General features: G+C 65.3%; 100 protein-coding genes, 1 tRNA gene and 2 pseudogenes (2 of these 103 running past the window's edge). 52 read left to right on the forward strand and 51 right to left on the reverse strand.

Going from position 1 to position 113,089, the window contains the following annotated elements; translation table 11 throughout:
• Together purU and KSS95_RS24555 are read left to right on the forward strand one after the other, a co-directional pair.
• Positions 1-814 carry the 3' portion of a formyltetrahydrofolate deformylase gene (gene purU / locus KSS95_RS08060; protein ID WP_217853127.1) on the forward strand. Its footprint begins 38 nt before the window's first position, so 814 of the gene's 852 nt are visible here — the last part of the coding sequence; its start codon lies beyond the left edge, outside the window; it ends in the stop codon at positions 812-814.
• A 22-nt stretch (positions 815-836) separates the two neighbouring features.
• A complete protein-coding gene (locus KSS95_RS24555; RefSeq protein ID WP_134691499.1) occupies positions 837-1,070 on the forward strand; it encodes a hypothetical protein in 234 nt (77 codons plus the stop codon).
• Here KSS95_RS24555 and gpgF read toward each other — a convergent pair.
• The 5 genes and pseudogenes from gpgF to KSS95_RS24790 form a co-directional block, all read right to left on the reverse strand.
• A complete protein-coding gene (gene gpgF / locus KSS95_RS08065) occupies positions 976-1,968 on the reverse strand; it encodes a glucosaminyl phosphatidylglycerol flippase (protein WP_217853129.1) in 993 nt (330 codons plus the stop codon). The two genes, KSS95_RS24555 and gpgF, sit on opposite strands and share 95 nt — an antisense overlap.
• Positions 1,965-2,729, reverse strand: coding sequence for an N-acetylglucosaminyl phosphatidylglycerol deacetylase (gpgD, locus tag KSS95_RS08070; RefSeq protein WP_217853131.1), 765 nt, complete (start codon positions 2,727-2,729; stop codon positions 1,965-1,967). Before gpgD ends, gpgF begins: the two co-directional genes overlap by 4 nt.
• Positions 2,722-3,843: an N-acetylglucosaminyl phosphatidylglycerol synthase gene (gpgS, locus tag KSS95_RS08075; protein WP_217853133.1), complete on the reverse strand. Its 1,122-nt coding sequence runs from the start codon at positions 3,841-3,843 to the stop codon at positions 2,722-2,724. The genes gpgD and gpgS overlap by 8 nt, the downstream gene beginning before the upstream one ends.
• Positions 3,844-3,988: 145 nt before the next feature.
• On the reverse strand, positions 3,989-4,753 hold the full coding sequence (locus tag KSS95_RS24785; RefSeq protein ID WP_371041571.1) for a methyl-accepting chemotaxis protein: 765 nt from the start codon (positions 4,751-4,753) through the stop codon (positions 3,989-3,991).
• Between the two features lie 93 nt (positions 4,754-4,846).
• Positions 4,847-5,863: pseudogene (locus KSS95_RS24790) on the reverse strand (HAMP domain-containing protein); the annotation flags it as partial.
• Positions 5,864-6,034: 171 nt separating this feature from the next.
• Here KSS95_RS24790 and KSS95_RS08085 point away from each other — a divergent pair.
• Positions 6,035-7,510: a helicase HerA-like domain-containing protein gene (locus tag KSS95_RS08085; protein WP_217853138.1), complete on the forward strand. Its 1,476-nt coding sequence runs from the start codon at positions 6,035-6,037 to the stop codon at positions 7,508-7,510.
• A gap of 224 nt (positions 7,511-7,734) precedes the next feature.
• Here KSS95_RS08085 and KSS95_RS08090 read toward each other — a convergent pair whose 3' ends face one another.
• Together KSS95_RS08090 and KSS95_RS08095 are read right to left on the reverse strand one after the other, a co-directional pair.
• Positions 7,735-9,207, reverse strand: a complete 1,473-nt coding sequence (locus tag KSS95_RS08090) for an inorganic phosphate transporter (RefSeq protein WP_217853140.1) — start codon at positions 9,205-9,207, stop codon at positions 7,735-7,737.
• Positions 9,208-9,518: 311 nt separating this feature from the next.
• Entirely contained in the window at positions 9,519-9,719 is a 201-nt protein-coding gene (locus KSS95_RS08095; RefSeq protein WP_134691492.1) for a hypothetical protein, read from the reverse strand.
• Between the two features lie 569 nt (positions 9,720-10,288).
• Here KSS95_RS08095 and pcaR point away from each other — a divergent pair.
• From pcaR to pcaC, 9 genes are all read left to right on the forward strand, one after another.
• On the forward strand, positions 10,289-11,158 hold the full coding sequence (pcaR, locus tag KSS95_RS08100) for a pca regulon transcriptional regulator PcaR (RefSeq protein WP_217853142.1): 870 nt from the start codon (positions 10,289-10,291) through the stop codon (positions 11,156-11,158).
• A 627-nt stretch (positions 11,159-11,785) separates the two neighbouring features.
• Positions 11,786-13,132 carry a 4-hydroxybenzoate transporter PcaK gene (gene pcaK, locus KSS95_RS08105; protein ID WP_217853144.1) on the forward strand — a complete coding sequence of 449 codons (1,347 nt, stop codon included), beginning with the start codon at positions 11,786-11,788 and terminating at the stop codon, positions 13,130-13,132.
• Between the two features lie 172 nt (positions 13,133-13,304).
• Positions 13,305-14,165: a CoA transferase subunit A gene (locus KSS95_RS08110; protein WP_217853146.1), complete on the forward strand. Its 861-nt coding sequence runs from the start codon at positions 13,305-13,307 to the stop codon at positions 14,163-14,165.
• Positions 14,162-14,941, forward strand: coding sequence for a CoA-transferase subunit beta (locus KSS95_RS08115; protein ID WP_217853148.1), 780 nt, complete (start codon positions 14,162-14,164; stop codon positions 14,939-14,941). Before KSS95_RS08110 ends, KSS95_RS08115 begins: the two co-directional genes overlap by 4 nt.
• Positions 14,938-16,143, forward strand: a complete 1,206-nt coding sequence (gene pcaF, locus KSS95_RS08120; protein WP_217853948.1) for a 3-oxoadipyl-CoA thiolase — start codon at positions 14,938-14,940, stop codon at positions 16,141-16,143. Before KSS95_RS08115 ends, pcaF begins: the two co-directional genes overlap by 4 nt.
• A gap of 210 nt (positions 16,144-16,353) precedes the next feature.
• Positions 16,354-17,643 carry an MFS family transporter gene (locus KSS95_RS08125; protein WP_217853149.1) on the forward strand — a complete coding sequence of 430 codons (1,290 nt, stop codon included), beginning with the start codon at positions 16,354-16,356 and terminating at the stop codon, positions 17,641-17,643.
• Between the two features lie 9 nt (positions 17,644-17,652).
• On the forward strand, positions 17,653-19,005 hold the full coding sequence (locus KSS95_RS08130; protein WP_217853151.1) for a 3-carboxy-cis,cis-muconate cycloisomerase: 1,353 nt from the start codon (positions 17,653-17,655) through the stop codon (positions 19,003-19,005).
• An 11-nt stretch (positions 19,006-19,016) separates the two neighbouring features.
• The gene (pcaD, locus tag KSS95_RS08135) at positions 19,017-19,808 is read left to right on the forward strand and encodes a 3-oxoadipate enol-lactonase (RefSeq protein ID WP_217853153.1); all 792 of its coding nucleotides are present in this window, start codon (positions 19,017-19,019) and stop codon (positions 19,806-19,808) included.
• A 10-nt stretch (positions 19,809-19,818) separates the two neighbouring features.
• Positions 19,819-20,214, forward strand: coding sequence for a 4-carboxymuconolactone decarboxylase (gene pcaC, locus KSS95_RS08140; protein WP_217853154.1), 396 nt, complete (start codon positions 19,819-19,821; stop codon positions 20,212-20,214).
• A gap of 118 nt (positions 20,215-20,332) precedes the next feature.
• Here the strand turns inward: pcaC and KSS95_RS08145 are convergent, their stop codons facing one another.
• The gene (locus KSS95_RS08145) at positions 20,333-20,857 is read right to left on the reverse strand and encodes an Mpo1 family 2-hydroxy fatty acid dioxygenase (protein WP_217853156.1); all 525 of its coding nucleotides are present in this window, start codon (positions 20,855-20,857) and stop codon (positions 20,333-20,335) included.
• Positions 20,858-20,949: 92 nt separating this feature from the next.
• Between KSS95_RS08145 and KSS95_RS08150 the strand changes: the two genes are divergently transcribed.
• Positions 20,950-21,636, forward strand: a complete 687-nt coding sequence (locus KSS95_RS08150) for a Crp/Fnr family transcriptional regulator (protein WP_217853158.1) — start codon at positions 20,950-20,952, stop codon at positions 21,634-21,636.
• On the opposite strand, the gene KSS95_RS08155 is transcribed toward KSS95_RS08150, so the two are convergent.
• The 5 genes from KSS95_RS08155 to ttgA form a co-directional block, all read right to left on the reverse strand.
• Complete coding sequence (locus KSS95_RS08155) at positions 21,536-22,519, reverse strand: LysR family transcriptional regulator (protein ID WP_217853159.1); 984 nt, start codon at positions 22,517-22,519, stop codon at positions 21,536-21,538. The two genes, KSS95_RS08150 and KSS95_RS08155, sit on opposite strands and share 101 nt — an antisense overlap.
• Positions 22,520-23,036: 517 nt before the next feature.
• Positions 23,037-24,290: an OprD family porin gene (locus KSS95_RS08160; protein WP_217853161.1), complete on the reverse strand. Its 1,254-nt coding sequence runs from the start codon at positions 24,288-24,290 to the stop codon at positions 23,037-23,039.
• A 356-nt stretch (positions 24,291-24,646) separates the two neighbouring features.
• On the reverse strand, positions 24,647-26,092 hold the full coding sequence (locus KSS95_RS08165; protein WP_217853163.1) for an AdeC/AdeK/OprM family multidrug efflux complex outer membrane factor: 1,446 nt from the start codon (positions 26,090-26,092) through the stop codon (positions 24,647-24,649).
• Complete coding sequence (gene ttgB / locus KSS95_RS08170) at positions 26,089-29,241, reverse strand: multidrug efflux RND transporter permease subunit TtgB (protein WP_217853165.1); 3,153 nt, start codon at positions 29,239-29,241, stop codon at positions 26,089-26,091. Before ttgB ends, KSS95_RS08165 begins: the two co-directional genes overlap by 4 nt.
• Positions 29,242-29,244: 3 nt before the next feature.
• Positions 29,245-30,399, reverse strand: coding sequence for a toluene efflux RND transporter periplasmic adaptor subunit TtgA (gene ttgA, locus KSS95_RS08175; protein ID WP_217853166.1), 1,155 nt, complete (start codon positions 30,397-30,399; stop codon positions 29,245-29,247).
• Between the two features lie 258 nt (positions 30,400-30,657).
• Here ttgA and KSS95_RS08180 point away from each other — a divergent pair, with 258 nt between their 5' ends.
• The gene (locus KSS95_RS08180; RefSeq protein ID WP_217853168.1) at positions 30,658-31,290 is read left to right on the forward strand and encodes a TetR family transcriptional regulator; all 633 of its coding nucleotides are present in this window, start codon (positions 30,658-30,660) and stop codon (positions 31,288-31,290) included.
• Positions 31,291-31,435: 145 nt separating this feature from the next.
• Here KSS95_RS08180 and KSS95_RS08185 read toward each other — a convergent pair whose 3' ends face one another.
• Positions 31,436-32,872 (reverse strand): MDR family MFS transporter, encoded by a 1,437-nt coding sequence (locus KSS95_RS08185; RefSeq protein WP_217853170.1) that lies wholly within the window; start codon positions 32,870-32,872, stop codon positions 31,436-31,438.
• Between the two features lie 370 nt (positions 32,873-33,242).
• On the opposite strand from KSS95_RS08185, the gene KSS95_RS08190 reads away from it, so the two are divergent.
• On the forward strand, positions 33,243-34,112 hold the full coding sequence (locus tag KSS95_RS08190) for an isocitrate lyase/PEP mutase family protein (protein ID WP_217853172.1): 870 nt from the start codon (positions 33,243-33,245) through the stop codon (positions 34,110-34,112).
• 640 nt (positions 34,113-34,752) lie between these two features.
• On the opposite strand, the gene KSS95_RS08195 is transcribed toward KSS95_RS08190, so the two are convergent.
• Positions 34,753-35,664 carry a LysR family transcriptional regulator gene (locus KSS95_RS08195; protein ID WP_217853174.1) on the reverse strand — a complete coding sequence of 304 codons (912 nt, stop codon included), beginning with the start codon at positions 35,662-35,664 and terminating at the stop codon, positions 34,753-34,755.
• Positions 35,665-35,769: 105 nt separating this feature from the next.
• On the opposite strand from KSS95_RS08195, the gene KSS95_RS08200 reads away from it, so the two are divergent.
• Positions 35,770-36,645, forward strand: a complete 876-nt coding sequence (locus KSS95_RS08200) for an MBL fold metallo-hydrolase (RefSeq protein WP_217853176.1) — start codon at positions 35,770-35,772, stop codon at positions 36,643-36,645.
• 29 nt (positions 36,646-36,674) lie between these two features.
• The gene (locus KSS95_RS08205; protein WP_217853178.1) at positions 36,675-37,289 is read left to right on the forward strand and encodes an NAD(P)-dependent oxidoreductase; all 615 of its coding nucleotides are present in this window, start codon (positions 36,675-36,677) and stop codon (positions 37,287-37,289) included.
• Positions 37,290-37,438: 149 nt separating this feature from the next.
• Here the strand turns inward: KSS95_RS08205 and KSS95_RS08210 are convergent, their stop codons facing one another.
• Positions 37,439-38,308 carry a LysR substrate-binding domain-containing protein gene (locus KSS95_RS08210; RefSeq protein ID WP_217853180.1) on the reverse strand — a complete coding sequence of 290 codons (870 nt, stop codon included), beginning with the start codon at positions 38,306-38,308 and terminating at the stop codon, positions 37,439-37,441.
• Positions 38,309-38,420: 112 nt separating this feature from the next.
• Between KSS95_RS08210 and KSS95_RS08215 the strand changes: the two genes are divergently transcribed.
• On the forward strand, positions 38,421-40,058 hold the full coding sequence (locus tag KSS95_RS08215) for a 5-guanidino-2-oxopentanoate decarboxylase (RefSeq protein WP_217853181.1): 1,638 nt from the start codon (positions 38,421-38,423) through the stop codon (positions 40,056-40,058).
• A 3-nt stretch (positions 40,059-40,061) separates the two neighbouring features.
• Here the strand turns inward: KSS95_RS08215 and KSS95_RS08220 are convergent, their stop codons facing one another.
• Positions 40,062-40,982: an AraC family transcriptional regulator gene (locus tag KSS95_RS08220; protein ID WP_217853183.1), complete on the reverse strand. Its 921-nt coding sequence runs from the start codon at positions 40,980-40,982 to the stop codon at positions 40,062-40,064.
• Between the two features lie 196 nt (positions 40,983-41,178).
• On the opposite strand from KSS95_RS08220, the gene KSS95_RS08225 reads away from it, so the two are divergent.
• Positions 41,179-41,472 (forward strand): putative quinol monooxygenase, encoded by a 294-nt coding sequence (locus KSS95_RS08225; protein ID WP_217853185.1) that lies wholly within the window; start codon positions 41,179-41,181, stop codon positions 41,470-41,472.
• Positions 41,473-41,514: 42 nt separating this feature from the next.
• Positions 41,515-41,748 carry a hypothetical protein gene (locus KSS95_RS08230; RefSeq protein ID WP_217853187.1) on the forward strand — a complete coding sequence of 78 codons (234 nt, stop codon included), beginning with the start codon at positions 41,515-41,517 and terminating at the stop codon, positions 41,746-41,748.
• On the opposite strand, the gene KSS95_RS08235 is transcribed toward KSS95_RS08230, so the two are convergent.
• Together KSS95_RS08235 and KSS95_RS08240 are read right to left on the reverse strand one after the other, a co-directional pair.
• Positions 41,749-42,354: a flavin reductase family protein gene (locus KSS95_RS08235; protein ID WP_217853189.1), complete on the reverse strand. Its 606-nt coding sequence runs from the start codon at positions 42,352-42,354 to the stop codon at positions 41,749-41,751. It abuts the gene before it with no gap.
• 122 nt (positions 42,355-42,476) lie between these two features.
• Positions 42,477-42,722 (reverse strand): annotated as a pseudogene (locus KSS95_RS08240) (heme utilization protein); the annotation flags it as partial.
• A gap of 340 nt (positions 42,723-43,062) precedes the next feature.
• On the opposite strand from KSS95_RS08240, the gene KSS95_RS08245 reads away from it, so the two are divergent.
• Entirely contained in the window at positions 43,063-43,809 is a 747-nt protein-coding gene (locus KSS95_RS08245) for a COG4705 family protein (protein WP_217853192.1), read from the forward strand.
• 63 nt (positions 43,810-43,872) lie between these two features.
• Here the strand turns inward: KSS95_RS08245 and KSS95_RS08250 are convergent, their stop codons facing one another.
• The 4 genes from KSS95_RS08250 to bglX all read right to left on the reverse strand — a co-directional run bounded on the left by KSS95_RS08250 (position 43,873) and on the right by bglX (position 50,969).
• Positions 43,873-45,192, reverse strand: coding sequence for an MFS transporter (locus tag KSS95_RS08250; RefSeq protein ID WP_217853194.1), 1,320 nt, complete (start codon positions 45,190-45,192; stop codon positions 43,873-43,875).
• Between the two features lie 283 nt (positions 45,193-45,475).
• Positions 45,476-46,807 carry a sigma-54-dependent transcriptional regulator gene (locus KSS95_RS08255; protein WP_217853196.1) on the reverse strand — a complete coding sequence of 444 codons (1,332 nt, stop codon included), beginning with the start codon at positions 46,805-46,807 and terminating at the stop codon, positions 45,476-45,478.
• Positions 46,801-48,558, reverse strand: a complete 1,758-nt coding sequence (locus tag KSS95_RS08260) for a sensor histidine kinase (protein ID WP_217853198.1) — start codon at positions 48,556-48,558, stop codon at positions 46,801-46,803. Before KSS95_RS08260 ends, KSS95_RS08255 begins: the two co-directional genes overlap by 7 nt.
• A 119-nt stretch (positions 48,559-48,677) precedes the next feature.
• The gene (bglX, locus tag KSS95_RS08265) at positions 48,678-50,969 is read right to left on the reverse strand and encodes a beta-glucosidase BglX (RefSeq protein ID WP_217853200.1); all 2,292 of its coding nucleotides are present in this window, start codon (positions 50,967-50,969) and stop codon (positions 48,678-48,680) included.
• Between the two features lie 201 nt (positions 50,970-51,170).
• On the opposite strand from bglX, the gene KSS95_RS08270 reads away from it, so the two are divergent.
• The 4 genes from KSS95_RS08270 (at position 51,171) to KSS95_RS08280 (ending at position 54,039) form a co-directional block, all read left to right on the forward strand.
• Positions 51,171-51,779: a TPM domain-containing protein gene (locus KSS95_RS08270; protein WP_217853202.1), complete on the forward strand. Its 609-nt coding sequence runs from the start codon at positions 51,171-51,173 to the stop codon at positions 51,777-51,779.
• A gap of 97 nt (positions 51,780-51,876) precedes the next feature.
• A complete protein-coding gene (locus KSS95_RS08275) occupies positions 51,877-53,097 on the forward strand; it encodes a class I SAM-dependent methyltransferase (RefSeq protein ID WP_217853203.1) in 1,221 nt (406 codons plus the stop codon).
• Between the two features lie 172 nt (positions 53,098-53,269).
• A complete protein-coding gene (locus KSS95_RS24560) occupies positions 53,270-53,542 on the forward strand; it encodes a hypothetical protein (protein WP_225935568.1) in 273 nt (90 codons plus the stop codon).
• Positions 53,542-54,039: a helix-turn-helix transcriptional regulator gene (locus KSS95_RS08280; protein ID WP_217853205.1), complete on the forward strand. Its 498-nt coding sequence runs from the start codon at positions 53,542-53,544 to the stop codon at positions 54,037-54,039. Before KSS95_RS24560 ends, KSS95_RS08280 begins: the two co-directional genes overlap by 1 nt.
• A 42-nt stretch (positions 54,040-54,081) precedes the next feature.
• Here KSS95_RS08280 and KSS95_RS08285 read toward each other — a convergent pair whose 3' ends face one another.
• From KSS95_RS08285 to KSS95_RS08300, 4 genes are all read right to left on the reverse strand, one after another.
• Positions 54,082-56,622, reverse strand: a complete 2,541-nt coding sequence (locus KSS95_RS08285; protein ID WP_217853207.1) for a TonB-dependent receptor — start codon at positions 56,620-56,622, stop codon at positions 54,082-54,084.
• 130 nt (positions 56,623-56,752) lie between these two features.
• Complete coding sequence (locus KSS95_RS08290) at positions 56,753-57,700, reverse strand: FecR family protein (RefSeq protein ID WP_217853209.1); 948 nt, start codon at positions 57,698-57,700, stop codon at positions 56,753-56,755.
• Positions 57,697-58,218 (reverse strand): RNA polymerase sigma factor, encoded by a 522-nt coding sequence (locus KSS95_RS08295; protein ID WP_217853211.1) that lies wholly within the window; start codon positions 58,216-58,218, stop codon positions 57,697-57,699. Before KSS95_RS08295 ends, KSS95_RS08290 begins: the two co-directional genes overlap by 4 nt.
• Positions 58,219-58,295: 77 nt before the next feature.
• Positions 58,296-59,312, reverse strand: a complete 1,017-nt coding sequence (locus KSS95_RS08300) for a DUF4917 family protein (RefSeq protein ID WP_217853213.1) — start codon at positions 59,310-59,312, stop codon at positions 58,296-58,298.
• 144 nt (positions 59,313-59,456) lie between these two features.
• Here KSS95_RS08300 and KSS95_RS08305 point away from each other — a divergent pair, with 144 nt between their 5' ends.
• The 5 genes from KSS95_RS08305 to KSS95_RS08325 all read left to right on the forward strand — a co-directional run bounded on the left by KSS95_RS08305 (position 59,457) and on the right by KSS95_RS08325 (position 66,265).
• Positions 59,457-60,515 carry a glycerophosphodiester phosphodiesterase family protein gene (locus tag KSS95_RS08305; protein ID WP_217853215.1) on the forward strand — a complete coding sequence of 353 codons (1,059 nt, stop codon included), beginning with the start codon at positions 59,457-59,459 and terminating at the stop codon, positions 60,513-60,515.
• A gap of 74 nt (positions 60,516-60,589) precedes the next feature.
• Positions 60,590-61,126 (forward strand): RNA polymerase sigma factor, encoded by a 537-nt coding sequence (locus tag KSS95_RS08310; RefSeq protein WP_217853217.1) that lies wholly within the window; start codon positions 60,590-60,592, stop codon positions 61,124-61,126.
• Positions 61,119-62,081, forward strand: coding sequence for a FecR family protein (locus tag KSS95_RS08315; RefSeq protein ID WP_217853219.1), 963 nt, complete (start codon positions 61,119-61,121; stop codon positions 62,079-62,081). The genes KSS95_RS08310 and KSS95_RS08315 overlap by 8 nt, the downstream gene beginning before the upstream one ends.
• Before the next feature lie 211 nt (positions 62,082-62,292).
• Complete coding sequence (locus tag KSS95_RS08320; RefSeq protein ID WP_217853221.1) at positions 62,293-64,656, forward strand: TonB-dependent receptor; 2,364 nt, start codon at positions 62,293-62,295, stop codon at positions 64,654-64,656.
• Positions 64,657-64,663: 7 nt separating this feature from the next.
• The gene (locus KSS95_RS08325; protein WP_225935569.1) at positions 64,664-66,265 is read left to right on the forward strand and encodes an alpha/beta hydrolase-fold protein; all 1,602 of its coding nucleotides are present in this window, start codon (positions 64,664-64,666) and stop codon (positions 66,263-66,265) included.
• A gap of 25 nt (positions 66,266-66,290) precedes the next feature.
• Here the strand turns inward: KSS95_RS08325 and nadS are convergent, their stop codons facing one another.
• The 4 genes from nadS to cynR form a co-directional block, all read right to left on the reverse strand.
• Positions 66,291-66,578, reverse strand: coding sequence for a NadS family protein (gene nadS / locus KSS95_RS08330; protein WP_217853222.1), 288 nt, complete (start codon positions 66,576-66,578; stop codon positions 66,291-66,293).
• Positions 66,575-66,895: a type II toxin-antitoxin system RelE/ParE family toxin gene (locus tag KSS95_RS08335; protein ID WP_217853224.1), complete on the reverse strand. Its 321-nt coding sequence runs from the start codon at positions 66,893-66,895 to the stop codon at positions 66,575-66,577. The genes nadS and KSS95_RS08335 overlap by 4 nt, the downstream gene beginning before the upstream one ends.
• Positions 66,896-67,025: 130 nt before the next feature.
• Positions 67,026-68,726: a SulP family inorganic anion transporter gene (locus tag KSS95_RS08340; protein ID WP_217853226.1), complete on the reverse strand. Its 1,701-nt coding sequence runs from the start codon at positions 68,724-68,726 to the stop codon at positions 67,026-67,028.
• 184 nt (positions 68,727-68,910) lie between these two features.
• The gene (cynR, locus tag KSS95_RS08345; RefSeq protein WP_217853228.1) at positions 68,911-69,792 is read right to left on the reverse strand and encodes a transcriptional regulator CynR; all 882 of its coding nucleotides are present in this window, start codon (positions 69,790-69,792) and stop codon (positions 68,911-68,913) included.
• A gap of 112 nt (positions 69,793-69,904) precedes the next feature.
• Between cynR and KSS95_RS08350 the strand changes: the two genes are divergently transcribed.
• Together KSS95_RS08350 and cynS are read left to right on the forward strand one after the other, a co-directional pair.
• Complete coding sequence (locus KSS95_RS08350; protein WP_217853230.1) at positions 69,905-70,564, forward strand: carbonic anhydrase; 660 nt, start codon at positions 69,905-69,907, stop codon at positions 70,562-70,564.
• Between the two features lie 31 nt (positions 70,565-70,595).
• The gene (gene cynS, locus KSS95_RS08355) at positions 70,596-71,066 is read left to right on the forward strand and encodes a cyanase (protein WP_217853232.1); all 471 of its coding nucleotides are present in this window, start codon (positions 70,596-70,598) and stop codon (positions 71,064-71,066) included.
• A 107-nt stretch (positions 71,067-71,173) separates the two neighbouring features.
• Here cynS and KSS95_RS08360 read toward each other — a convergent pair.
• The 4 genes from KSS95_RS08360 to KSS95_RS08375 form a co-directional block, all read right to left on the reverse strand.
• Positions 71,174-71,247, reverse strand: a tRNA-Gly gene (locus KSS95_RS08360).
• A 116-nt stretch (positions 71,248-71,363) separates the two neighbouring features.
• Positions 71,364-72,248, reverse strand: a complete 885-nt coding sequence (locus tag KSS95_RS08365; RefSeq protein WP_217853234.1) for an alpha/beta fold hydrolase — start codon at positions 72,246-72,248, stop codon at positions 71,364-71,366.
• A 402-nt stretch (positions 72,249-72,650) separates the two neighbouring features.
• Complete coding sequence (locus KSS95_RS08370; protein ID WP_217853236.1) at positions 72,651-73,343, reverse strand: 16S rRNA pseudouridine(516) synthase; 693 nt, start codon at positions 73,341-73,343, stop codon at positions 72,651-72,653.
• A gap of 17 nt (positions 73,344-73,360) precedes the next feature.
• Complete coding sequence (locus KSS95_RS08375; RefSeq protein WP_217853238.1) at positions 73,361-73,582, reverse strand: cysteine-rich CWC family protein; 222 nt, start codon at positions 73,580-73,582, stop codon at positions 73,361-73,363.
• Between the two features lie 200 nt (positions 73,583-73,782).
• On the opposite strand from KSS95_RS08375, the gene KSS95_RS08380 reads away from it, so the two are divergent.
• Positions 73,783-74,178, forward strand: a complete 396-nt coding sequence (locus KSS95_RS08380; protein WP_217853240.1) for a hypothetical protein — start codon at positions 73,783-73,785, stop codon at positions 74,176-74,178.
• Between the two features lie 547 nt (positions 74,179-74,725).
• Here KSS95_RS08380 and dspII read toward each other — a convergent pair.
• Positions 74,726-75,832 carry an enoyl-CoA hydratase/isomerase DspII gene (gene dspII / locus KSS95_RS08385; protein WP_217853242.1) on the reverse strand — a complete coding sequence of 369 codons (1,107 nt, stop codon included), beginning with the start codon at positions 75,830-75,832 and terminating at the stop codon, positions 74,726-74,728.
• 128 nt (positions 75,833-75,960) lie between these two features.
• Here dspII and ung point away from each other — a divergent pair, with 128 nt between their 5' ends.
• From ung to KSS95_RS08405, 4 genes are all read left to right on the forward strand, one after another.
• Positions 75,961-76,653 (forward strand): uracil-DNA glycosylase, encoded by a 693-nt coding sequence (gene ung / locus KSS95_RS08390; RefSeq protein ID WP_217853244.1) that lies wholly within the window; start codon positions 75,961-75,963, stop codon positions 76,651-76,653.
• Between the two features lie 118 nt (positions 76,654-76,771).
• Complete coding sequence (locus KSS95_RS08395; RefSeq protein ID WP_217853246.1) at positions 76,772-78,754, forward strand: hypothetical protein; 1,983 nt, start codon at positions 76,772-76,774, stop codon at positions 78,752-78,754.
• A gap of 76 nt (positions 78,755-78,830) precedes the next feature.
• Positions 78,831-81,062 (forward strand): hypothetical protein, encoded by a 2,232-nt coding sequence (locus KSS95_RS08400; protein ID WP_217853248.1) that lies wholly within the window; start codon positions 78,831-78,833, stop codon positions 81,060-81,062.
• Positions 81,063-81,304: 242 nt separating this feature from the next.
• A complete protein-coding gene (locus KSS95_RS08405) occupies positions 81,305-84,031 on the forward strand; it encodes an autotransporter outer membrane beta-barrel domain-containing protein (protein WP_217853250.1) in 2,727 nt (908 codons plus the stop codon).
• Here KSS95_RS08405 and KSS95_RS08410 read toward each other — a convergent pair.
• From KSS95_RS08410 to KSS95_RS08435, 6 genes are all read right to left on the reverse strand, one after another.
• The gene (locus KSS95_RS08410) at positions 84,019-84,408 is read right to left on the reverse strand and encodes a TlpA family protein disulfide reductase (RefSeq protein ID WP_217853252.1); all 390 of its coding nucleotides are present in this window, start codon (positions 84,406-84,408) and stop codon (positions 84,019-84,021) included. The two genes, KSS95_RS08405 and KSS95_RS08410, sit on opposite strands and share 13 nt — an antisense overlap.
• A 105-nt stretch (positions 84,409-84,513) precedes the next feature.
• Positions 84,514-85,545, reverse strand: a complete 1,032-nt coding sequence (locus tag KSS95_RS08415; RefSeq protein WP_217853253.1) for an AbrB family transcriptional regulator — start codon at positions 85,543-85,545, stop codon at positions 84,514-84,516.
• A complete protein-coding gene (locus KSS95_RS08420; RefSeq protein WP_217853255.1) occupies positions 85,538-87,052 on the reverse strand; it encodes a tripartite tricarboxylate transporter permease in 1,515 nt (504 codons plus the stop codon). Before KSS95_RS08420 ends, KSS95_RS08415 begins: the two co-directional genes overlap by 8 nt.
• A gap of 3 nt (positions 87,053-87,055) precedes the next feature.
• Entirely contained in the window at positions 87,056-87,514 is a 459-nt protein-coding gene (locus tag KSS95_RS08425; RefSeq protein WP_217853257.1) for a tripartite tricarboxylate transporter TctB family protein, read from the reverse strand.
• 168 nt (positions 87,515-87,682) lie between these two features.
• Entirely contained in the window at positions 87,683-88,663 is a 981-nt protein-coding gene (locus tag KSS95_RS08430; protein WP_217853258.1) for a Bug family tripartite tricarboxylate transporter substrate binding protein, read from the reverse strand.
• A gap of 45 nt (positions 88,664-88,708) precedes the next feature.
• Positions 88,709-89,998 carry an OprD family porin gene (locus KSS95_RS08435; RefSeq protein ID WP_217853259.1) on the reverse strand — a complete coding sequence of 430 codons (1,290 nt, stop codon included), beginning with the start codon at positions 89,996-89,998 and terminating at the stop codon, positions 88,709-88,711.
• Between the two features lie 201 nt (positions 89,999-90,199).
• Between KSS95_RS08435 and KSS95_RS08440 the strand changes: the two genes are divergently transcribed.
• On the forward strand, positions 90,200-90,871 hold the full coding sequence (locus KSS95_RS08440) for a response regulator (RefSeq protein ID WP_217853260.1): 672 nt from the start codon (positions 90,200-90,202) through the stop codon (positions 90,869-90,871).
• Complete coding sequence (locus tag KSS95_RS08445) at positions 90,864-92,243, forward strand: sensor histidine kinase (RefSeq protein WP_217853261.1); 1,380 nt, start codon at positions 90,864-90,866, stop codon at positions 92,241-92,243. The genes KSS95_RS08440 and KSS95_RS08445 overlap by 8 nt, the downstream gene beginning before the upstream one ends.
• A gap of 36 nt (positions 92,244-92,279) precedes the next feature.
• Here KSS95_RS08445 and KSS95_RS08450 read toward each other — a convergent pair whose 3' ends face one another.
• Complete coding sequence (locus KSS95_RS08450; protein ID WP_217853262.1) at positions 92,280-93,086, reverse strand: HDOD domain-containing protein; 807 nt, start codon at positions 93,084-93,086, stop codon at positions 92,280-92,282.
• Positions 93,087-93,141: 55 nt separating this feature from the next.
• On the reverse strand, positions 93,142-94,083 hold the full coding sequence (gene ygfZ, locus KSS95_RS08455) for a CAF17-like 4Fe-4S cluster assembly/insertion protein YgfZ (RefSeq protein ID WP_217853263.1): 942 nt from the start codon (positions 94,081-94,083) through the stop codon (positions 93,142-93,144).
• A 133-nt stretch (positions 94,084-94,216) separates the two neighbouring features.
• Here ygfZ and KSS95_RS08460 point away from each other — a divergent pair, with 133 nt between their 5' ends.
• Complete coding sequence (locus tag KSS95_RS08460; protein WP_134691421.1) at positions 94,217-94,471, forward strand: FAD assembly factor SdhE; 255 nt, start codon at positions 94,217-94,219, stop codon at positions 94,469-94,471.
• Complete coding sequence (locus KSS95_RS08465) at positions 94,455-94,910, forward strand: protein YgfX (RefSeq protein WP_217853264.1); 456 nt, start codon at positions 94,455-94,457, stop codon at positions 94,908-94,910. The genes KSS95_RS08460 and KSS95_RS08465 overlap by 17 nt, the downstream gene beginning before the upstream one ends.
• Positions 94,911-95,227: 317 nt before the next feature.
• Here the strand turns inward: KSS95_RS08465 and nadB are convergent, their stop codons facing one another.
• Positions 95,228-96,841 carry an L-aspartate oxidase gene (gene nadB / locus KSS95_RS08470; protein ID WP_217853265.1) on the reverse strand — a complete coding sequence of 538 codons (1,614 nt, stop codon included), beginning with the start codon at positions 96,839-96,841 and terminating at the stop codon, positions 95,228-95,230.
• Positions 96,842-97,278: 437 nt separating this feature from the next.
• Between nadB and rpoE the strand changes: the two genes are divergently transcribed.
• The 10 genes from rpoE (at position 97,279) to pdxJ (ending at position 107,399) form a co-directional block, all read left to right on the forward strand.
• Positions 97,279-97,860 (forward strand): RNA polymerase sigma factor RpoE/AlgU, encoded by a 582-nt coding sequence (gene rpoE / locus KSS95_RS08475; protein WP_010220971.1) that lies wholly within the window; start codon positions 97,279-97,281, stop codon positions 97,858-97,860.
• Between the two features lie 31 nt (positions 97,861-97,891).
• Complete coding sequence (locus tag KSS95_RS08480) at positions 97,892-98,482, forward strand: sigma-E factor negative regulatory protein (protein ID WP_217853266.1); 591 nt, start codon at positions 97,892-97,894, stop codon at positions 98,480-98,482.
• 12 nt (positions 98,483-98,494) lie between these two features.
• Positions 98,495-99,460 (forward strand): MucB/RseB C-terminal domain-containing protein, encoded by a 966-nt coding sequence (locus tag KSS95_RS08485; protein ID WP_217853267.1) that lies wholly within the window; start codon positions 98,495-98,497, stop codon positions 99,458-99,460.
• Positions 99,461-99,660: 200 nt separating this feature from the next.
• Entirely contained in the window at positions 99,661-101,061 is a 1,401-nt protein-coding gene (locus tag KSS95_RS08490) for a DegQ family serine endoprotease (RefSeq protein ID WP_437179604.1), read from the forward strand.
• 286 nt (positions 101,062-101,347) lie between these two features.
• On the forward strand, positions 101,348-103,147 hold the full coding sequence (gene lepA / locus KSS95_RS08495) for a translation elongation factor 4 (RefSeq protein WP_134693446.1): 1,800 nt from the start codon (positions 101,348-101,350) through the stop codon (positions 103,145-103,147).
• A gap of 5 nt (positions 103,148-103,152) precedes the next feature.
• The gene (gene lepB, locus KSS95_RS08500; protein WP_217853269.1) at positions 103,153-104,007 is read left to right on the forward strand and encodes a signal peptidase I; all 855 of its coding nucleotides are present in this window, start codon (positions 103,153-103,155) and stop codon (positions 104,005-104,007) included.
• A gap of 161 nt (positions 104,008-104,168) precedes the next feature.
• Complete coding sequence (rnc, locus tag KSS95_RS08505) at positions 104,169-104,858, forward strand: ribonuclease III (protein ID WP_134693448.1); 690 nt, start codon at positions 104,169-104,171, stop codon at positions 104,856-104,858.
• Positions 104,851-105,753, forward strand: coding sequence for a GTPase Era (gene era, locus KSS95_RS08510; RefSeq protein WP_028690122.1), 903 nt, complete (start codon positions 104,851-104,853; stop codon positions 105,751-105,753). Before rnc ends, era begins: the two co-directional genes overlap by 8 nt.
• A gap of 177 nt (positions 105,754-105,930) precedes the next feature.
• Positions 105,931-106,614: a DNA repair protein RecO gene (recO, locus tag KSS95_RS08515; RefSeq protein ID WP_217853270.1), complete on the forward strand. Its 684-nt coding sequence runs from the start codon at positions 105,931-105,933 to the stop codon at positions 106,612-106,614.
• Between the two features lie 62 nt (positions 106,615-106,676).
• A complete protein-coding gene (pdxJ, locus tag KSS95_RS08520) occupies positions 106,677-107,399 on the forward strand; it encodes a pyridoxine 5'-phosphate synthase (RefSeq protein ID WP_437179605.1) in 723 nt (240 codons plus the stop codon).
• Between the two features lie 75 nt (positions 107,400-107,474).
• On the opposite strand, the gene KSS95_RS08525 is transcribed toward pdxJ, so the two are convergent.
• Positions 107,475-108,860, reverse strand: coding sequence for a heavy metal sensor histidine kinase (locus KSS95_RS08525; protein WP_217853272.1), 1,386 nt, complete (start codon positions 108,858-108,860; stop codon positions 107,475-107,477).
• Positions 108,857-109,531 (reverse strand): heavy metal response regulator transcription factor, encoded by a 675-nt coding sequence (locus KSS95_RS08530; protein WP_217853273.1) that lies wholly within the window; start codon positions 109,529-109,531, stop codon positions 108,857-108,859. Before KSS95_RS08530 ends, KSS95_RS08525 begins: the two co-directional genes overlap by 4 nt.
• 317 nt (positions 109,532-109,848) lie before the next feature.
• Here KSS95_RS08530 and KSS95_RS08535 point away from each other — a divergent pair, with 317 nt between their 5' ends.
• Positions 109,849-110,052, forward strand: coding sequence for a hypothetical protein (locus tag KSS95_RS08535; protein ID WP_062364203.1), 204 nt, complete (start codon positions 109,849-109,851; stop codon positions 110,050-110,052).
• Positions 110,053-110,121: 69 nt separating this feature from the next.
• Here the strand turns inward: KSS95_RS08535 and cmoB are convergent, their stop codons facing one another.
• From cmoB to lon, 4 genes are all read right to left on the reverse strand, one after another.
• Positions 110,122-111,078: a tRNA 5-methoxyuridine(34)/uridine 5-oxyacetic acid(34) synthase CmoB gene (cmoB, locus tag KSS95_RS08540; protein WP_217853274.1), complete on the reverse strand. Its 957-nt coding sequence runs from the start codon at positions 111,076-111,078 to the stop codon at positions 110,122-110,124.
• The gene (cmoA, locus tag KSS95_RS08545) at positions 111,075-111,818 is read right to left on the reverse strand and encodes a carboxy-S-adenosyl-L-methionine synthase CmoA (protein ID WP_217853275.1); all 744 of its coding nucleotides are present in this window, start codon (positions 111,816-111,818) and stop codon (positions 111,075-111,077) included. The genes cmoB and cmoA overlap by 4 nt, the downstream gene beginning before the upstream one ends.
• Positions 111,819-111,907: 89 nt before the next feature.
• Positions 111,908-112,300, reverse strand: coding sequence for a protease inhibitor I42 family protein (locus KSS95_RS08550; protein WP_217853276.1), 393 nt, complete (start codon positions 112,298-112,300; stop codon positions 111,908-111,910).
• A gap of 248 nt (positions 112,301-112,548) precedes the next feature.
• A protein-coding gene (gene lon / locus KSS95_RS08555) for an endopeptidase La (protein ID WP_217853277.1) crosses the window boundary here: on the reverse strand, positions 112,549-113,089 show its 3' end. Its footprint extends 1,880 nt past the window's final position; the window shows 541 of its 2,421 coding nt (coding positions 1,881-2,421); its start codon lies off the right edge, out of view — the gene reads right to left on this strand; it ends in the stop codon at positions 112,549-112,551.

Consider the following 113,089-nt stretch of genomic DNA (forward strand, 5'->3'; position numbering starts at 1 on the left):
TGTCGGCATCGTGGCCAAGGTCAGTAATTTCCTGGCCCTCTACAATGGCTGGATCACCGAGGCCAGCCACCACTCCGACGAGCAGAGCGGCTGGTTCTTCATGCGCCATGAGATTCGTGCCGAGTCCCTGCCGTTCGGTATCGATGCCTTCCGCGAGGCCTTTGCGCCGATCGCCGAAGAATTCTCGATGACCTGGCGGATCACCGATTCGGCACAGAAGAAGCGCGTGGTGCTGATGGCCAGCCGCGAGTCGCACTGCCTGGCCGATTTGCTGCACCGCTGGCACACCGACGAGCTCGATTGCGAGATCCCGTGCGTGATTTCCAACCACAACGACCTGCGCAGCATGGTCGAGTGGCACGGCATTCCGTTCCACCACGTGCCAGTGGATCCGCAGGACAAGCAACCGGCGTTCGCCGAGGTTTCCCGCCTGGTGGCTGAATACGACGCCGACGCCGTGGTGCTGGCGCGCTACATGCAAATCCTGCCGCCGCAGCTGTGCCAGGCGTACGCCGAGAAAGTCATCAACATCCACCACAGCTTCCTGCCTTCGTTCGTCGGCGCCAAGCCTTACCACCAGGCGGCCCTGCGTGGCGTGAAGCTGATCGGCGCGACCTGCCACTACGTCACCGAAGAGCTGGACGCCGGTCCGATCATCGAGCAGGACGTGGTGCGTGTCAGCCATGCCGACAGCATCGAGGACATGGTTCGCTTCGGCCGCGACGTGGAGAAGATGGTCCTGGCCCGTGGCCTGCGCTACCACCTGGAAGACCGCGTGCTGGTGCACGGCAACAAGACCGTGGTGTTCAACTAAGGTTTGCAGGCGAGGAACAGCCATGGCAGCGCCTGGTGACAAGGCCGGTGCTTCATTGCCCGCCACCTTGGGCGAGGGCTGCCTGGCACGCTTCGACCCCAGCGCCTTGAGCGCCGAGGATGGCACCGAGTTCCCCGGTGCCGCCGAGCTCTGGGCCGTGCTCAACCCGCCTGGCGACGACGGCGCTGCCACAGCGGACGCGCCAGCAGGCAGACGAACACCGGCCCACCGGCGAACAGATAGAAGTAATAGGTAACCGCGCGCCAGATCAGGATCGCCGCGGCCGCCGTCGACCCCCCCACCAGCGGCGCCAGCAAGGTCGCCGACGTCAGTTCCGCCGCGCCGGCGCCGCCGGGCAACAGGCTGAACTGCCCGGCGCTGAGCGCGAGCATCTGCACCAGGAAGCTCGCAATCCACGCCAGTTCCACGCCCAAGCCCTTCAGCACCAGGTACAGCACGCTGTAGCGCAGGCACCAGTGTGCGCACGTGAGGGTGAAGACCAATGCCAAGGTGCGCTTGGGCAGGCGCCAGGTGTCGGCCAGGGCGCGGACGAAGCGCAGCAGCTTGCGCGCCCAGCGCCGTCGGCGCTCCGGGGCCATGCCCAGGCGGCTCAGCAGGCGGCCGTTGCCACGCATCAGCGCGCGCCGATAGCGCAGCAGCAGAACAATGCCCGCCAGCGCCGCGCATAGCAGCACGGCGCTGCCCAGCAGCATGTGCTGCTGGCTGTGGCCGAGGCTGTGGAACAGGGCGTAACCGGCAATCGCCAGCATGGCGCAAAAGAAGAACACCAGGTCGTTCAACTGGTCCATGGCGAACACCGCGCCGCTGCGCGAGGGGGCGATGCGCTCGCGGGCCAGCAAGGTCATCAGCGTCAGCGGGCCGCCGCTGCCGCCGGGAGTGGTGCAGATGGCGAACTCGGTGGCCATGATCACCGCGAGGCTGCGCAGCCGCCCCACCTGCGCGCCCTGTTCGCCCAGGAGCAGGCGCAGGCGCAAGGCGTTGATCACCCAGCACAGCAGGATCATTCCCAGCAACAAGGCCATCAGCCCTGGGGCGAAGGCTTGCAGGCGTGGCAGCAGTTCGCTGCCGCCGAGCACGGCCGGGACCAGCACCGCCAGCAGCACGGCCAGGCCCAGCCAGCCCAGGCGGTTCACCGGGTAGCCTGGCGCGCCAGCCAGGTGGATTTGGTCAGCGGTTCGCGGCCCTCGGCCAGCAACTGCTGCAGGGTGTCCAGCCAGTAGTTGCGGGCGCTGGCGTGGCGCATGTCCACCGGGTGCAGGCCCAGGCGCAAGGTGGGGGCGTCGCGCCAGCGCCGGCATTGCCAGTCGCTGAGCACCTTCGACAGGCCCCGACGCCAGGCACTGCGGGCGCTCCACACCAGGCCGGGGGCGCTGTAGGCGGTGAAGTCCGGCAGGCGATACAGGTGCTGCGGCGTGCTGGTGTAGCGCAGGGGCAGCTGGCGCAGGGCCTGGCGCGTGCCGGCGCTCATCAGCCAGGCCGGGGCGACGAAGCCTGCGACCGGCCAGCCTTGCTGGCCGAACAACGCCAGCCCGGCCTCCAGCCGTTGCAAGGCCTGGGCCTGGTCCAGGCGGTAGAACTCCCCTTCGTGGGTATAGAGGCGGCGCATGAAGAACTCGCCCGGCCCGCGTGGCGGCGGGCCGTCGTCGGCGTGGTAGTAGCCGTGCAGGGCCAGCTCGTCGCCGCAGGCCAGGCGTCGTTCGAGCAGGCGGCAGAAGGTCGGTGAGCGGGTCAGCGCATTGCGGTGGTGGAAGTCCGGCACCACCAGCCAGGTCATGGGCACGTTGCCCAGTGCGTCGATGGCCTGGACGAACGGCTGGTAGTCCGGCCAGGTTTCCGGCGCGACGTCATGCAGCACCAGCATCAGGCTGCGCGCGCTGCCTGGCTGCTCAACCATGGGCACGCACCTGGGGCTGATGCCCCAGCACGGCTCGATAGTGATGCAACAGGCCGCTGACCACCGCGTCCCAACTGTAATGGCGCTCGGCATGCCGACGAGCCTGGGCACCCAGCGTCCGCACCCCGGCCTCGAACACCTCGCGCACGGCGTTGGCCATGGCCGGGCCATCGTTGGCGGGGCACAGGCGGCCGCACTGGTCGTTGACGATTTCGCTGAATGCCCCGGCGCGCACGGCCACTACCGGGGTGGCGCTGGCCATGGCCTCGAGGATGACCAGGCCGAAGGTTTCCTGGTCGCCGGCATGCACCAGCAGGTCGGCGCTGGCCAGCAGCCGGGCGACCTCGTGCGCGGGGCAGAAGTGGTCGATCACGCTGACGTTGGCCGGCACGCTGGCGGGCATGTTCGAACCCACCAGCAACAGGTGGTAGTGCGCCCCCAGGGTGCGCATGCAGTCGAGCAGCACCGGCAGGTTCTTTTCCCGCGAGCCGCGCCCGGCGAACACCAGCAGACGGCTGGAGTCGGCGATGCCCAATGCGGCGCGCAGGCCGGGGTCGCGGCGTTCGGGGTGAAACAGCGCCAGGTCGACCCCCAGGCGCTGCACATGCACATCGTTGACGCCGAGCTGGCGCAGCTTGTCGGCCATCACCTGGCTGGGCGCCAGGACCCGGTCGAAGTTACCGTACAACTTGCTGACATAGGCCTCGACGTTGGGCGTGAACCAGTTGCCCATGCGGTTGCTGACCAGCAAAGGCAGGTCGGAGTGGTAAAAGCCGATCACCGGCACGTCGAGCTGGCGCCGGGCCTCGAGGGCGGCCCAGGCGGTGAGGTAGGGGTCGCCGACCTCGATCAGCTCGGGTTGCAGGCGGCGCAGCACCTGGCACCAGGGGGCCAGGCGCAGGGGAAAGCGGTAACCGTTGCCGAACGGCAGTGGCGGGGCGGGGACCTGGTAGACGCCATCGGCATGGCCGGCGTTGGCGCCGGGGATCAGCAGGCTGTGGCGTACGCCAGGCATTGCGTCGAGGCGGCGGTGTTTGGCATCAAGATAGGTCCGTACGCCGCCGCTGGCCGGGGCGTAGAACATGGTGATGTCGGCGATGTGCACGATCAGCATCCCTCCGGGATCGTCCTCGGGTGTGTCATCTGGCGATGACGCGCCTAAAGGTTGACCTTATTGAAGGATAGTTTGTTCGATCGTGTTTCGAGGCGCGCGGTAGCCGCCAACCAGGCTGGCGGCTACCGCGCGAGACGGCGCAAGGTCAGATGCGGAAACTGCCGACCAGGTGCTTGAGGCGCCCGGCCTGCTGCTCGAGGTCCGAGCAGGCGCGCAGGGTGGCCTGCAGGTTCTCGACGCCTTCCTGGTTGAGCATGTTGATCTCGTTGATGTCCATGTTGATCGAGTCGACCACGGCGGTCTGTTCCTCGGTGGCGGTGGCCACCGACTGGTTCATGCCGTCGATCTCGCCGATACGCTGGGTCACGCTGCCCAGGCGTTCACCGGCCTGGTTGGCGATGTCCATGCTGTCCTGGCTGTGGCGCTGGCTCTGGCCCATGGTGTCGACCGACTCGCGGGCACCGACCTGCAGCTCCTCGATCATGGTCTGCACCTGTTGCGCCGACTCCTGGGTGCGGTGGGCCAGGTTGCGCACCTCATCGGCGACCACGGCGAAGCCGCGCCCGGCCTCGCCGGCGCGGGCGGCCTCGATCGCGGCGTTGAGCGCCAGCAGGTTGGTCTGCTGGGAGATGCTGGTGATCACTTCGAGGATCTGACCGATGTTCACGGTCTTGTTATTCAACGTCTCGATGTGCTCGCTGGAGGTGACGATCAGGTCCGACAGGCGGTTCATCGCATCGATGTTGCGCTGCACCACCTGCTGGCCTTCTTCGGCCAGCAGGCGCGCGGAACTGGCGTGCTGCGAGGCCTGGGCGGCGTTGCCGGCGATTTCCTGGGCAGCGGCGCCGAGCTGGTTGATGGCGGCGGCGACGCTGTTGGTACGGTTGGACTGCTCGTCGGAGTTGGCCATCGACGAGTTGGAGGCGCTGATCACCCGCAGGGCCACTTCGTTGACCTGCTCGGTGGCCGACGATACTTCGCGGATCGAGCCATGGATGCGCTCGACGAAGCGGTTGAAGGCCGTGCCGAGGATGCCGAATTCGTCGTGGTTGTGGATTTCCAGGCGGCGGGTCAGGTCGCCTTCGCCTTCGGCGATGTTGCTCATGGCGCGGGTCATGGTGTGCAGCGGTTGCATCAGCACGCGGATCAGCAGGCCGAGCAAGGCGATGATGATCACCACCGCCACCAGGGTGGCGATCACCGCCGAGGTGCGGAACGTGCTGAGCATCGAGAAGGCCTTGTCCTTGTCCACCGACAGGCCGATGTACCAGTTGGCCGAAGGCAGGCCCTTGACCGGGGTGAAGGTCAGCAGGCGGGTCTGGCCGCCCTGCTCGACCTCGGTCAGGTCACGCGACAGCCTTGGGGTGTTCTGTGGGAACAGGTCCGAGAGCGACTTCATCACCAGGTTCTTGTCCGGGTGCACCAGGATCTTGCCCTGGTCGTTGACCAGGAAGGCATATCCCATGCCGCCGAAATTCAGCGAATTGATGATGTCCACCAGGCCGTCGAGGGCCAGGTCGCCGCCGACCACGCCGACCGAGCGCGAGGCGGTGCTGATGATCGAGATGACCATCTTGTTGGTGGCCATGTCGATGTACGGTTCGGTGAGGATCGGGCCGCTGGCGTTCAGGCCGTCCTTGTACCAGGGGCGCACGCGCGGGTCGTAGCCGTCGGGCATCTTGGTGTCCGGGCGTACGGTGAAGGTGCCGTCGGGCTGGCCCAGGTAGATGGTCAGGAAGCTCGAGGTCAGGGCGTTCTGGCCCAGCAGGGTACCGGTGTTCTGCGGGAACTGGGCCAGGTTCTGCGCCACGTTCTCGACCAGTTTGATGCGGCCTTCGAACAGGTTGCGGATGTTGGTGGAGGTGGAGTCGCCCATCTCAGCCAGGTAGTTCTCCAGATCCTCGCGAATGGCGTTACGCTGGAGATAGTCGTTGTACAAGGTGAACAGGCTGAAGGCGAGGATCACGATCAGTGATGCCGCCATGAGAATCTTGTGGCTGAAACGAAGGCTTTTATTCATGACGTGAGGCGTCCGCTAAGGTTTTGTTATCGGGTCGTTCGCACAAAGCACGGCTGGAAAACAGTGCAACATTTCCCGGGGTCCTTGTCGGGGTTGTTACTGTCTTTCTAGGAGAATCATTTCGAAATATCGGCACATATGTGACAGAACTTGAGCAGGGGAAGGATGAAGATGTCAGATTCTTCGCAAATGATTGTAGGAGCAGGCCCTGATGGCCAACCGGTAACCCAGGCCATGCGTCTGGCCAACCGCCACGGCCTGGTGGCGGGGGCGACCGGTACCGGCAAGACCGTCACCTTGCAGCACCTGGCCGAGCTGTTCAGCGATGCCGGCGTCGCGGTGTTCGCCGCCGACGTCAAGGGCGACCTGTGCGGCCTGGGTGCGGCCGGTGCGCCCCAAGGCAAGGTGGCCGAGCGCATTGCCGGCATGCCCTGGCTGAACTATCGGCCCCAGGCCTATCCGGTCAGCTTGTGGGATGTTGCCGGGCAGACCGGGCACCCGCTGCGTACCACCCTGAGCGAGATGGGCCCGCTGTTGCTGGGCAACCTGCTGGAGTTGACCGACAGCCAGCAGGCGGCGTTGTACGCCGCGTTCAAGGTGGCGGACCGCGAAGGCCTGCTGCTGCTCGACCTCAAAGACCTCAAGGCCTTGCTCGCCCACCTGAAGGACAACCCGCAGTTGCTCGGCGAGGACAGCGCGCTGATGACCAGCGCGTCGACCCAGGCCTTGCTGCGCCGCCTGGCGACCCTGGAGCAGCAAGGCGCCGAGGCGCTGTTCGGCGAGCCGGCGCTGCAGCTCGAAGACCTGCTGCGCCTGGATGGCGATGGCCGCGGGCGTATCCACCTGCTCGACGCCAGTCGCCTGGTGCACGATGCGCCCAAGGTCTACGCGACCTTCCTGCTCTGGCTGCTGGCCGAGCTGTTCGAGCAACTGCCCGAACGGGGCGACGCCGACAAACCGGTGCTGGCACTGTTCTTCGACGAGGCGCACCTGCTGTTCAACGGCACGCCCAAGGCCTTGCAGGATCGCCTGGAGCAAGTGGTGCGGCTGATCCGCTCCAAGGGCGTGGGGGTGTACTTCGTCACCCAGTCGCCGGGCGACTTGCCGGATGCCGTGCTGGCGCAGCTGGGCCTGCGCATTCAGCATGGCCTGCGCGCGTTCACGGCCAAGGAGCAGAAGTCGCTGCGCGCCGTGGCCGATGGGTTCCGGCCGAACCCGGCGTTCGACAGCCTGGCGGTGCTCACCGAGTTGGGCATCGGCGAGGCGCTGGTCGGCACCCTGGAAGAAAAGGGCACCCCGGCCATGGTCCAGCGGGTGCTGATCGCGCCGCCGCAGTCACGCATCGGGCCGTTGAGCGCGGTCGAGCGCAGTGCGTTGATCGCGGCGTCACCCCTGGCCGGGCGTTATGACAAGCCGATCGATCGCGAGTCGGCCTACGAACTGCTGACCCAGCGCAAGGGCGAGCCGGTGGAGCCGGTACCGCAGCCCAAGGCTGACGAGGACAGCTTTGCCGACAAGGCCGGCGAGTTCCTGCAGAGTGCCGCGGGGCAGGCGATCAAGTCGGCGGTGCGCCAGGCGGCCAACCAGTTGGGCCGGCAGTTGGTGCGCGGGCTGATGGGGTCGTTGCTGGGGGGCAAGAAGCGCTAGGGCGCATGCCAGTTCCGATCCATGCGCATTTCCTGTAGGAGCCAGCCTTGCTGGCGAACCAGGCGACACGATGGCGGGCACTGGCTGCGTCGGTGTTCGCGGCTCAAGCCGCTGCCACAGGCGCCCAGCCAGATTGAAGAGTCCACGCAGGTATGCCAGGCGCCTGCGCAACCTGGATGAACGAAAAAGGCGCCCGAAGGCGCCTTTTTCCACTGCGGTGTCACTCAGCCAATGGCCTTGGACGCCAGCCAGAACAGGCCGGCCGCCAGGCCCATCGACGCCGGCAGGGTCAGCACCCAGGCCAGCAGGATGGTCTTCACGGTGCCGCCTTGCAGGCCGCTCTTGTTGGCGACCATGGTACCGGCCACACCCGACGACAGGACGTGGGTGGTGGACACCGGCAGGCTGAAGATGTTGGCCATGCCGATGGCGCAGGCCGCGGTGATCTGCGCCGACATGCCCTGGGCATAGGTCATGCCCTGCTTGCCGATTTTTTCGCCGACGGTCAGCACCACGCGCTTCCAGCCGACCATGGTACCCAGGCCCAGGGCCAGGGCGACGGCCACGATCACCCAGAACGGGGCATATTCGGTGGTGGCGGTCAGGTCCTTGCGCAGTTTCTCCAGGTCGGCCTTTTCACGGGCTTCCAGGCCTGGCAGCTTGCCGACCTTCTTCGCCGTGTCGTCCAGGCACAGCAGGTAGCGGCGCACTTCGACGCGCTTGTCGGCGCTCAGGTCGCGGTAGTCGGTCACACCGGCCAGCGACGATTGCAGTGCGGCGATGGTCGGCTCGGTCTGTTGCGGGTTGCAGCTGAACTGCTCCGGCAGGTCGTTCGACTTGGCCTTGCCCAGGGCCAGGAACTCGCCGAGGGTGGCGGCGTTGCGCTGGTAGAACTGGCTCATGTGCAGGGTGGCGTCGCGGGTTCGCTCGATCTGGTAGGTGGTGCTGTTCAGGTCGAGCACGAACTTGGCCGGGACGATACCGATCAGCACCAGCATGATCAGGCCGATGCCTTTCTGGCCGTCGTTGGAGCCGTGCACGAAGCTCACGCCCATGGCCGAGATCACCAGCACCAGGCGGTTCCAGAACGGCGGGTGCTTCTTGTCGTCGAGCTTGCGGCGCTGGTCCGGGGTTTTGTGCATCTTCGACAGCGGGCGCCACCACTTCAGGCCGAGCAGCACCAGTGCGGCGACGGCGAAGCCGGCCATGGGCGAGACCACCAGCGACAGGGCGATGTCGATCGCCTTCTGCCAGTTGACGCCGTCACCCAGGGGGATGTCGCTGAGCACGGCATTGGCCAGGCCCACGCCGAGGATCGAGCCGATCAGGGTGTGCGAGCTGGAGGCCGGGATGCCGAAGTACCAGGTGCCCAGGTTCCAGGTGATGGCCGCGGCCAGCAGCGAGAAGACCATGGCCAGGCCGTGGCCGGTGTTCACGTTGATCAGCAGTTCCACCGGCAGCAGGTGGACGATGGCATAGGCCACCCCGACGCCGCCCAGCAGGACTCCGAGGAAGTTGAACACACCGGAGAAGAATACGGCCAGGTGTGGCGGCATGGCTTTGGTATAGATGACAGTGGCTACCGCGTTGGCGGTGTCATGAAAGCCATTGATGAACTCGAATGCGAGCACGAAGGTCAGAGCGAGCATCAGGCTCACGACGACCCAGGCATCCAGTCCGCTGAATAAATCGATCATGAAGGTTGTCTGGCGGTCTTAGGGGGGGCGGATTATGCCAGAAAACCATGGCAATCGATGCACCTGCCGCAGACCGATGGCTGCCGTGCATCTGGCCGTTGCCGCGCGAAAAGGCAATCGATGAGGCAAAAAAACAGCCTGAAAATCGGCTAATTATCTTGAAAATCAATGAAATGGAGCGAAAGTAAAATATCGCTCGCACTTCAAACGCTTGTATGAAATTTGTGTAATTCCATTTCACCCAAGGCGATTTTGCAATGATGCCTCACGCCAAGGGCCCGTGGCCGATGGCGCGATGAGATCATCCGCGCTCACTGCTCGTCCTGGCGCAGGTCCTTTTCCATCTTCTCCAGTTCCTGGGCGAAGGCCTGGTCGCGGATGCTGGCGCGTTTGCGCCAAGGTTTGCGTTCTGGCTCCGGTTGTGCGGCATAGGTGGTGACTTCACCACCGTAAACATCCTTGTAACGTTCAGCCTGGCGCTCGAGTTCCGCGCGCAGTTCTTCTTTCGTCACAGTTGATACCTGAATAGGTTGAAGTGTGGCGCGGGCAAACAAGTACACAATCAATGTGCGGGTATCGCGCCCGTGCGGATACATCGTTGTTGCGCGAACACGGCCGTGTTGGCGTCGAAGGCAACTTTGCGTGAGTGCCAGGGTTCGCTATCGGGCCTGCCACGCCTGGAGCGTGTGCAAGTGGGGTGCAAGCAACGAAAGTCTGCGGGTTGCAGCCGATTGGCAACTGTACAGCCCGCGAAGTCGATTATAGCAATCGGCAACTCGAAGGCTATCGTTCTTTACCAGGCCCTGACACGAGTTATGAATGAATAACAGGCCCGTGCGCTACCACGAAAGTTCAAACCCACGGCGCGGCAAGTTCGACATTGGCTGGCAGAAATGAAAACGGCCTCGCGGGTGGGCGAGGCCGTTGCCTGGGACTTCTGCGGTGGGTACCTGACCAGTCTCTCCAAAGAAGCCACACGTGGCATGGGGAAAGGTATAAGCAAAAGTGTCAGCGGTCAATTGCGATTATCGGCCGTTCGTTCGATAATCGCACAAGCTACCGTTTTCTTGAGGCAAGCCCCATGAACGATGAAACCTCCGGCCCGGTGCCGAACGAGCCAGCGCGCAGCAGTGTGTCGGCCCTGGCGCCGCCGATCGTGGCCTCGGCGGCCAAACGTATCCAGGCATTCACCGGCGACCCGGATTTCATGACCTCCCTGGCCCGTGGCCTGGCGGTGATCCAGGCCTTCCAGGAACGCAAACGCCACCTGACCATCGCCCAGATCAGCCACCGCACGGAAATCCCCCGGGCGGCGGTACGGCGTTGCCTGCACACGCTGATGAAGCTTGGCTATGCCACCACCGACGGTCGCACCTATTCATTGCTGCCCAAGGTGCTGACCCTGGGGCATGCCTACCTGTCCTCGACACCGTTGGCGGTTTCGGCGCAGCCCTACCTGGACCGCATCAGCGACCAACTGCACGAGGCGGCCAACATGGCCACCCTGGAAGGCGACGACATCCTTTACATAGCGCGCTCGGCCACGGTGGAGCGGTTGATCTCGGTCGACCTGTCGGTGGGTGGACGGCTACCGGCCTATTGCACGTCGATGGGGCGCATCCTGTTGGCGGCGCTGGACGATGCCAGCCTGCACGAGTACCTGGAGCGCGCCGACCTGAAGGCGCGGACCAGCCGCACGCTGCACGATGCGCAATCGCTGCTGGCCTGTATCCAGCAGGTGCGCGAGCAGGGTTGGTGCGTGGTCGACCAGGAGCTGGAGCAGGGGCTGCGCTCGATTGCCGTGCCTATCTACGACGCCTCGGGGCAGGTGCTGGCGGCGTTGAATGTGAGTACCCATGTAGGCCGGGTCAGCCGTGGCGAGTTGGAGCAGCGGTTCCTGCCGATCCTGCTGGCAGCCAGCCGGGATCTGTGCCACCAGTTGTTTGGTTGAGTTGCAGGAGCCGGCCTCTACCGCGCTGCCTGCTTCGCCAGCAAGGCTGGCTCCTACAGGTATGGCAGGCCGTGACCGGTGGAGGAGCCGGCTTGCCGGCGAACACCGGCACGGCCGGTGCCATCCACCGCGGCGCCTGGATCGCCAGCAAGCTGGCTCCTCCTACGGGGCGGGGTACGCCGCAAACGTGTAGGAGCCGGCTTGCCGGCGAACACCGGCACGGCCGGTGCCATCCACCGCAGCGCCTGGTTCGCCAGCAAGCTGGCTCCTACGGGGCGGGGTACGCCGCAAACGTGTAGGAGCCGGCTTGCCGGCGAACACCGGCACGGCCGGTGCCATCCACCGCGGCGCCTACCGCTAGTGCATCAACAAGATCCTGTGCGATAAACGCACAGTGTCGCCTGCGGCGAATTGCACCGCCCCAGCCTGCTGATTAATGTCTGTCGCACACGTCGGCTGCGCCGACCGGACAATAACAACAGGCCCGAGGGCACCCCCATGAATATGCTCCCTTCGCTGTCGCAGTTGCATTCCGGCTAATTTCTCGCCGCGCTATCCGTTGTCTCCTGTTGCTGTGCATGGCTCATGCGCAGTAGCGTGCCTGCGCCTACCTTCCGGATAACAATAATGAACAAACCGCAATCCGCCGTCGGCCACTGCCTCGACGTGCAGTCCTTGATCAATGCCCAGCCCTTGTCTCGCTACCAGTGGCGGGTGGTGATCCTGTGCTTCCTGATCGTTTTCCTCGACGGCCTGGATACCGCCGCCATGGGCTTCATCGCCCCGGCGCTGTCCCAGGAGTGGGGGATCGACCGTGCCAGCCTGGGCCCGGTGATGAGCGCCGCGTTGATCGGCATGGTGTTCGGCGCATTGGGTTCTGGCCCGCTGGCCGACCGCTTCGGGCGCAAGGGCGTGCTGGTGGGAGCGGTGCTGGTGTTCGGCGGGTTCAGCCTGGCCTCGGCTTACGCGAACAATGTCGAGCAGTTGCTGGTGCTGCGGTTTCTCACCGGGCTGGGCCTGGGGGCTGGCATGCCCAATGCCACCACGCTGCTGTCCGAGTACACCCCCGAGCGGCTCAAGTCGCTGCTGGTGACCAGCATGTTCTGCGGTTTCAACCTGGGGATGGCCGGCGGCGGGTTCATTTCCGCCAAGCTGATCCCGGCCTACGGCTGGCACAGCCTGCTGGTGATCGGCGGCGTGTTGCCGTTGCTGCTGGCGCTGGTGTTGCTGGTCTGGTTGCCGGAGTCGGCGCGGTTCCTGGTGGTGCGCAACCGTGGCAGCGACAAGGTGCGCAAGACCCTGGCGCCGATCGCCCCGGCGCTGGTGGCCAAGGCGGCGAGCTTCAGTGTGCCGGAGCAAAAGGCCGTGGCGGCGCGCAACGTGTTCGCGGTGATCTTCTCGGGTACCTATGGAGTGGGCACCCTGCTGCTGTGGCTGACCTACTTCATGGGCCTGGTGATCGTCTACCTGCTGACCAGCTGGCTGCCGACGCTGATGCGCGACAGTGGCGCCAGCATGGAGCAGGCGGCATTCATCGGCGCGCTGTTCCAGTTCGGAGGCGTGCTCAGCGCGGTGGCGGTGGGCTGGGCGATGGACCGCTTCAATCCGCACAAGGTGATCGGCCTCTTCTACCTGCTGGCCGGCGTGTTCGCCTACGCGGTGGGGCAGAGCCTGGGCAACATCACCTTGCTGGCGACCCTGGTGCTGGTCGCGGGCATGTGCGTGAACGGCGCGCAATCGGCGATGCCATCGCTGGCGGCGCGGTTCTACCCGACCCAGGGGCGGGCCACGGGCGTCTCGTGGATGCTCGGTATTGGCCGCTTCGGCGCGATCCTGGGGGCCTGGAGCGGGGCGACGCTGCTGGGGCTAGGCTGGAACTTCGAGCAGGTGCTGACGGCGCTGCTGGTGCCGGCGGCCCTGGCGGCCGTGGGGGTGGTGGTCAAAGGGCTGGTAAGCCACGCGGATGCTACCTGAGCTGCAGGCGTGCTGAGGCCTACGGAGCTGAAGCTGACAAATGGTTCGATAATCGAACATAAGTGCGATTATCGGATTGTTTGCCCCTGCCGGCTTCCTTAATCTGGGCCCATCGCAGCGCAGCATCGGCCCGCTGCTCACTGACCCGACTCGACCTGACCAGGAGTCTCCAATGGCAGCAATCCTCTCGCTTCACGAGGCTGTGAAGCAGTTTGTCCACGACGGCGACAGCGTCGCCCTCGAGGGCTTCACCCACCTGATCCCCAGTGCCGCCGGCCACGAAATCATCCGCCAGGGCAAGCGCGACCTGACCCTGGTGCGCATGACCCCGGACCTGATCTACGACCAGCTGATCGGCGCCGGCTGCGCGCGCAAGCTGGTCTTCTCCTGGGGGGGCAACCCCGGAGTCGGCTCGCTGCACCGCCTGCGCGATGCCGTGGAGAAGCACTGGCCGCACGCCATCGAGATCGAGGAACACAGCCACGCCGACCTGGCCAACGCCTATGTCGCTGGCGCCTCCGGCCTGCCGTTCGCCGTGCTGCGTGCCTACGCCGGCTCCGACCTGCCGAAGGTCAACCCGCTGATCAAGTCGGTGACCTGCCCGTTCACCGGCGAGGTACTCGCCGCGGTGCCCTCGTTGCGCCCGGACGTCACCGTGATCCACGCGCAAAAGGCCGACCGCAAGGGCAACGTGCTGTTGTGGGGCATCCTGGGCGTGCAGAAGGAAGCGGCATTGGCCGCCAAGCGCTGCATCGTCACCGTCGAGGAAATCGTCGACGACCTGAACGCGCCGATGAACGCCTGCGTGTTGCCGACCTGGGCCTTGAGCGCGGTGTGCCTGGTGCCCGGTGGCGCCCACCCGTCCTACGCCCACGGCTACTACGAACGCGACAATCGCTTCTACCAGGCCTGGGACCCGATCGCCCGCGACCGCGAGGCGTTCAGCGGGTGGATCGATACTTATATCCGCGGCACCGCCGACTTCACTGAATTCCAGGCCAGGTTGGCCAGCACCGCGGAGGCCGCGCAATGAACTATTCCACCGCCGAAATGATGACCGTCGCTGCCGCCCGCCGCCTGCGCAATGGCGCGGTGTGCTTCGTCGGCATCGGCCTGCCGTCCAAGGCCGCCAACCTGGCGCGGCTGACGTCGTCGCCCGATGTGGTGCTGATCTACGAATCCGGTCCGATCGGCGCCAAGCCCAGCGTGCTGCCGCTGTCGATCGGCGATGGCGAACTGGCCGAGACCGCCGACACCGTGGTGCCGACCGGCGAGATCTTCCGCTACTGGCTGCAAGGCGGGCGCATCGACGTGGGCTTTCTCGGCGCCGCCCAGGTCGACCGTTTCGGCAATATCAACACCACCGTGGTCGGCGACTACCATGCGCCCAAGACCCGCCTGCCCGGGGCGGGCGGTGCGCCAGAGATCGCCGGTTCGGCCAGGCAGGTGCTGATCATCCTCAAGCAGTCGACGCGGGCCTTTGTCGACAAACTCGACTTCATCACCTCGGTCGGCCATGGCGAGGGCGGCGACTCGCGCAAGCGCCTGGGCCTGCCCGGTGAAGGGCCGGTGGGCATCATCACCGACCTGTGCATCATGACGCCGGAGCAGGGGACCTACGAGTTCGTGGTCACTTCGATCCACCCGGGGGTGAGCCGCGAACAGATTGTCGCTGCCACCGGCTGGCCGATCCGTTTCGCCGACAGCGTGGTCGAAACCCCCGCGCCGAGCGCAGTGGAGCTGTCGGCGCTGCGCGACCTCGAGGCGCGTACCGCCGCCGCCCATGGCCAGATGGCAGGAGAAGCCTGATGCGTGACGTTTTCATCTGCGACGCTATCCGCACCCCCATCGGCCGTTTCGGCGGGGCCCTGGCCAGCGTGCGTGCCGACGACCTGGCGGCGGTGCCACTCAAGGCCCTGATCGAGCGCAACCCGCACGTCCAATGGCAACTGCTCGACGAAGTGTTCCTCGGCTGCGCCAACCAGGCCGGCGAGGACAACCGCAACGTGGCGCGCATGGCGTTGCTGCTGGCCGGCCTGCCACAGGGCGTTGCCGGCGTGACCCTCAACCGCCTGTGCGCCTCGGGCATGGACGCCATCGGCACCGCCTTCCGTGCCATCGCCAGTGGCGAGATGGAGTTGGCCATTGCCGGTGGCGTCGAGTCGATGTCCCGCGCACCGTTCGTCATGGGCAAGGCCGAGAGCGGCTACTCGCGCAGCATGAAGCTGGAGGACACGACCATTGGCTGGCGTTTTGTCAATCCGTTGATGAAGGCGCAGTACGGGGTGGATGCGATGCCCGAGACCGCCGACAACGTCGCCGACGACTACCAGGTGTCGCGCGCCGACCAGGATGACTTTGCCCTGCGCAGCCAGCAGAAGGCCGCCGCGGCACAGGCGGCAGGCTTTTTCGCCGAAGAGATCGTGCCGGTGCGTATCGCCCACAAGAAAGGCGAGACCGTGGTTACCGAGGACGAGCACCTGCGCCCGGATACCACCTTGCAAGCCTTGGGCAAGCTCAAACCGGTGAACGGGCCGGACAAGACGGTTACCGCCGGCAATGCCTCGGGGGTGAACGACGGCGCCGCCGCGCTGATCCTGGCGTCGGCCGAGGCCGTGAAGCGCCATGGCCTGACGCCCCGCGCGCGGGTTCTGGGCATGGCCAGCGCCGGGGTGGCGCCGCGGCTGATGGGCATCGGCCCGGTGCCGGCGGTGCGCAAGCTGACCGAGCGGCTGGGCCTGGCGCTGAGCGACTTCGATGTCATCGAGCTCAACGAGGCGTTCGCCAGCCAGGGCCTGGCGGTGTTGCGCGAGCTGGGCCTGGCCGACGATGCGCCGCAGGTCAATCCCAACGGTGGGGCGATTGCCTTGGGCCACCCGCTGGGGATGAGCGGGGCGCGCCTGGTGCTGACGGCGTTGCACCAGTTGGAGCGCAGCGGTGGGCGCAAGGGCTTGGCGACCATGTGCGTCGGGGTTGGCCAAGGCTTGGCGCTGGCCATCGAGCGGGTTTGACGTGGCGCGCGGCCCTGTAGGAGCGGCCTTGCGTCGCGATAGGGCTGCGCAGCAGCCCCAGCAATCTCCGATAAATCGCGATCCTGGGGCCGCTGCAGGCCCCTTTCGCGCCACAAGGCCGCTGCTGCAACGCTTGGTGTCCGGTAGCGGAACGAGTTTGTTACTGGGTATGTCTAGACTGTGCAGTGACCTCCCAGGAGTAAAAACACCATGACTTCCAGTTATTACACCGGTGAAGAACGCAGCAAGCGCATCTTCGCCATCGTCGGCGCGTCGTCGGGCAACCTGGTGGAGTGGTTCGACTTCTATGTCTATGCCTTCTGCGCCATCTACTTCGCCCCGGCGTTCTTCCCCTCCGACGACCCCACGGTACAACTGCTCAACACCGCCGGGGTATTCGCCGCGGGCTTTCTGATGCGGCCCATCGGTGGCTGGATCTTCGGCCGCCTGGCCGACCGCCACGGGCGCAAGAACTCGCTGATGATCTCGGTGCTGATGATGTGCGGCGGCTCGCTGATCATCGCCTGCCTGCCCACCTATGCCAGCATCGGCGCCTGGGCGCCGGCCTTGCTGCTGCTGGCGCGGCTGATCCAGGGCCTGTCGGTGGGCGGCGAGTATGGCACCACGGCTACCTACATGAGCGAAGTGGCGCTGCGTGGCCAGCGCGGGTTCTTCGCCTCGTTCCAGTACGTCACCTTGATCGGCGGCCAGTTGCTGGCGGTGCTGGTGGTGGTGATCCTGCAGCAACTGCTCAGCGAGGATGAACTGCGCGCCTACGGCTGGCGCATCCCGTTCGTGGTCGGGGCCATCGCCGCGCTGATTTCGCTGATGCTGCGCCGCTCGCTGAAGGAAACCAGCAGCGCCGAGACGCGCCAGGACAAGGACGCCGGCACCATCAGCGGGCTGTTTCGCAATCACGCCGCGGCTTTCGTCACGGTGCTGGGTTATACCGCCGGCGGTTCGCTGATCTTCTACACCTTCACCACCTACATGCAGAAATACCTGGTCAACACCGCCGGCATGAACGCCAAGAGCGCCAGTTTCGTGATGACCGGCGCGCTGTTCCTGTTCATGGTTTTGCAGCCGCTGTTCGGCATGCTCTCCGACCGGATCGGCCGGCGCAATTCGATGCTGCTGTTCGGCGCCCTGGGCACGCTTTTCACCGTGCCGTTGCTGATGGCGCTGAAGACCGTGAGCAGCCCGTTGCTGGCCTTCGTGCTGGTGAGCCTGGCATTGTGCATCGTCAGTTTCTACACCTCGATCAGCGGCCTGGTGAAGGCCGAGATGTTCCCGCCGCAGGTGCGCGCGCTGGGCGTCGGCCTGGCCTACGCGGTGGCCAACGCGGTGTTCGGCGGTTCGGCCGAGTACGTGGCCCTGGGCTTGAAAACCCTGGGGATGGAGAACACCTTCTACTGGTACGTGACGGCCATGATGGCCGTGGCCTTCCTGTTCAGCCTGCGCCTGCCGAAGCAGGCGGCGTACCTGCACCATGACCACTAAGGACGTTGCATGAGCCACCACCTGTTCGATGCCTACTTCACCGCCCCGGCCATGGGCGAGGTGTTCTCCGACCGCGGCCGGCTGCAAGGCATGCTCGATTTCGAGGCGGCCCTGGCCCGCGCCGAGGCCAGCGTCGGGTTGGTGCCGCACACCGCGGCGATGGCCATCGAGGCGGCCTGCAAGGCCGAGCGCTACGAGGTGCGGGCCCTGGCCGATGCCATCGCCGTGGCCGGCAATTCGGCGATTCCGCTGGTCAAGGCCCTGGGCAAGGTGGTCGCCAGCGGCGTGCCCGAGGCCGAACGCTATGTGCACCTGGGGGCAACCAGCCAGGATGCGATGGACAGCGGGCTGGTGCTGCAGTTGCGCGAGGCCCTGGCGCTGATCGAGAACGACCTGGCCAGGCTGGCCGACACCCTGGCCCGCCAGGCCTTGCAGCATGCCGATACGCCCTTGGTCGGGCGTACCTGGTTGCAGCACGCCACGCCGGTGACGCTGGGCATGAAGCTGGCCAGTGTGCTGGGGGCGCTGACCCGCCATCGCGAGCGGCTCAAGGCCTTGCGTCCGCGCTTGCTGGTGCTGCAGTTCGGCGGCGCTTCCGGCAGCCTGGCGGCCCTGGGCAGCAAGGCATTGCCGGTGGCCGAGGCGCTGGCCGGGCAGTTGCGCCTGGCACTGCCCGAGCAACCCTGGCACACCCAGCGTGACCGGCTGGTGGAGTTCGCTGCGGTGCTGGGCCTGATCGCCGGCAGCCTGGGCAAGTTCGGCCGGGATGTCAGCCTGCTGATGCAGACCGAGGCCGGCGAGCTGTACGAGCCCGGCGCGCCGGGCAAGGGCGGCTCCTCGACCATGCCGCACAAGCGCAACCCGGTGGGTGCGGCGGTACTGATCGCCGCCGCTACCCGGGTGCCGGGGCTGCTGTCGACGCTGTACAGCGCCATGCCCCAGGAGCATGAGCGCAGCCTCGGCCTGTGGCACGCCGAGTGGGAAACCTTGCCGGCGATCTGCTGCCTGGTTTCCGGTGCGCTGCACCAGGCCCAGGTGATCGCCGAAGGCATGCAGGTGGATGCCGCGCGCATGCGCCACAACCTCGACCTGACCCAGGGGCTGGTGCTCGCCGAAGCGGTGAGCATCGTCCTGGCCCAGCGCCTGGGCCGCGATCGCGCCCATCATCTGCTGGAACATTGCTGCCAGCGTGCGGTGGCCGAGCAGCGGCACTTGCGCGCGGTGCTCGGCGACGAGCCACAGGTCAGCGCCGAGCTGTCCGCTGAAGAGCTCGACCGCCTGCTCGACCCTGCCCATTACCTCGGCCAGGCCCGCGTCTGGGTGGCGCGCGCGGTGGCCGAGCATCAACGTTTCACTGCCTGAAGGAGACCGCTGTGGCGCACGTGCAACTGGCCGATGGCGTACTGCATTACCAACTCGATGGACCGGCCGCTGCCCCAGTGCTGGTGTTGTCCAACTCGCTGGGGACCGATCTGCACATGTGGGATGCGCAAGTGCCGGAGTGGGCCGAGCACTTTCGGTTGCTGCGCTATGACACCCGCGGCCATGGCGGCTCGCTGGTCAGCGCGGGCCCCTACAGCATCGAGCAATTGGGCGGTGATGTGCTGGCCCTGCTCGATGCCCTGGATATCGACAAGGCCCACTTCATCGGCCTGTCCATGGGCGGCCTGATTGGCCAGTGGCTGGGTATCCACGCGGGCAATCGCCTGCTCAGCCTGACCTTGTGCAACACGGCGGCGAAGATCGGCAGTGACCAGGTGTGGAACAGCCGCATCGATACCGTGCTCAAGGGCGGCTGTCAGGCCATGCACGCGCTACGTGATGCCTCCATCGCCCGCTGGTTCACCCCGGCATTCGCCCAGGCGCAGCCGGCCGCAGCCCAGCGCATCTGCCAGATGCTGGCGCAAACCGCGCCCGAGGGCTACGCGGCCAACTGCGCTGCGGTGCGCGACGCCGATATGCGTGACCAGCTCAAGCAGATCCAGCTGCCGACCCTGATCGTCGCCGGCAGTGCCGATGCGGTGACCACCCCGGCGCATGGTCGTTTCTTGCAGGCCGGTATCCTGGGGGCCGAGTACGTCGAATTCACCGCCGCGCACCTGTCCAACGTCGAGGTCGGCGCGCCGTTCAGCCGGCGTGTGCTCGATTTCCTGCGCAGCCGTTGAGGAGTACACCATGGACGAGAAACAACGCTACGAAGCCGGCATGCAAGTGCGCCGCGCGGTGCTGGGCGATGCCCATGTGGACCGCAGCCTGGAGAAGCTCAATGACTTCAATGGCGAGTTCCAGGAGATGATCACCCGGCATGCCTGGGGCGATATCTGGACCCGCCCCGGCTTGCCCAGGCATACCCGCAGCCTGATCACCATCGCCATGCTGATCGGCATGAACCGCAACGACGAGCTCAAGCTGCACCTGCGCGCCGCGGCCAACAACGGCGTGACCCGCGAGCAGATCAAGGAAGTGATCATGCACAGCGCGATCTATTGCGGGATACCGGCGGCCAATGCCACGTTCCACCTGGCCGAGTCGGTGTGGGATGAGCTGGGGGTGGAGTCGCGCACCAGGTGACTTGAGATATCGCCGGGGCTGCTGCGCAGCCCATCGCGACACAAGGCCGCTCCCACAGGGTTTGCACAGGCCTGTGGGAGCGGCCTTGTGTCGCGATGGCGCCCCAGCATTTCCCTGGTCAGATCGCCGCTTTCTTCTGGCGGATGGCCACCGGCCCGGCATTGGCCTCAACGGCTTTTTTCAATTCAGGGCACAGCCCGAGCATGAACGCCAGCTCCGCCACCACGAACAGTGGCCCGATGATCAGCCCGCTGAGGTCATCGACGAACGCCGGCTTGCGCCCTTCGTACCAGTGGCCGACGAACTGGATGATCCAGCCCACCACGAATGCGCCCAGCCCGGCCGCCAGCCACAGCCCGGTGCCTTGCACCGCCAGCGCTTGCCCGGCCCACAGGCACAGGCCCAGCAACAGCCCCATCACCAGGCCCAAGCGCAGGTCCAGGCGCAGGTAGAACCACACCGACCAGCCCGCCAGCAGCAACGCCGGTGACAGCCAGAGCCCGGCCAGGTCCCAGCCGGGGCGCGACAGCAGGATGGTCACCGCCAGCACGATCAGCGGAATGCCGATGAAATGCGTGGCGATATTGCGTGGGTCGCGGTGATAGGCCGCGTATTGACTCAAATGCTCGACGAGGTTTTTCATTGTTGTTCCTCCATCAGGGGTGAGCGCAGCTTGCCCCGGTTCATCCATCGTCGTCTGTCGGCTGGCCGACAGAGTTCGCATTGCGAGGCGCCATGCACGATCCGCGTACCCAATTGCTGCATGGCCAGTGGTTTCGCCAGTTGCCGGTTACTGTTCAGGATAGCCTGCTGGCCCTGGGCCGGCCCCGCGTGCTGGGGTCGGGGCAGTGCCTGTTCCAGCGCGGCGATGCGCCCTGCGGGCTGTATGCGGTGCTGGAAGGCGCGATGCGTGTCGGCGCGGTCAGCAGCGCTGGCAAGGAGGCGCTGCTGACCCTGGTGGAAGCCGCGCAATGGTTTGGCGAGATCAGCCTGTTCGATGGCCAGCCGCGGACCCATGACGCCTTTGCCGAAGGCCCTACCCGGCTGTTGTGGCTGCCCCAGGCCGCGCTGCTCGACTGGCTGGCGCGTGAGCCGCAGCACTGGCGCGAGCTGGCTTTGCTGATGAGCCACAAGCTGCGCTGGGTTTTCGTCGCCCTGGAGCAGCAGAGCCTGCTGGCCGCCGGGCCGCGCTTGGCCCACCGCTTGCTGCAGATGGCCGAGGGCTACGGCGAACGCGATGTCGCGCAATGGCGCTTGCAGGTATCCCAGGAGCAACTGGCGCTGATGCTGTCGCTGTCGCGCCAGACCATCAACCAGATCCTCAGGAACCTCGAGCAGTCCGGTGTGGTGCGCCTGGGCTATGGCGAGGTGGAGATCGTCGATGCGCCTCGCTTGCGGGCGCTGGCGCGGCATCCAGGCTGACCAGGGTGTCGATCATCGCTCGCGCCGCCGGGCTCAGGCGGTAGCCGCTGCGGCTGATCACCCCGCAGCGCACGCTCAGTACTTCCAGCCCCGGCGGCAGGTTGCGCCAGTGCAGGCGCACCAGGGTGCCGTTGGCCAGGTCGTCGGCCACCGCCTCTTCGCTGGCGGCACCGATGGCGTCGCTGGCCAGGACCACGCTGCGCAGCACCGCCAGGTGCTCGGTCTGCAGGTGCGGGGTGAAGTCGCTGCGCCCGCTGAGGTTGGCCAGGCGCTTGCGCACCCCGGGGGCAAGCAGGGCGCTGGCCAGCGGGTAGGCGAACAGGTCGTTGGTCGACAGGCTGTCCTTGGCCAGCAGCGGGTGGCCGGGGCGGCAGAAGAACAGGCCGGGGCGGGGGGTGAGCGCTTCGGTATGGAAGTTGGGGTCGGCCTCGAACGGGCGGATGTCGTCGACGAAGAATTCGATCTGCTCGCGGCGCAGGGCCTGGCCCAGGCGTTCGGCATTGTCCACCAGCAGCGCGGTGCGGATGCCCGGGCGCTGCTCGATGAATTGCCGCAGGGCTGCAGGCACCAGGCGCACCGCCAGGGCCGGGCCGCTGCCGAAATGCAGCTCGCCAGCATCGAGCTTGGTCATTTGCAGCACCTCGTTGTTCAACTGGGCAGCGCCCTGGACCAGGCGCCGGGCGTGTTGCACCACCACTTGGCCTTCGGGGGTGGGGGGCAGGGCCTTGTTGGCGCGGTCGACCAGGGCGCAGCCGAAGGTCTGCTCGAGGTTCTGGATGGCCCGGCTGAAGGCGGGCTGGGTGATGCCCATGGCCTCGGCGGCGCGAACGAAACTGCGGTATTCGGTGAGGGCGATGAAGTAGCGCAGTTGGCGCAGGTCCATGTTCGGGCTCTGGGGCGGGATCAAGGCTCGGTTTTAGCGTTTACCTGATATAGCGTCAATGTTTGTTTTTGCATGTTTTTAATACTTTTAGTTATTTAATGGGGCTCGTAGGCGCTTGCTGGCGAACCAGGCAACACGGTGGATGGCACCGGCTGTGCCGGTGTTCGCCGGCAAGGCCGGCTCCTACAACGCGTACGGCCTGCAACACCTGTAGGAGCCAGCTTGCTGGCGAACCAGGCGCCACGGAGGATGGCACCGGCTGCGCCGGTGTTCGCCGGCAAGGCCGGCTCCTACAACGCGTACGGCCTGCAACACCTGTAGGAGCCAGCTTGCTGGCGAACCAGGCGCCACGGAGGATGGCACCGGCTGCGCCGGTGTTCGCCGGCAAGGCCGGCTCCTACAACGCGTACGGCCTGCAACACCTGTAGGAGCCAGCCTTGCTGGCGAACCAGACGCTGCGGTGAATGGCACCGGCTACGCCGGCGCCTACGACGATTGCGTGGGTATTTCCAGCGGTTTACAGCAGGTTCAAAGGGTAACTCACGATCAAGCGGTTCTCATCGAACGCATTGCTGCTGAAATCCCGGCGCATGGTCGAGTTGCGCCATTTCACCGACAGGTCCTTGAACGTCCCGGCCTGGATCACATAGGCCAGCTCGCTTTCCCGTGCCCATTCCTTGCCATCGTCCACGGCGCTGGTGTGCACGTTGTCGCCCTTGATATAGCGGTTCATCAAGGTCAGCCCGGGAATGCCCAGGGTGACGAAGTTGAAGTCATGCCGCAGTTGCCAGGAGCGCTCCTTGGCATTGTCGAAACTGGCGTTGTAGCTGTCGTTGGCCAGGGTACCGCCGCTGGTGCCATTGACCCGCATCCAGGCATCGTCGCCACTGACCTTCTGCAGGCCGATATAGAACGTGTGGCCCTGGTAGCGCGCCGAGAGCATCGCCGAGGCGGTGCGGTTGTCCAACTTGCCGGCACGTTCGCTGCCGTCTTCCTTGCCAGTGAAGTACCCGAGGTTGGCGCCCAGGGTCCAGTCGCCCAGCGGCTGGCTGTGCACCAGGTTGAGGTATTGCTGGCGGTAGATGTCCTTGAGCCGGGCATCCCACAGGCCGACCATCGTGCGCTTGTCGTTGAAGCTGTATTCGCCGCCGGCAAAGTTGAAGCGGTCGGCGCTGATACCGGCGCGGCCCTGCATGAACAGGTCCTCCATGCTCGCGTCATTGCGCGGGCTGTTGCCACGGAACTGGCCGGCATAGACGGTCAGGCCGTCGATCTCCTTTGAGGTGAGCTGGCCACCGCGAAAGGTCTGCGGCAACGAGCGGCCATCGTCCGAGCGCAGGATCGGCAGCACTGGCATCCATTCGCCGATTTTCAGCTCGGTCTGCGACAGGCGCGCCTTCAACGCCACGCCCAGGCGCCCGAAGTCATCGGCGGGGCGGCCATCGTCGTGCACCGGCAGCAGGTGGGTGCCGGCGGTCCCCTTGCCGCCGTCGAGCTTGAGCGAGTACAGCCCCAGAATGTCCACGCCGAAGCCGACCGTGCCCTGGGTGAAACCGGAGCGGGCATCGAGGATGAAGCTCTGGGTCCATTCCTCGGCTTTGCCCTGGGGGTTGGTCGGGTCGACGAAGTTGCGGTTGATGTAGAAGTTGCGCAGGTTGAGGCTGGCCTTGGCGTCTTCCACGAAACCGCCTTCGGCGGCGAGGGCGGGCAGGGCGCAGGACAGCGACAACAGGCCAGGCAGCAGTTGGCGTGCGGGGTGCAAAGTGCTCATCGGTTGCATCTCTTGTTTTTATTGGGCGAGCCTGTGCGCTGCGGGTACGGGCCGCAGGGTCGGCATCTTTAGAGAGAACTTGTGCAACGTTGCGTGGGCGATGGTGCGCGGCGGGGTGGGGGCGAGGCAATTCGTGGAACGCGGAACGGGGCGATTATCGAACGCTATGTAGGGGCGTGCTGAGGGTGTAGGAGCGGCCTTGTGTCGCGAATGGGCTGCAAAGCAGCCCCGGCAATGCTGCAGGAAGGCTGATCCTGGGGCCGCTTCGCGCCCCTATCGCGACACAAGGCCGCTCCTACAGGGCTGCAAATAAAAAACCCACCGCAAGGGTGGGCTTGATGCTGTTACTAGACCAATCAGCCTTTCGGCGTCTGGATCGAGGCCTGCTGCTGGGTCTGCTCGTACCAGCCGCCGCCGAGGGCCTTGTACAGGTTTACCTCGCTGACCAGCTGCGACAGGCGGTCGCCGATCAGCGACTGCTGGGCGCTGAACAGGTTGCGCTGGGCATCGAGGAAGGTCAGGTTGCTGTCGATACCGATGCGGTAGCGGCGCTCGGCCAGGCGGTAGTAGTCCTGGTTGGCAGCCACCAGGTCACGCTGCGCCTGCAACTGCTCTTCGAACGTCTTGCGTGCGGCCAGGCCATCGGCGACTTCCTGGAAGGCGGTCTGGATGGTCTTTTCGTACTTGGCGACGTTGATGTCCTTCTGGATCTTCGAGTAGTCCAGGCTCGCCCTCAGGCTGCCGGCGTTGAAGATCGGCAGGTTGATCTGCGGCTGGAACAGCCAGGTGCCCGAACCACCCTTGAACAGGCCGCCCATGTCCGGGCTCAGGGTACCGGCATTGGCGGTCAGGCTGATGCTCGGGAAGAACGCGGCGCGGGCCGCGCCGATGTTGGCGTTGGCGGCCTTGAGCAGGTGCTCGGCCTCCTGGATGTCGGGACGGCGCTGCAGGATGTCGGACGGCAGCCCCGCCGGCACTTCGGCCAACTGGTCGGCGTCGAGCTCCAGCGGCTTGGGCAGGCTGCTCGGCACGCCGGTGCCGACCAGCACGGTCAGGCTGTTGAGGTCCTGGGCCACCAGGCGCTGGTACTGCGAGTACTTGACCCGGGCACCTTCCACGGCGGTGCGCGCCTGGCTGACGTCGAGCGCCGAGGCCACGCCGACCTCGTTGCTGCGGCGGGTCAGGTTGTAGCTTTCCTCGTAGGTCTTGAGCGTCTCTTCGGTCAGCTTGAACAGCGCCTGGTCGGCCTGCCAGGTGTAGTAGGCGTTGGCCACGCTGGCCACCAGGCTGATCTGCGTGGAGCGGCGCGCCTGCTCGCTGGACAGGTAGGTTTCCAGGGCCTGCTCGGTCAAGCTGCGCACGCGGCCGAACAAGTCCAGCTCATAGGCGCTGACACCCAAGGTGGCCGAGTACTGGCTGGCAATGCTCGACTGGCCGGTCTGCGACATGTTCGCCGGCATCCGTTGACGGCTGCCGCTGCCATTGGCCGACACGGCCGGGAACAGGTCGGCGCGCTGGATGCGGTACTGAGCGCGGTAGGCGTCGATGTTCAACGCTGCCACCCGCAGGTCGCGGTTGTTTTCCAGCGACGTCTGGATCAGTTGCTGCAGCGCCGGGTCGTGGAAGAACTGGCGCCAGCCCTGTTCGGCGGCGGCAACGTTGGCCGACTCGGTCGGCGAGTAGGCAGGGCCTTGCGGCCACTGCGCGGCTACCGGCGCCTCCGGCGCCTGGTAGTCGGGGATCAGCGAGCAGCCGCCGAGAATGAACGCGGTTACCGCAAGGGACAACAAAGACTTGGTCATTGCCCAGCCTCATAACGTGGAGTTTCAGGGGTGGCGTCTTGTTTCGGCTCTTTGCTGCCGAACAGCGACGACACTGCGACGAAGAATAGCGGTACCCAGAAGATGGCCAGTACGGTTGCACTGATCATGCCGCCGATGACCCCGGTGCCGATGGCGTGCTGGCTGCCGGCGCCGGCGCCGCTGGCGATGGTCAACGGTACCACGCCGAGGATGAACGCCAGCGAGGTCATGATGATCGGGCGCAGACGCATGCGGCAGGCCTCGATGGCCGCGTCGTACAGGCTGCGGCCCTGCTCGTGCAGTTCCTTGGCGAATTCGACGATCAGGATCGCGTTCTTCGCCGCCAGGCCAATGGTGGTCAGCAGGCCGACCAGGAAGTAGACGTCGTTGGACAGCCCGCGCAGGCTGGTGGCGAGCAAGGCACCGATGATACCCAGCGGCACGACCAGCACCACCGCGATCGGAATCGACCAGCTTTCGTACAGCGCTGCCAGGCAGAGGAACACGAACAGTACCGAGAGGGCGAACAGCGCCGGCATCTGCGAGCCGGAGAGTTTTTCCTCGTAGGACATGCCGGTCCAGGAGTAGCCGATGCCGCTTGGCAGTTCGCCGGCGATGCGCTCGACCTCGGCCATGGCTTCACCGGTACTGTAGCCAGGCGCCGGGGTGCCGAGGATCTCGACCGCTTCCACACCGTTGTAGCGCGACAGTTTCGGCGAGCCGTAGCTCCATTGGCCCTTGGCGAAGGAGGAGAACGGCACCATTTCGCCGGCGCCGTTGCGCACGTACCACTTCTGCAGGTCTTCCGGGCTCATCCGGGCGTTGGGCGCACCCTGGATGTACACCTTCTTGACCCGGCCACGGTCGATGAAGTCGTTGACGTAGCTACCGCCCAGGGCGATCGACAGGGTGTTGTTGATGTCGGCGATGGTCACGCCCAGGGCGCTGGCACGTTCGTCATCGATGGTCAGCTGGTACTGCGGCTCGTCGTTCAGGCCGTTCGGGCGCACGGCGCTGAGGATCTTGCTCTGCGCGGCCTTGGCCAGGAACTGGTTGCGCGCTTCCATCAGCTTCTCGTGGCCGACACCGGCGCGGTCCTGGAGGAACACGTCGAAGCCGGTGGCGTTACCCAGCTCGAGTACCGCCGGCGGAGCGAAGGCGAACACCATCGCGTCGCGGAAGCCGAAGAAGTGCATCTGCGCACGCTGGGCGAGGGCGAACACGCTGTTCTCCTTCGAGCGCTCACCCCATGGCTTGAGCATGATGAACGCCATGCCCGAGCTCTGGCCGCGACCGGCGAAGTTGAAGCCGTTGACGGTGAACACCGAAGACACGGTGTCGGCCTCGTCCTTGAGCAGGTACTCGCGCATCTGGTCGACCACCACCTGGGTGCGCTCGGCACTGGAGCCGGCCGGGGTCTGCACCTGGGCGAACAGCACGCCCTGGTCTTCTTCCGGAAGGAACGCGGTGGGAATGCGGGCGAACAGCCAGATCATGCCGACCACGATCAGCGCATAGGCCAGCAGGAACGGGATCTTGTTGCGCAGGATGGTGCCCACGCTACGCTCGTAACCCACCACGGTGCGGTCGAAGTTGCGGTTGAACCAGCCGAAGAAGCCGCGCTTGGCCACATGGTGCTCGCCCTTCTTCAGCGGCTTGAGCATGGTGGCGCACAGGGCCGGGGTGAAGATCAGCGCGACCAGCACCGACAGGCCCATGGCCGAGACGATGGTGATCGAGAACTGCCGGTAGATCACGCCGGTCGAGCCGCCGAAGAAGGCCATCGGCAGCAGTACCGCCGAGAGCACCAGGGCGATACCCACCAGGGCGCCCTGGATCTGTTCCATGGAGCGCTTGGTCGCTTCCTTGGGCGGTAGCCCTTCCTCGGACATCACCCGCTCGACGTTCTCCACCACGACGATGGCGTCGTCCACCAGCAAGCCGATGGCCAGGACCATGGCGAACATGGTCAGGGTGTTGATGCTGAAGCCGGCGGCGGCGAGGATGCCGAAGGTCCCCAGCAACACCACCGGGACGGTCATGGTGGTGATGATGGTGGCGCGGAAGTTCTGCAGGAACAGGTACATCACCAGGAACACCAGGACCACGGCCTCGATCAGGGTATGGATCACGCCACTGATCGATTCGGTGACCACCGGGGTGGTGTCGTACGGGAACACCGCCTTGACCCCTGGCGGGAAGAACGGCTCGAGGTCGGCGATGGTCTGGCGCAGGGCCTTGGCGGTATCCAGGGCGTTGGCACCGGTGGCCAGCTTGACCGCCAGGCCCGAGGCCGGGAAGCCGTTGTACTGCGCGCTGATGGCGTAGTTCTCGCCGCCCAGGCCGACCTGCGCGACATCGCCCAGGCGCACCTGGGAGCCGTCGGCGTTGACCTTGAGCAGGATCTTCTCGAACTGCTCGGCGGTCTGCAGGCGGGTCTTGCCGATGATCGTGGCGTTCAGCTGGGTGCCCGGCAGGGCAGGCAGGCCGCCGAGCTGGCCGGAGGACACCTGCACGTTCTGCGCGGCCACCGCGGTGCGCACGTCGACCGGGGTCAGCTGGAACTTGTTCAGCTTGGCCGGATCGAGCCAGATACGCATGGCGTACTGCGCACCGAACACCTGGAAGTCACCCACGCCGGCGGTCCGCGAGATCGGGTCCTGCATGTTGGAGACGATGTAGTTGGCCAGGTCGTCCTTGGTCATGGTGCCGTCTTCGGACACCAGGCCGATCACCAGCAGGAAGTTCTTCACTGCCTTGGTGACGCGGATACCTTGCTGTTGCACTTCCTGCGGCAGCAACGGGGTGGCCAGGTTCAGCTTGTTCTGGACCTGGACCTGCGCCGTGTCGGCGTTGGTGCCCTGCTCGAAGGTGGCGGTGATGGTCATGCTGCCGTCGGAGTTACTTTCCGAGGAAACATAGCGCAGGTTGTCGATACCGTTGAGCTGCTGCTCGATCACCTGCACCACGGTGTCCTGCACCGTCTGCGCCGAGGCGCCCGGATAGGTCACGGCGATGGCGATGGCCGGCGGGGCGATGCTCGGGTACTGGTTGATCGGCAGCTTCAGGATCGACAAGGCGCCGACCAGCATGATCACCAGGGCGATCACCCAGGCGAAGATCGGGCGATCGATAAAGAACTTCGACATGGTTTACTCCGCTTTGGCGTCGGCTTTCGCCGCGCTGGCCTGATCGGGGCTGCCCGGTTTCTTGACGTTGGTGGCTTCGCTGACCTTGACTTCGACACCAGGGCGCACGAACTGCAGCCCTTCGGTGATCAGACGGTCGCCCGGGTTCAGGCCTTCCTCGATCAGCCAGTCGCTGCCCAGGGTACGGTTGGCCTTGAGCTGGCGCAGTTCGACCTTGTTTTCCTGGTTGACCACCAGTGCGGTCGGCGCGCCCTTGAGGTCGCGGGTCACGCCCTGTTGCGGGGCCAGGATGGCGTTGGCATTGACCCCGGCCTTGAGCCGCGCATGCACGAACATGCCGGGCAGCAGGGTGTGGTCGGGGTTGGGGAAGATTGCGCGCAGGGTCACCGAGCCGGTGGTCTCGTCGACTGCGACCTCGGAGAACTCCAGGCGGCCCTGCTGCTTGAACAGGCTGCCATCCTCCAGCACCAGCTGCACCTGGGCGGCGTTGTCGCCGGCCTTCTGCAACTGGCCGCTTTCCAGGTCACGGCGCAGCTTGAGCAGCTCGGCGGTGGACTGGGTGACGTCGACGTAGATCGGGTCGAGCTGCTGGATGGTCGACATGGCGTTGGCCTGGCCATTGCTCACCAGGGCGCCCTCGGTGAATGCGGAGCGCCCGATGCGGCCACTGATCGGCGCCAGCACCTTGGTGTAGCGCAGGTCGATCTGGGCGCTCTTGAGGGCGGCCTCGGCCTGCAATCGTTTGGCATTGGCGTCGTCGTATTCCTGCTTGGACACCGCTTGTTCGTCGATCAGCTGCTTGTAGCGTTCGGCCAGCGAGCGGGTTGCCTGCAGGTTGGCCTGGGCGTTGGCCAGGTTGGCCTCGTAGACGGCAGGGTCGATCTGGTAGAGCTGCTGCCCTTCCTTGACGTCACTGCCTTCCTTGAACAGGCGCTTGAGAATGATGCCGTTGACCTGTGGCCGTACCTCGGCCACACGGTAGGCGCTGGTGCGCCCCGGCAGTTCCGAGGTGAGGGTGAAGGCTTGCGGCTGCACGGTGACGACGCCGACCTGAGGAGCCTGTGGCGCGGGCGCTGCTTCTTCTTTCTTGCAGCCACTGAGCAGGGTTGCCAAAGCCACGGCGGAAACCAGGGCGGATAAGGCTGGCTTGAATTGCATGAGGATCCTCGGGTCGCAGGAGCAGGGGAGCTCAAGAATATAAAGGAAGAGTCTTGTCAGAAAAACGCTATCGGGTGGATAAATAGCTTGCTAAGGAATATACTTACATTCATGGTTGTTTGTAAATACCGCAGGTGTGTCGTGAGTGACCACCGCGGATCGCTCACATTTACCCGGGTGAGGCCCTGAAAGAGGCGACCCCCGGCCTGATTCCCGCCCGCCACGTGGGCGCGCGGGGCCTGATGAGGTTGTACTGCCATGGTCCGTCGAACCAAAGAGGAAGCCCAGGAAACCCGCGCCCAGATCATCGAGGCGGCGGAAAGGGCCTTCTACAAGCGCGGTGTCGCGCGTACCACCCTGGCCGATATCGCCGAGCTCGCCGGGGTGACCCGCGGGGCGATCTACTGGCACTTCAGCAACAAGGCCGACCTGGTGCAGGCGCTGCTCGACAGCCTGCACGAGACCCATGACCACCTGGCCCGAGCCAGTGAAAGCGAGGATGAACTCGACCCGCTTGGTTGCATGCGCAAGCTCCTGCTGCAAGTGTTCAACGAGCTGGTGCTCGATGCCCGGACCCGGCGTATCAATGAAATCCTGCACCACAAGTGCGAATTTACCGATGACATGTGCGAGATTCGCCAGCAGCGCCAGGGCGCGGTGCTCGATTGCCACGAAGGCATCGCCCTGACCATGGGCAATGCCGTACGCCGTGGCCAGTTGCCGGCCGACCTGGACACCGACCGGGCGGCCGTGGCGATCTTCGCCTATGTCGATGGCCTGATCGGGCGCTGGTTGCTGCTGCCGGAAAGCTTCGACCTGCTGGGCGATGTCGAGAAATGGGTCGACACCGGGCTGGATATGCTGCGCTTGAGCCCCAGCTTGCGCAAATGACAGTTTGTGAAGGATTGTGAGGGAGTGTTTCCTCCATTCATTAAGTGAAGATTACGCTTGACCCTGTAGGCGCCAGCCTTGCTGGCGAAGCGATCTCAAGGGCGCTTCGCCAGCAAGGCTGGCGCCTACAGGGTTTTATGGGGGCCTAATGGCCACGCAGTTGCCGGTCTGGCAATGCCAGGGCCGCGAGCAGGCCAATCAGCGAGGCCCCCGCGCTCGCCAGCAACAGATACCTGAACGTTTCCAGCAGCCGGGCCTGGGTCGCTGGATCCGCCTCACCAGCCTTGAGGCTGCCCAGCATCTCGAATCCACCTTGATGAAGCAGCGCCAACAACAGGCTGGACATGCACGCCACGCCCATCGCCCCACCCAGCGAGCGGAACAGGTTGGTGGTGCTGGTGGCCACGCCGATATCCTTCATGTCCACCGCGTTCTGCGTGCCCACCAGCGAAGTGGGGAACTGCAACCCGCAGGCAATTCCGGTCAGCAACATGAACAGCGCGCTTAACAGGGCGGATTGCGGTGGCGTCAGGGCCATGGCGGCGATGGTCACTGGCATCAGGAGGGCGCCGGCCAGGATCTGCGGTTTGTAGCGCCCGGTACGGCTGGTCATGCGCCCGCCGGTGAAGGCGCCAATCGGCAAACCCATGGCCAGGGGCAACAGGTGCAACGCCGCGATGTCGGCACCGGCGCCGGTGATGCTCTGATAGCGCAGCGGCATCAGCATGCTCAGCGAGATCGACTGGAAACTGGCGAAAAAGATCACGCACCAGCACAGCACCGCGACTCGGTTGCCGAACAGTGCCAGGGGCAGCAGGGGCTCGCGGCAGCGCCGCTCATGGGCCACCAACAGCAGCAGGCCGAGCGCGGCGCAGCCCAGCAGCACCAGCACCTGGGATGACAGCCAGGCCTGGCCCTGGCCGACCAGGGTGATGCCCAGCAGCAGGCTGCCCAGGCCGATGATCATCAGTAGCGCGCCCAGGTAGTCCACCTGCGCCTTGCGCCGTTGCACCGCCAGCCCGTCCAGCGCCTGGTGGATCACCCACAGGGCGACCAGGCCCAGGGGCAGGTTGACCCAGAACACCCAGCGCCAGGACAGGTATTCGGTCAGCCAGCCGCCCAGCACCGGCCCGGCGACGCTGGCCAGGGCGTACATGCTGCTGAAATAGCCCTGGTAGCGGCCGCGCTCGCGGGGGGGAACGTAGTCGCCGATGATCGCCTGGCTCACCGAGACCATGCCGCCGGCACCGATGCCCTGGAGCACCCGGGCCAGCACCAGTTGCGGCATGTCCTGGGCCAGGGCGCAGGCGATCGAGGCCAGGGTGAACAGCGCGGTACCGGTGAGGATCATGCGCCGCCGTCCATACAGGTCGCCAAGCTTGCCGTAGATCGGTACGGCGATGGTCATGGCCACCAGGTAGCCGGAAATCACCCAGGCCAGCAGGCCGACGTCGTCGAACTGCGCGGAAATCGCCGGCATGGACACGGCGACGATGGTCTGGTCGAGGGCGCCGAGGAAGATCGCCAGCATCAGGGCGGTCAGGACACGGCGCAGGACGGTGGGGGGCAGGGCGGCGGTCACTGGGGGTCCTTGTTGTCATCGCGGGTGACGTGGAGGCGGGCTTCAGCGTCGAGGATTGTACCCTGAGTTAGATAGCTTCCTATGTACTAAATGCATCCCCTATGCAAGATCGGCATTGGCGCATTCATCCAGCGCTGCTTGGCCCCGTGCTATCGTGCCGGGGCCGCAGAGGCTGAAATCCGGGGGCTGCACCAGCTTGGTGCAACTATTTGCCACAGGGTTTCGCGTCGCTGTATGTCCACACCTTCTATTCCTCTGCCTGCATGTCGAGCATGACCGCCCTGATGGCGACGGTTGGAACAGTCAGGTAGACCCGAACCAGGGGTCGGTTGTCAGCCGTTCAACATTTCTTATTACCAGCGGAGTGATCATGCCCAAGGCTTCCCACCACGATCTGCGTTTTGCCTTCCGCGAACTGCTCGCGTCCGGTTCGTGCTATCACACCGCGTCGGTCTTCGACCCGATGTCCGCGCGTATCGCTGCCGACCTGGGCTTTGAAGTCGGCATCCTCGGCGGCTCGGTTGCTTCGTTGCAGGTGCTGGCCGCGCCGGACTTCGCCTTGATCACCCTGAGCGAGTTCGTCGAGCAGGCCACCCGCATCGGCCGTGTCGCCCAGTTGCCGGTGCTGGCCGACGCCGACCACGGCTACGGCAATGCGCTCAATGTGATGCGCACGGTGATCGAGCTGGAGCGCGCCGGCGTTGCTGCGCTGACCATCGAGGACACCCTGCTGCCAGCGCAGTTCGGGCGCAAGTCCACCGACCTGATCTCGGTCGAGGAGGGCGTCGGCAAGATTCGCGCGGCGCTGGAGGCGCGGGTCGACTCGGCGCTGGCGATCATCGCCCGAACCAACGCCGGCGTACTGACCACCGAGGAGATCATCGTCCGCACCCAGAGTTACCAGAAGGCCGGTGCCGATGGCATCTGCATGGTAGGGGTGAAGGATTTCGAGCAGTTGGAGCAGATCAGCGAGCACCTGAGCGTGCCGCTGATGCTGGTCACCTACGCCAATCCCAACCTGCGCGACGACGAGCGCCTGGCGCGCCTGGGCGTGCGCATCGTGGTCGACGGCCATGCCGCCTACTTCGCCGCGATCAAGGCCACCTACGACTGCCTGCGTTTGCAGCGCGGCCAGCAGAACAAGTCTGAAAACCTCAACGCCACCGAGCTGTCGCACACCTACACCCAACCTGAGGATTACATCCGCTGGGCCAAGGAGTACATGAGCGTCGAGGAGTGATCGGCGTCTCCTACGATACCTGACCATCCCGCCTAGGCGCCGGCTTGCCGGCGAACACCGGCGCAGCCGGTGCCATCCACTGCGTCGCCTGGTTCGCCAGCAAGCTGGCTCCTACCGGGCAATGCCAGGCCGAAAACAGCGTAGGAGCCGGCTTGCCGGCGAACACCGGCGCAGCCGGTGCCATCCTCCGCGTCGCTTGCTTCGCCAGCAAGCTGGCTCCTACGGCCATTGCAGGTCGCAGACGGTGTAGGAGCCGGCTTGCCGGCGAACACCGGCGCAGCCGGTGCCATCCAGCACGTCGCTTGCTTCGCCAGCAAGCTGGCTCCTCCGGGCATTGCAGGTCGCAGACGGCGTAGGCGCCGGCTTGCCGGCGAACACCGGCGCAGCCGGTGCCATCCTCCGCGTCGCTTGCTTCGCCAGCAAGCTGGCTACGGGCATTGCAGGTCGCAGACGGCGTAGGAGCCGGCCTTGCCGGCGAACACCGGCGCAGCCGGTGCCATCCACCGCGTCGCTTGCTTCGCCAGCAAGCTGGCTCCTACCGGGCAATCCCAGGCCGAAAACAGCGTAGGAGCCGGCCTTGCCGGCGAACACCGGCGTTGCCGGTGCCATCCACCGCGTTGCCGGTTCGCCAGCAAGCTGGCTACAGGCCGAGTCCCTGGTCCCAGGCGGGTTCGTCGGTGAACCGCTGGGCGAGAAAGTCCAGCATGCTGCGCAAGGTCGCCGGCATGTGCTTGCGCGAGGTGTACACCGCGTTGAGCGTCAGCTCCCGCGGCTTGGCCTCGGGCAGCAGGCGTACCAGCTCGCCGCTGCGCAACGCCGCCGCGGCCTGGTAGGTCGGCAGCATGGCGATGCCGGCGCTGGCCAGCGCGGCCTTTTGCAGGGTCATGGCCTCGTTGGCGCTGATATTGCCCTGTACCGGCACGGCGATGGTCTGCCCATTCACCTCGAAGTGCCACAGGCCGTGACCGAAATAGGCATGGGTCAGGCAGTTGTGCTGGCTCAACGCCTCGACCCGCTCCGGCGTGCCGTGCTCGCGCAGGTAGGCGGGGCTGGCGCAAATCACCGAACGGCACACGCTCAGGCGCCGGGCGATCAGGTTGGGGTCGATGTCGTTGCTGGTGCGGATGGCCAAGTCGATGCGCTCTTCCACCAGGTTGACGGTGCGGTCGAGCATCTGCAGCTCTACTTTTACCCCGGGATAGCACTTTACATAGGCGGCCAGGGCGTCCACCAACTGCGCCTGGCCGAACGAGGTGCTGACGCTGATGCGCAGCTCGCCGCGGGGCGCGGCATCGGGTTGGCGCACGGCGCTTTGCAGGTCGCCGGCCAGCTCCAGCATCTGCCGGCAGCGCGGCAGGGTTTCCTGGCCGGCGGCGGTCAGGCTGAGCTTGCGCGTGGTGCGCTGCATCAGGCGCGCGCCAACCCAGTCCTCCAGCTCGGCCAGGTAGCGTGAGATCACGGGCCTGGAAAGTGCCAGGTGATCGGCTGCGGCCGACTGGCTGCCGAGGTCGACGACGGTGACGAAGACGCGCATGGCGTTGAGACGGTCCATGATTTGCCCGCTTTCAGAAACAAACTATGTTGCAGCATCGCATTTTTTGTATTGGTTCGGGCAACTAAGCTGTGTTCCATCTTTCCCGCACACAGGATTGCCCCAATGTCGCTCTTCACTCCGCTGCGTGGCCTGCTGCTGGCCTGCGTTACCCTGGCGGGCCAGGCCATGGCCGCCGAACCGCTCAAGCTCGAAGTCTACAACCCTGGCCACGAGGCGATCTTCCCGGTCAGCTCGGTGATCGTCAGTGGCGCCCATGATGCCATCCTGGTCGATGCCCAGTTCGGCAAGGCCCAGGCCGAGCAGGTGGTCGAACGCCTGCGTGCCAGTGGCAAGCAGCTGACCACCATCTATGTCAGCCATGGCGACCCGGACTACTACTTTGGCCTGGACACCGTCACCCAGGCCTTCCCCAAGGCCCGGGTGGTCGCCTCGGCCGCCACCGTGGCGCACATTCGCCAGACCATGGACGCCAAGCTGGCCTACTGGGGCCCGCAGATGGGCGCCGACAAGCCGGCCAAGCTGGTGGTTCCGCAGGTGCTCGCCGGCAATCGCCTGGAGCTCGAAGGCCAGGCCCTGGAGGTCGTGGGCCTGGATGGCCCGCAGCCGGACCGCAGCTTCGTCTGGATTCCTTCGATCAAGGCCGTGGTCGGTGGCGTGGTGGTTGCCGAGCACATCCACGTGTGGATGGCCGACACCCAGACCGCGCAATCCCATGCCGACTGGCTGGGCACCCTGGGCAAGATCGAGCAACTTAAGCCGCGCACCGTGGTACCGGGCCATTACCTGGGCGACAGCAGCCGTTCGCTGGCCGCCGTGCGCTTCACCGCAGGCTACATTGGTGATTTCGATGCCGAAGCCGCCAAGGCTGCCAATGCCGACGCGCTGATCGCGGCGATGAAAAAGCGTTACCCGGGCCTGGCCGACGAAAGCTCCCTGGAGCTGGGCGCCAAGGTCGCCAAGGGCGAGATGAAGTGGTAACCCCCTTTCAACCTGTTGGAGTGTTTTCCATGAGCAAGATCGCAATCATCGGCGCCACCGGGCGTGCCGGCAGCCAGTTGCTGGAAGAGGCCCTGCGCCGCGGGCACAGTGTGGTCGCCATCGCCCGTGACCCTTCCTCGTTGCAAGGCCGCGCCGGGGTGACGGCCAAGGCCCTGGATGCCAAGGACAGCGCCGCCTTGCAGGCGGCGGTCAGTGGCTGCGACGCGGTGCTCAGCGCGGCGCATTTCGCCACGATCGAGCCGCAGGCGATCATCGCGCCGGTCAAGGCGGCTGGGGTCAAGCGCCTGCTGGTGGTCGGTGGCGCCGGCAGCCTGCTGCTGCCGTCCGGGCAACGGGTGATCGACAGCCCGGACTTCCCCGAGGCCTACAAGGCCGAGGCCAGTGCCGGTGTGGGCTTTCTCGAGGCGTTGCGCCAGGAGGCCGAGCTGGACTGGACCTTCCTGTCACCGTCGGCGGAGTTCGTCGACGGTGGGCGCACGGGGCATTACACCCTGGGCAAGGATCACCTGCTGATCGGGGCCGATGGTCGTAGCTGGATCAGCTTTGCCGACTACGCCATCGCGATGCTCGACGAGCTGGAGCAACCGGCGCACGCGCGAGCGCGCTTCACCGTCGGCTACTGACCGCGACCCGTAGGTGGCAGCTTGCTGGCGAACCTGGCTATGCGGTGCCTGGCACCGGCCAGGCCGGTGTTCGCCGGCAAGCCGGCTCCTACAGGTTTGCCCCCGTAGGAGTCAGCTGGCGAACAGACGCTGGTGCGATGCCATGTCCGTTACAAGGGCTGCGCTTGCCGGGCAAGCCAATCCATCAGTTCGGCAAGTCCGCTCGGCAGGGTTTTCGAAGGGCTCACCAGGTAATAGCTCTTGCCCGTCGCCACTTTCAGCTCGAACGGCATGATCAGCCGGCCAGCACGCAGGTCGTCGCCGATCAGGGCAAAGTCGCCAATGGCGATTCCCGTCCCCTGCGCAGCCATGGCCATCGCCATGTCCAGCGTCTCGAAATGCTGTTTCGGCCCTTGCGGTTCGAAGCCGGCTTTGGCCGCCTGCAACCACAACCGCCAGTCATGTTCGTCACGCGACGGGTGCAACAGCATCTGCCGCGCCAGGTCGGGCAATTGCAGCGGGCGGTTGCACAGCGTTGGCGCGCAGACCGGCGTCAGTTGCTCGTCGAACAGCTTGCGCACCTGCAGCCCATGATTGGGCGCGGCGCCATACACCACGGCGGCATCGAAGCCTTCACGGCGAAAGTCCACGCCGTGCTGCACCGTGGTGGTCAGCTCCACCGGCACGTCCGGGCGCAGCGCCTGCCACTCCATCAGCCGTGGCAGCAGCCAGCGCATCACGCAGGTCGGGGCCTTCACTTGCAAGGTGGCGCTACGCCCACCCACCTCACGTACACCCTGTTCGATCAAGGTAAACACCTGCTGCACCCGCGGCAGCCAGTCCTGGCCTTCGCGGGTCAGCGTCAGGCCGCGGGCCTGGCGCTGGAACAGCGCATAGCCCAGGTGTTCCTCGAGCCCGGCGATCTGCCGGCTGACCGCGCCCTGGGTGATATGCAACTGCTGCGCGGCACGGGTGAAGTTGCAGTGCTGGGCGGTGATCAGGAAGGTATGCAGGGCGGGCAGGGGTGGCAGGCGTTTCATTCAACTAAGCCATGACTGGAAGACATGGCTAGTATGTGTTTTTTTGCATTGTGGCGATAGCGCGCAGTTGCTTCCATGAGCAGCGATTTCAACAAGAATCGGGTACTCGATAATGGCAACCTGTGGCGAAGTGCTGGTTAAACTCCTCGAAGGCTATGGTGTCGACCATGTCTTCGGCATTCCTGGCGTGCATACCGTCGAGCTGTACCGTGGCCTGGCGGCCTCGTCGGTCCGTCATGTCACGCCGCGTCACGAGCAGGGCGCCGGGTTCATGGCCGACGGCTACGCGCGCACCCGTGGCAAGCCCGGGGTGTGCTTCATCATCACCGGGCCGGGGATGACCAATATCACCACGGCCATGGGCCAGGCCTATGCCGACTCGATCCCGATGCTGGTGATCTCCAGCGTTCAGTCCCGCAGCCAGCTCGGCGGTGGTCGCGGCAAGCTGCATGAGCTGCCTGACCAGTGCGCCCTGGTGGCCGGTGTGGCGGCTTTCTCGCAGACCTTGATGAGCGCCGACGACCTGCCCCAGGTGCTGGCCCGCGCTTTTGCCGTGTTCGAAGGGGCCCGGCCACGGCCGGTGCACATCGAGATCCCGCTGGACGTACTGGTCGAGCCGGCCGACCACCTGCTGGCCACGCGCCCGGTGCGTACAGCCCGCGCCGGAGCGGCGCCCCTGGCGGTGCAGCAGATGGCCGCGCGCCTGGCCAAGGCCCAGCGGCCGTTGCTGCTTGCCGGTGGCGGGGCCTTGGCCGGCGGCCCGGCGTTGGCCCGCCTGGCCGAGTACCTGCAGGCACCCGTGGCGCTGACCATCAATGCCAAGGGCTTGCTGCCGGCGAATCATCCGTTGCAGATCGGTTCGACCCAGACCTTGCCGGCCACGCGGGCGCTGGTGGCCGAGGCCGATGTGGTGCTGGCGATCGGCACTGAGCTGGCCGAGACCGACTATGATGTGACCTTCAAAGGGGGCTTCGAGATCCCCGGCAGCCTGCTGCGCATCGACATCGACCCCGACCAGACCGTGCGCAACTACCTGCCCGAGCTGGCCCTGGTGGCGGATGCCGAGCAGGCGCTCGAGGCGTTGCTGGTAGCCTTGCCGCTGCAAGGGCAGCCGCCTCGCGGTGCCCACTGGGGCGCTGCGCGGGCCGCCCGCCTGCGCGCCGACAACGCCGCGACCTGGGACCAACCGACCCTGAGCCAGACGCGCCTGCTCACCAGCATCCTGGCGGCATTGCCGGATGCCATCCTGGTGGGGGATTCGACCCAGCCGGTGTACACCGGCAACCTGACCCTCGACATGGCTCGGCCACGGCGCTGGTTCAACGCCTCGACCGGCTACGGCACCCTCGGCTATGCCTTGCCGGCGGCCATGGGCGCCTGGCTGGGCAGTGCCGAGGTAGCGGCCGAGCGGCTGCCTGCGGTGTGCCTGATCGGTGACGGCGGCTTGCAGTTCACCCTGCCGGAGCTGGCCAGCGCCGTGGAGGCACAGGTGCCGCTGATCGTGCTGCTGTGGAACAACCAGGGGTATGAGGAAATCAAGAAATACATGGTCAACCGGGCGATCGAGCCGGTAGGGGTGGACATCCATACCCCGGACTTCATCGGCGTGGCTCGGGCCTTGGGGGCCGCGGCCGAGGATGTCGCGGATGTGGCGCAGTTGCAGGCGGCGCTGGGGCGGGCGGTGGAGCGCCGGGGGCCGACGTTGATCCAGGTGGATCAACGCCAGTGGCAGGCAGCGGTGCAGGGGTAGTTATCAGCCGGCGTGCGCGCGCAGCCTGGCCACGTCGCGGATTGGCGGGGCGCCATAGAGGCGGCTGTACTCGCGGCTGAACTGCGACGGGCTTTCATAGCCGACCCGATACCCCGCCACCGCTGCCTCCAGGCCATCGTTGAGCATCAGCCGCCGCGCCTCCTGCAGGCGCAACTGTTTCTGGTACTGCAAGGGGCTCATCGAGGTCACCGCCTTGAAGCGATGATGCAAGGTCGAGGTGCTGAGGTTGACCTCGCGGGCCAGATCCTCGATGCGCAGCGGCTGTTGATAGTGCTGGTTGAGCCAGGCGATGGCCTGGGACACCCGGTGGGTCTGGCTGTTGGCCAGGGCGATCTCGTACAGGCGGTGGCCCTGGGGGCCGCGCAGCAGGCGGTAGAAGATCTCGCGGCGGATCAAGGGGGCGAGGATCGCAATGTCACGCGGCGAGTCCAGCAGCTGGACCAGGCGGATCAGCGCATCGAGCAACTGCGGGTCGGTCTTTTCCACGTACAAGCCGCGCCCGGATGGGCGATTGGGCACCACCATCGGGCTGCTTTCGGCAATCAACTGGCTCAGCTGCGCCGGGTCGATATCCAGGCGCAGCGCCAGGGCCGGCTGCTCCCGGCTGGCCTTGAGCAGCGCCCCGCTGATCGGCAGGGTCACCGACACCACCATGTAGTGCAACGGATCGTAGGCGTAATGCTCATCGCCCAGGATCAGTGTCTTGCTGCCCTGGGCCAGGATGCACAGCGCCGGTTGGGCCAGGGCGGGCATGCCGCGAATGTCTTCCTGGTAACAGGTAAGGTACAGGTCGTCGATGGCCGAGGCCGGGCCATGGGGTTCGCCAGCGTGGCGCTGGATCAGCGTGGCCAGCGCCTGGCGCTGGGGTTCCAGGGTCGAGTCGAAGGGCAGGGACAGGGTCATGTTGGCTTCCTCTATTCCTGCGCAGCATAGGTTTGGGCAATGCCCGGCGCTAGTCGAAAGCTGCACGGCGATTGCCTGATCCTGCCGTGCGGCAGAATCAGGCAATCGCCGTGCAGTAATGGCCTAACGTCGCGCGCGGGGCGGCGCCTAACCTTGGCAGCCTGTTTTCGCCCCCCTAGCGTCAAGGAGATCGTTCATGACCCAGCAGCAACCGGTCACACACCTGGCTTTGATCCGTGCCAGCAACGGTCGTTCGGCGGAACTCGGCATGCGCCTGCGCGACCTGCTCGAGCCCTCGCTGCGCGCGCCAGGCTGCCTGAGTTTCAGCGTGCAACGCTCGCAAGTCGACGCCGACTTGTGGCTACTCAGTGGCAGCTGGCGCGACCAGCAGGCGATGAGTGGTTATTTTGCCTCGCCGACCCTGGAGGTGTTTGGCGAGCTGGTGCAGGCGCAGGTGGTCAGCAGCCTCGACCTTCACACCTTCGCTTAATGTGTAGAATGCCGCCCCTCGATCAATCAGGCGGAGTGCAGCATGGCACGTAAGGAATTTCCCCACTTCGAAGCGGTTTCGGCGATGGTCCCGGTGCAAGGCGGCGGCTACAACGCCGCAATCGCCGTCAAGGCCCTGCACCTGGGCGGCGCGCCGCGCTTTCACAAGGTCCTCGACGGGCAAGTGTTCAACAGCGCACTGGCGGCCGACGAGGCCGCCTGTGCCGAGCTCGAACGCTTGCTGGGCGTCGGCGAGGACGGTGAGTTGATCTTCTGATCAGGCTTGCGGGCGGGCCATCTTGAACAGCTCGCCCAGGGCGAAGTAGTCCGCCGGGCCACCACCACGCAGGATCGGCTCGGCAGCGGCGGTGTCGTAGATGCCGTCCTTGAGCAGATGCTGGGCAATGTGCACGGCCACCACTTCGCCGAGGATCAGCCAGCTGGGCACCAGGGCCTGGTCGGCGCGCTTGAGCTGGACGATCTGGCTCACCTTGCATTCGAAGCTCACCGGGCTTTCGCCCACCCGCGGCACGCCGACCACCCGCGAAGCGCTCGGGGTCAGGCCGCTGAGGGCGAACTCGTCGACATCCGCGGCCACTGCCGCGCAGCTCTGGTTCATCTGTTCGGCCAGTGGGCGGGTGGCCAGGTTCCAGACGAACTCACCGGTCTGCTCGATGTTGTTCAGGCTGTCTTTGCGCCCGACGCTGCAGAAACCGACGATCGGCGGAATGTAGTTGAAGGCATTGAAGAAGCTGTAGGGCGCCAGGTTCAGGCGGCCTTCGCGGTCGTGGCTGGAGATCCAGCCGATGGGGCGGGGACCGACGATGGCGTTGAACGGATCATGGGGCAGGCCGTGGCCTTTGGCGGGTTCGTAGTAGTACATCTGTGCAAGGCCCAGAGGCCCTTCCTGGTGGGGGACGAGGCGCCTAGTGTGCCAAGCCTTGGCCCGGCTGGAAATGCTCAAGCCCGGCAGGTGCCGGGCTGGGTGCACGCCTGGGGCTATCAGCTGAAGCGGTGGGCGTTGGTGCGCTCGAAGCCGTTCTCGGCGAAACGCTGGGCATGGGTGCGGTCGAAGCCGTCCTCGGCGAAGCGCTGGCCGTTGGTGCGGTCGAAGCCATCTTCTGCGTAGTTCACCGCTTGGCTTTGCGCGGTGGCGAAACTGTGGGCGTTGGTACGGTCGAAGCCATCTTCGGCGAAGGCGCCGGTAGCCAGGATCGAAAGGGCCAGGGTGAGGATCAGTTTGTTTTTCATGGTCGTTGCTCCAGTGGATGCGTTGGGTTGTTGTGGCTGTGGAATCAATGCTACTCCTATAAAATTGATTAAAAAGCGCAATAATTTGCGAATAACAATCAGTTTATTAGATGTTGTGCCCGTGATTATTTCCTCCCTTGTGAGGACTGACAGGCAGCGCAACTGAACTGGCGGAGTAGATCGGCTACAGGTTCATAGCATCCGCGCCGGCCATTAATGGGCAATTAACGCTCGCAACCACTCGTCGCGCTCGATCAACGCATTTTTCATGCACGGCCAACCGATTTTTCAGCCTTGGCTGTTCACCATCGCCGCACCCAAACCCTGGAGCGGCACAACAATGAACAAACTCCCGCACATCACCCTGGCCTTCTGGGTCATGAAGATCTGCGCAACCACCCTCGGCGAGACGGCCGGCGACCTGCTGTCGATGACCCTGAACATCGGCTACGCCATGAGTTCGCTGCTGTTGATCAGCGTGTTTGTGCTGACGCTGGTCACCCAGCTCTACTCGCGCCGCTATCACCCGATGCTGTACTGGTTGGTGATCCTGTCCACCAGCACCGCCGGCACCACGATGTCCGACTTCATGGACCGCACCTTGGGCCTGGGCTACGCCACGGGCTCGGCGTTGCTGATCGGCATTCTGCTGCTGACCTTCGCCCTGTGGCGCCTGAGCGGCAACCCGCTGGACGTCAACCGGATCCGCAACCGGGGCGGCGAGTTGTTCTACTGGATGGCGATCCTGTTCTCCAACACCCTGGGCACCGCGTTGGGTGATTACCTGGCGGATGACTCGGGGCTGGGCTTTGCCGGCGGCGCGCTGCTGATCGGCGCGGCCATCGCCGTGGTGGCCGGCGCCCGTTACTGGACTAGGATCTCCGGCGTGGTGCTGTTCTGGATCGCCTTCGTCCTGACCCGTCCGTTCGGCGCCACGCTGGGTGACGTGCTGACCAAGTCGCAGGAAAAAGGCGGGCTGGACTTCGGCACCATCGGTTCGTCGGCGGTGCTCGGTGGGGTGCTGTTGGTGCTGGTGGTGATGGCCACCCAGCAACGTGAGCCGCAGCGCGTGGCTGAGAGGTCTTGAGGAGAAGCAAAAAGGGGCGCCCCGTCATCCGGGGCGCCCCTTTTCATGTGCCGCGAACCAGGATCAGTCAGTGGTGATCCGCGAGTGTTGCTTGGTGTCCTTCATGGTCGCGTACACCAGCAGCGAGCAGGCGATGCAGCCGGTGACGTACCAGTAGAAACCGGTCTCCATGCCGTTGCTCTTGAACCACAGGGCCACGTATTCGGCGGTGCCGCCGAAGATCGACACGGTCAGCGCATAAGGCAGGCCGACGCCCAGGGCGCGGATCTCGGTGGGGAACAACTCGGCTTTGACCACTGCGTTGATCGAGGTGTAGCCGCTGACGATGATCAGCGCCGCCATGATCAGGAAGAACGCGCCCCACCAGGTCTGGATGGTGTGCAGGGTGCTGAGGATCGGCACGGTGAACAGGGTGCCCAGCACGCCGAAGGCGATCAGGATCGGGCGCCGACCGATCTTGTCGGACAGGCCGCCGATCACCGGTTGCAGGCACATGAACAGGAACAGCGTGGCCGCCGAGATGGTGGTCGAGTCGCTGATGCTCATGCCTACGGTGTTCACCAGGTACTTCTGCATGTAGGTGGTGTAGGTGTAGAAGGCCAGGGTGCCGCCCATGGTCAGGCCGACCACGGTCAGCAGCTCCTTGGGGTGGCGCATCAGGGTGCGCATCAGGCTTTCCTTGGACTTCTCCTTCTTGGTGAAGGAGGCGGTCTCTTCCATGCCGCGGCGCAGGTACAGGGCAACCACCGCGCACAGCGCACCGATCACGAACGGTACGCGCCAGCCCCAGGCGTAGAGCTCTTCGGTGGTCAGCACGTTCTGCAGGATGATCAGCACCGCCAGGGCGATGAGCTGGCCGGAGATCAGCGTCACGTATTGGAAGCTGGAGAAGAAACCACGGCGCTCCTTGCTGGCCATCTCGCTGAGGTAGGTGGCCGAGGTGCCATATTCACCACCCACCGACAGGCCCTGCAGCAGTCGGGCGACCACCAACAGGATCGGCGCGGCGACGCCAATGGTTTCGTAGCCAGGGGTCAGGGCGATGACCAGGGAGCCGGCGCACATCAGCAGTACCGAGGCCATCAGCGCCGCCTTGCGGCCCTTGCGGTCGGCGTACAGGCCCATCAGCCAGCCACCGATCGGGCGCATGAGGAAGCCCACGGCGAAGATCGCGGCGGTATTGAGCAGTTGCGCGGTGGTGTCGCCAGCCGGGAAGAAGGCCTTGGCGAAGTACAGCGAGAATGCGGCGTAGACGTACCAGTCGTACCATTCGACCATGTTGCCGATGGAACCACTGAAGATCGATTTGAGGCGGCTGGCGGTGGATTTTTCCGCGGCGGGTGCAACGGCCGCCCCGGTGGGCAGAGTGCTGGCGTTATCCATCAGGGGATACCTTCTCGTTGTTTTTGTGGAGCGCGCCTGAGCGCAGCTTGAGAAGGGTTTTGCAGAAGCTGTGCCAAATGGGTGCGTGATGATCCGTTCGGGGGCATTCAAGGCCTTTGCTGGCAACGCCGGCACCTACGCAAGCTGCACGAATCCTGGCACGACAGCGATTGCTGGAGGCGCCGGCCGTGCCGGCGAAGGGCTGCAGCGCAGCCCTGGCACTATCAGGAAAATAGGCGATATCCCGCTCACTCAGCCCTTCGAGTAGGCGGAATTCCGCTTATCATTCGCCGAGAAAATCCTCGCGCACCAGCCCATGTCGCTGCATTTTCTCGTTCAGCGTGCGCCGGGGCAGTTGCAGCGCTAGCATCACCGCCTTGATCTCCCCCTTGTGCTGGCGCAGCGCGGCACGCAGGCACTGGGCCTCGAAGGCCTCCATCTGCCCGGCCAGCGAGTGCGTCTCGGGCGCGGCGGCCAAGCTTGGCGCATCCAGCCCCAGGGCATGGCGTTCGGCGGCATTGGCCAGTTCGCGCACATTGCCGGGCCAGTCATGGGCCAGCAGTTGCGCCAACTGCGCGCCGCTTACCGACGGGGCGTTGCGCCCCAGGCGTTCGGCGCTGGCACGGGCGAAGTGCTCGAACAGCAGCGGGATATCCTCACGCCGTTCGCGCAGCGGCGCCAGGCGCAGCTCGGCGACATTCAGGCGGTAGGCCAGGTCCTCGCGGAAGCGTCCGGCACGGGCCTCCTGCAGCAGGTCGGGCTTGGTCGCGGCGATGATTCGCAGGTCCACCTCGATGCTCTGGTTGGCCCCCAGGCGCTCGAGCTTGTGCTCCTGGATCACCCGCAGCAACTTGGCCTGCTGGGCCAGCGGCATGCTTTCGATCTCGTCGAGGAACAGCGTGCCGCCGTTGGCGTACTCCAGTTTGCCAATGCGCTTGCCCTGGGCACCGGTGAAGGCACCGCTTTCGTGGCCGAACAGTTCGGCTTCGAACAGGCTCTCGGGGATCGCCGCGCAGTTGAGGGCGACGAACGGCTTGTCGGCGCGCGGGCCGAAGTCGTGCAGGCAGCGGGCCACCCGTTCCTTGCCGCTGCCGGTCTCACCACGGATCAGCACGTTGACCGGCAGGCTGGCCAGCTCGAGCACCTGGCGGCGCAACTGCTGCAAGCCTTGGGACATGCCCAGCAAGGTGCTCTCCAGCTGTGCCTTGAGATCGGCCTGTTCGTGCAGGCGGCGGTTCTCCAGCACCAACTGGCGTTTTTCCAGGGCGCGGCCCAGGCTGCCCATCAGGTGCTGCGGGGTGAAGGGTTTTTCCAGGAAGTCGTAGGCGCCGTTGCGCATGGCCTCCACCGCCATCGGCACGTCGCCGTGGCCGGTGAGCAGGATCACCGGCAGGTCGGGGTCCAGCTGGCGCAGGCGTTCGAGCAGTTGCATCCCCGACAGGCCAGGCATGCGCACATCGCTGAGCACCACCCCGGGAAAATCGCGCGGCAGTTGGGCCAGGCAGTCTTCGCCACGGGCGAACAGCTGCACGCTGAAGCCCGACAGGCTCAGCCACTGTTCCACCGCGGTGCGGATGCTGGCTTCGTCGTCGACGACGATCACTGAATTCAACATACAGGCTCCAGGTCGCGGGGCAGGGTCAGGCTGAAGCGCGCGCCGCCCGGCAGGTTGTCGACCTGCAGGGCGCCGCCGGCATCGACCACGATGCCATAGGAGATCGCCAGGCCCAGGCCCAGGCCTTCCCCGACCGGCTTGGTGGTGAAGAACGGGTCGAAGACCTTGGCCAGGTCGGCCTCGGCAATGCCGCCGCCAGAGTCGAGCACGCTCAGGCGCCACAGCTCGGCGTCGGCCTCGATACGGATTTCCAGACGTTTGTAACGCTTGTCGGCCATGGCGTCGAGGGCGTTGCGCAGCAGGTTGATCAGCACTTGCTCCAGGCGGATCGCGTCACCGCGCACCCAGGCCGGGCGCGCCAGGTACAGGGCTACCTCGACACCCTCGGCGCGGATGCGCGCGTCGAGCAGATGCAGGGCCTGGTCAACCACCGTGGCCAGGTCCATGCGTTCGCGCAGGCCGCCAGGGCTGTTGCGCGCGAAGGTCTTCAGGTGGCCGGTGAGCGCGGCCATGCGCGTGAGCATTTGCTCCAGTGGCTCCAGGGCCTGGCGGGCCTGTTCGTAGCGGCCATGGTCGAGCAGCAGGCGCAGGGTTTCCAGCTGCATGCGCTGGGTGGTCAGCGGCTGGTTGATCTCGTGGGCCAGGGCGGCCGACATCTGCCCCAGCGCCGCCAACTTGGCCGATTGCACCAGGCCTTCCTGGGCGGTGCGCAGCTCGCGGGTGCGCTCCTCGACCAGGCCCTTGAGCTGCTCGCGGCTGCGCTGGCGCAGGCGGGCCAGGCGCAAGCGCTGGCTGACGAACAGCGCGGCGAACACCAGGGTCAGCCAGACCGCGGCGGCGGCCAGCGCGGCGTTGCGCCCGTCCTCGGCCACCTGGGGCTTGCGCAGCAGGTGCAAGGTCCAGCCCTCGGCTTCCAGTGGCAGGCTTTCCCAGAGGTAGTCGGCGCTGCCATCGGGGCCTTGCACGCGGGTCAGGTGGCTGTTGTCGGCGAAGCGGGTCAACGCCTGGTGCTGCAGCGGCACCAGCGGCTGCTTGTCGTACTGGCGGGTTTCGGCCAGTTCGGCGCGGTCGACGCCGCTGAGCGGCTGCAGTTCGCGATAACGCCAGCCGTCCTGGTTGGCGATGAAGGTGATGCCGCGGGCGTCGCTCACCAGCAGGATATCGTTGCCCTGGCGCCATTCGCGTTCAAGCTCGGGGAACTCCAGCTTGACCACCATGGCGCCGAGGAAGCGGCCGTGTTCGTCGTTCACCGCGCTGGCCAGGAAGTAGCCCGGCACGCCGCTGGTCACGCCGACCGCATAGAAACGGCCGCTACCCTGGCTGCGGGTCTGCTTGAAATAAGGGCGAAAGCCGTAGTTGGAGCCCACGTAGGTGGTCGGCAGGCGCCAGTTGCTGGCGGCGATGGCCAGGCCGGTGCGGTCGAGCAGCTCGAGGGTCGATGAGTTGGCGGCGCCGTTGATGCGTTCGAGCTTGCGGTTCAGGGCATCCTGCACCTGCTCGGTGACGGGGCCGCGCAGGGCGTCGATCAGTTCGGGGTCCAGCGCCAGCACCGCGGGCAGGGCGCGGTAGCGCTCGATCAAGGTATGCAGGGCGTTGGCGTACAGGCCCAATTGCTGGCTGGCCCGCCGGGCGTCGGTCTCCATGGCCTGGCGCTTGGCCTGGTGCATGGCCCAGCCGGCACTGAGGGTGGTGCCGACCAGGATCAGCAGGATGATCAGGCCCAGGCGCAGGGCGCGGAAGGATGAGGGCATGGAGCGAATCCGGGGTGTCGATTGTCTGTGCCGGCCTTATCGCCTGGCAAGCCCGCTGCCACAAGCTTTACAACAGACTTGTGGCAGCGGCCCTGCCCGGCGAGCAGGCCGGGTGTGGCTTACAGCAGTTCGAAGCTCTGCTGCTGAACCGCCTCGGAGTCGAGGCCGACCTGGACATTGAACTGGCCCGGCTCGGCGACGTGCTGCAGCTGGCCATTGTAGAACTTCAGGTCCTCTTCACTGATGTCGAAGGTCAAGGTTCGCGACTCGCCGGCCTTGAGCATCAGTTTCTGGAAGTTCTTCAGTTCCTTCACCGGGCGGCTCATCGACGCGCTCTGGTCCTGGATGTACAGCTGCACCACGGTTTCGCCGTCACGCTTGCCGCTGTTGTTCACCGTCACCTTGGCCTGCAGCTTGGCGCCGCGCGCCAGCTTCGTCGCCGACAGCTTGAGCCCGGACAGCTCGAACTGGGTGTAGCTCAGGCCGTAGCCGAACGGATACAGCGGGCCGTTGGGCTCCTCGAAGTACTGCGAGGTGTAGTTGCCGGGTTTGCCCGGGGTGAACGGCCGGCCGATGCGCAGGTGGTTGTAGTACATCGGGATCTGCCCGACCGAACGCGGGAAGGTGATGGCCAGGCGCCCGGACGGGTTGTAGTCGCCGAACAGCACGTCGGCGATGGCGTTGCCGCCTTCGGTGCCGCTGAACCAGGTTTCCAGGAGGGCGTCGGCCTGCTCGCGCTCCCAGGCGATCGACAGCGGACGACCGTTCATCAGCACCAGTACCAGTGGCTTGCCGGTGGCCTTCAGCGCCTTGATCAGCTCGCGCTGCACCGCCGGGATTTCCAGGGTGGTGCGGCTGGAGGACTCGTGGGACATGCCGCGGGACTCGCCGACCACGGCCACCACCACGTCGGCCTGCTGCGCGGCCTTGACCGCCTCGTCGATCAGCACTGCGGCCGGGCGCAGGTCGTTGACGATTTCCGGGGCGTCGAAGTTGAGGAAGTTCAGGTAGTCGAACATCGCCTTGTCGCCGGTGACGTTCGAGCCCTTGGCGTACAGCAGTTTGGCCTTGCCTTCGACGGCGCGGCGCAAGCCCTCGCGCACGGTGACCGAATGCTGCGGTTTACCGTCGGCGGCCCAGCTGCCCATCATGTCGATCGGGGCGTCGGCCAACGGGCCGACCAGGGCGATGGTGCCGCTTTTCTTCAGCGGCAGGGTCTGCTCGCGGTTCTCCAGCAGTACCAGGCCGCGGCGCGCCACGTCGCGCGCGGCGGCGCGGTGCAGGCGGTCCTCGGCGTAGTAGTCGTCGAGGTCGGTCTCGGCCTTGGGAATACGCACATACGGGTCCTTGAACAGGCCCATGTCGTACTTGGCGCCCAGTACTTCGCGCACCGCCTGGTCCAGCTCGCCCTGGCTGACTTCGCCGGACTTGAGCAAGCCTGGCAGCTCCTCGCCGTAGAGGGTGTCGTTCATGCTCATGTCGATACCGGCCTTGATCGCCAGCTTGGCAGCTTCGCGGCCGTCGCGGGCGACGCCATGGCGGATCAGTTCCTGGATGGCGCCGTGGTCGCTGATGGTCACGCCCTTGAAGCCCCACTCCTTGCGCAGCAGGTCGTTCATCAGCCAGGTGTTGGCGGTGGCCGGCACGCCGTTGATCGAGTTCAGCGCCACCATCACGCCGCCGGCACCGGCGTCGAGCGCGGCGCGATAAGGGGGCAGGTAGTCGTTGTACATCTTCGCCAGGCTCATATCGACCGTGTTGTAGTCGCGCCCGCCCTCCACCGCGCCGTACAGGGCGAAGTGCTTGACGATGGCCATGATGCTGTCGGCGTTGGCTGGGCTTGTGCCCTGGAACGACTTGACCATTACCTGGCCGATCCTCGAGGTCAGGTAGGTATCTTCGCCGAAGCCCTCGCTGGTGCGGCCCCAACGCGGGTCACGGGCGATGTCGACCATCGGCGCGAAGGTCATGTCCAGGGAATCGGCCGCGGCTTCGATGGCCGAGGTGCGGCCCACCTTGGCGATGGCGTCCATGTCCCAGGACGAGGCCAGGCCCAGGCCGATCGGGAAGATGGTGCGTTCGCCGTGGAGGGTGTCGTAGGCGAAGAACATCGGGATCTTCAGGCGGCTGCGCATGGCAGCGTCCTGCATCGGCCGGTTCTCGGGGGCGGTGCGCGAGTTGAAGGTGCCGCCGATGCGGCCGGCGGCGATCTCCTCGCGGATCTTCTCGCGGGGCATCTCGGGGCCGATGCTGATCAGGCGCAACTGGCCGATTTTCTCGGCCTCGGTCATCTGGCCGACCAGGTGATCGATGAACGCCTGCTTGTCTTGCAGGGGCGGGGCGGTGGGGGCGGCCAGGGCCGCCTGACTGGCAAGGCCCATGGCCAGGCCCAGCAAAGACAGTTTCATCATCAGTTCCGTTGTCGTGTGAAAGCGGTTTGCGAGACGTTTCCTACGTTCGTTGTTGTAGAGTCCGCCGGGTATATGCCGGATCATTCGTCCATGATCCGGCGCAGTCGCGGATTATGCCTTATATAGGCCGCTTGTTGAGATACACTCTCGCCCACCCGAATGCCGGGATAACAACGATAAGAACGCTCGAGAGACGATGGCATGACCGAATACGAACAGCGCCAGATCGCCGAGGCGATCGCCCGCGCCGAGCGGCGCACCGACGCCGAGCTGGTCACGGTGCTGGCGCGCCGCGCCGACGACTTCCCCTACCTGCCTTTGCTGTGGGCCGCGTTGCTGGCCTTGCTGGTGCCGGGCCTGCTGCACCTGTGGCTGGGCGGGGTGGGCGTCAACGGCCTGCTGCTGGCGCAGATGCTCACGTTCATCGGCCTGTGCCTGCTGTTGCGTCATCCGCGCCTGGCACCCTGGGTGGTGCCGCCGGTATTGCGCCGACGGCGCGCCTCCGGGCTGGCCCGCCAGCAGTTTCTCGAACTCAACCTGCAGCGTACCGCCGGCGCCACCGGGGTGCTGATCTTCGTCAGTGAAGCCGAGCGGCACGTGGAGATCCTGGTCGACGAGGGCATTGCCCGGCACCTGCCCGAGCAGGCGCGGGCGTTGATCGTCGCCCGGTTTGCCGAGCAGGTGCGCCAGGGGCACACCCTCCAGGGCTTCGTCGAGTGCATCGAAGCCTGTGGTGAACTGCTCAGCGAGCATGTGCCGCCGACCCACGCGCGCAACGAGTTGCCCAATCGACTGGTCATCCTCGATTGACCGGCGCCCATCGCGAAACCCTTCGCGATGGGCCGTCATCGACGTAGAATGCGCGGCACTGCGCAACGCGCCCCCGCTTTCCGAGGCACCCGTTTACATGTCTTCCTCATCGACCGCCCCCGCCGCGCCAGACGCGCGTGCCCAGTTCCTGGGCCTGCTGGCCGACGCCCTGGCCGAGGGCAGCCTGGCCAAGCTGGTATTGGCCCGCCATGTCGGCACCGACCAGAGCCTGCAACGCATCATCGGCAAACCGGTGCAGATCAAGGGCGAGCCGTGCCTGCAACTGGTCTATCGCCACCAGACCCGCGACATCACCCGCAACCTGCCGCTGCAACAGGCCCAAGCCTTGGTCGCCGAGTTGCTGCCTGCGAGCTTTCGCAACGCCCATCTGTTCATTGGCGCGGGGGAAGTGCAGCTGGAGTTCAGCAAGAAGGGCAAGCCGATGCTGCGCCGCCACCTTGGCCAACAGGCCCCGCGTGAAGCGGCGCCCGCCGCGCACGACCGCGAGAAGAAGCGCTACCTGGAACTGTCGCGGCCGTTCCTGCGCGACCTTGGGGTGACCGATGCGCAAGGCGCGTTGATCCCGTCGATGTCGCGCAAGTGGAAGCAGATCAACAAGTTCATCGAGGTGTTCGACCATGCCCTGGCCGGTGCGCCGCTGGCGCCCGAACAGGTGCTGCGGGTGGCCGATTTCGGGTCGGGCAAGGGCTACCTGACCTTCGCCATGCACGATTACCTGCGCAACAGCCTGGGGCGCGCGGCACAGGTGACCGGTGTCGAACTGCGCCCGGACATGGTCGAGTTGTGCAACGCTGCCGCCGCGCGCCTGGAACACCCTGGCCTGGTGTTCGAATGCGGCGACGTGCGCAGCGTGGTGCCGGAGGCCATCGAGGTGATGATCGCCCTGCATGCCTGCGACATCGCCACCGACTACGCCATCCATACCGGTATTCGCTGCAACGCCGCGATCATCATGTGCTCGCCGTGTTGCCACAAGCAGATCCGCCCGCAGTTGCACAGCCCGGGGTTGCTGCAGCCGATGCTGCAATACGGCCTGCACCTGGGGCAACAGGCCGAGATGCTCACCGACAGCCTGCGTGCGCTGTATCTGGAGGCCTGTGGCTACGAAACCAAGGTGTTCGAGTTCATTTCCCTGGAGCACACCAACAAGAACAAGATGATTCTTGCGGTGAAGCGTCGCCAGCCCCAGGACAACGCCGCGTTGCTGGAGAAGATCACGCAGCTCAAGGCGTTCTATGGGGTGCAGGAGCATTGCCTGGAAAGCCTGCTGCGCGCGGATGGGTTGATTGCCGGGTAAAGCATCTGGCTGCGCGGCTTTGCCTTTCTCTTTATAGGACCTTTCCCAAGAAGCCTCTATGGGCTGGGTGGCGGCGCAGCAGGGCCTAGGCGGGTTCGGGGTGACGCCGGTCGGCGTCATGCAAGTTGTCACTTGACAACCGTATCCTGACACCCATACTGCAGCGCAGTCGATGGCCCGTCCTACCCATCCCAACAAGGACGTCGAGCAAACCCTGAGCCACGCCGAAGCGCAGGGTTGGAAGGTCGTGGTACGAGGGGGCCATTGCTGGGGGCGCATCTACTGCCCCAATAACGACCGCGAATGCCGCTGTGGCGAGTTCTGCATCACCAGTGTGTGGAATACGCCGCGAAACCCAGGCATCTGCGCCCGGCAGTTGCGCCGGATCATCGACAATTGCACGTCGACGCGCGGGGTCGTCAACCAGCCAGCGGAGCGCACCTGATGGAATACGAATTCACCCTCAAGTATCAATTGGCCGGCCCGCAAGACCTCGACGCGCTGATCGAGCGCCTGGCCGACGCCGGTTGTGACGACGCCGTGGTCGGCATCGGCCAGCCGGGTCGTGTGGCCCTGGCCTTCGCCCGTGAGGGCGCGACGGCCCGGGAGGCGCTGCACAGTGCCCTGGCGGATGCCCGCCAGGCCATGCCCCAGGCCCGGCTGATCGAGGCCAGCCCCGACCTGGTCGGCCTTACCGATGTGGCGCAAATGGTCGGCGTGTCGCGGCAGAACATGCGCAAGCTCATGCTCAGCCACCCGGGTAGCTTCCCGGCACCGGTGCATGACGGCAGCCTGTCGCTCTGGCACCTGGCCGATATCCTGGCCTGGATGCAGGCGCGCGGTAGCCATGCGGTGGCCCAGGCCGTGTTGGAGCTGGCGGTGGTCGCCCGGCAAGTGAATCTCGCCAGGGCACAGGAGCGGGTTGGCGCCGAACGCGATTGACCCGCTGCGCGATGCACTCCCTTGCATCGTCGCCTGGGCGGTTCAGAAGAACCGGGTGACGCTGATCTTGGCGTTACGCCCGACGGTAAAGGCGTTCTCCCCCGACAGCTCCGGCCGCACGGCCTTGTTGAACAGGTTGTCCACCGTCAGGTTGACTTCGGTCCCCTTCAGGTGGGGCTGCTGTGGCTTCCAGTTGGCGAACAGGCCATGGATGTCGTAGCGCTCGTTACCGAAGTTGTCGTAGTAGCGATCGCCCAGGGCGCTGGCCGGCCCTTCGAAATACTTGTCGCTGGGCAGGTGCTTGGTGGCCCCGACGAACTGTGCGGTCCAACCCACGCGGGCATCCCAGGCAGGGATCTTGACGCCCAGCGTGGTGATCCATTTCGGTGCCGGCACATCCTTGGCCCAGACGTCCGGCCCCCAGGGGTTGGTATAGGCGCCTTGGTGACGGCCCTCCATCCAGGCGTAGGAGACGGCGCCGAACAGGTAGGTGGAGTCGTAGAAGGTCTCGATCTCGAAGCCCTTGTACACCACGTCGCCGATGTTGCGGTAGTTGCCCATCAGGCCCTTGCCACAGGTCTTGTCGATGCTGCCACCGGTAACCATCTGTTGCTGGCAGCCGATACCGGTGGCCTTGAAGATCTCGTCGCTGACCTTGTTGCGAAACAGCGTGGTGCGAATCTGCGCGCTGTCGCCCTGGGTGAACACATCGGCAAAGGTGCTGATGCTGCCGGCGCGCAGGCCGGTGATGCGTTCCGGGTCGAGGTTGCGGCTGGTGGCGGTGCGGCTGCCGATGCCTTGCACTTCGAACTGCTCGTCCAGCACCGGGGCGCGCCAGGTCTTGCTGTAGTCGGCGAACAGCACGGTCTGTTCGTTCATCTTCCAGAACAGCGACAGGCGCGGCGACCAGCCGGTGTAGGTCTTGGCGCTGTAGTCGTGGCCGGCGGCCGGGTTGTTGTAATACGGCGCCTGGTTGGGCTTGCCTTCGTTGGTGACGTGGTCGTAGCGCAACGATGGGGTGATGGTCAGGTCGCCCAGGGTGATGGCGTCCTGCAGGTAGTAGCCCTGGCTGTCGACCTTGCCGGCGGGCATGAAGTAGGGCTGGTAGTGACCGTAGTTGTAGCGGGGTATTTCGTAGGACTTGCCGGGCATCCACATCTGCGTGTCGCGATCATGCCGACGCACTTGCACGCCGGCGGTCAGGGCATGCTCCAGTGGCCCGGTGAGGAAGGTGCTGGTGTTGGTCACCTCGAGCATGCGGTCCTGGTACTCGGTATCCATGCGCCGCCCGCCGGTGGACGGCTGCAGCACCGCGTTGGCGTTGCGTTGGTCGGTTTGCCGGGTATCGGACTCGGAGTACTTCACTTGCAGGTCGAGCCAGGGGTTTTCGATCGGCTGGTACTTGTAGGTGGTCGACCAGGTGGTATCGACGGTCGTGCGGTTGGCCAGGAAGCGCTTGAGGGCGTCGGCGTAGCCGTACTTCTGGATGTTCGCCGCCGACGGCGGCACCGAGTAGGCGGTGGAGGCGAACGTGGCCCAGCGTTCGCTTTGCGAGCGCGACCAGGAAAAGCCCAGGCTGTGCTCGTCGGTGAAGTGGATGTTGGTCTTGAGCAGCGCGCCTTCCAGGTCCAGGGCGCTGTTGGGCAGGCGCTGCGGGTTGATCGGCCAGCTGTTGGTGGGGTCGGGCAGCTTGTCGGCCATCTTCAGGTCGCCGCCGTCACGTTTGGTGAAATAGGCCAGGCCATCGATGCGCCCGTCGTCGCTACGGCCAAACACCGCCGAGCTGTAGACCTGCTGGTGATCGTTGCTGGCGTAGCCGTACTTGAGCATGGCGCCACTGTTGCGGCCCTCTTGCAACAGGTCGGTGGCGTCCTTGGTTTCCATGTGCACGCTGCCGCCGAGGCCGCCATTGCCGGTCTTGACCGAGTGCGGGCCTTTCTCGACCTCGATGTACTTGATCAGCTCCGGCTCGATGAAGATGGTGCCTTGCTGGTAGCGCTCGAAGCCGCTCTTGGGGGCGCCGTCGACGGTCATCGGCACGTCTTCGGCATCGCCCATGCCCCAGATGTTGATGGTCTGCCCGCCAGGCTTGGCCGAGCCGCCCATGTTCACCCCGGGCAGGGTGGCCAGCACGCTGGGGATGTTGCTTGGCTGGTAACGGTCGATCTGCTCCTGGTTGAGGGTCGAGCGGCCGACGTTGCTGGGGTCGACCTGCTGGCCGTCACCGACGATGCTCACGGCGCCAAGTTGCAGGCTGTTGTCGGCGACCGGGTCGTCGTCGCGCAGGCGTACCACATAGGTATTGCCCATGCGCACCACGTTGAAGCGGCTGCCCACCAGCAGGCGGCCGATGGCCGCCTCGGCCTCGTAGTCGCCCTTGAGCGCTGGCGCCTGGGCGCTGCCGAGCAGGGCCTCGTCGAACAGCAGTTGCACCTTGGCCTGCTGGGCCAGCTGGCTTAGCGAGCGGGCCAGCGATTGGGCCGGCAGGTCGAGTGGCACCGGCGCGGCTTCGGCGGCCAGGCTCACGGACAGGCACAGGGCGAGCAGGGTGGGACGGACAGGCAGGCAGTGCAGCGACAACATGGTTTCCCCCAAACGGCAAAAGGCCGGAAAAATGCCCGCCATCACGGGGCAGGCGGGGAGGAAGACGCGTGCTTGCGATAAAACCTCACCTGCGAATGATAAAAATTCTCAAAATTATCGCGCTTGCGCCTCAGCGCCGTTCGATGCGCAAGCGTCCGTCGGCCAGTAGCGTGGTCTTGACCGGCAGCAGGGCCGGCAGGGCATTGAGCAGGGCATCGGGGTCCTGCACGTCGAGGTTGCCGGACACCTTGTAGCGACCCAGCGCCGGGTCGGCGAGCAGTACGGGGTGCTGGCGGTACAGGCCGACTTCGTCGATCAGGCTGGCCAGTTCGCGATTGCGAAAGCTCACGTGCCCTTCGCGCCAGTCGGCCACGGCCTGCTCGCCCAGGTCGTGGCGGGTCAGGCTGCCGCGGGCGAGGTCGTAGGTGGCGCCCTGCTGGGCGCCGAGCAGCACCGGCGGGTGACGCTCACCGGGGGTTTCGAAGGCCACCTGGCCATGGGCGACACCGACCACCAGCTCGCGCTCGCCACGGCGCAGGTCGAAGCCGGTGCCGACCACGCGCACGCGGCCACTGCCGGCATCGACGAACAACGGGCGTTCCTTGTCGGCGGCGACTTCGATGTACAGCTGGCCATGGTCGAGGTGGATCAACCGGCGCTCGGCATCGAACGCCAGGCGTAGGCGAGTCTGGGCGTTGACGTACAGCACGCTGCCATCTGGCAGTTGCAAGGTGCGCAGGCTCGGGCCTGCGGCGATGCGCTGGTCGAAGGTGGCGCTGCCGGCCCCCAGGTTGCCAACCAGCAGGGCGCACAGCAGCGCCGCCGCGGTTGCCAGGGCCGGCCGCCAGCGGGGTGCCCGGCGCACGGGCAGGGCGACCGGTCGACTGGCCTGCTTGAGCGCGGCCAGGTCGTCCCACAGTTGCTCGAACTGGCGGTAGGCACGGGCGTGTTCTGCCGTCTGCATCCACTGGCTGAACGCCTTGCGCTCGTCCCGCGTCGGGTTGTTGCGGTTGCGGCTGAACCAGCTCGCCGCCTGGGCGTCGATCGGCTGCGGGTCGAGCGCGTCGGTGGGGGTCATGGGGACTGCTCCGTGCCGGTGTCACTGTCCAGGCGTTGCTTGCATTGCAGCAGGGCGGCGGCGATGTGCTTTTCGACCATGCTGACGGATATGTTCATGCGCGCGGCGATCTGGGCCTGGGTCAGGCCCTCGAAACGGTGCAGCATAAGGGCTTCGCGCCGCCGCGGCGAGAGCTCGTCGAGCACTTGGCGCAATTGATTCAGCCGCTGCTGTTGCTGGGCATGGTCCAGCGGGTCGTTGGCGGCCGGTGCCTGTGCATCGGCCAGGGGCTCGTCGGCCAGTGCCGCATGGCGCACCTTTTGCCGGCGCCAGTGGTCGCTGAGCAGGTTGCGCGCCACCTGGAACAGGAATGCCCGAGGTTGCTCGACCTTGGCGCGGTCACGGTAGCCCAGCCATTGGGCGAACACATCCTGGGTCATGTCCGCGGCATCGCTGGCATTGTCCATGCGCTTGCGCAGGAAATGCAGGATGTCGGCGTAGAAACCGTGGGCGACAGGGTCGGGTTTTGGGCGCTGCATGCACGCTTTCCGGGGCAGACCGTGGGGAAAGGGTGCGGATCTTATCGAGAATTATTTACATTTGCAAAGTGCCTGGTTCAGCGCCGCCGGTTGAAATCGGCTGGCACCGGGATCGCCAGTTGCGGCAGGCCCAGGGGATGGCTGGAGGCGTCGAAGAAATGCAGCGGCAGAGACTGAAGATCGCCGAAACGCTCGATGAAGTGCTGCTTCTGGTTGACCACCGACGCCTCGCTCAGCGGCCGTATGGCGATCGCCAGGTGCCGCGGCCGTGCCTGGCGGATGGCGTCGAGCAGGTGCTGGTCGCTGGCGTCCAGGTGCTGGCCGAACAGGCACAGCCCGCCCGCCTCGCGGGCCAGTTCGCCCAGGCTCCAGGCCAGGTAGTCGGAGCCGCGGATCGCACGCAGCTTGTCGTCGCTGGGGCCTTCGTTGATGAACAACGGGACTTCGCCGGGAATGTTCACGGCGAAGCCTTCGAGCAGCTCGGCTTGTTCGGCGCTGCGCTGGCGGGTACTGCCATCGGGCAATTTCAACAGGTGCATGCCGCCATGCAGGTGGAGGATGCGCGTGCCTTCGCTCGCGGTACGGCGCACGTCGAAGAAGCCCTGTTCATCGAACAGGTTGGCGAAACCGTGCGGGTGCTCTGCCACGGCCCAGGGCAGGATCAGGTCGTAGTTGCTGGTGTAGACGTTGCGAAACTGACGCAGGGCCTGGTTGATCGTCGTGCGGGCCGTGGCATCGAACAGCGGCCAGGGCAGGTGCACGGCGCGCACCGCGTGGATCAGCGCTTCCTTGATCGAGTAGTAGCGGTTGAGCGGTGCGGTGGAGTTGATCGCCAGCGCCGCGTTGGTCCGTGCCGTGATGTTCAGGTGGCTGAGCAACGGTTCGAACAACTCGCTGCCCACGGCCTTGAACAGCGCCTGGTCACTCACCCCCAGGCCCTTGTGCCGGACCTGCTGGGCCTGCTCGTACAGCGAGAAGTAGCCGAATGGCTTCCACAGCGCGCGGCTGGCACCGTTGCCCAGGAGCAGGGCAGTGCTGGGGTGGCGCTGGTTGAGGTCGGCCCAGGTGGGCAGGTGGGCGTCGAGTGCGGGCATGGGTGGTCCGTTGGGTGGGGCGGAAAACGCCGGGGACTTTAGCATGTCATGCAGAGTGTGCGAGGCTTGCGCGCTCAAGGACTGCACCGTTGACCCTGCCGCCCCCTCGCAAGGGGCGGTCCCGATTTGCAAAGGACTACCTGAATGTACAAAACCCTCCTGCTGGCCACGTTGTTGGCGACCTCCACTGCCCAGGCCGCCGACGGCCAGGCACTCGCCACCGCCCAGGGTATTGCCCACCCGGCGGTGATCGCCCACCGGGGCGCTTCCTTCGATGCGCCAGAATCCACCACCCCGGCCTACCTGCTGGCCCGCGAACTGGGCGCCGACTACCTGGAAATGGACTTGCAGCGCACCCGCGACGGCGTGCTGGTGGTGGTTCACGACGACGTACTGGCGCGTACCAGCGACGTCGCCGAACGTTACCCCGAGCGCAAGGCCAGCCCGGTCAGCGCCTTCACCCTGGCCGAGCTCAAGGCGCTGGACGCCGGCAGCTGGTTCAACAAGGCCTATCCCGAGCGCGCCCGGGCAGCCTTCAAGCAGCAACGCATCCTCACCCTGGACGAGGTGATCGATATCGCCGAAGGCAACCCCGCGCGACACCCTGGGTTGTACATCGAAACCAAGGAACCGGCGCAGTTCCCTGGCATCGAACAAGACCTGAAAAAACGCCTCGAAGCCCGCGGCTGGCTGGACAAGCCGGGCCGGGTGATACTGCAGACCTTCGACCGCAACAGCCTCAAGCTGCTGCACGAAGCCATGCCGCAGGTACCGAAGATTCTCCTGCTGTGGGTGGCCAAGGGCAGTATCGAACCGGCTTCCGGGCAGGACTTCAGCGAGTCTGGCGAGCAGGACAAGTCGGCCTTCTACGCCCGTCAGCAACCCAAGGACCGTGCCGAGTTCGAGCGCTGGCTGGACTACGCCAAGGCCGACGGCGCCATCGGCACCGGCCCTTCGGCGGTGCGTACCCACCTGGGCGAGCAGAGTTATTCCGACCTGATCCAGCCCTGGATGAACCAGGCCAGCCACGCCAAAGGGCTGCTGGTGCATGTGTACACCCTCGACGCTGCCGTGGATTACGACAAGGCGATGAAGGCCGGTGTGGACGGCATCTTCACCAACCGCGCCGGCGAACTGATGCGCTTCTATGGCCGGCCCGTACCACAGAACGAAGGGCAGTTGCTGCGCAAGCTGGGCTACTGAGCCGCTGGCGATGGTTCGGCGACATGTGTGAGAATGATAGGAATTCCTATTAACGGCCTCGCACAGTCACCGCAATGACCAGCCTTTCCACCCCCTGGAACGCCCACCCGGCGTTCCAGGCTATCGTCGATGATCTCCTGGCTCACTACAGCGACCTGCGGCGCTACCTCGGCGGCCGTCTGCGCAACCCTGACGACGCCGCCGACATCGCCCAGTCGAGCTTCGCCCAGGCTTATGCCCACGCGCTCAACGCCCCGGTGATCAACGCCCGTGCCTTGTTGTTCCAGGCGGCACGCAACCTGTGCATCGACCAGTATCGGCGGCGCAGCAGCGAGCTGGCGGCACTGGAGGACTGGCTGGTGCGCGCCGAGCCGTTCAGCCCGAGCGTGGAAGCGATCATGATCGCCCGCGAGCAGTTGCAGCACCTGATTGCGCGCATCGAGCGCATGCCGCGCCTGCGCCGCGAGGTGTTCGTGCGTGTGCGCCTGCATGGCCATAGCCATCGTGAGGTGTGCGCGGCGCTGGGGTTGTCGGCCAAGTCGGTGGAGCTGCATATCGCCCGGGCGGTGTTCGACTTGTCCGAACTGCGTTTGGCGGCGCGTCATGACTGAACCGGTAGCGCCGCGCAGGGTGCAGCAGGCGCTGGCCTACCTGGCGGCGCTGCATGGCGATGATCCCGAGCGTGTGCGCAAGACCCAGGGGCTGGCCCAGCGCTGGCGCGGTAAAAGCCCCGAGCATGAACGGGCCTGGCAGGAAGCCGAGCAGCGCTGGCAGCTGGTTCACCGTCTGGCCCCGCAATTGCGCGGTGCGCTGCAGCCGCAAGGGTTCGATCCGGCGCGTCGGCGCGTGCTGCGCCAGGGCGGCGCCCTGGCTTTGCTGCTGGCCGCCGGTGGTTGGCTGGGTTGGAGGGTCCAGCGCGGTGCCGCCTACCAGCAAGACCTGCAGACCGCCCACGGGCAAACGCCGCAAACCTTGGCATTGCCCGATGGCAGCCAGTTGCGGGTGGCGGCTGAAAGCAACCTGCGGGTGCGTTTCGACACTGGCCAGCGCCAGGTGCTGTTGCTGCACGGCAATGTCTACTTCGATGTTGCCCACGAGCGTTGGCGCTCGTTCCTGGTCAGCACCCGCCTTGGTTGGGTGGAAGTGCTCGGCACCGCGTTCACGGTCAGCGACCGCGGCGGCCGGGTGCAGGTGGCTGTGGCCCGGGGGCGGGTACGGGTGCGTGACCTGCAAGGCGGCGAACAGCAGCTGCAGGCCGGCGAGCGGATCTGCCTGGACGGCGAGGGGCGCCTGGGCAGCCTGCGCGCCGGCGGGGCGTACGGCCCGGACCTGGCGCACTGGCAACGTGGCTGGTGGTCGTTCACCGACCAGCCGCTGATCGAGGTGATCGGCGAGCTCAACGCCTATGTCACACCCAGGGTTCAGGTCGACCCCGACGTGGCCGGTTTGCGCCTGACAGGGAGTTTCCCCAGTGACCGGCCGCAGGTGCTGCTCGAGGCGTTGCCGGCCATCCTGCCGGTGCGGCTGGTGGCGCGGCAAGGGCAGCAGCGGCTGGTGCGCCAGTGAGTCGGCCGCTCGGCTTGGACATGCCGGCCCCTCGGCAAGGCCGCTGCTACAGGATGCCGCGCTCGCCTGTAGCAGCGCCCTGCTGTCGCGAAAGGGCTGCAACGCAGCCCCGGCAATCTCGAATCGAAGCGGTAGCGTTAAGTTTCTTTTGAGGGGTAAACCGCCGCTGCCGCGTCTTCAGCTGTGAACCCACCTCTCGCAAGGACTGATCATGTCGTCGTTCACCCCCCGTTTCCCCGGCACCCTGCGGCGCCTGGCCCTGGCCTGCGCCCTGGGTGGCAGCAGCCTGGCGCTGGCCGACAGCCAGGCGCTGAGCCTCGACCTGCCGGGCCAGTCGCTGGAGGCCACGGTGCATGCCCTGGCCCATGAATCGGGGGTGGCGATCGCCGCCGACAGCCGCTTGCTGGCCGGGCGCAGCGCGCCGGCCCTGCACGGCCGCTACACGGTGTTGCAGGCCCTGCGCCAACTGTTGGCCGGTACCGACCTGGTGGCGCTGGAAGAGAACGGCGTGATCATCCTGCGCGGCCCCGGCGATGACGGCGCGCTGACCCTGGGCGCGACCACGGTCAATGCCTCGGGCTTCAACAGCGACCTGCCCGAGAGCTACAGCGGCGGCCAGGTGGCCCGCGGCGCGCGGATCGGCATGCTGGGCAACCGCGACCTGATGGACACCCCCTTCAGCGTCACCGCCTACACCGCCAAGACCATCGAGAACCAGCAAAGCGGCACGGTCGGCGCGGTATTGCGCAACGATCCGTCGATCCGTTTCAGCACTGGTGAAGGGCACGCCTACGAGAACTTCATGATCCGCGGCTATGCCCTCGATTCCACCGAGCTGGCGCTGGGTGGCCTGTACGGCCTGGCCCCCGATGGCCATGTGCCGACCGAGTTCCTCGAGCGGGTCGAAGTGCTCAAGGGCCCTGGCGCCCTGCTCAACGGCATGGCGCCCAACGGTGGCGTGGGCGGGGTGGTCAACCTGGTGCCCAAGCGCGCCGGCGAAGCGCCGCTGACCCGGCTGACCAGCAGCTATGTGTCGGACGGCTATGTGGCCGAGCATGTCGATATTGGCCGGCGTTTCGCCGATGGCCGTTTCGGTGTGCGCTTCAACGGCGTGTACGGCAGTGGTGACACCGGCGTGAACGAACAGTCCAAGGACCGTACCCTGGCCTCCTTGGGGCTGGACTACCGCGGCGATGACTTCAAGCTCGAGCTGGACGCCTACGAAAGCCACGAGAAACTCGACAACGGCAGCCCGATGATGGCTGGGTTTTCCAAGCTCAAGCAGGTCACCCGGGCACCGAAGCCAGACACCAACATCCTCGAAGGCATCCATGCCAAGCAGATCAGCAAGGCCGTGGTGGTGCGTGGCGAGTATCAGCTGGACGACAGCTGGAGCGCCTATGCCAGCGTCGGTGGCGCGCGTACCCGCTATGCCGGTTTCCTCAACGGTACCCGGGTGGTGGTGACCAAGGCCGATGGCAGCGCCAGCGGCGAAACCTACAACCAGGCCGGCTACACCCACAGCCTGTCCACCGAGGCCGGCCTGCGCGGCAACTTCATGACCGGCCCGGTCAGCCACCAGCTGGTGCTCAGCACCACCTTGCTGCACCAGGACATCGGCCGCGCGCCCACTGTCACCGGCAAGGGCTACACCACCAACATCTATCACCCCGGCAAGGCGATCATCGCCGCCGACCCTGGCAGCAGCCAAAAGACCGGCGACAACACCCTGTCGAGCGTTGCCGTGGCCGACACCCTGGGCTTTCTCGACGAGCGCGTGCTGCTGACCTTGGGCGTGCGCGCGCAGCGGGTGCGGCAGAAGATGAGCAACCCATCCTATGACGAGCGCAAGCTGACCCCGGCCCTGGGCATCGTGCTCAAGCCCTGGGATGCGCCCGTGTCGCTGTATGCCAACTACATCGAGGGCCTGACCCAGGGCGGCATGGTCACCGATGTGAAGGCGGCCAACTACAACGAGCAGTTCGCGCCCTATGTCGCCAAGCAGATGGAGGCCGGGGTGAAGTGGGACCTGGGCGATTTCACCCACACCCTGGCGCTGTTCCAGATCGACAAGCCGAGCATGATCTACGACAAGCCCAGCAACCGTTACACCGACGACGGCGAGCAGCGTAACCGGGGCGTGGAGTGGACGATGTTCGGCGAACTGGCCCCCAGCGTGCGCCTGCTCGGCGGCGTGACCTACACCCGGGCGCAATTGAGCAAGACCGCCGGTGGTGCGATGGACGGCAACACTGCCCGTGGCGTGCCGGCCTGGTCGGCCAACCTGGGGGCCGAGTGGGACCTGCCCTGGGTCCAGGGCCTGACCCTGACCGCGCTGGGCATTCACAGCAGTTCCCAGTACCTCGACTCCGCCAACGAGCTGAAGATCCCGCAATGGACCCGTTACGACCTTGGCGCGCGCTATGCCACCCGCGTGCTGAGCAAGGACGTGACCCTGCGCGCCAGCCTGGAGAACGTCGAGAACCGCGCCTATTGGGCTGGGGTGTTCAACGACGGTTATGCCACCGTCAGCGAGCCACGCACCCTAAAACTTTCCGCCAGCATCGACTTCTGAGGTGAACATGCGACGCATCAAGCAATGGACCGGCCTGTTGGCCCTGGCGACCTGGGTGTCGGCGTCGGCCCTGGCCGTCGAAGGGCCGGCCCTGGTGGTCGGGCAAGCGGTCCACGGCCAGGTCGGTGGCGCCAGTCGGCCGGTCTGGCAATTGCCTCTGCAGGCCGGTGATCTGGTGCGCGGCAAGGTGGACGGCGATATCAGCCTGCGCCTGCTCGATGCCCAGGGGCGTCCCCTGCGCCTGTTGATCGATGGCCTGGACCAGCCTCGGGATTTCCTGTTCGTCGCCGAGCAGACAGGCGATTTCGCCGTGCGTGCCGAGCCGCTGCCAACCCGCCCGAATACGCGCTTCGCCTTGCGCCTGGAGCAAGTGCTGGCGCAGGCCGAACAGCGCCGGCCTGCCGAGCCGTTGCGCAGCCCGGCCATGCGGGCGCTGGCGCAACAACTGGCGGCAGGCGCAAGCACCGAGGCGTTCTGGAAGGCACGGGCCGAGGCCGGCACGCCCATGGTCGAGGCGCTGCCTGGGCAACCTGGGCAGCGCCTGGTGACCTTCCTCTGGCGTGGTGCGCGGGACAACGTGCGGGTGTTCGGCGCCCCCACCGGCAACCATGAAGCGCTGCTGCGCCTGGGCCGCAGCGATGTCTGGTATCGCAGCTTCGAGGTACCGGCGGCCAGCCGCCTGAGCTACCAGATGGCACCCGATGTACCGGCCTCCGACGACCGCCGGATGATTCTCGCCACCACCCGCCGCGACCCGCTCAACCCGCACCGCTTCGCCGACGCCAGCGGCGATCCATGGTTGTCGCGCTCGCGCCTGGAGCTGCCGGATGCCGCGCCGCAGCCGTGGGTACAGCGCCGCGCCGACGTGCCGCGGGGCAGCGTCGAGCGCAAGCGCCTGGCCAGCACGCTGTTGGGCAATGAGCGGGATATCTACCTCTACCGCCCGGCCGGCTGGCGCGCGGGCAAGGCCGACCAGGCACTGCTGGTGCTGTTCGATGCCCATGCCTACACCCGCCAGGTGCCGACGCCAACCATGCTCGACAACCTGATCGCCGATGGCCTGGTACCGCCCACGGCGGCGATCATCATTGCCAACCCCAGCGGTGCCAGCCGCGAGCGGGAGCTGCCGCCCAACCCGCTGTTCGCCCGCTTCATGGCCGAGGAACTGATGCCCTGGGCCGCTGGCCAGGGCCTGTCGGCGCCGGCTGCGCGCACGGTGGTGGCCGGCTCCAGCTACGGCGGCCTGGCATCGGCCTACCTGGGGCTCAGGCACCCGGAACTGTTCGGCAATGTGCTGAGCATGTCGGGTTCGTATTGGTGGCCGCTGAGCGGTGGCGAACCCGGCTGGTTGACCCGCGAATACGTCAAGGCCCCGCGTCAGCCGTTGCGGTTCTATCTGCAATCGGGGTTGTTCGAAGGGCCGAAGATCGTCGATACCAACCGCCACCTGCGCGATGTGTTGTTGGCCAAGGGCTACCCCGTGGAGCAGGTGGAGTTCCCGGCGGGGCATGATTACCTGCAATGGCGCGGCAGCCTGCCCTGTGGGCTGATCAGCTTGCTTGGCCGGGGCACCCAGGCGGTTGCGCAGGCCTGCGTGCCGCAGGGTTGAGGCGCCTGGTAATGTGACGAGTGGGTCAGTGGGCGAGTGCTTTCAGGACGTGTTCGGGGTCGTTGTGGATGGCACGCAGCAACGCCTTGGCTGGCCCGGTAGGCTCCCGGCGCCCCTGTTCCCAATTGCGCAGGGTCGCTACCTGAACATCGATCATTTCGGCAAAGCGCGTCTGGGACAACCCGGTCGCCTTGCGGATGTTTTTGACCTGCAGGGCATCGATCTCGAACTGGCGGGCTGGTTGGCGCCGGCCATGGACGATGACGTCCATCTGTTCGACGCTTTGCATCAGTTCGTCGAAGAAGCGATTCATGGTTGGCTCCAGTGTTCGATGACGGCTTTCAGTGCTTTGCGTTGCTCGGCATTGAGGTTGGGTTGTTCGTTGTTGGGGTAGATGTAGAGCATCGCAATCTGCGATGCGGTTACCAAGTGGTAGTAGATCACTCTGGCCCCGCCCCGTTTACCGTGCCCTTTGGCTGCAACCCGGATCTTGCGCAGGCCACCCGTTCCTTCGATCGTATCGCCTGCATCAGGGCATATCAGCAGACGGACCTGCAGCAACCGGTAGCTCTCATCGTCGAGCCGTTCCTGGACGCGTTTGGTGAAGATGGCCGTTTCGGTGAAGAGCATAGGACTGTATACGCCATTGACGTAGCATTTCGTCGGGACGACGCTACGGAGGAAAATGGAGCCTCAGGCTACCTCTCGGGCTTTTGCCGGAGCTGTCATTCGCCTCCACGATGGGCGTAGTCCCTTTCCTTTACTGCTCTTTCAGCGCCTGGCGGCTCCTGTTGCGCCATACCCGATACGCCCGAATGCCCGCGCGTACCGAGCCGAACAGCAGCTTGTCCTCCATCTCCCGGGCCATGCCCGAGCGCACCAGCATGCGCAGGAAGGTGCCGCGGGCACGGGCGATGGCGAAATGGATGCCCTGGGCGGCGAGGGTGTCGCGTACCTCGCGCAGGGCGGCGATGCCACTGACATCGATGCTGGTCACCGCCTCGGCGTCGAACAGCACCACCTGGGTCTGCGCGCTGCCCTGCACGGCGTCGAGCAGGCGCATCTTGAAGTAGTCGGCGTTGAAGAACAGGATCGCGTCGTCGAAGCGGTACACCAGCAGCCCCGGCACGGTGCGCGCGTCCTTGTGCTGGCGCACGTCGACCTGGCCCTCGACGCCCGGCATCCAGCCGAGCACCGCGTCGGTGGGCTGGTAGATGCTGTACAGCAGGCGCAGGATGGCCAGGGTCACGGCGAACACGATGCCCGGCAGCACGCCCAGGCCGAGCACGCCGACGGTAGTCAGCAGGCACAGCCAGAACTCGAAGCGGCTGAGGCTGCGGATGCTCCTGAGCGACTTGACGTCGATCAGCCCCCAGCCGGCCATCAGCAGCACGGCGCCCAGCGCGGCCTGGGGGATCCAGGCCATGGGCGCGGTGAAGAACAGCAGGATCAAGGCGATCACCAGCGCGGCGATGATGCCCACCAGCTGGCTCTTGCCACCGACCATGTCGTTGACCGCGGTGCGCGAGTCGGCGCCGCTGATGGCGAAGCCCTGGGAGATACCGGCGGCCAGGTTGCTCACGCCCAGGGCGACGAACTCATGGTTGGCGTTGATCGCATAGCCATGGCGGGCGGCGAAGCTGCGGGCGGTGAGCATGGCGCTGCAGAAACTGATGGTGGCGATACCCAGGGCGTCGCGCAGCAGGCTCTTGGTTTCCGCCAGGTTGCTTTGCGGCCAGGCCAGCTCGGGGATGCCGGCCGGCACCGGGCCGAGGATCGCCACACCGAAGCGATCCAGGCCGAACAGCCCGGCCAGGGCAGTGAACACCACCACGGTCACCAGTGCCGCCGGCAAGCGCGGGTAGCGCCGTGGCAGCCAGATCAGCAGGCCCAGCCCGGCCAGGCCGATGGCCAGGCTCAGCCAGTGGATCTCGCCCAGGCGCTGGAAGAAGTTGATCAGGCTGAGGATGAAACCATCGCCTTCGATCTTGAACCCCACCACCTTCGACAACTGCCCGGCGATCAGGCTCAGGCCGATGCCATTGAGGTAACCGATCAGGATCGGGCGTGAGAAGAAGCTGGCGATGAACCCGGCCCGCGCCACCCCGGCGCCGATCAGCATCGCCCCCACCAGCACGGTGACGATCACCGACAGCTCGGCGATGCGCTGCGGGTCGCCCAGGGCCAGGGGCGCCACGGCGCCGCCGATCATGGCGCAGGTGGCGGCATCGGGGCCGACCATCAACTGGCGCGAACTGCCGATCAGGGCGTAGACCATCATCGGCAGCACGCAGGCGTACAGGCCGTATTGTGGCGGCAGGCCGACGATCTGCGCATAGGCGATGGCGATGGGGATCTGGATCGCGGCCACCGACAGCCCGGCCTGCAGGTCGGCATGCAACCACTCGCGACGGTAGTGCAACAGGTTGGCAAGGCCCGGTAGCCAGCGGGAAAGAAACATGCGCCGTCCTTTGGAAATGTTTCGGGAAGCTTAGTGTCTGTACGAAATGTATATGCGCCGCCAGCCGCTGCGCGTGCAAGTCGATTCTGGCGCAGGCCATGGAAGATGGCCATGGGCCAGGTCAATGAACCGCGTTCGGCGATGCTGCGCTGTAGACGCCATGCTTTTCCAGCAAGGCGGGCGCCTACGGTTTGCCGGCCAGCTCGTGCGCCACCTCGATGAACGCACGCGCGGCGGCGCTCTGGTAGCCACCCCGGCGTTGCAGCAGCGCGGCGGTGCGTTCAAGAGGCCAGGGCTGCAGGGCCAGGGCGCTGAGGTCATCAGTGTCGGCGGCGATGGCGGCCGGGAGCAGGGTCGACAGCGATGTGCGACGCACCACCTCGAGCACGGCACTGATGGCGTTGGCCTCCATCAGGATGTGCGGGGTGATGGCGTGCTGGCGGCAGTAGCGGTCGATCTGCTCGCGGGTGGCGAATTCGCTGCCGAGCAGAATCAGCGATTGCTCCCCGAGTGCCGGCGCATCGATCGCCGCCTGCCCGGCCAACGGGTGCCCGTCACCGACCACCAACGCCAAGGTCTCCACCAGCAGTGGGCGGGCCTCGATGTCCTGGGCATGTACCGGTTCGAAGGCGATGCCGACGTCCAGTTCATCGGCCAGCAGCAGGGCTTCCATCTGTTCCTGAGGCAGTTCGCGCACGCGCAGGCGGATATTCGGGTAGCGGCAGTGGAAGGCTTCGACCAGCGGCCCGACCAGGTAGGCGGTGAAGGTCGGCGTCACTGCCAGGCGCAACAGGCCTTCGCTCAGGTCGGCCACATCGTGCAGGGCACGCTGCCCCTGTTGCAGCGCCTGCAGCGCGGCGCGGGCGTGGCGCAGGTAGACCTCGCCGGCATCGGTCAGGCGGGTGCTGCGCCCGGAGCGGTCGAACAGCTGCGCGCCGAGGCTGTCTTCCAGCTGCCGAACCTGCTGCGACAACGCCGGTTGCGAGACATGCAGCGCGGCAGCGGCGCGGGTGAAGCTGTGGTGTTCGGCAACGGCCAGGAAGTAATGGACGTGACGGGCGAGCATGGTTTGCCTGCATAAGATAATCCGATGTACCTCATCATAAATGAGACTTTTACCTTATGCGAGCCGCTGTCTAACCTCTGCTCCATCGCCACGCGAGCTAGAGGTTTGCACCATGCAGGACATCATCGACGGCTTTCTGAAGTTCCAGCGCGACGCGTTCCCCGAACGCGCCGGGCTGTTCCGCGACCTGGCCAGCGGGCAACAGCCGCGGGCCCTGTTCATCTCCTGCTCGGACAGCCGGCTAGTGCCGGAACTGGTCACCCAGCGCGAACCGGGCGAGCTGTTCGTCATCCGCAACGCCGGCAACATCGTGCCCTCGTACGGGCCGGAGCCGGGCGGCGTGTCGGCCTCGGTGGAATACGCAGTCGCCGCGCTGCAGGTCAGCGACATCGTCATTTGCGGCCATTCGGACTGCGGCGCCATGAGCGCCATCGCCAACTGCGCTTGCCTCGAGCACATGCCCGCCGTGGCCGGCTGGCTGCGTTACGCCGAGTCGGCCCGGGTGGTCAACGATGCCCGGCGCCATGCCAGCGCGGCGGCCAAGGTCGAATCGATGGTGCGCGAGAACGTGATCGCCCAATTGACCAACCTGCAGACCCACCCCTCGGTACGCCTGGCCCTGGAGCAGGGGCGGCTGGCGCTGCATGGCTGGGTCTACGACATCGCCAGTGGCCGTATCGACACTTTCGATGGCGCCAGCGGGCGCTTTGTGTCCCTGGCGCATCACCCCGAGGTGCGCGCCCTTGCCCCGCAACTGCCACGTGCGGTTTGAAACCGATTCATCCCACCCTAGGAGCAATGCCATGATCCAGTCCCAAGTCAGCCAGAACGCCCGTCTTGCCCTGACCGACGTCATCCTCTTGGCCAAGGCCCGCAAGGACCTGTCGTTCGCCCAGATCAGCGAGGGGACCGGCCTGTCCGAAGCCTTCGTCACCGCCGCGCTGCTCGGCCAGCACGCCCTGCCGCGTGAGGCGGCCCAGGCGGTCGCCGACATGCTGGGCCTCGATGCCGACGCGGTGGCCTTGCTGCAGGCCATCCCGCTGCGCGGCAGCATCGACAACCGGGTGCCCACCGATCCGACCATCTACCGCTTCTACGAGATGCTGCAGGTGTACGGCACCACCCTGAAGGTGCTGGTGCATGAGAAGTTCGGCGACGGCATCATCAGCGCCATCAACTTCAAGCTGGAGGTGAAGAAGGTCGAGGACCCGGAAGGCGGTTCGCGGGCGGTGATCACCCTGGATGGCAAGTACCTGCCGACCAAGCCGTTCTGATCGCACAATGCACAAGGCCCGGCTGGCGTGTCGCCAGTCGGGCCTTGTGCGTGGATTCGGGGTGTTGCCAGAGGCGCGATGGATACAGCGGGTATCCAGGGCGAAAGTGGAGCGGGTAGAGGGAATCGAACCCTCAACTAAAGCTTGGGAAGCTTTCGTTTTGCCACTAAACTATACCCGCTTCGGCGCTCGACTTTTTACCATAACCCCCCTCCAATTAGAAGCCCAAGGTTATAAAAAAGCCTGTCGGCGGCCCGTAGCCTGCGGGTAAGGGAGGGCTACAGGTCGCCGATGCGCTCAGATTGCCAGTGCATGCTGCCCCTGTACCGGTGTGTAGCGTTGGCGGGGTTCGCGCACGACCGGCTTGAGGAAGCCGAGCATGGCGCTGCGGGTGGCCTCGCAGGCGGCCTTGTGCTCCATGTCGAGGAAGTGCCCGGCATCGCGGATCACGCTGAACTGGCTGCGCCCGACATGCTGGCTGAACTGGCGGGCATCCTCGACCGTGGTGTACTCGTCACGCTCGCCGTTGATGAACAGCACCGGGATGTCGATGTTGCGCGCCGCCTTCAATGCCCGCGCCAGGTCGTGGTCGAGCACCTGGTTGATGTGGAAGTGCATCTGCGCGTACTCATGGCTGTCCAGGCTGCTGACATGCCGGTAGTTGAAGCGCTTGAACAGCGATGGCAGGTGCTTGCCGATGGTGTCGTTGACCAGGTTGCCGACTTGGTAGCGATCGCAGGCGGCCAGGTACTGGCAGCCACGCTCCAGGTAGTCGCGCATCGGTTCGTTGATTACCGGCGAGAACGAGCTGACGATGGCCTTCTGCACCAGGCGCGGTTGGTGCGCCAGTGCCAGCAGGGTGCAGGCGCCGCCCCAGGAGAACGACATCACGTGGTCGGCACGGAAGTGCTCGATCAACTCGAGCAGGATGTGCGCCTCGGTCTCCTTGCTGAGCAGGCGCTCCTGGCGGTTGTGCGGCTTGGACTTGCCGGCGTACGGCTGGTCGTACAGCACCACGTTGAACTGCGGGTGCAGGTTGCGCACGGTCTGTGCGAACGACGCCGTGGTGGCCAGCGAGCCATTGATCAGGATGATGGTCTTCTCGGCGCCATGGGCGCGATGCAACTCCGTGTAAACCCGGTACTGCCCTTGGATATCAAGTACAGCGATTTCTGGCCTCATGTCATCGACTCCTGGCGCAAAAAGGGTATTCGCGTCACCTAGGGTGCACGTTCTTTATGACAGGTAGGCATTTGCCTGGAAGAGAAACCGGTGGGCCCTGGTGTCGATCCTTGACGCGTTTGTCGACGGTAATTGTTGTGGCGGGCGATTGCCGTGCCCCAGGGCATCGAGACCCCGGGTGGCCGGCAAGGGCGTCTTGGACTACGGGTGTGACTTGCTGGTCACATGCAGACCGACGAGTTAGCAGTCAAGCAGCGGCGGCGCGATCGCGCAAGTGCCGTTCAGAGGATCTTTTGCCAGGGAGCGCTGAGCGGTCTTGCCTACCCAGGAGCCGGCGTGCCGGTGCCATCCACCGCGGTGCCTGGTTCGCCAGCAAGGCTGGCTCCTACAGGGCGATGTGGATCAAACAGCGGCGATTTCTGCTGCATTCAAGGCCCTGAACTCACCTGGGGCCAAGGTCGGGTCCAGCTCGATCGGCCCCATGCGCTCGCGGTGCAAGCCCACCACCTTGTTCTGGAAATACCCGAACATCCGCTTCACCTGGTGATAACGCCCTTCGACGATCGCCAGCCTGCCCTCGCGCGGGGCGAGGATGTCCAGCTGGGCAGGCTGGGTGGTGAGGTCCTCGAAGGCGAAGTAGAAGCCTTCGCGGAACTTGGCGATGTAATGCGCGCCAATCTCGTCCTCGGTGCGCACTCGATAGACCTTCGGCAACTTCGTGCGGGGCTGGGTCAGGCGTCGTGACCACTGGCCGTCGTTGGTCAGGATCATCAGCCCGGTGGTGTTGTAGTCCAGGCGTCCGGCGATGTGCAGGTCTGCGCGCAGCTCTTCGGGCAGCAGGTCGAGCACCGTGCGGTGTTGCGGATCCTGGGTGGCGCTGACACAACCGGCGGGCTTGTGCAGCATCAGGTAGCGCGCCGGGCGGCCTGCCTGGTGCACCTGTTCGTCCACCTCGACACGGCTGAATTCACGCACCGGGTGCAGCGGGTCGGTCACCACCTCGCCGTCCACGCGCGCACGGCGCTGGATCAGCAGCAGGCGTACTTGCTGGCGGTTGTAGCAGGGCAGGTTGCCGAGGAATCGGTCGAGGCGCATGGTGGCGGGTCTTGGCTCTAGCGGATCGGCGGTGGCGAGTCCGCCTTGAGCTGCGCGTCCACCTGCGCGCAGCGCGGGCACAGGCAGGCTTGGTCGCGCAAATGGGCAGGCAGGGCCTGGATGATTGCCGGGTCGATGCTCACGCTGAAGCACCAGCAACCCTGGGCGGCGCTGCGAGGGTCGGCCAGGCCGCACTGGTTGGGGGCGCCGCAGGCGGGGCAAAGGCGAGGGTCGGGCATGATCGGTTCCGGGTGTCAGGCTGGCCAGTATATCGGAGCGGGAAGCAGGGGCGCGCCTGGGTAGGGCGAGCTGTTTCAATTTGTTGCAGAAAACGCACCGAACCCCGGTGGTGTTGTCTGATCCTGTGTCGATGAACGCATTGCCGTCGACGCCCGCCAGCGCCGCTGTGCTGGGCACCCTCGCGGTCCAGGAGGCCGCCATGTACCGACGAATTCTGCTCATTGTCCTGTTGGGGCTGCTGACATCCGCCTGCGCCCCTTATTACCAGAGCGGTGGCTATTATCGCAGCGACTACTACACCAGCGATCGCTACGTGTACCCCGGTTACTATCGCCAGGACCGCTACTACGTGGCGCCGCAGCCGCGTTACTACTACCAGCCTGCACCGCGTTACTACCGGCCGTACCCTGCGCCCGGCCTGCAGCCGCGCTGGCACGGCAACCCACGGTACGACTACGGCAACCGTCAACGCTATGACTACGGGGGGGATCGCAACCGCAACGATTACCGCCATGACCGGCGTGATGGTCGCGGGGATCGATGGCATTCGAACCGCCAGGGTAACCCGCGAGGCAACCACAACTGGCAGCGTTGAGGGCAGTTGGCGAAGCAGGCGCCGCGATGGATGGCACCGGCTGTGCCGGTGTTCGCCGGCAAGCCGGCTCCTACGGGGTGTGCGACCGGCCTGGCCCGTAGGCGCCAGCCTTGCTGGCGAAGCAGGCGCCGCGGTGGATGGCACCGGCTGCGCCGGTGTTCGCCGGCAAGCCGGCTCCTACGGGGTGTGCGACCGGGCTGGCCCGTAGGCGCCAGCCTTGCTGGCGAAGCAGGCGCCGCGATGGATGGCACCGGCTGCGCCGGTGTTCGCCGGCAAGCCGGCTCCTACGGGGTGTGCGACCGGGCTGGCCCGTAGGAGCCAGCCTTGCTGGCGAAGCAGGCGCCGCGGTGGATGGCACCGGCTGCGCCGGTGTTCGCCGGCAAGCCGGCTCCTACGGGGTGTGCGACCGGCCTGGCCCGTAGGCCAGCCTTGCTGGCGAAGCAGGCGCCGCGATGGATGGCACCGGCTGCGCCGGTGTTCGCCGGCAAGCCGGCTCCTACGGGGTGTGCGACCGGCCGGGTCCCGCAGGAGCCAGCCTTGCTGGCGCTCAGCCCAGCTCCGCCAGTGGATGCCGGCCTTCCCACACATTGGCAAAATGCGCCTCCACCACCGCCGCTGGCACTTGTGCCACATCCGGCCAATGCCAGTGCGGGGTGTCGTCCTTGTCCAGCAAGCGCGCCCGCACGCCCTCGCTGAACTCCGGATAACGGCAGCAGTTCAGGCTCATGCCATATTCCATCTGCAACACCTGCGCCAGCGACAGCTGCCGAGCCCGGCGAATCTGCTCCCACACCAGGTGCGCGGTCAGCGGGCAACCTGCGTGCAAGCGCTGCCCGGCAGCCGCCAATAGCGGGTCGGCATGCCGCGTCAAACCGGCCAGGGCACGCCAGGCCGCCACCGGGTCGGCGACATCGAGCAAGGCATCGATCTGGACGCGGCGGGCCAGCCACTGGCCTTCGGGCAGCTCGGCCCAGGCGCGGTGCTGCTCGGCCTTGAGCAGGCTGTTGAGCTGCAGGGCGGTTTGCTCCTGCCAGTTCAACTGCCGCAGTTCCTCGATCAAGGCGTCCTGCTGGTGTTCGCCAAGAAAACGGTCGGCCAGGCCCAGGTCCAGGGCGTCGCGGGCATTGAGCGGGGCGCCGGTCAGCCCCAGGAACAGGCCAAGCTTGCCGGGCAGGCGGGCGAGGAACCAACCGGCACCGACATCCGGGTACAGGCCGATGCTGATCTCGGGCATGGCCAGGCGGCTGCTGGGCGTGACGATGCGTACCGCGGCGCCCTGCAACAGGCCCATGCCGCCGCCCAGCACATGGCCGTGGCCCCAGCACAGCAACGGCTTGGGGAAGCTATGCAGGCGATGGTCCAGGCGGTACTCGCTGGCGAAAAACGCGGCCGCCAGCGGCGGCACGCTGCCGGGGTGCTCACGGCAGGCCTGCACCAGCGCCCGCACATCGCCCCCGGCGCAAAACGCCCAGGGCCCGTTGCCGCGCAGCAGCACGCAGACGATGCCGGGGTCGTCGGCCCAGGCATGCAATTGCTCGTCGAGCATCTCGATCATCGGCAGGGTCAGGGCGTTGAGCGTCTTCGGCGCATCCAGGGTGGCGATGCCAAGACGGGCGCCGTCGGCCCCCGTGAGTACCTCGCAGTGAATGGACATGGGCTACCTCGCGCAGGTCATCCCACCAGTATGGCTGCCTGGCACGAAGCTGCCGGTCGCCGGTCGGATCGATTGACAAGCCGGCGCGGCTTTCCTAGTGTCGCGCCACTTTGCTATTGGATACCCCCATGACCGACGACGATCGCATCAAACTCGAACCCAGCTGGAAAGCCGCGTTGCGCGCCGAGTTCGACCAGCCCTACATGCACCAGCTGCGTGAGTTCCTGCGGGCCGAGTACGCCGCCGGCAAGGAGATCTACCCGCCCGGGCCGCTGATCTTCAATGCCCTGAACTCCACGCCGCTGGAGAAGGTCAAGGTGGTCATCCTTGGCCAGGACCCGTACCACGGGCCGGGCCAGGCCCACGGCCTATGCTTCTCGGTGCAGCCCGGCATCCCGACGCCGCCCTCGCTGGTGAATATCTACAAGGAGCTGCAGCGCGACCTCAACCTGGCCATCCCCAACCACGGCTACCTGCAAAGCTGGGCCGAGCAGGGCGTGCTGCTGCTCAACACCACGATGACCGTGCAACGCGCCAACGCCGCGTCCCACGCGAAAAAGGGCTGGGAGTTCTTCACCGACCGCATCATCCAGGTGGTCAGCGAGCAGTGCCCGAACGTGGTGTTCCTGCTGTGGGGCGCCCATGCCCAGAGCAAGCAGAAATTGATCGACGGCACCCGCCACCTGGTGCTCAAATCGGTGCATCCGTCGCCGTTGTCGGCGTATCGCGGGTTCTTCGGCTGTGGGCATTTCAGCCGTGCCAATGGCTTCCTCCAGCAGCACGGGATGGCGCCGATCGATTGGTCGCTGCCACCGTTGTAGTACCGCCGCACCTAGTATTTTTGCCAGTTTCGCGGAATTTCCGTCAGCGCTAGATTCAGCCCCATAGAAGCCATACAGCCCTTGCAGTGCAGGGGCTGCAAATTTCAGGGGTTGGAAAATGTCGAGACTGGTGAAGGCTAAAAGCAAGGGCTCCATCCTCTCCCCAGAGCCCAGCGAAATCTTTCTCGTTGCCCCTGTGCCGGTGGGTGTGCTGCCGTCGCTCGATGACGAGGAGGATGCCCTCACACTGCCCCTTGAAAGGCAGAGCATTGCGTTGCCATTTCGGGTAAAGGCTTGGGCTGACTACGAAAGCGACTACCGGCAACTGATTGCGGACGGTTATGAGAGACCTCGGCTGGGGTTCCAGCCGTTCTGGAACGACAAAGCGGTAGGTGAAGTCGTTCATTGGGACATGCAGCCCAGTATTGAAGAAGATGAAAACGGTGAACGGTATTTCCCGGTCGATCTGAGTGTGCCTGCGTCAAAATTTGCCCCGGGCGAGGGCACGTTCAAGTTCGAAGTCTGGGTCGAGGAGATTTTTAACCGAGAACCTTCTCCTGAGACCAGGATCCGGATAGACCAGACGCCCCCCAATTTTGGCCGCCCGTGCCCATTGCGGGAGGACAATAACAGGTTCATCGATCAACGCTATCTAGAACAGAACGGCAATAAAGCGCTGTTCAAGGTTGACCGTTGGCCTGACATTCGATTTGAAGACAAGGTGCAACTGTTTCTTATTGATTCGCGCCTGCCGGACATGGGCCTGCCTTTCAACCCCTCGCTCGAAGTTTTCGTAACAACCGAGAAAGAAAAAACGGACGACCCGTTCGTGGTCAAGGTGCCCGCCGCGCTACTGACCAATGGCAAGTTTCGTGTGATCTGCCGCTTGGTGGATCGCAGTGGCAACGTGGGGCTTCCCTCACCGGCTCTCGATATAGAAGTGCAGTTGTCCGTCCCCGTCGTTCTTCCGCTTCCCCTGGTTCCGCTGGCCAACGATGGCCTGCTGCACCTGGAGGATGCCCGCACGCCTGTGTGGGTTGATATCCCCTGGATCGAAGCGGCACAGCCCAACGATGTGCTGCAGGTGTACTGGAACTCCCGGCCATTGCCGCCCGTCAGGGTGGGCGTCGACCAGCAATGGCCTGTGCGTGTGGAGGTACCTTGGGCGGATATCACGGCCCAGGGTTTCGTCGGACCTGTGCAGGCAAGTGTGTACTACACCAGCAGCCGCCATGGTGGCTCACAGGAAACGACGGGGATCCAGGTCTGGGTCAACTTGCGTGTCGCAGGCCCCGACCCGATAGGCCCAGCGCCTGAGAACCCGCTGCTGGTGCCCGTCGTGGTCAAGGGGCGCACGGGAGACAATCACCTGGGCATTCCGGATATCAATCAGGGCGTGAGGGTGGAAGTGCTGCTCTACGCGCAGCCTGAGCAGGGACAAACGCTGGAATTGCATTGGAATGACTCGGTGTTTCCCGTTTCGACCTATGTGGTACAGGCGGGCGACCAAGGAAACCGGACGATCACTTTTCCGCTCATTCCCTACGATCAGGTCAAGGGCAGCAATGGGCGTATCCCGGTGTACTACTGGACCAGCAATGGCGTTAACCGGCAGCGTTCTCCGGTGACCTTGGTCACGGTAACGTGGGAGGCAACGTATCCGCATCCAGATTATGTCAAGCCCTATATCAATCCTTTTGGGCTCCTCAGTTGCGAATCGCTGTACAAAGCCATCGCCGACCCTATTCCTCAGGCCGCAAATATTCCGTTCGATGTGCCTGCAGCGGCTGGCTTACAAGTAGGGGAGCACGTTCGCTTGCGTTGGCAGCTGTATCGAAAAGAACTCACGAAGTTTATTGCGGTTGGTGAAGAGCAGTTTTCCGAGCGGGTGCCGGTGAGCGCGGCGAATGAAACCCTACGCGTGTTCCTGGGGCCCGTGCTGCAGGCACTTCAAGAGCAGTTTGGGGACTTCGAGAAAAAAGGCCAGGTGGAGGTTTGGTACGACGTGGAAAAGAACGGTGGAGGCGTGGAGTTTTCGCACAGGCTTAGCGTGCGCGTCGACTTTGTATTCGCCAGCATCATGGGTTGCAAGTTTAGTTAGTGTTAATTGATGCATCAGGAGCTTCAGCTGCTTTGAGCCCGTTTGTAGTTGATTGTTCAATTCCCAGGAGAATGCGATGACCAGTTTTGAGAGAAACAGCACGGTGGTGGGAGAAACTTTCGCGCCGGGTGCTAAAAAGCCGGACCCAGCAAAGACCAAAGAGGAGTACCTGGAACTTTCCAGGAAGATGGACAAGGCACTGGCTGCTTACACCCGCTCGAAGGCGGTTGGGCTAATGTCTGGAGGCGGTACAGCAAGTACTTCGTTCACCCTTGATGCCGATAGAGTCCTGCCAGACAACGGTGACGGGCGGGGTATCACCATCAAGCGTGAAGCCTTTGAGGTTACAGATCATCGCAATAACTACGTCACGTTGACGATTGACCCTTGGTCGTCCACGGTGTATCCCCCCAATGACCCTGCTGATTACGATGGTTCATTCGACCTGATCTACCTGTGGCGAATGGATTACCAATATGATCAATTCGGCACGCCGATTCCAACCCCTACAAAGGTTAATTTGGAGGCGCTGGCAAGGTTGCCTTTCGACCCTGCGGGAGGTGGAGGAGGCCCTGTCAATGTGGCAATCGACCCTTCTTTCTGGTCTCAGCTTCCAGAGGGTTTCGTTGATTTATTCATTACGGTGGGCAACGATCAAATTGGTAACGAAGATCCGTCCACCAACACTGTACGTGTCTATGTCGACCAGTTCCCACCCTCCCGCGGCACTCAGCCCAAAGCACTGGAGCGGCCGGGTGATCTTCCCGCAGGCGCGTTGATCGACCGGGACTACCTGCGAAGAAACACGACCATTTCCTTCCCCTTGCCGTGGTACGCGGGTGAATGGCCTGCTGACCAGCTTGTGCTCAACGTCAATGGTGTTGAGCATGCCCCCCTCGACATCTATCCGGTCGGCGACGAACGGGTGCCGACGATCGACCTGAGCAACACCGTGGTCGAAAGTTGGGGAGCGGGCACCAAGCAGGTCAAGTTCAAGCTACGCGATCGTGTGGGGTGGGAGTCGGCGGAGTCTGCCGCCTTTGTGGTGGGGATTCAGCTGGAGGATGTGCCCGCGACCTTGCCAGCCCCGATCCTGCATGCCGCGCGGGTCAATCGCGACGTGGCGAGGGCAGGGCTGACCATCCAAATTCCGGACATCGTCTCGGCGCAGCCCAATGATCGTCTCGTCGTGATCCTGCAAACGCCTTCTGGCCCGCAACGGCTGTCGCCCATCACCTATGGCACGGCGCCTCGGACGGTGGTCGCGACGTGGGACAACCTGGCCCAGCCAGATGGGCAGGCCAGCTATACCTTGACGGCGACCTATGAATGGTCCCGGGATGACGTGACCGTGCCACCATCGCCCCCTGCCAGCGTGGCGGTGGAACTGCGGACCGAGGAGCCGATTCCGGATCCGGACGATGGCAGCCCGAACCCCCTGCTGGGCACGCTCGTGGTGCGGGGCGGTGGTGCCGACCCAGAGGAGGGCAGGATTCGAATACAAGATTTCAATCTGCCAGGGATCATTGCCTTTACCCACTTCGCGGGTGCGGTGGCGGGTAGCAGGATCCAATTCTTCTATCGATCCGGAGAGACTACCGAGGAAATCATCATGGTGCCTCCGATCGAGATTCCGAATCCACCCACTGATGGGGCGGTAGTCAATCTCGTGTTGCCCTGGGAAACGATCGCGCGCCACGGGAATGGATTGAAGCATGTCTTCTTCAAGGTCTATCCGCCCGCTGGCTCCGAGTTCGAAGACAACCCCATGCTTTCCCTGGAAACGCCAGTCACCGTCGCTGCAATCACCACGCTGACGTCCTTCGTGCGTTACAGGTACGCCGACATCCCAGACCCGGTCGATCCAGGCACCGGCCATGGTAGATTGGAAAACCGGCCAGCAGATTCGCCCACCAACACCACCAACATCCTCAACTGCAACGCCAAACCCTGGCTTGGCATTGAACTGATAATCAACGAGCCGACACTGAACATTGACGCGCTTGTCACCGTCCAGTTGCGGTACTCCGCCAGTGCCAGGGGCAGGGCTCCGTACCAGGCGCCTGCCGAAGTCAGCGGCCGTGTCACAAGCTTGGGCACGATCACGCTGGTGGTGCCTTTCAGTGATATTCACTTCCCTGCAGGCAGCCCTGTGCCTCGTGGGCCGCTGGCAGGTTCGTTCCTCAGTAGCTTCACGGTCGAGCGTGAGGACGGTGTGGTCGACATGTCGAACGAGGTCATGGTGCGTTACACGGTCAATGGCAGTAATCAAGGCTACTGCGCTCTGTGGGGCGGCCCTCGGAGGTGATGAGACAAGGCAACCAGGGCGGACGCTGACCGCCCTGGTTGTTGAAAAGTCCATATTGCGTTGTTGAATTTTCCTACATTGCAAAAATTTTCTTTCCACTAGCCTTCTCTACCCTGCAGTGAGGCTGGCGGGCAGTACCCAGCTTTCTGCGCATCCATTGCGATTGAAGCGAGAGGCCCAGAATGCCTATTATCAGTACCTGTAATCGTCTTACCTTTTCTCTCACGGGCGTCATTGCCCTGTTGACACTTGCGGTTTACTCCGGTCATGCCACCGCCCGCGACCTGGTGGGTGAAACATTGACCATCGATGCTTCCACCCCTATCACGTTCTACAATGCCACCGCCAACTCCACCTTGAATGTCAACGGTGCGCAGACCCAGGCCCTGCAGATGAACCAGTCGACGCTGAACATGACCAGCGGCGTCGTTTCGGTGACTTCCGGCAATGCCATCGGCCTGCTCGACGGCACTGCCACCATTGCCAACGCGAACATCGTCAACACCGGTAACGGCATGGGCCTGTTGCTGGCGCGCGGCTTCGGCCAATCGACCGCCAGCGTGAGTGACAGCCAGATCAGCGCAGGCATCGGTGCCCAGGTCACGGCTGGCAGTCAACTTTTGTTGCGCAACACCCAGGTGACCGGCAGGGTCGGCCCAGGCTTGCGGTTGCTGGGCGGCGCGACGCGGGTCGAGGGTGGCAGCCACATCACCGGGCAGACTGCCGGTGTGCAGATGTTCGCCGAAAGCACGACCAACAATGCGCCCCAGTTGACCTTGGACAACAGCCACGTGTCCGGAGTCGCCGGCCCGGCCATCGTGATCGGCCAAGGGACGGTCGCGACGCTGGACGTGCTCAATGGCTCCAGCCTGACGGGCGGCAACGGCACTGCCTTGCAGGTGCGTCAGCAGGGTACGGCCAACGTACGCGTCGACGCCTCCACGTTCAATGGTGGGATCGACAACGCCGGTACTTCGACCATCGGTTTCAGTGGTTCGGCCCTGAACGGTGATGCTGTTACCAGCGCTACCGGCAAACTCGACTTGGCGTTCCAAGATTCGACGATGACCGGCAGCATCAAGTCTGCGGGCATCACCCAGGCAAACCTGGTCCGTTCTTCGTTGAATGGCGATATCGAAAGCACAGGTACTTCGACGGTCACTCTCAATGCCTCGACCTTGAACGGTAATGTCACGACTGCGGAGAATGGCACGCTTGACCTTGCGCTTGTCGGCTCGGAAATGACCGGCAATATCCAATCCGCAGGCGCGACCCAGGCCAACTTCACCCGTTCTTCGTTGAAGGGTGATATCGACAGCTCGGGTACCTCGACGGTGACCTTCGCTGACTCGACCTTCAACGGCAATGCCACGACTGCGCAGAGCGGCACGCTCGACCTTACGCTCACCGATTCGGCCATGACGGGTAATATCCAGTCCGCCGGTACCACCCACGCAAACTTCACCCGTTCCTCGCTGACCGGCAACGTCGATGTCGGTTCTACCGGCGCCTTCGATCTGTTGCTGGCGCAAGGGCAGATGACCGGCGACGTGACTGTGACGCAGGGGGGAAGTGCCAGCCTCGATCTGCAGAACGGCGCGCAGTTGCTGGGGGCCTTGCGCAATGTGAACAGTGCCACGCTCGGTGGCGGTAGCCACTGGACGCTGAATGACGACAGCAATGTCGGTGATCTGGTCATGCAGGGTGGGCAGGTCACCTTTGGCGACCCAGGCCGCTTCCATAACCTGACGGTGACTAACCTCTCCGGTGACGGCACTTTCGTGATGGCCAATGATTTCGTTACCGGTGCTGGTGACCAGTTGATCGTCACCGGCAAGGCCGAGGGCAATCACGGCTTGCTGGTGGGCAGCAGCGGCCAGGAGGCCAGTGTTGATTCGCTGCGCCTGGTTCAGATCCAGACTCAGCCCCAGCCCGGCGAGCCCAGCGCGCATTTTTATCTGCTCAATGATCGTGAGCGAGTGGATGTGGGCGCCTACTCCTATGAACTGGCAGAGGATGAAAACGGCTGGGTGCTGAACCGCGAGACTCGCACCGTGGCGCCGATCACCATGACCGCCATGGCCCTGTTCAACACCCCGATCACCGTGGCCTATGGTGAGCTGAGCTCGCTGCGCAGCCGCATGGGCGAGTTGCGTTATAGCGAAGGCCGCAATGCCGGGCTGTGGATGCGTGCCTACGGCAACCAGTACAACGTCAGCGGCGCCTCACAGGGCGCGGGTTACCAGCAGAACCAGCGCGGCATGAGCCTGGGCGCCGACATGCAACTGGCCGACAGCGATTGGCTGGTGGGTGTGTTGGCCGGTAGCAGCCGTTCGGACCTGAACCTCGACTACGGCAGCTCCGGCACCGTCGACAGCTACTACGTGGGTGGCTACGCCACCTGGCTGGATCGTGAGACCGGCTTCTACGTCGATACCGTGCTCAAGTACAACCGCTACCAGAACAATGCCAAGGTAGGCATGAGCGACCACACCCGCAGCAAGGGCGACTACGACACCCACGGTGTGAGCGCCTCGGTGGAGGCGGGCAAGCACATCAAGCTCAACGACGGTTACTTCATCGAGCCCTTCGTCCAGGTGGCCACCGCCGCCGTCGCGGGCAAGGACTACACCTTCGACAACGGCCTGCGCGCCGAGGGCGACATGGCCAAGTCGTTGCTGGGCAAAGTGGGTACCACCGTCGGCAAGACCATCCCGCTCGATGGCGGGGCCATGGTGCAGCCCTACGTGAAGGGCGCCTTCGCCCACGAGTTTGCCCAGCGCAACCAGGTACAGGTCAACAACAACGTGTTCAACAATGACCTGTCCGGTTCGCGGGCCGAGTTGGGTGCCGGGGTATCACTGGCGCTGTCCAAGCAGTTTCGTGCGCATTTCGAAATCGAGTCCAGCTACGGCAAGCATATCGAGCAGCCCTATGGCGTGAATGTGGGCGTGCGTTACGATTTCTGATTGGATACCTGCTGATCACCTCTTAATGAGCCGAGTTCATCCTCGATCACGTCTAATTGGCTGGTCGCGATGATCTTCGGCTCTTTTTCTGGGGCCAGTAGTATCTGTGAGGGCAGGAACTGCAAGCCCAGGTCTTGAGCGAAGCGTGTCATGTCAGCGTCCAGCTGTGGATCATCCAGGTAAGGATCGACGTTGAATTCGTAGAACTCGAAGCTTTTGAAGTCCTCGGTGTCGGCCAGTTCGTTGATCTTTGGATATATCGCCTGGCAAGGAGGGCAACCGTTGGAGCGGATCAGTACCAATGTTGGATGGCTATGATTTTTACCCTGCACCAGGGCCTTCAAGGACTGGAGGTCAGGCAGGTTTTTCATGGGCATCTTGCAAACTCCGGCAGGCAAATGACTGTGTCATTCAACGCCACTGTGAGCCCAGGTGAAACTGGCAGAAATGCCAGTTGCTCAACCTGTGGAAAGCTTGTCGGTTCATGCCTTGCTCGCATTCCAGCGCCGAAACAACGGCTCGGCCAGAAACAGCACGAACAACAAGCGCATCACCTGCAACGCGGTCACCAACGGCACCGACAGTTGCAAGGTTTCGGCCGTCAGGCTCATTTCGGCAATCCCTCCCGGCATCATGCCCAGGGTCAGCGAACGCAGATCCAGCTGCGTCAGCCGGCTCAACCCCCACGCCGCCGCCGCGGCAATCAGCATGCACAGCGCGGTGGCCAGCAAGGTACGGCCAAGGAACGACGGTGCGCGGCGGAAGAACGCGCGGTTGAAGTGGCAGGCCAGGCCGCTGCCGATCAGCCACTGGCCGATCTGGCTGGCACCATTGGGCAAGCCAATCTGCAGATTGCCGGCAAGGCTCACCGTGGCCGCCACCAGCAACGGCCCGAACAGCCAGGGGTTGGGCTGGCGCAGGCGTTGCCAGAGCAGCGCCACGGCAACGCCCAACGGCGCGATCAGGGCCAGCCATCCCCAACTGACACTACCGGCATGATTCAGCGGCACGCCATCGCCCAGCAACACCTTGAACAGCGCCGGCACGCACAGCACCACCGCCAGCACCCGCAGGCTCTGCGCCGCGGCCACCTGGCTGAGCACCGCGCCGTTGCGCGCACCGAGGTTGACCATCTCGCCCGAACCACCGGGCATGCTGGCGAAGAACGCCGTGGCGCGGTCCTCGCCGGTGCGCCGCAGCAGCCACACGCTGATCACGCTGGACAACGTGGTGAACAGCGCGCCGAAGACGATCAGCGCGAAGTGCTCGGCGACCTGCTCGATCACCGCCGGGGTGAAGTGCAGGCCGATGCCGATGCCGATGATCCACTGGCCGCACTTGCGGCCATTGGGAATTTCGCTCAGCTGCCAGGGTGTCAGGCAGCGCACCAGGATGATTGCCAGCAGCGCACCGACCATCCACGGCAAGGGCCAGCCGACCTGGCTGGCGGCAAAGCCACCCGCCAGGCCGACCAGCCCGGTGGCCCAGAACAGCGGCAACGACCGGTCAGGCATCGGCCACGGCCCGGCGTTGCTGGGCCCGTTTGCGCCAGATGCGCAGCAGCGGCAGGCTCAGCATGCACACCACCAGCACCCACACGCCCATGCTGATCGGGCTCGACCAGAGAATGCCCAGCTCGCCGTTGGAGATCGACAGCGCGCGGCGCAGGTTCTGCTCCATCAGCCCGCCGAGGATGAACCCGAGCAGGATCGGCGACAGCGGGAAGTCCAGCTTGCGCAGGATGTAGCCCATGATGCCGATGCCGACCATCAGGAACAGGTCGAACGTGGTGGCATGCACGGCGTACACGCCGATCGCGGTGATGATCGCGATCACCGGCACCAGCGCCCAGTTCGGCACGGCGAGGATGCGGGTGAAGATGCGGATCATCGGGATGTTCAGGATCACCAGCATGATGTTGGCGATGAACAGCGAGGCGATCAGGCCCCAGACGATGTCCGGTTGCTGTTCGAACAGCAGCGGGCCGGGGGTGATGTTGTACAGGGTCAGCGCGCCGATCATCACCGCGGTGGTGCCCGAACCTGGCACGCCCAAGGTCAGCATCGGCACCAGGGCGCCGCAGCAGGAGGCGCCGATGGCGGTTTCCGGGGCGGCCAGGCCACGGGCGTCGCCCTTGCCGAACGTGCCCTTGTCGCCGGCCATGCGTTTTTCGGTCATGTAGGCCACGGCACTGGCCAGGGTCGCGCCGGCGCCGGGCAGCACGCCCATGAAGAAGCCGAGCAGGCCGCAGCGGATGTTGACGAAGAACACCGAGGCCGCTTCCTTGAAGTTGAACAGCATGCGCCCGGTGGCCTTGACCGCGATATGGCCATGGTGGGTCTTTTCCAGCAGCAACAGGATCTCGCTGATGGAGAACAGCCCCAGCACCAGCACCACGAACTGGATGCCGTCGGCCAGGTGCACGCTGTCGCCGGTGAAGCGGTACACGCCGCTGTTGGCGTCGATGCCCACCGCCGACAGGAACAGCCCGATCAACGCGGCGATGAAGGTCTTCAGCGGCTTGTCGCCGGCCATGCCGCCCAGGGCGACGATGGCGAACACCATCAGCACGAAGTACTCCGCCGGGCCGAAGGCAATCGCCCATTTCGCCAGCAGCGGGGCGAACAGCACCATGCCGCAGGTGGCGATCAGCGCGCCGATGAACGAGCTCCAGGCCGACAGCGACAGGGCCACGCCGGCCAGGCCCTGGCGGGCCATGGGGTAGCCGTCGAGGGTGGTCATCACGGTGGAGGCTTCGCCGGGGATGTTCAGCAGGATCGAGCTGATGCGCCCGCCGTATTCGCAGCCCAGGTACACCGCGGCCAGCAGGATCAGCGCCGACTCCGGCGGCAGGCCCAGGGCGAAGGCAATGGGGATCAGCAGGGCCACGCCGTTGATCGGGCCCAGGCCCGGCAGCAGGCCGACCACGGTGCCGATCAGGGTGCCGGTGAGGGCGGTGACCAGGTTGTATGGGCTCAAGGCGACGCCGAAGCCCTGGCCGAGGTAGCTCAAGGTATCCATGTGTCAGTTCTCCAGTACGTCGAGCAGGCCGAGGGGCAGGGGCACGTCCATCACGCGGTCGAACAGCCAGTAGAGAAAGACGCTCATGCCGATCACCACAATGGCGCTGTGCAACCAGCGTCCGCCATACAGGCGGGCCATGGGGATGCCGACCAGCACCGCGCTGAGGATGAAGCCCAGGGCCTCGAAGGTGGCGGCGAAGACGACCAGCAGGCCGACGCAGGCAGCGATCTTGACCAGGGTCTCGCGGTCCAGCTCCGGCTCGTCGTCCTTGCGCACGATGGGCGTGGGGCGAATCGCCAGATACAGCAGGCCCACGCCCATCAGGCCGAGCATCAGCAGCGGGTAGGCGCGCGGGCCCACCGGTTCATAGGAAAACGCGGCCTGGTAGGGCCAGGCCATCACGGCCAGCACGGCGCACAGCGCCAGCAGGGCCAGGGCAAACATACGTTGCAGGATCATGGGGGAATCCTCATGGTTCGGCATGACACGCGCCCCTGTAGGAGCGGCCTTGTGTCGCGAAAGGGCTGCAAAGCAGCCCCGGCACTTCATGCTGCGAAGCTGAAATCCTGGGGCCGCTGCGCAGCCCTTTCGCGACACAAGGCCGCTCCTACAGGGATCGTGGGTGGTTTACTGGATCAGCCCGAATTCCCGGGCCAGCGCCTTGTAGTCCGCCACCTGCTTCTTCACATAGCCGTCCAGTTCTTCGCCGGTCATGGCGAACGGGAACAGCTCGCGCTGGTCACGCAGCTTGGCGAAGTCTTCCGAGGCCAGCAGCTTGTCGAACGAGGCCTTCCACCAGGCGTAGTCCTCGTCGCTGACCTTCGGCCCCAGGTAGAAACCGCGCACCACCGGCCAGACGATGTCGTAGCCCTGCTCCTTGGCGGTGGGGATGTCTTTCATCTCTGGCTCGTCCAGGCGGTTCTCGGCGAACACCGCGAGGATGCGCATGCTGCCGCTCTGGATATGCGGCATGGAGTCGGAGATGTCGGTGGAACCTACCTGGATATGCCCGCCCAGCAACGCCGTGGCGATCTCGCCGCCGCCTTCAAGGGCCACGTAGCGCAGGTCGCGCGGGTTGATCCCGGCGGCCTTGGCGATCAGCGCGGTCTGCATCCAGTCCTGGCTGCCGACGGTACCGCCCGAGCCGATCACCACCTTGCTCGGGTCCTTCTTCAGCGCCGCCACCAGGTCGTCGAGGGTCTTGTAGGGCGAGTCGCTTTTCACCGCGATGGCGCCATAGCTGGTGCCGACCGCCGCCAGCCACTTCACCGCGTTCTCGTCGAAACGGCCGAACTTGCCCTGGGCCAGGTTCAGCAGCGAACCGCTGGACCAGGCCACCAGGGTACCGGCATCGGCCGGGCGCTGGGCGACCACGGCGTTGTAGGCCACCGCGCCGACGCCACCGGGCATGTAGGTGACCCGCATCGGCTTGCTGAGGATCTTCTCGTTGACCAGGGCGCTTTGCACCAGCTTGCAGGTCAGGTCGAAACCGCCGCCGGGCGAGGCCGGGGCGATGCATTCGGGGCGTTTCGGTTCCGCGGCCAGGGCGTTGCCTGCCAACAGCAGGCAACCGGTGGCGAGGACGAGGCGGCGCAGTGAAAAGGTCATCGTCTAACTCCGTGAGCGTTGTTGTTATGGATTACCGCAAATGGCTTACCACAGGGCCACGCTGTAGCTCACCAGCAGCCGCACCTCGTCCGCGTCGCGGGCGAAGTTGGAGCGGAAGGTGGCGTTGCGCAGGCGCACGGCGACGTTTTTCAACGGGCCGCTTTGTACCACGTACTTCAGTTCGGTGTTGCGTTCCCATTCCTTGCCCTCGCCCCCGGCGGCGCGGCTGACGTTGTCGCCACTGAGGTAGCGGGTCATGAAGGTCAGGCCGGGGATGCCCAGGGCGGCGAAGTTGTAGTCGTAGCGCGCTTGCCAGGAGCGCTCGTCGGCGCCTGCGAAGTCGTTGATCTGGACGAAGTTGACCAGGTAGGGGTCGGCACCATCGACGTAGGGGAAGGCGCTGTCGCCGGACAACTGCTGCCAGGCGCCGCTGACCTTGTGCCCGCCCAGGCTGTAGCTGAGCATGCCGTTGAAGGTGGTATTGTCGATGCGCCCAGCCTTGGCCGCGCCGGCATCGTCGCTGATCGCCAGGCGCAGGTCGGCGCCGAAGGTGCCCGGGCCCCAGGGCTGGGTGGCGAGCATGCCGATGAAGTGCTGGCGGTAGATATCGTCGAACTGGGCGAAGTGGTAGCTGGCAGTGATGCGGTCGGTGAACTGGTAGTCGAGGCCGCCGGTGTCGAAGTGGTCGGCGCTGAAGGTACCGCCAAAGCGGCTGTTCTTGTTGTTCAGCGCCAGGTCTTCCCAGTTGGTGTCGTTGCGGTCCTTGGCTTTTTCCAGGCGCGCACCGGTGAAGGTCAGGCCCTTGATTTCCTTCGAGGTCATCAAGCCGCCTTCGAAGGTCTGCGGCAGGATGCGCCCGTCGTTGGGCTGCAAGGTGGGCAGCTCGGGAATCAGCGTGCCGATTTTCAGTTCGGTCTGCGAGACCTTGACCTTGCCGGTCAGGCCGAGCTTGGCGTACTCGTCGGCGGCCTTGCCGTTGTCGTGGGTCGGCAGCAGGCCGGTGTCGGTGCGGTCCTTGCTGGAGTCGAGCTTGACCCCGAGCATGCCCAGCGCGTCCAGGCCGAAGCCCACGGTGCCCTCGGTGTAGCCGGACTCGAAGTTGAGCATGAAACCCTGGGCCCATTCGTCGCGCTTGGATTGCTGCGCGCTGGTGCCGTCGCGAAAGTCGCGGTTGAAGTACATGTTGCGGGTTTCGAAGGTGGCCGTGCTGTCTTCGAAGAAGGCGGCCTGGCTCATGGGCGCGATACCGGCAAGGGCGAAGGCGCTGGCGAGGGCGGAAGGTCGGGCGGCGAACGAACGGGTAGGCGCGAACGCCTGCGGCTGCATGGACAGCATCGTCGGTGACTCCATTTATTGTTCTTATGTGTTGCACCTTGCTGGTGCTTTTTGCCGGCGCGCGGGGCGACCGTGGTGCGATGCTAGGTAACCAACCTTTCGCTAACCTTTCAGTGTGAAAGGTTTCTCGCGAGGGCTTCACAGGCCACGCCACGGCGGTACACTCCGCGCAAAAGGCCCATGCCGGGCAGGGAGAATCCGATGCGAGTGTTGCTGGTCGAAGACCACCTGCAACTGGCCGAAAGCGTGGCCCAGGCCCTCAAGAGCCAGGGCTTGACCGTGGATGTGCTGCACGATGGCGTGGCCGCCGACCTGGCCCTGGCCAGCGAGGACTACGCCGTGGCGGTGCTTGATGTGGGCCTGCCGCGGCTGGACGGCTTCGAGGTGCTGGCGCGCCTGCGCGGGCGCGGCAAGACCTTGCCGGTACTGATGTTGACCGCGCGCAGCGATGTGAAGGACCGCGTGCATGGCCTGAACCTGGGGGCCGACGACTACCTGGCCAAGCCCTTCGAGCTCACCGAGCTGGAGGCGCGGGTCAAGGCGCTGTTGCGTCGCAGCGTGCTGGGTGGCGAGCGCCAGCAGCGCTGCGGGCCGCTGGTCTACGACCTGGATACCCGGCGTTTTACCCTCGAGGACGCGCCGTTGACCCTGACCCAGCGCGAACAGAGCGTGCTCGAGGCGCTGATCGCCCGGCCAGGACGGGTGATGAGCAAGGAGCAACTGGCCGCCCAGGTGTTCGGCCTGGACGAGGAGGCCAGCCCCGACGCCATCGAAATCTACATCCATCGCCTGCGCAAGAAGCTCGACGGCCAGCCGGTGCACATCGTCACCTTCCGCGGCCTGGGCTACCTGCTCGAGCACCGCGATGCGTGACAACGGCAGCCTGCGCGGGCGCTTGCTGGGCAACCTGGCGCTGCTGTTGGTGGTGCTGATGCTGGCCAGCGGCCTGAGTGCCTACTGGAACGGCCGCGAAGCCGCCGACACCGCCTACGACCGCACCCTGCTGGCCTCGGCCCGGACCATCGCCGCCGGCTTGTCGCAGCGCGACGGCACCCTCAGCGCGGATGTGCCCTACGTGGCCCTGGATACCTTTGCCTACGACAGCGCCGGGCGCATCTATTACCAGGTGCTGGACATCCAGCAGAAGCTGATCTCCGGCTACGAGCACCTGCCGCCGCCACCGCCGGGCACGCCGCGCACCGACGACTACCCGGCCCTGGCACGCTTCTACAACGCCACCTACCTCGGCCAGGACGTGCGCGTGGTCAGCCTGCTCAAGGCGGTCAGCGAGCCGAACATGAACGGCATGGCCGAAATTCGCGTGGCCGAGACCGAAGAGGCGCGGGTGCGCATGGCCCGGGGCCTGATGGCCGACACCCTGTTGCGCCTGGGCATGCTGGCCCTCGGCGCGCTGGTGATGGTGTGGTTCGCGGTCAGCGCTGCGCTGCGTCCGCTGGAGCGCCTGCGCACGGCGGTGGAAGAGCGTCAGCCGGACGACCTGCGTGCCTTGCCGGTGGTGCAGGTGCAGCGAGAACTGGGGCCACTGGTACGGGCCTTGAACCATTTCACCGAGCGCTTGCGCGGCCAGTTCGAGCGCCAGGCGCAGTTCATTGCCGACGCCGCCCATGAGCTGCGCACGCCGCTGGCGGCGCTCAAGGCGCGTGTCGAGCTGGGCTTGCGTTCGCGCGAGCCAGACGAATGGCGCAGCACCCTGGAAGCCGCCGCCCAGGGCACCGACCGCCTGACCCACCTGGCCAACCAGTTGCTGTCGATGGCGCGCGTGGAGAACGGCGCCCGCGCCATCGCCGAAGGCGGCGCCCAACGCCTGGACCTGAGCCAGCTGGCCCGCGAGCTGGGCATGGCCATGGCGCCGTTGGCCCACGCCCGCGGCGTGGCCCTGGCGTTGGAGGCCGAGGCGCCGGTGTGGCTCAAGGGCGAGCCGACCCTGCTCAACGAGCTGCTCAGCAACTTGGTGGACAACGCCCTGGCGCATACCCCGCCGGGCGGCGATGTGATCTTGCGGGTGCTGGCGCCGGCGGTGCTCGAGGTCGAGGACGACGGGCCGGGGATTCCCGAGGCCGAGCGCGAGCGGGTGTTCGAGCGCTTCTACCGGCGCAGCGCGCAGGGCAGCGGCTTGGGCCTGGCGATCGTCGGCGAGATCTGCCGGGCGCACCTGGCGCAGATCAGCTTGCATGATGGCGAGCGGGGCGGGTTGAAGGTGCGGGTGAGCTTCATCGCCGACTGAAGCCGCGCCTACAGGGCCGCCTCGCTAGCGGACGCTTCAACGCAACAGGCTGCGCGCATCGAGCAATTCCTGCATATCCAGTTCGGTACCGAACGGCAGCCCCAGGTGCCGATAGGCCGGCAACGCCGCCAATGGCCGGCTGCGCCCGCGCTGGCTGATGCAGCGGGCGATCTGCACGATGTCGATGTAGTCGATCTGCTCGGTGCGCCGGTCCAGGTCCTGCACCTGGCCGGGCAGGGTGATCAACTGTTCGGGGAACTCCCAGGCACTGAGGATCTTGTCGCCCAGCACCGGCTGGATCTGCTCGATCACGAAGTGCAGGCAGACCGGGTCGGAGAGCAGCTCGTTGTGCTCCTCGGCGTAGATCAGCACCGGCAGGGCGCCGATCTGGTGGACCAGGCCGCCGAGGGTGGCCTGGTCGGGCTTGAGTTGGGTATAGCGGCGGCACAGTTCATAGCTGATGCCTGCGACTTCCAGGCTGTTGGCCCATATATCACGCAGCTTTTGCTCCACCGCCGGGGCCCGGGCATGGAAGATCTGCTCGATCACCAGGCCGATGGCCAGGTTGCAGCTGTAGTTGATGCCCAGGCGGGTGATGGCGGTGTGCAGGTCGGTGACTTCTACCGCCGCGCGCATCAGCGGGCTGTTGACTACCTTGATCAGGCGCGCCGACAGCGCGGCATCCCGGCCGATCACCTTGCTCAGGGCGGACACGCTGATATCGCTGTCCTCGGCGGCTTCGCGGATGCTCAGGGCGACTTCCGGCAGGGTCGGCAGGACCAGGTCGTCCTTGTCGATGGCGGCGAGCAATTGCGCCTGGACCATTTCGGCCAGCTTGTTCATGAACGTCTCTACGGCAATGGTGGTGCAGCCCCGCTGTTACCACGGGGCGGGCTGGTCAGCGCTGGATTTCCCGGTCGCGGTCCAGTTCGTAAGGCAGGTCGAGCAACGTCAGGCGCGGGCCTTCCAGGCTGCCCAGGTGCAGGTTGTCATCGGCGACCGCGTCGGCGCTGAGCACGGCCAGCAGTTCGACGGCATTGCCGCTGCTGGCAGCGATCACCACCTCGCCGACCGACGAGCCATGGGTGGGCGAGAAAATCTCGGCGCCCGGCTCGGGTACCGCTGTCTCGGCCAGCGCCAGGCGGTATTGGCGGCGTTTGAGCTTGCCCAGGTACTGCATGCGGGCGACGATTTCCTGGCCGGTATAGCAACCTTTCTTGAAACTGACCCCATCGACCGCTTGCAGGTTGATCATCTGTGGGATGAACAGCTCGCGGGTCGGGCCCATCACCTGGCCGATGCCGGCGCGGACCTGGCCCAGCAGCCAGTCGTTGAGCGTAGCCGCGGGCAGCAGCGCGGCGAGTCGCTCGGCAACGCTGGCGGCCTGGTCGGCGGGTACCCAAAGTTCGACGCGGTCGGTGGAGGCGGTCACGGCGATCAAGCCTTCATGGCGAACGGTCGCGCCGGCTTCGCCTGGCACTGCCAGGCCCAGTGCCTGAAGCGCACTGTCGCCCTGCTGCAGGCCGAAGCGCGCCCAGGCCGCGCTTTCGTCGGCCAGGGTGGCCTTGGAGAACACCGCGTACTTCTTCAGGTCGGCCAGTTGCGCCTCGAGCAGCTCGCCGGCCATGGCCAGCAGGTAGCCGTTGCCCTCGGGCAGGATACGGAAGCTCGACTGCATGCGGCCCTTGACCATGCAGCGGGCACCAAGGCCGGCATGATCGTCGCTGAGGTAATTGATGTTGCAGGTCAGCTGGCCTTGCAGGAACTTGCCGGCGTCGGAGCCGCGGACGGCGAGGATGCCCTCATGGGTGAGGGAACAGAAGAAAGCGGAATCGGCCATGGGTCATCGCGGTAGCTAGAGACTGGCGGCCATCATAGAACGCCAGTAACAAAATAGGTAGGTGACTAGACCAACGCCTTGTGCCGCTTCGTTCGCCGCGCGGTATACTGCGCGCCCACTCGAGGAGGGCCCCATGGTCGAACAAACTGAACTCAACCGGCTTTTCTGGCATAGCCGCCGTGGCATGCTGGAACTTGACGTGCTGCTGGTCCCCTTCACCCAGGAAGTCTACCCGAGCCTGAGCGAAACCGACCGCGAGCTCTACCGTCGCCTGCTGACCTGCGAAGACCAGGACATGTTCGGCTGGTTCATGGAGCGCACCGAGTCGGAAGATCCGGAGCTGCAACGCATGGTCCGCATCATCCTGGACCGTGTCCAGCCCAAGTGAAGTATTCGAGTGCCGTTGGCAGGGCTCGCGCCGGCTGCTGACGGCCTACCTGGCCAGCTTGGCGCTGGCGCTGGCGACCCTCGCGGTAATCACCTTGCCGGCCTGGCTGCGCTGCCTGCTGGCGCTCGCCTGCCTTGCCCACGCCTGCTGGGCCATCCCCCGTCGTATTCTGCTGACCCATCCCCAGGCCATCACCGGTTTGCGCCGTGATGCGCGTGGTTGGCGCCTGTACAGCCGCGCGCGCGGCTGGCAGGCGGTGCGCCTGTGCCGTGACAGTATCGCGTTGCCGGGGCTGGTGGTGTTGCGCTTCGTGCGCAAGGGCCGGTGGTGGAGCGAGGGGCAGTGCATCCCGGGGGATGCGTTGGGGCAGGAGGCGCATCGGCGCTTGCGGGTGCGGCTGAAGTTCAGCCGGCGGCGCTGGGCCGAGGTATCGGGATGAGGTGCGAGCGTGATCCTAAGCCCCTGGCGCGATCCCCCGTAGGCGCCGGCTTGCCGGCGAACACCGGCGCAGCCGGTGCCATGCACCGCGGTGTCTGCTTCGCCAGCAAGGCTGGCGCCTACGGGGCCAGGTGGGGCGTAGGAGCCGGCTTGCCGGCGAACACCGGCGCAGCCGGTGCCATGCACCGCAGTGTCTGCTTCGCCAGCAAGGCTGGCGCCTACGTGGCCGGGGTGGGCGTAGGAGCCGGCGTTGCCGGCGAACACCGGCGCAGCCGGTGCCATGCACCGCGGTGTCTGCCTCGCCAGCAAGGCTGGCTTCTACGAGACGAGGGTGGGCGTGAGGATGGTGTCCATGGCCTCGGGCAGCATTCCTGGGTAATCCAGGGTGTAGTGCAACCCTCGGCTCTCTTTGCGCTGCATCGCCGAACGGATCATCAGCTCGGCCACCTGGGCCAGGTTGCGCAACTCGATGAGGTCGCGGCTGACCTTGTAGTTGCTGTAGAACTCATCGATCTCGTCCAGCAGCAGTCGCACCCGATGCTCGGCGCGTTGCAGGCGCTTGCTGGTGCGCACGATGCCGACGTAGTCCCACATGAACCGCCGCAATTCGTCCCAGTTGTGCGCGATGATCACGTCCTCGTCCGAATCGGTGACCTGGCTTGCGTCCCAGCAGGGCAGGGCATGCGGCATCGCCACTGTTGCCAGGTGCGCTTCGATGTCGGCGGCCGCCGCGCGGCCATAGACGAAACACTCGAGCAACGAGTTGCTGGCCATGCGGTTGGCGCCATGCAGGCCGGTAAAACTGGTTTCGCCAATGGCGTACAGGCCGGGCACGTCAGTGTGGCCGCGCGCGTCGACCATCACCCCGCCGCAGGTATAGTGGGCCGCGGGCACCACCGGGATCGGCTGGCGGGTGATGTCGATGCCGAAGGTCAGGCAGCGTTCATGCACCGTGGGGAAGTGGCTCTTGATGAAATCGGCCGGTTTGTGGCTGATGTCCAGGTATACGCAGTCCACGCCCAGGCGCTTCATCTCGTGGTCGATGGCGCGGGCGACGATATCCCGCGGCGCCAGCTCTTCGCGGGGGTCGAAACGGGGCATGAAGCGCTCGCCATTGGGCAGGCGCAGCAGCGCTCCCTCGCCGCGCAGGGCCTCGGTTACCAGAAAGCTCTTGGCTTGCGGGTGGTACAGGCAGGTGGGGTGGAACTGGTTGAACTCAAGGTTGGCGACCCGACAGCCGGCGCGCCAGGCCATGGCGATGCCATCGCCGCAGGCGCCATCGGGGTTGCTGGTATAGAGGTAGACCTTGGCTGCGCCGCCGGTGGCCAGCACGGTGAAGCGCGCGCCAAAGGTGTCGACTTCGCCGCTGTTGCGGTTGAGCACATAGGCGCCCAGGCAGCGTTCGCCCGCAAGCCCCAGGCGCCGCTCGGTGATCAGGTCGACCGCCACGCGCTGTTCCAGCAACTCGATGTTCGGGCGCTGGCGGGCCTGGTCGAGCAGGGTCTTAAAAATCGCCGCGCCAGTGGCGTCGGCGGCATGGATGATGCGCCGGTGGCTATGCCCGCCCTCGCGGGTCAGGTGGAACTCGAAGCCGCCGTCGTCGACACTGTAGTGTTCGTCGCGGGTGAACGGCACGCCCTGCTCGATGAGCCACTGGATGGCCTCGCGGCTGTGCTCGACGGTGAAACGCACGGCGTCTTCATGGCACAGGCCGCCGCCGGCGTTGAGGGTGTCCTCGACATGGGATTGCACGGTATCGGTGTCGTCGAGCACCGCGGCGACGCCGCCCTGGGCCCAGAAGGTCGAACCGTTGGCCAGGTCGCCCTTGCTCAGCACGGCGACGCGCAGGTGGCCAGGAAGGTTCAGTGCCAGGCTGAGACCGGCGGCACCACTGCCGATCACCAGGACATCATGTTGGAATTGTTGGCTCATGTCGGGACACTAGTAATCTTTGGAGGGGGCACGGCACAATAGTCGAGCGCAGATGGCACTGTGAAACTATCGTGAAAGCAGACCGGGATGCCTTTATAGCAGCCCCAGGTGCCTGATTTCCAATGGCGCTTGCGCAGGTTAGGACGATCTTCGTGGAACTTTCCGATACCCTGGGAAATCCTATGAAGGCTGCCCATACCTCACAGTTTGCCGAGGCGATGCAGGGCGGCAGCTCTATCTTGGGCTGACACCTGCGTACATCAGACCAGATTATCGACGCAGCCGGCCGTGACCGCGCTGCGTCTTCCGTGCGAGCCGACCAAGGGCCGCAGGAAACTTGCTTGGAGGGGAGAACTTTTGCGCAAAGCCCGAGTCTATGGTTGCAAGCCTGAACGATGGCTGTTGCAACGCTCCTTCGAGTCCACCGAGGAGTGTTCATGCTAACCCAGGAAGAGGATCAGCAGCTTGTCGAGCGCGTGCAGCGCGGCGACAGGCGAGCGTTCGATCTGTTGGTGCTGAAGTATCAGCACAAGATTCTCGGGTTGATCGTGCGTTTTGTTCACGACACCCATGAAGCGCAGGACGTGGCGCAGGAAGCCTTCATCAAGGCATACCGGGCGCTTGGGAATTTTCGCGGTGACAGTGCGTTCTATACCTGGCTGTACCGCATCGCCATCAACACGGCGAAGAACTACCTGGTATCCCGTGGAAGACGGCCACCAGACAGCGATGTGAGCTCCGAGGATGCGGAGTTTTACGACGGCGATCATGGTCTCAAGGATCTCGAGTCCCCAGAGCGCGCGTTGTTGCGGGATGAAATCGAAGGCACTGTCCATCGCACCATCCAGCAACTGCCGGAAGACCTGCGTACAGCATTGACGCTGCGCGAGTTCGATGGACTGAGTTACGAAGACATTGCCAGTGTCATGCAATGTCCGGTGGGTACCGTGCGCTCTCGAATCTTCCGCGCTCGGGAGGCCATAGACAAAGCCCTGCAACCTTTGTTGCAGGAAACCTGAGACAGCGGCGACAGCCAAGAGAGGAACCGCCATGAGTCGTGAAGCTTTGCAGGAATCGCTGTCCGCGGTGATGGATAACGAAGCGGACGAACTTGAACTGCGTCGCGTGCTGAACGCCGTCGACGACGCCGAAACCCGTGCCACCTGGTCGCGTTACCAGGTTGCCCGTGCTGCCATGCACAAGGAACTGCTGCTGCCCAAGCTGGATATCGCCTCGGCGGTGTCTGCGGCGCTGGCCGACGAGGCCGTGCCGGCCAAGGTCAAGCAGGGCCCTTGGCGCAGCATTGGCCGCCTGGCCGTGGCCGCCTCGGTGACCGTCGCCGTGCTGGCCGGGGTGCGCTTTTACAACCAGGACGAGATCAGCGGTGCCGAACTTGCCGCCCAGCAGCCTGCCCAGCAGGGCCTGAGCATGCCGCAGGCACAGGGCCCGGCCGTTCTGGCAGGCTATAGTGAAGGCAGTGAACAACCCACCGGGCCGATGGCCAACGGTGTGCTGCAGAACCAGGCCGGCTGGGATCAGCGCCTGCCAGGCTACCTGCGCCAGCACGCCCAGGAGTCCGCGCTCAAGGGCAACGAGACCGCACTGCCCTATGCTCGCGCCGCCAGCCTGGAAAACCGCTAAGTAAGGAGGATCATGCGCGCGCTACCTCTCCTGTCGCTGCTGCTCGGCAGCAGCCTGACGGTGCAGGCACTGGCGGCCAACTCCTCGCCTGAGGCGAGCGAGTGGCTGAACAAGCTGGCACGGGCCGAACAGGCGCAGAGTTACCAGGGCGCCTTCGTCTACGAACGCAACGGCAGCTTCTCAACCCACGATATCTGGCATCGCGTCCAGGACGGCAAAGTCAGCGAGCGGCTGTTGCAGCTCGACGGCTCGGCCCAGGAAATCGTGCGGGTCGATGGCAAGGTGCAATGCGTCAGTGGCGAGCTGGCCAGCGGTGTAGGCACGCCCCCCGATTCCGCGCCGCGCGTGCTCGATCCCCTGAAACTGATGAGCTGGTACGACCTGGGCGTGGCGGGCAAGTCACGCGTCGCCGGGCGCGACGCGGTGATCGTCACGCTGACCCCGCGCGACCAGCATCGCTACGCCTTCGAATTGCACCTGGACCGCCGTTCCGGCCTGCCGCTGCGCTCGTTGATGCTCAACGACAAGGGCCAGTTGCTCGAGCGTTTCCAGATGACCCGCCTGGACACCGACACCTTGCCCAGCGACGCCGACCTCACGGCCAGCGCCGCCTGCAAGCCGGTCGAGCGAGGCGCTTCCAGTGCGGCCATGGCCGTTGCCGGCTGGCGCTCGGACTGGCTGCCGCCGGGCTTCGAACTGGTCAACAGCGCGCAGCGTCGTGATCCCTCGAGCAAGCGCACGGTCAGCAGCCTGATGTACGACGACGGCCTGGCCCGCTTCTCGGTGTTCCTCGAGCCCATCGGCAACGAGTCCGGCGTGGACACCCGTGCCCAGCTCGGCCCGACCGTTGCCGTTTCGCGACGGCTGAACACCCCCAAAGGCAAGGTGATGGTCACGGTGGTCGGGGAGATCCCGTTGGGTACCGCCGAGCGCGTCGCCCTGTCGATGCGGGCCCAGGATGCTCAGGCACGGCAATGACGGCACAGCCTTTGACAGCTCTTGTTACACAGAGCTGACATGAAATTAAAGCATTGTCATTTGCAATCCAGCCGCAAATTTTCTATAGGTCAGGCTTCTCGGAGTCTGGCCTTTCCTGCGTTTGCAGGGACCTTACTGCTAACTACGCTCGTTGTGACGGGAGCCGTATGTCAATACCACGCTTGAAAACCTACCTATCGATGTTCGCCGCCGTGCTCATGCTCGGCCAGGTGCTCAGCGCCCAGGCCGAGGAGTCCCTGCCGGACTTTACCACCCTGGTCGAGCAGGCCTCGCCGGCGGTGGTCAACATCAGTACCAAGCAAAAGTTGCCGGACCGCCGCGTCGCCGCCGGGCAGATGCCCGACCTCGAAGGCCTGCCGCCGATGTTCCGCGAGTTCTTCGAGCGCAACATGCCGCAGCAACCACGTTCGCCCCGCGGCGACCGCCAGCGTGAGGCCCAGTCGCTGGGCTCGGGCTTCATCATTTCCAGCGACGGCTACGTGCTGACCAACAACCACGTGGTCGCCGACGCCGACGAGATCATCGTCCGCCTGTCCGATCGCAGCGAGCTGCAGGCCAAGCTGGTCGGCACCGACCCACGCACCGACGTGGCCCTGCTCAAGGTCGAGGGCAAGAACCTGCCGATCGTCAAGCTGGGCGATTCGGAAAAACTCAAGGTCGGTGAGTGGGTATTGGCCATCGGTTCGCCGTTCGGCTTCGACCACTCGGTGACCAAGGGCATCGTCAGCGCCAAGGGGCGCACCCTGCCCAACGACACCTACGTGCCGTTCATCCAGACCGACGTGGCCATCAACCCGGGCAACTCCGGTGGCCCGCTGTTCAACATGAAAGGCGAGGTGGTGGGCATCAACTCGCAGATCTTCACCCGCTCCGGCGGCTTCATGGGCCTGTCGTTCGCCATCCCGATCGACGTGGCGCTGGATGTGTCCAACCAGCTGAAGAAAGACGGCAAGGTCAGCCGCGGCTGGCTGGGCGTGGTGATCCAGGAGGTCAACAAGGACCTGGCCGAGTCGTTCGGCCTGGACAAGCCGGCCGGCGCGCTGGTGGCCCAGGTGCTGGAAGACGGCCCGGCAGCCAAGGGCGGCCTGCAGGTGGGCGACGTGATCCTGAGCATGAACGGCCAGCCGATCGTCATGTCCGCCGACCTGCCGCACCTGGTGGGCAGCCTCAAGGATGGCGCCAAGGCCAAGCTTGAGATCATCCGCAACGGCAAGCGCCAGAACCTCGACATCACCGTTGGTGCCTTGCCAGAAGAGGATGCCGACATTGGCACCGGCGGCCAGGGTGGCGCCGAGCGCAGCAGCAATCGCCTGGGCGTTTCGGTCACCGACCTGACGGCCGAGCAGAAAAAGTCCCTGGAGCTCAAGGGCGGCGTGGTCATCAAGGAAGTCCAGGACGGCCCGGCAGCGTTGATCGGCCTGCGTCCGGGCGATGTCATCAGCCACCTGAACAACCAGGCGATCATCTCGGCCAAGCAGTTCACCGAAATCGCCAAGGAGCTGCCGAAGAACCGTTCGGTGTCGATGCGCGTGCTGCGTCAGGGGCGCGCCAGCTTCATCACCTTCAAACTGGCTGAATAAGCGGGTTCTGAAGTAGGAAAAGGGCAGCTTCGGCTGCCTTTTTTTCGTAAAGCAAACAATCAGCCCCTGTTCCAGGTGGGCGTCATCCATCCATCGCGTTGCCTGCTTCGCCAGCAAGGCTGGCTCCTACGCGACCGGGCAGGCTGCAAATGCTGTAGGAGCCGGCCTTGCCGGCGAACACGGGCGCAACTGATAGAGGAATCTCCCATATCCCCGCAGCTTGAGGTACAATTCCCGGCTATTTTTCGGCGGGCGTCCGGCTCGCAGCCTTTTCGAGTGTTGACCCGTGAGTGATTTGAGTCATATCCGCAATTTCTCCATCATCGCCCACATCGACCATGGCAAGTCGACGCTGGCCGACCGTTTCATCCAGATGTGCGGTGGCCTGTCGGCGCGCGAAATGGAAGCCCAGGTCCTCGACTCCATGGACCTGGAGCGCGAACGCGGCATCACCATCAAGGCCCACAGCGTCACGCTCAACTACAAGGCGCAGGACGGCAAGGTCTACCAGCTGAACTTCATCGACACCCCCGGCCACGTCGACTTCACCTACGAAGTCTCGCGTTCGCTGGCGGCCTGTGAAGGCGCGCTGCTGGTGGTCGATGCCGGTCAAGGCGTCGAGGCCCAGTCCGTGGCCAACTGCTACACCGCCATCGAGCAGGGCCTGGAAGTCATGCCGGTGCTGAACAAGATGGACCTGCCCCAGGCCGACCCGGACCGCGTCAAGGACGAGATCGAGAAGATCATCGGCATCGACGCCACCGACGCCGTGGCTTGCAGCGCCAAGAGCGGCATGGGCGTGGACGAGGTGCTCGAGCGCCTGGTGCAGACCATCCCCGCGCCAGAGGGTGATATCGACGCGCCGCTGCAGGCGCTGATCATCGACTCCTGGTTCGACAACTACCTGGGCGTGGTCTCCCTGGTGCGCGTGCGCCACGGCCGCGTCAAGAAAGGCGACAAGATCCTGGTCAAGTCCACCGGCAAGGTGCACCTGGTCGACAGCGTGGGTGTGTTCACCCCGAAACACACCCAGACCGCCGACCTGAAGGCCGGTGAAGTGGGCTTCATCATCGCCAGCATCAAGGACATTCACGGCGCGCCGGTGGGCGACACCCTGACCCTGTCCAACACCCCGGAAGTCGAAGTGCTGCCGGGCTTCAAGAAGATCCAGCCACAGGTCTATGCCGGCCTGTTCCCGGTCAGCTCCGACGACTTCGAGGACTTCCGCGACGCCCTGCAGAAGCTGACCCTGAACGACTCGTCGCTGCAATACATGCCGGAAAGCTCCGACGCCCTGGGCTTCGGCTTCCGCTGCGGCTTCCTCGGCATGCTGCACATGGAGATCATCCAGGAGCGCCTGGAGCGCGAATACGACCTGGACCTGATCACCACCGCGCCAAGCGTGATCTACGAGCTCGAGCTCAAGACCGGCGAAACCATCGTCGTCGACAACCCATCGAAGCTGCCGGACGTCTCGTCCGTCACCGACTTCCGCGAGCCGATCGTCACCGCGACCATCCTGGTGCCGCAGGAGCACCTGGGCAACGTCATCACCCTGTGCATCGAGAAACGCGGCGTGCAGCGCGACATGCAGTTCCTCGGCAGCCAGGTGCAGGTGCGCTACGACATGCCGATGAACGAGGTGGTGCTGGACTTCTTCGACCGTCTCAAGTCCACCAGCCGCGGCTACGCGTCGCTGGACTACCATTTCGACCGCTACCAGTCGGCCAACCTGGTCAAGCTGGATGTGCTGATCAACGGCGACAAGGTCGATGCCCTGGCTCTGATCGTGCACCGCGACAACGCCGCCTACAAAGGCCGTGCGTTGACCGAAAAGATGAAGGAACTGATCCCTCGGCAAATGTTCGACGTGGCGATCCAGGCAGCCATTGGCGGCCAGATCATCGCGCGGACGACCGTCAAGGCGCTCAGAAAGAACGTACTGGCCAAGTGCTACGGCGGTGACGTCAGCCGTAAGAAGAAACTGCTGGAGAAGCAGAAGGCCGGTAAGAAACGCATGAAACAGGTGGGTAACGTGGAGATTCCACAGGAAGCCTTCCTCGCCGTGCTCAGGTTGGATAGCTAGGTCCTATGTCGCTAAATTTCCCGCTGTTGCTCGTCATCGCCGTTGCCGTCTGCGGTCTGTTGGGTCTGCTCGACCTGCTGTTCCTGGCCCCGCGCCGGCGCGCGGCGATCGCCAACTACCAGGGCAGCGTCAGCCAGCCCGAACTGGCCGTGGTCGAACGCCTGAACAAGGAGCCCTTGCTGGTTGAGTACGGCAAGTCGTTCTTCCCGGTGCTGTTCATCGTGCTGGTGCTGCGCTCGTTCCTGGTGGAGCCGTTCCAGATCCCGTCGGGTTCGATGAAGCCGACGCTGGAAGTGGGCGACTTCATCCTGGTGAACAAGTTCTCCTACGGCATCCGCCTGCCGGTGATCGACAAGAAGGTCATCGAGGTCGGCGACCCGCAGCGCGGGGATGTGATGGTGTTCCGCTATCCCAGCGACCCGAACGTCAACTACATCAAGCGTGTGGTCGGCCTGCCGGGCGACGTGATCCGCTACACCAGCGACAAGCGCCTGTACGTCAACGGCCAGTCGATTGCCGAGCAGTTGGTCGGCAGCGAGCCGGGCACGCTGGGCAGCGCCGAGCTGTACAAGGAGAAACTCGGCGAGGCCGAGCACCTGATCCGCAAGGAAATGACCCGCTACCGCATGCCGCCGGACCAGCAATGGACCGTGCCGGCGGGTCACTACTTCATGATGGGTGACAACCGCGACAACTCCAACGACAGCCGTTTCTGGGACGATCCGAACATTCCCAAGGAACTGCACGGCATGGTTCCGGACCGCAACATCGTCGGCAAGGCTTTCGCGGTCTGGATGAGCTGGCCGGAGCCGAAACTCAGCCACTTCCCGAACCTGTCGCGGGTCGGGCTGATCCATTGAGTAACGACGGCGCTGTCCACGGACGGCGCCGCTTGCATTTATGACATAGGCTGTGTTCTCAGGGAGCGAGGGCTTTCGCCGTTGCCGGCGCAGGACCACAGTCAAACCGTCTTTCAGGATGTTGATTTGAACAACGCGTTGAACATTGCCGGGGTGGCCCCATGAGTGCTTCCCTTGACCGCCTGGAGCGCAAGCTCGGCTACACCTTCAAGAACCAGGACCAGATGCTGCTGGCCCTGACCCATCGCAGCTATGCCGGGCGCAATAACGAGCGCCTGGAATTCCTCGGCGATGCCATCCTCAATTTCGTGGTCGGCGAGGCGCTGTTCGAGCGCTTTCCACAGGCCCGCGAAGGCCAGCTGTCGCGCCTGCGCGCACGCCTGGTCAAGGGTGAGACCCTGGCCCGCCTGGCCCGTGGCTTCGACCTGGGCGAGTACCTGCGCCTGGGGTCGGGCGAGCTCAAGAGCGGTGGTTTCCGTCGCGAGTCGATCCTTGCCGACGCCCTCGAGGCGCTGATCGGTGCGATCTACCAGGACGCCGACATGCAGACCGCCCGCGAGCGCATCCTGGCCTGGCTGACCGACGAGTTCGACGGCCTCACGCTCGTCGACACCAACAAGGACCCCAAGACCCGCCTGCAGGAGTTCCTGCAGTCGCGTGCCTGCGACCTGCCGCGCTACGAAGTGGTGGATATCCAGGGCGAACCGCACTGCCGGACCTTCTTCGTCGAATGCGAAGTGGTGCTGCTGAACAAGAAAAGCCGTGGGCAGGGCGTCAGCCGGCGTATCGCCGAGCAGGTCGCCGCTGCCGCCGCATTGATCGCCCTGGGCGTGGAGAATGGCAATGACTGAGAACACTTCGACCCGCTGCGGCTATGTCGCCATCGTCGGTCGCCCCAACGTGGGCAAGTCCACGCTGCTCAACCACATCCTCGGGCAGAAGCTGGCGATCACCTCGCGCAAGCCGCAGACCACCCGCCACAACATGCTCGGCATCAAGACCGAAGGTGACGTGCAGGCGATCTACGTCGACACCCCCGGCATGCACAAGGCCAACGACAAGGCCCTGAACCGCTACATGAACCGCAATGCCTCGGCGGCCCTGAAGGACGTCGACGTGGTCATTTTCGTGGTCGACCGTACCAAGTGGACCGACGAGGACCAGCTTGTGCTGGAGCGTGTGCAGTACGTGACCGGCCCGCTGATCATCGCGGTCAACAAGACCGACCGCATGGAAGAGAAGGCCGAGCTGATCCCGCACTTGCAATGGCTGCAGGAGCAACTGCCGAACGCCGAAGTGATGCCGATTTCCGCGCAGCAGGGGCACAACCTCGAAGCGCTGGAAGCCCAGATCGCCAAGCACCTGCCGGAAAACGAGCACTTCTTCCCCGAAGACCAGATCACCGACCGTAGCAGCCGTTTCCTCGCCGCCGAGCTGGTACGCGAGAAAATCATGCGCCAGCTCGGTGCCGAGCTGCCGTACCAGATCACCGTGGAGATCGAGGAATTCAAGCAGCAGGGCCATGTGCTGCACATCCATGCGCTGATCCTGGTCGAGCGTGACGGGCAGAAGAAAATCATCATTGGCGACAAGGGCGAGCGTATCAAGCGCATCGGTTCCGAGGCGCGCAAGGACATGGAAGTGCTGTTCGACTCCAAGGTCATGCTCAACCTGTGGGTGAAGGTCAAGGGCGGCTGGTCCGACGACGAACGCGCCCTGCGCTCGCTGGGTTACGGCGACCTGTAAGCCTGTCCCGAGCGAATCTGCTCTCCCTGTAGGAGCGGCCTTGTGTCGCGAAAAGGGCCGCGCAGCGGCCGCAAAATTTCAGCGTCGATACGCAGATTGCTGGGGCTGCCTTGCAGCCCTTTCGCGACACAAGGCCGCTCCTACAGGGCTGCGACGCTTTCGGTCTGAGTGATACCCATGGACCAGCCCACCCCCCAACCTGCCTACGTGCTGCACAGCCGCGCCTACAAGGAAACCAGCGCGCTGGTGGACTTCCTCACCCCTCAGGGGCGAGTGCGAGCGGTGCTGCGCCGGGCGCGGGGCAAGGGTGGCAGCTTGGTGCGCCCGTTCGTGCCGCTGGACGTCGAACTGCGCGGGCGGGGCGAGCTGAAGAACGTCGGTCGCCTGGACAGCAGCGGTATCGCTGCCTGGCTGCACGGCGACGCGCTGTTCAGCGGCCTCTACCTCAACGAACTGCTGATGCGCCTGCTGCCCGCCGAGGCGCCGCATCCGGCGCTGTTCGAGCACTACACCCTGACCCTGCAGGCCCTGGCCGCCGGTCGGCCGCTGGAGCCGCTGCTGCGCTCGTTCGAATGGCGCCTGCTGGACGAGCTGGGCTATGCCTTCGCCCTGGATCACGACGCCAACGGCCTGCCGGTGGTCGGCGATGGCCTGTACCGCTTGCAGGTGGACGCAGGCCTTGAGCGCGTCGAGCTGTTCCAGCCCGGCCTGTTCAAGGGGGCCGAGCTGCTGGCCCTGGCCCAGGCCGAGTGGGAGGCTCCGGGCGCGTTGCTTGCCGCCAAGCGCCTGATGCGCCAGGCCCTGGCGGTGCACCTGGGGCCCAAGCCGCTGGTCAGCCGGGAACTGTTTCGCAAGCGCTGATCAGCACGTATGCTGTCGACCTCAACCCTCAGGAGTGCCCCTTCGTGACTCACAGCAACCGCATGCTTCTCGGCGTCAACATCGACCACGTGGCGACCCTGCGCCAGGCCCGGGGCACCCGCTATCCGGACCCGGTCAAGGCCGCCCTGGACGCCGAGGAGGCGGGTGCCGATGGCATCACCGTGCACCTGCGCGAAGACCGCCGGCATATTCAGGAGCGCGACGTGCTGTTGCTCAAGGACGTGCTGCAGACCCGCATGAACTTCGAGATGGGCGTCACCGAAGAAATGATGGCGTTCGCCGAGAAGATCCGTCCGGCGCACATTTGCCTGGTGCCGGAAACCCGCCAGGAATTGACCACCGAAGGCGGCCTGGACGTTGCCGGCCAAGAAGCACGCATCAAGGCCGCGGTGGAGCGCCTGGCGCGCACCGGCGCCGAGGTGTCGCTGTTCATCGACGCCGACGAACGGCAGATCGAGGCCTCGCGCCGTGTCGGCGCCCCCGCCATCGAGTTGCACACTGGCCGCTACGCCGATGCCCAAAGCCCGAGCGAAGTGGCCGACGAGTTGCAGCGCATCAAGGATGGCGTGGCCTTCGGCGTCGGCCAAGGGCTGATCGTCAATGCCGGCCATGGCCTGCACTACCACAACGTCGAGGCGGTGGCGGCAATCCAGGGCATCAACGAGCTGAACATCGGCCATGCGCTGGTGGCCCATGCGCTGTTCGTCGGCTTCAAGGCCGCGGTGGCCGAGATGAAAGCGCTGATCGTCGCGGCCTCGCGCTAAGCCAGTCGGGGGGCAAGCCCGCAGCCACAAGCACTGGTTTGCGCCTTGTGGGAGCGGGCTTGCCCCGCCATGCAGTCACTCGGCCTTGAAGACCAGGGTAAACCGCGTTGGCCCAGCGGCCTGGCTGCTCACCTCGACGCGCCCACCATGCAACTGCATGATCGATTTCACGATCGCCAAACCCAGCCCGGTGCCGCCCTCCAGCCTTGAACGCCCGGCGCCTGCTCGGTAGAAGCGCTCGAACAGGTGCGGCAGGTGCGCCTCGCCGATACCTGTGCCCTGGTTCTCTACCCATACGGCCATCTCGTTGCCTTGTCGCTCGATGCCAACGGCCACCGGCTTGCCCTGCGGGCCATGGCGTATCGCATTGCTCAGCAGGTTGGACAGGGCGCGCTGGAACATCAGCTTGTCGGCCAGCGCCGTGCCCCAGCCTTGCAGGTGCAGGGAAATCCCCTTGAGTTCGGCGCTGCAGGCGAACAGCTCGCTGACCCGGGCCACCTCGTCTGCCAGCGCCACCGGTACCAGCGCCACCTGGGTTTGCGGCTGGCTGACCTGGGCGAGGAACAGCATGTCGTTGATGATGCGGCTGAGCCGGGTCAGTTCCTCGACGCTGTCTTCCAGCGCCTCGCGGTACTTGTCGCCATCGCGCTCGCGGGCCAGGGTGACCTGGGCCTTGCCCATCAGGTTGCCGATCGGCGTGCGCAGTTCATGGGCCAGGTCATCGGAAAACTGCGTCAGCTGGCGCACGCCCTGGTCGAGGCGATCGAGCATCACGTTGATGGCCCGGGCCAGCTCGGCCAGCTCCGCCGGCAGGCCGCTGTCGGGCAGGCGGTGGGCGAGGTCGTGGGCCGAGACCTGTCCGGCGATCCGGCGAAAGTGGCGCAGTGGTCGCAGGCCGCGTTGCACCAGCTTCCAGGCGGCGATGCCGATCAGCAGCAGCAGCAGCGGCAGGGCCAGCAGGGTCGAGTGCAGGTAGGCTTGCAGCAGGCTGTTGTCGTCGCGGCGGTTGAGCGACATCAGCACCCTGACCGGGGTGTCGTCGCGCAGGCGCATCAGGCGGCTGGCGGTGAGGATCTGGTTGTCGTCGCCGTCGCGCCAGGCGTGAAAAGTCAGCCGGTTGTCGGCATCCAGGGCCAGCAGGTGCTGCGACTGCAACGCCGGGCCCAGGCTGAGCAGGGCCGGGTGGCGGCCGTTGACCGCCAGCACGCTGAGGCTGAGGTTGTCATGGCCCATGACCAGGTCGAGCAGCGGGTGGGCGCGGGCGCCGAGGTCGTCGCTGCGCAGGTCGACCCGCAGGTTGTGCTCGACCTGCTGCATCTTGCGCGCCAGGTCCTTGCGCGCGCGGCTGTCCAGTTCGTGGTCGAGGGCGAACACCGCCAGGGTGGCGAGCAGCAGCACCAGCGCCGCGCCCATCAGGGTGACGGTCAGGCCCAGGCGCAGCGACAGGCTCGAGCGCTTCACGCGCGGGCCTCGAGCACATAGCCGACGCCGCGCAGGGTGTGGATCAGCTTGTCCTCGAACGGGTCGTCGATCTTCGCCCGCAGGCGGCGGATCGACACTTCCACCACGTTGGTGTCGCAGTCGAAGTTCATGTCCCACACCAGCGAGATGATCTGCGTGCGTGACAGCACCTCGCCGCTCTGGCGCATCAGCAGGTGCAGCAGGGCGAACTCCTTGGCGGTCAGATCGATGCGCTGGCCGCCGCGCCAGGCGCGGTGACGGCCGGGATCGAGCTCCAGGTCGGCGACCTTCAGCGTGCTCGGTTGCAGGTGCTGGTCGTTGCGCCGCAGCAGGCTGCGGATGCGTGCCAGCAGCTCGGGGAACTCGAACGGCTTGAGCAGGTAGTCGTCGGCGCCCAGGTCCAGGCCCTTGACCCGGTCGGCCAGGCGGCCGTGGGCGGTGAGCATCATGATCCGCGTGGAGGACTCGGCGCGCAGGCGCTGCAACACCCCCCAGCCGTCCAGCTCGGGCAGGTTGACGTCGAGGATCACCAGGTCATAGGCCTGCTGGCGGGCCAGGTGCAGGCCGTCGGTGCCGGTGTGGGCGCAGTCGACCACATAGCCGTTCTCGCGCAGGCCTTGCTGCAGGTAGTCGGCGGTGCGGGGTTCGTCCTCGATAATCAGTAGGCGCATGCTCGGGCTCGGTTCGATGAAAGGGGGCAATTCTCGACCCTGTAGTGACATCAGGGTCAACTGGCGAGGATGTTACTGGATGCGAATGGGCAAGCGGCGGGGATTGCGTATTTGTAATGTGGGGGTCATCTGGGTGACAGGGCCCGCCGCGTTTGCCAGCAAGGCTGGCTCCTACAGTGTTGCCGCCGATCCTGTAGGAGCCAGCCTTGCTGGCGAATGCGCCTGACCTTGCAGCACTGTAATGTCTGGCTCACCTTGCTGTTAGCTGCGCCTTGGCATGCTGGCCCTGTCGAAACGGTTTTCACGAGGCAAGCACGATGAACCTGACCAAGTACCTGCTGCTGGCGATCCTCGCCCTGGGCAGCACCAGCGTTTTCGCCGAGGGTGGCGCGGAGCGTTCGAAGCAATTCTGGCAAGCATTCCGCGATGACCAGGCGCGCCTGTACGGTGACAAGCAGCAGGCGCTGGCCGAGCGCGAACGCAAGGCCGAGGAGAAGGCCCGCGAGCTGGCCAAGGATTGAGTCGTACACCCCTGCGCCGCGACAGCTCCACGGCGCAGGGGGCTTGCGGCGCCCTTTGGGGCGCCTTTTTTATTTGCGCGCCAGCAAGGTGGCGCGGCGCGGTGCCGGCAGGCCTTCGAGGGTCTTGCCGTGGTCGGCCGGGTCGAGGAAGTCGCCGAGGGACTGGTAGCGCATCCACTCGGTGCTGCGCTGTTCCTCGACGCTGGTGACGCTGACGTCGACGCAGCGCACATCGCTGAAGCCGGCGCGGCGCAGCCAGCGCTCCAGCGCCGGCACCGACGGCAGGAACCACACGTTGCGCATCTGCGCGTAGCGGTCCTCGGGCACCAGTACCTGGTTTTCGTCACCTTCGATCACCAGGGTTTCCAGTACCAGCTCGCCGCCCTTGACCAGGCAGTCCTTGAGTGCCAACAGGTGCTCGATGGGCGAGCGACGGTGGTAGAACACGCCCATGGAGAACACGGTGTCGAAGCCTTCGAGGTTGGCCGGCAGCTCTTCCAGGGCGAACGGCAGGTGCCAGGCCGGGAGCTCAGGCAGGTACTGCTGCACCGCCTGGAACTGGCAGAAGAACAGCCAGTTGGGGTCGACGCCGATGACCATGTCGGCGCCGGCACCGAGCATGCGCCACTGGTAGTAGCCATTGCCGCAGCCAACGTCGAGCACGCGCTTGCCCTTGAGGTCCAGGTGCGGGGCGACCCGCGACCATTTCCAGTCCGAGCGCCATTCGGTGTCGACATGCACGCCGAACAGCTCGAACGGGCCCTTGCGCCAGGGCGACAGGCCCATCAGTGCCTGGCGCATCTGTGCCCGGGTGGCATCGTCGCAGGGGCAATCCAGGCGCAGCCCGTCGACCAGGTCGATTTCGCTGGGCGTCAGGCGTGGCAGTGCCTCGAGGGCGCCGCGCCAGCGATCGAGGTCGCCGTGGCCCTTTTCCAGCTTGGTTGCGAGTTGCGCCTGCAGGCCCTGGGACCAGGTGGCAAGGGGCGTGCCCGCCAGGCGGCGGACGAGGGGGGACAGATCGATCATGGCAGGGCTATCAGCGAGGCGAAGTTGAGGCATTGGAACCAGGGCACCACCTTGGAGAACCCGGCGGCGCGCAGGCGCTGCTGATGGGTTTCCAGGGTGTCGGGCTTCATCACGTGCTCGATGGCGCTGCGTTTCTGGGCAATTTCCAGTTCGCTGTAGCCATTGGCCCGCTTGAAGTCCAGGTGCAGGTCGTTGAGCAGTTGCTGTTGCTGGTCGTCGGCGAAACGCAGTTTCTCCGAGAGGATCAGCGCGCCGCCGGGCAGCAGGGCCTGGCGGATGCGCCCGAGCAGCTCGAGACGCTGTTCGGGGGCGATGAACTGCAGGGTGAAGTTCATCGCCACCACCGAGGCCGGCTCGAAGGGCAGGCTGAGAATGTCGGCCTCGACCACCTGCACCGCCAGCAGCTCCTGGAACATCGAGTCCTGGGCGGTGAGGTACTGGCGGCAGCGTTCGACCATGGCCGCAGAGTTGTCCACCGCGATCACCCGGCAACCCTCGGCGCGCACGTGCCGGCGCAGGGCCTGGCTCACCGCGCCCAGCGAGGCGCCGAGGTCGTACAGCGCCGAGTGCGGCTGGGCGAAGCGCGCGGCCAGCACGCCGAGGTTCTCGACGATGGTCGGGTAACCGGGCACCGAGCGCTTGATCATGTCCGGGAACACCTGCACCACGTCTTCGTTGAAGACGAAGTCAGGCACCTGCTCCAGGGGTTGGGCGAATAGGCGGTCGGGTTGTTTGCTCACGGTGGGTCCAGGCGGCTGGCAATCTACAGGGGCGGCATTCTAGCCAAACCGCGGCGCGCTTGCATGACTGGCTGACCGGCGCCGTCCGTTCACTGCACCCGGATGGCGCAATCGAAGGTTTGCACCGGGCGCACTTCCGGGGCCCAGGGTTGCTGGTAGACCAGGATCAGGTGGCCCTCGCCTGCGGCCTTGGCCTGGAAGCGCCAGGTGGACAGCCCGCCGCTGCCGACGAGGCCGGCTTGCTCTGGGGAGTTGTACACCTCGGGGCCGAGGCTGCGCAGGATCTCCGAGGCGGGGTTGTGCACCAGCCAGCGATAGCCGGTGGTGGGGTTGCTGGGCAGGGTGAGGGTCATGCTCTGGCCGACGACCAGGCGCTTGGGGCACTCGCTTTCGCCGTCCAGTTCGACTGTACGTTGTGGCTGCTGGGCGCAGGCGGCGAGCAAGGCAAGGGCGGCGGGAACGAGTAGGCGAGGTAGGGACATGATGGCTCCTGAAGCTGGAATGGCCTGAGGATAACCGAAGCCGGTGAAAAGTTGTGATGGCAGTGTTGGCGCCCTATTGCCACGCGCGATCCCTGTAGGAGCGGCCTTGTGTCGCGAAAGGGCCGCAAAGCGGCCCCAGCTATCTCCAAGTGAGCCAGAGATCCTTGGGGCGCTTCGCACCCCTTTCGCGACACAAGGCCGCTCCTACAGGGAGAGGTGCAAACCCTCGGGCGCATCCGGCAGGGGGATCAGAACAGCACCTTCGCCACGTCGGCGAAGCGCTTGGCGAAGTGCACGGTCAGCCCTTCCTTCAGGTAATCCGGCAGCTCGGCGAAATCACCGCGGTTGGCCTCGGGCAGGATCAGCTCGAAGATCTTCTGGCGCCGCGCGGCGATCACTTTCTCGCGTACTCCGCCAATCGGCAGCACCTGGCCGGTCAGGGTCAGCTCGCCGGTCATGGCCACGCCCTTCTTCGGCGCTTGATCGCGGGCCAGGGACAGCAGGGCGCTGGCCATGGTCACCCCGGCGCTGGGGCCGTCCTTGGGCGTGGCGCCTTCGGGTACGTGCAGGTGAATGAAGGCCTCGTTGAAGTAGCCCGGCGTACCGCCGAACTGCTTGAGGTTCGAGCTGATGTAGCTGTAGGCGATTTCTGCCGATTCTTTCATCACATCCCCCAACTGCCCGGTGAGCTTGAGGCCTCGGTTCAGGCTGTGGATGTGCGTGGCCTCGATCGGTAGGGTCGCGCCACCCATGCTGGTCCAGGCCAGGCCAGTGATCACGCCCTTGCCG

This window comes from Pseudomonas muyukensis, assembly GCF_019139535.1.
Lineage (GTDB): Bacteria > Pseudomonadota > Gammaproteobacteria > Pseudomonadales > Pseudomonadaceae > Aquipseudomonas > Aquipseudomonas muyukensis.

Bases quoted from the DNA above. Each gene is read 5' to 3' on its own strand.
- KSS95_RS24555 (WP_134691499.1), top strand. From the start codon at position 837: ATGGCAGCGCCTGGTGACAAGGCCGGTGCTTCATTGCCCGCCACCTTG.
- gpgD (WP_217853131.1), bottom strand. From the start codon at position 2,729: ATGGTTGAGCAGCCAGGCAGCGCGCGCAGCCTGATGCTGGTGCTGCAT.
- gpgS (WP_217853133.1), bottom strand. From the start codon at position 3,843: ATGCTGATCGTGCACATCGCCGACATCACCATGTTCTACGCCCCGGCC.
- KSS95_RS24785 (WP_371041571.1), bottom strand. From the start codon at position 4,753: ATGGCCAACTCCGACGAGCAGTCCAACCGTACCAACAGCGTCGCCGCC.
- KSS95_RS08085 (WP_217853138.1), top strand. From the start codon at position 6,035: ATGTCAGATTCTTCGCAAATGATTGTAGGAGCAGGCCCTGATGGCCAA.
- KSS95_RS08090 (WP_217853140.1), bottom strand. From the start codon at position 9,207: ATGATCGATTTATTCAGCGGACTGGATGCCTGGGTCGTCGTGAGCCTG.
- pcaR (WP_217853142.1), top strand. From the start codon at position 10,289: ATGAACGATGAAACCTCCGGCCCGGTGCCGAACGAGCCAGCGCGCAGC.
- pcaK (WP_217853144.1), top strand. From the start codon at position 11,786: ATGAACAAACCGCAATCCGCCGTCGGCCACTGCCTCGACGTGCAGTCC.
- KSS95_RS08110 (WP_217853146.1), top strand. From the start codon at position 13,305: ATGGCAGCAATCCTCTCGCTTCACGAGGCTGTGAAGCAGTTTGTCCAC.
- KSS95_RS08115 (WP_217853148.1), top strand. From the start codon at position 14,162: ATGAACTATTCCACCGCCGAAATGATGACCGTCGCTGCCGCCCGCCGC.
- KSS95_RS08125 (WP_217853149.1), top strand. From the start codon at position 16,354: ATGACTTCCAGTTATTACACCGGTGAAGAACGCAGCAAGCGCATCTTC.
- KSS95_RS08130 (WP_217853151.1), top strand. From the start codon at position 17,653: ATGAGCCACCACCTGTTCGATGCCTACTTCACCGCCCCGGCCATGGGC.
- pcaC (WP_217853154.1), top strand. From the start codon at position 19,819: ATGGACGAGAAACAACGCTACGAAGCCGGCATGCAAGTGCGCCGCGCG.
- KSS95_RS08145 (WP_217853156.1), bottom strand. From the start codon at position 20,857: ATGAAAAACCTCGTCGAGCATTTGAGTCAATACGCGGCCTATCACCGC.
- KSS95_RS08150 (WP_217853158.1), top strand. From the start codon at position 20,950: ATGCACGATCCGCGTACCCAATTGCTGCATGGCCAGTGGTTTCGCCAG.
- KSS95_RS08155 (WP_217853159.1), bottom strand. From the start codon at position 22,519: ATGGACCTGCGCCAACTGCGCTACTTCATCGCCCTCACCGAATACCGC.
- KSS95_RS08160 (WP_217853161.1), bottom strand. From the start codon at position 24,290: ATGAGCACTTTGCACCCCGCACGCCAACTGCTGCCTGGCCTGTTGTCG.
- KSS95_RS08165 (WP_217853163.1), bottom strand. From the start codon at position 26,092: ATGACCAAGTCTTTGTTGTCCCTTGCGGTAACCGCGTTCATTCTCGGC.
- ttgB (WP_217853165.1), bottom strand. From the start codon at position 29,241: ATGTCGAAGTTCTTTATCGATCGCCCGATCTTCGCCTGGGTGATCGCC.
- ttgA (WP_217853166.1), bottom strand. From the start codon at position 30,399: ATGCAATTCAAGCCAGCCTTATCCGCCCTGGTTTCCGCCGTGGCTTTG.
- KSS95_RS08180 (WP_217853168.1), top strand. From the start codon at position 30,658: ATGGTCCGTCGAACCAAAGAGGAAGCCCAGGAAACCCGCGCCCAGATC.
- KSS95_RS08190 (WP_217853172.1), top strand. From the start codon at position 33,243: ATGCCCAAGGCTTCCCACCACGATCTGCGTTTTGCCTTCCGCGAACTG.
- KSS95_RS08195 (WP_217853174.1), bottom strand. From the start codon at position 35,664: ATGGACCGTCTCAACGCCATGCGCGTCTTCGTCACCGTCGTCGACCTC.
- KSS95_RS08200 (WP_217853176.1), top strand. From the start codon at position 35,770: ATGTCGCTCTTCACTCCGCTGCGTGGCCTGCTGCTGGCCTGCGTTACC.
- KSS95_RS08205 (WP_217853178.1), top strand. From the start codon at position 36,675: ATGAGCAAGATCGCAATCATCGGCGCCACCGGGCGTGCCGGCAGCCAG.
- KSS95_RS08210 (WP_217853180.1), bottom strand. From the start codon at position 38,308: ATGAAACGCCTGCCACCCCTGCCCGCCCTGCATACCTTCCTGATCACC.
- KSS95_RS08215 (WP_217853181.1), top strand. From the start codon at position 38,421: ATGGCAACCTGTGGCGAAGTGCTGGTTAAACTCCTCGAAGGCTATGGT.
- KSS95_RS08220 (WP_217853183.1), bottom strand. From the start codon at position 40,982: ATGACCCTGTCCCTGCCCTTCGACTCGACCCTGGAACCCCAGCGCCAG.
- KSS95_RS08225 (WP_217853185.1), top strand. From the start codon at position 41,179: ATGACCCAGCAGCAACCGGTCACACACCTGGCTTTGATCCGTGCCAGC.
- KSS95_RS08230 (WP_217853187.1), top strand. From the start codon at position 41,515: ATGGCACGTAAGGAATTTCCCCACTTCGAAGCGGTTTCGGCGATGGTC.
- KSS95_RS08235 (WP_217853189.1), bottom strand. From the start codon at position 42,354: ATGTACTACTACGAACCCGCCAAAGGCCACGGCCTGCCCCATGATCCG.
- KSS95_RS08245 (WP_217853192.1), top strand. From the start codon at position 43,063: ATGAACAAACTCCCGCACATCACCCTGGCCTTCTGGGTCATGAAGATC.
- KSS95_RS08250 (WP_217853194.1), bottom strand. From the start codon at position 45,192: ATGGATAACGCCAGCACTCTGCCCACCGGGGCGGCCGTTGCACCCGCC.
- KSS95_RS08255 (WP_217853196.1), bottom strand. From the start codon at position 46,807: ATGTTGAATTCAGTGATCGTCGTCGACGACGAAGCCAGCATCCGCACC.
- KSS95_RS08260 (WP_217853198.1), bottom strand. From the start codon at position 48,558: ATGCCCTCATCCTTCCGCGCCCTGCGCCTGGGCCTGATCATCCTGCTG.
- bglX (WP_217853200.1), bottom strand. From the start codon at position 50,969: ATGATGAAACTGTCTTTGCTGGGCCTGGCCATGGGCCTTGCCAGTCAG.
- KSS95_RS08270 (WP_217853202.1), top strand. From the start codon at position 51,171: ATGACCGAATACGAACAGCGCCAGATCGCCGAGGCGATCGCCCGCGCC.
- KSS95_RS08275 (WP_217853203.1), top strand. From the start codon at position 51,877: ATGTCTTCCTCATCGACCGCCCCCGCCGCGCCAGACGCGCGTGCCCAG.
- KSS95_RS24560 (WP_225935568.1), top strand. From the start codon at position 53,270: ATGGCCCGTCCTACCCATCCCAACAAGGACGTCGAGCAAACCCTGAGC.
- KSS95_RS08280 (WP_217853205.1), top strand. From the start codon at position 53,542: ATGGAATACGAATTCACCCTCAAGTATCAATTGGCCGGCCCGCAAGAC.
- KSS95_RS08285 (WP_217853207.1), bottom strand. From the start codon at position 56,622: ATGTTGTCGCTGCACTGCCTGCCTGTCCGTCCCACCCTGCTCGCCCTG.
- KSS95_RS08290 (WP_217853209.1), bottom strand. From the start codon at position 57,700: ATGACCCCCACCGACGCGCTCGACCCGCAGCCGATCGACGCCCAGGCG.
- KSS95_RS08295 (WP_217853211.1), bottom strand. From the start codon at position 58,218: ATGCAGCGCCCAAAACCCGACCCTGTCGCCCACGGTTTCTACGCCGAC.
- KSS95_RS08300 (WP_217853213.1), bottom strand. From the start codon at position 59,312: ATGCCCGCACTCGACGCCCACCTGCCCACCTGGGCCGACCTCAACCAG.
- KSS95_RS08305 (WP_217853215.1), top strand. From the start codon at position 59,457: ATGTACAAAACCCTCCTGCTGGCCACGTTGTTGGCGACCTCCACTGCC.
- KSS95_RS08310 (WP_217853217.1), top strand. From the start codon at position 60,590: ATGACCAGCCTTTCCACCCCCTGGAACGCCCACCCGGCGTTCCAGGCT.
- KSS95_RS08315 (WP_217853219.1), top strand. From the start codon at position 61,119: ATGACTGAACCGGTAGCGCCGCGCAGGGTGCAGCAGGCGCTGGCCTAC.
- KSS95_RS08320 (WP_217853221.1), top strand. From the start codon at position 62,293: ATGTCGTCGTTCACCCCCCGTTTCCCCGGCACCCTGCGGCGCCTGGCC.
- KSS95_RS08325 (WP_225935569.1), top strand. From the start codon at position 64,664: ATGCGACGCATCAAGCAATGGACCGGCCTGTTGGCCCTGGCGACCTGG.
- nadS (WP_217853222.1), bottom strand. From the start codon at position 66,578: ATGAATCGCTTCTTCGACGAACTGATGCAAAGCGTCGAACAGATGGAC.
- KSS95_RS08335 (WP_217853224.1), bottom strand. From the start codon at position 66,895: ATGCTCTTCACCGAAACGGCCATCTTCACCAAACGCGTCCAGGAACGG.
- KSS95_RS08340 (WP_217853226.1), bottom strand. From the start codon at position 68,726: ATGTTTCTTTCCCGCTGGCTACCGGGCCTTGCCAACCTGTTGCACTAC.
- cynR (WP_217853228.1), bottom strand. From the start codon at position 69,792: ATGCTCGCCCGTCACGTCCATTACTTCCTGGCCGTTGCCGAACACCAC.
- KSS95_RS08350 (WP_217853230.1), top strand. From the start codon at position 69,905: ATGCAGGACATCATCGACGGCTTTCTGAAGTTCCAGCGCGACGCGTTC.
- cynS (WP_217853232.1), top strand. From the start codon at position 70,596: ATGATCCAGTCCCAAGTCAGCCAGAACGCCCGTCTTGCCCTGACCGAC.
- KSS95_RS08365 (WP_217853234.1), bottom strand. From the start codon at position 72,248: ATGAGGCCAGAAATCGCTGTACTTGATATCCAAGGGCAGTACCGGGTT.
- KSS95_RS08370 (WP_217853236.1), bottom strand. From the start codon at position 73,343: ATGCGCCTCGACCGATTCCTCGGCAACCTGCCCTGCTACAACCGCCAG.
- KSS95_RS08375 (WP_217853238.1), bottom strand. From the start codon at position 73,582: ATGCCCGACCCTCGCCTTTGCCCCGCCTGCGGCGCCCCCAACCAGTGC.
- KSS95_RS08380 (WP_217853240.1), top strand. From the start codon at position 73,783: ATGTACCGACGAATTCTGCTCATTGTCCTGTTGGGGCTGCTGACATCC.
- dspII (WP_217853242.1), bottom strand. From the start codon at position 75,832: ATGTCCATTCACTGCGAGGTACTCACGGGGGCCGACGGCGCCCGTCTT.
- ung (WP_217853244.1), top strand. From the start codon at position 75,961: ATGACCGACGACGATCGCATCAAACTCGAACCCAGCTGGAAAGCCGCG.
- KSS95_RS08395 (WP_217853246.1), top strand. From the start codon at position 76,772: ATGTCGAGACTGGTGAAGGCTAAAAGCAAGGGCTCCATCCTCTCCCCA.
- KSS95_RS08400 (WP_217853248.1), top strand. From the start codon at position 78,831: ATGACCAGTTTTGAGAGAAACAGCACGGTGGTGGGAGAAACTTTCGCG.
- KSS95_RS08410 (WP_217853252.1), bottom strand. From the start codon at position 84,408: ATGCCCATGAAAAACCTGCCTGACCTCCAGTCCTTGAAGGCCCTGGTG.
- KSS95_RS08415 (WP_217853253.1), bottom strand. From the start codon at position 85,545: ATGCCTGACCGGTCGTTGCCGCTGTTCTGGGCCACCGGGCTGGTCGGC.
- KSS95_RS08420 (WP_217853255.1), bottom strand. From the start codon at position 87,052: ATGGATACCTTGAGCTACCTCGGCCAGGGCTTCGGCGTCGCCTTGAGC.
- KSS95_RS08425 (WP_217853257.1), bottom strand. From the start codon at position 87,514: ATGATCCTGCAACGTATGTTTGCCCTGGCCCTGCTGGCGCTGTGCGCC.
- KSS95_RS08430 (WP_217853258.1), bottom strand. From the start codon at position 88,663: ATGACCTTTTCACTGCGCCGCCTCGTCCTCGCCACCGGTTGCCTGCTG.
- KSS95_RS08435 (WP_217853259.1), bottom strand. From the start codon at position 89,998: ATGCTGTCCATGCAGCCGCAGGCGTTCGCGCCTACCCGTTCGTTCGCC.
- KSS95_RS08440 (WP_217853260.1), top strand. From the start codon at position 90,200: ATGCGAGTGTTGCTGGTCGAAGACCACCTGCAACTGGCCGAAAGCGTG.
- KSS95_RS08445 (WP_217853261.1), top strand. From the start codon at position 90,864: ATGCGTGACAACGGCAGCCTGCGCGGGCGCTTGCTGGGCAACCTGGCG.
- KSS95_RS08450 (WP_217853262.1), bottom strand. From the start codon at position 93,086: ATGAACAAGCTGGCCGAAATGGTCCAGGCGCAATTGCTCGCCGCCATC.
- ygfZ (WP_217853263.1), bottom strand. From the start codon at position 94,083: ATGGCCGATTCCGCTTTCTTCTGTTCCCTCACCCATGAGGGCATCCTC.
- KSS95_RS08460 (WP_134691421.1), top strand. From the start codon at position 94,217: ATGGTCGAACAAACTGAACTCAACCGGCTTTTCTGGCATAGCCGCCGT.
- nadB (WP_217853265.1), bottom strand. From the start codon at position 96,841: ATGAGCCAACAATTCCAACATGATGTCCTGGTGATCGGCAGTGGTGCC.
- rpoE (WP_010220971.1), top strand. From the start codon at position 97,279: ATGCTAACCCAGGAAGAGGATCAGCAGCTTGTCGAGCGCGTGCAGCGC.
- KSS95_RS08480 (WP_217853266.1), top strand. From the start codon at position 97,892: ATGAGTCGTGAAGCTTTGCAGGAATCGCTGTCCGCGGTGATGGATAAC.
- KSS95_RS08485 (WP_217853267.1), top strand. From the start codon at position 98,495: ATGCGCGCGCTACCTCTCCTGTCGCTGCTGCTCGGCAGCAGCCTGACG.
- KSS95_RS08490 (WP_437179604.1), top strand. From the start codon at position 99,661: ATGTTCGCCGCCGTGCTCATGCTCGGCCAGGTGCTCAGCGCCCAGGCC.
- lepB (WP_217853269.1), top strand. From the start codon at position 103,153: ATGTCGCTAAATTTCCCGCTGTTGCTCGTCATCGCCGTTGCCGTCTGC.
- rnc (WP_134693448.1), top strand. From the start codon at position 104,169: ATGAGTGCTTCCCTTGACCGCCTGGAGCGCAAGCTCGGCTACACCTTC.
- era (WP_028690122.1), top strand. From the start codon at position 104,851: ATGACTGAGAACACTTCGACCCGCTGCGGCTATGTCGCCATCGTCGGT.
- recO (WP_217853270.1), top strand. From the start codon at position 105,931: ATGGACCAGCCCACCCCCCAACCTGCCTACGTGCTGCACAGCCGCGCC.
- pdxJ (WP_437179605.1), top strand. From the start codon at position 106,677: ATGCTTCTCGGCGTCAACATCGACCACGTGGCGACCCTGCGCCAGGCC.
- KSS95_RS08530 (WP_217853273.1), bottom strand. From the start codon at position 109,531: ATGCGCCTACTGATTATCGAGGACGAACCCCGCACCGCCGACTACCTG.
- KSS95_RS08535 (WP_062364203.1), top strand. From the start codon at position 109,849: ATGAACCTGACCAAGTACCTGCTGCTGGCGATCCTCGCCCTGGGCAGC.
- cmoB (WP_217853274.1), bottom strand. From the start codon at position 111,078: ATGATCGATCTGTCCCCCCTCGTCCGCCGCCTGGCGGGCACGCCCCTT.
- KSS95_RS08550 (WP_217853276.1), bottom strand. From the start codon at position 112,300: ATGTCCCTACCTCGCCTACTCGTTCCCGCCGCCCTTGCCTTGCTCGCC.